This window comes from Streptomyces sp. NPDC007905 (genome assembly GCF_042959345.1).
In the GTDB taxonomy this organism is placed as follows: domain Bacteria; phylum Actinomycetota; class Actinomycetes; order Streptomycetales; family Streptomycetaceae; genus Streptomyces.
Map to the genome: position 1 here is coordinate 1 of NZ_JBIBKS010000021.1, position 114,205 is coordinate 114,205.

A 114,205-nucleotide genomic window follows, 5' to 3' on the forward strand; every position below is an offset into this window, starting at 1 on the left:
ACCGACGACACCGTCCTCCCGACCGAACTCACCGCATAGCCTCAAAACGAGATCACCGAGTGGCCGTCGATACACCACTCCGGCGGACGTGACCGTCTTCGACTGGCTGGACAGCCGTCCGGCGTGAGGTCCGGCGCCCGAAGCGGTCAATCGGGGCGCCCTGGTCACCGAATGGCCGCAGCAAGGTAACGCCTTGATCTGTGCACGCCACTGCGATGGCTTTCGGTCATCCCGACTGATTCGATGGGGTTCACGCACATCACCATCCCTGGGGGGACGAGAAATGCACTGGTACGTGGACGTACTGAAGAAGTACGCGGTCTTCAGCGGGCGCGCGCGCCGACAGGAATACTGGATGTTCTTCCTGTTCAACCTGATCATCAGCATCGTGCTGACGGTCGTCGACCGCGCCATCGGCTCGAACATCCTGAGCCTCATCTACACCCTGGCCATCCTGCTTCCGGGCCTCGGCGTCACGATCCGCCGCCTGCACGACACGGGCCGGTCCGGCTGGTGGATTTTCATCTCGCTCGTCCCGCTCGTCGGCACGATCATCCTGATCGTCTTCCTCGCCAGCGAGGGCAAGGCCGAGCCGAACCAGTACGGCCCCAACCCCAAGTTCGCGCCCGCCGTCTGAGTAGACGTCAGGGACAGCAAGGCCCGCCGGAGTTCTCCGGCGGGCCTTTGCCGTGTCGGGCTTGGCAGGCCAGGACGCAGGACCGCTAAAGTCATTCACCTGGACTTCTCGTAACATCTCGCACACGTCACGATCTCCAGGGAGGACAGGACGGCGGAGAACACTCGCCGACGTCTCGTCAGAATGCTGACGTTCTGGCTGCGTCCTGCCTTCGCGCTCCGGGTCTTCGGCCGCTTCCAGAGAGTCGCGGGTTTCGACCGCTCGATGGCCCTTGCCTCCAGCGCCCTGACCGCACTGGTCCCGGTCACGATCCTCGCCGGCACCCTTCTGACCAGCCTCACGACCTATGACGCCGCCGAGCGGATCATCAGACGGTACGGTCTCAGCGGGGCCGGCGCGGAAGCGGTGAACGCCCTCTTCTCGCCCGCACAGGGCGGCAACACGGGGGTGGGCGTGTTCGGCGTGCTGTTCCTCGCCATCTCGGCACTGAGTTTCACGCGCGCCCTGCAGCGGCTGTTCGAACAGACCTGGGAACTCAAGCCCCTCAGCGTGCGCAATACCCGCAACGGGCTGTGGTGGCTGCTGTCCGCCGGCCTCTACACACTGGTGTCCGGCTGGCTGTACACCCTCCTCGGCGAGAGCCGGAGGGGACTCCTGGCCACGGTCTGCGAGGTACCGGTGAGCGCCGTCTTCCTGATCTGGAGCGGCTATCTGCTGTCCGCCCGAAGGGTCGCCTGGCAGGACCTGATCCCCTTCGGTCTCACGGCGGCCGTGGCGACGGCGGCCTACTCCGTCGGCACCACCCTCTACCTGCCGCGCCTGTTCAACACCTCCGCCGAGCGCTACGGAGTCGTCGGTGCCGTCTTCGCTCTGATCTCGGCGCTCTTCGGAGTGATGCTCGTCATCGTCGGGTCGGCCGTACTGGGGCGGGAGGTGGCGGACGAACTCTCGCGGATCGCCCACGGGCAACGCACTCCCGATGACGAGGTCCGCCGTCAGTGGGACAGCGTGGTCGAGCAGACGCGGTCACGCTGGCGCGCGGTACGCCGCCAGGTGTCGCGCCACCGCCCCGAGGACCCACCCGACGAGTGAAACGCAAGCCGGGCGGCGGCTGCGGCCTCCGGCCCCGGAAGTGGCGCGCTTCCATGCTGGAGCTGCCGTTCATGGGCCGGGGCTACCGCTTATGAGCCGGGCTGCCGTTCAGGGGCCGGGGCTGCCGTTCATGGGCGATGCTCCGAGTCCGGTCGTCGGCCGCGGGATCACCCGCGCGGGGTGAGGTGGACGGTGGTCCGCGGGAAGACGCTGGGGTGGATCACGGGATGCTCGGGAGGCGGGGGCGAGACGGGCCCGGTCACGATCGGCGAGACGAGGCGAGGCACAGGATGACCACCGCACACCGCCCGCACCGGCCGTTCGGGCCTGGGATCCGGCCCCTGCGTGCCCGGGGCACGGCGGAATCCCGCCGGTCCCGGCCGGCCTGGTGAGCCGCGGGCCGATGCGGCCGGCACCGGGCGGAGGCCGTCCGTGGTGGGCACGCCTTGCGTTGCTGGCCCTGCTGGCCAGTGCCGCGGTGCCGCTCCTCGCCGCGGGGTTGCGCAGTCTGCTCTGGCTCCTGCTGGCGGTGGCGGGTCTGGCGCTGACGGCGAGCGGCGTGTGGTGGACGCTGGCCCACGCCGGGCCGCTGCGGATCGTCGGCGCACTGCTGTCCGTGGCCGCTCCGCTCACGATCCTGGGCCTCTACTCCACGTACGGCATGCTGTGGCCGGCCATCGTGACATTCGTGCTGTGGCTGGTGGCCCTCACCGCGGCCCATGCGGCGCTGGCCCCCGCGGACGATCTCGCAGGACAGGGACGTCGCCAACCGGCCGCCGCGCCCCGCCGCCCATGGATCGTGATGAACCGGCTCTCCGGAGGCGGCAAGGTGGACCACTTCCACCTGGTCGACAAGGCACGGGCGGCGGGCGCCGAGGTGGTCGTCCTCGACACCGGGACCCACCAGGACGTCGCCGCCCTGGCCCGGCACGCGGTGGCCGACGGCGCGGACCTCCTGGGCGTCGCCGGGGGCGACGGCACCCAGGCCCTGGTGGCCGAGGTGGCCGCCCGGCACGACCTGCCCTTCCTGGCGATTCCCGCGGGTACCCGCAACCATTTCGCCCTGGACCTCGGCCTCGACCGCCGCGACCCGTCCACCGCGCTGGACGCGCTGTCCGACGGCGTCGAGTTCCGTGTCGACCTCGGGTACGCGGCGAGCCGGGCGTTCGTCAACAATGCCTCGTTCGGCACCTACGCGGCCGTGGTCGCCGAACCCGACTACCGCGGCCACCCGCTGCACACCGCGTTCCGGTCGCTGCCCGGCCTCCTCACGGGCCCGCAGGCGCCGCGTCTGGGGATGCGTGCCGACGGCCGGCACCTGGACGGGCTGCAGGCCCTGCTCGTCAGCAACAACCCCTACCTGCGCGCCGTCGACGCCAGTCGTCCGGGCCGTCGGCAGAGCCTGGCGTCGGGGCTGCTCGGCGTGGTGTGCGTACGGGTGGACGACGCGGCCCAGGCGGCGCGGCTGGTACGCGGTGACCGCTCCTCCGGTCTGACCCGGCTGACCGCGAAGGAGGTCGTCGTGGAGAGCGGCAACGGCACCCTGGCCGCCGGGATCGACGGTGAGTACGTCACGCTCCCCACCCCCGTCGTCTGCCGTATCCGCCCCGGCGCGCTCCGGGTCCGTGTCCCGCGCCGCCGGCCCGGCCGGGACGGAGGCGGCCCACCGGTCGACTGGCCGGCGGTGACCCGGCTCGCACTGGGCCACGAACGGCCGCATCGCAGGACGCCTCAGGGCCGGCGCGGTTCGGCCGAGATCAGGTAATGGCGTTCCGGGTGGCCACGGACGCGCACAGCGGTGTGCGTCCCCGACGACGAGGACGCACACGGACAACGCGCGATGATCGGCCGACACGCGATGATCGGCCCGACCGACGCGCAGCGCCAGGGTCGTGAACACCCACCGTGCAGGTCAGTGGGAGATGAGCTGCTGACCGCCGTCGATGTCGTACGTTCCGCCCGTGAGCGCGTCGTTGCACATGAGGTGGACGGCCAGCGCCGCGACGTCGGCCGGGCCGACGACCCGCCGGATGGGAAGCGTCGCCCGCAGTTCCTCGCGCCTGGCCTCGAGCCGATCGCCGAGGAGCGCGGCCGACAGCGGTGTGTCGACGAAACCGGCGGCGATGAGGTTCACCCGGACCGGTGCCAGCTCGAGTGCCAGATTCGCGACGAGGGCGGGCAGAGCGGCGGTGACGGCGGACACGACGGCCATGCCGACCCCGGGCCGACGGCCTCCGGTACCGCCCATGAACAGCAGCGTGCCTCCGGCGCGGACCTTGCCGCGGCTGTGGAGGGCCACCCCGAGTGTCGTGGCGAGGCGGTCGCCGAACTCACGCCGGGCGTCGGCGAGGTCCATGCTGTCCAGTGGCATGTAGGAGGGGGCACCAGCGGTCACCATCACGTGGTCGACCGGACCCGGCAGATCGTCGAAGAACTGCTTGAGACGCTCGCTGTCGGTGGCGTCGAACGCCGCTGTGCCGACGGGATCGAGCTCGGCAGCGGCCTGCCGCAGCCGCTCGGGGTTGCGGCCGACCATGACCACTCGGGCACCGTCCGCGCGTACCTGGCGGGCGGTTTCGAGTCCGATCCCCGCGCTCGCGCCGATCACCACGACGGTCTGGTCGGCGAGGCGGGGTCGGCCATGGGTGCCGGCGGCGCCGGGCACTGCACTCATCCGTACCTCCGGGTGTCGGCCCCCGATCCCAGTGTCCCTTTGATCCCAGTGTTCCTTTTCGGCCTGCGGACCACCTTCCGGCCGACCCAGCCGTGGCCGACGAGGCCCAGGCAGCGGCAGCCGGTGCTAGTGCCCGTCCGCCGGCGGCATGTCCTGCTCGGTCCAGAGCGTCTTGCCGGTCGGGGTGTAGCGCGTGCCCCACTGGTGGGTCATCTGGGCGATGATGAACAGTCCCCGGCCTCCCTCGTCGTCGCTCGCGGCATGCCGCAGATTGGGCGTGGTGTGGCCGGTGTCGGAGACCTCGCAGATCAGGGAGCGGTCGCGGATCAGGCGTACCTGGATCGGGCCGCCGACGTAGCGGATGGCGTTGGTGACCAGTTCGCTGACGATGAGCTCGGTGGTGAACGCCAGGTCGTCCAGCCCCCACTCGCCCAGCTGCTTGCTGACGGCGGTGCGGATGGTGGCCACCGCCGCCGGGTCCGGGGGCAGCTCCCACTGGGCGAACCGGCTGCGGTCGAGCAGGCGTGTGCGGACCAGGAGCAGCGTCGCGTCCACGTCCACCGGCCCGGGCAGCAGGGTGGTCACCGCCCGGTCGCACAGCTCTTCCAGGGACCCGTGGTCGCCGGCGAGGACCTGTGACAGCTGGGCGAGTCCGCCGTCACCGCCGTCGGTCGCCTGGAGGAGGCCGCCCGTGAACAGGGCGACGACACTGCCCGGCGGAAGCTGGAGTTCCCTGCTCTGGTAGGGCGCGCCACCCACTCCCAGGGGCGGTCCGGGCGGCAGCTCCGGATAGTCGACGACGCCCCTGTGCGGTCCGACGAGCGCCAGCACCGACTTCCCGGCCCGCGCCAGGCTGCACTCCCCCGAGACGGGGTCGTACACCGCGTACAGGCAGGTCACGCCCAGGGCCTCGTCGGCGTGCTGCCTCGGGTGGCCCGAGCCGGGGCCGGCCTCGCGCTCGTTCTCGGTCTGCTCGACCAGGTCGCCCAGGCGGGACAGGAGCTCGTCCGGAGTCAGGTCCAGCCGGGCCAGGACGCGCACACCCGTACGCAGGCGTCCCATGGTGGCCGCGGCGCGCAGGCCGTGACCGACCACGTCCCCGACGACCAGGCCGACCCGGGTGCCCGACAGCGGGATGACGTCGTACCAGTCGCCGCCCACCCCGGACCCGCTGTCGGCGGCCAGGTAGCGGCTCGCCGAGTCGACGGCGGTGTGCGCCGGCAGGTGGCGTGGCAGCAGGCTCCGCTGGAGCTTGAGGGTCACGGCGTGGCCACGGGTGACCACCGGCATCAGCAGGAGACCGAGCAGCAGGGCGCCCAGGCCCACGACGGTGACCCCGCCGGTCGGTCCGATCAGCGGCAGGTCGACGCTGGTCGCGCCGTACCCGGGGGCCGCGTAGACGAAGGCTGCGTAGAAGAACAGGCAGAGCATGATCAGCCCGCCCAGCGCGGGCAGCACGCCCTTGAAGACGAGGTCCTTGGTGCTGCGGGTGAGGATCCTGCGGTAATACCAGAGGCAGGCGAACCCGGTCAGCCCGTACTGGAACGTGATCGCGAGACCGACCGAGTCGATGGAGTCGGCCAGCACGTTGCCGCTGAAGGAGGTCAGCAGGACGAGGAAGGCGATCGAGACCGCTCCCATGCCGACGGTCGACCAGGTCGGGGTGAGGAACCTGCGGTGGACCCGGGCGAACCTGGAGGGGACGGCCTTGTGGACCGCCATGGAGAAGACGGTACGGGCCAGGGGCAGGATGGTGGTCTGGGTGGAGGCCAGCGCCGAGGTCAGCACCATCAGGATCAGCAGTCTCGACAGGACGAGCCCCGCGTCGTGGCTCCCGAAGACGGCCTCGCCCAGTCCGGAGAACACATTGTCGGAGTGGCCGGTGTTGCCCAGCCCGATGCCCGAGGAGCCGTCTCCGGCGAAGGCCTGCGCCGAGGTGGCCACCAGCGCGTACATGATCAGCAGCAGCACGGTGGACAGGACTGCGGCGCGCCCGGGGATACGCGTGCTGTCGACGGTTTCCTCGTTGATGGAGACGGCGGTGTCCCAGCCCCAGTAGATGAAGACCCCCGCCAGCAGGCCCGATGTGAGGCCCTTCATCGACGACACCTCGAAGGGATTGAACCAGGAGGCGGAGACATGGACCGCCGTCGGTGGAGGGTCGGTGTAGACCCTGACCAGCGCGGCGACGGCGAAGAGGACCAGCATCCCCGCTTCCAGGCACAGCAGCCAGCGCTGGACGGCGGCCGAGAACTCGATGCCGACGTAGCAGACCGTCGTCATCACGGCGATCCAGACGACGCCCGCCACGGTGGTCCACAGCCGGTCCTCCGCCAGCCCGTCCAGGCCCACCAACCGAAAGCTGTAGGCGCCGGCGATCTCGGCGAGGCTCGCCATGACGATGACGTTGGCGACGACGATGCCCCAGCCGCCCATCCAGCCGGTGCGTGGTCCGAAGGCGCGGGTCGCCCAGGTGAAGGTGGTTCCGCAGTCGGCGTTGCCCGCGTTGAGCTCACGGAAGGCGTACGCGATCAGCAGCATCGGCACGAACGACAGCATGATGACGATCGGGGCCTGCAGGCCGACCGCAGCCACGATGAGCCCCAGCGTTGCCGCGAGACTGTAGGCGGGGGCGGTGGACGCTATCCCGATGACCACCGAGGAGAACATGCCCAGGGCGTCGTTCTTGAGCCCCTTCCGGCCGGCCCCCGTCCCAGGCGCGGGGCGGCCGGCGGACCCGGCGCCGCCAAAGTGCCTCACACTTGATTCCAACGCCGGGCCACTCCCGTCCGCAACAGCGGAGGGCAGCAGGAGAGCCGCCGGTGACGCGACCCGGCAGCCCGGGCGGCGCCCGAGAGTTCCGCGCGCTCTGCGCCTGGGGGGCGCCGGCGGACTACGTGTTCGGCGGCCCCCGCCCTGCCCGGCCGGTCAGGGGCCACTTCGTGCCACCCGTTCCGGGAGGGGCCGCGGTCGGCCATGGCGGGCGGCATCGGTCGGGGCTGGGGTGTCACCGTTGTCCACCGGGACTGCGGCGTCACTCCCTGCGCCGGGGCGGGACACACGGGAGGTGCCGTTGGCCGCGCAGTGCAGGGTGGAGACCGGCCCGCCCTGAGTGATGATCTTGTAGAACGCGTCACTGCCGTAGGTGTCGACCGAGATGTCGCAGACCGGCGAGTCCGTGGGGAAGCCGGCGATCGTGCTGAGGTCGATCCAGCCGGGAGCGTCGGCCGGGCCGGACACGATGTTCGGGTTGTCCGGGGTGGTGTTGATGTCGGGGCGCCTACCGGCGCACGGCGTCCCGTTGACGAGTGCGGCGAGGAACTGCTCCATGCCGTTCGGTTGCGTCGAATCGACGCCGGTGCCGCACACCGTCGCAGTCACGGTCGAGGTCGAGGTCGAGGTGACGGTCGCGGTCGCCGTCCTGGTCACCGTGACCGTGGGCTTCGGGTGCTTGGTCTCGCAGTCGTCGCCATCGGCGCCCGTACGGTGGTTCGGCTTCTCTGGGTCGCCCTGGCGGGGGTCGGCGGCGTACGGCGCGCTCGACCGAGAGGTCATGCCGGCGGCCACCGCACCGCGGGGGCCGCCACCGCGACCGTCACCGCCGTGGCGATCGCGGCGAGCCTGCGGGCCCTGCCGAACCCGCTGTGAGCCGCTGACCCCGGGTGCGAGGCCGTCCTGTCCTCAGGACTCATGTGGGTGCTCCTTGTGCTCAGAGTGTCGCGTGTTCCTCGAGTCCGAGTGCGAGCTTGACCTGGGCACGCCGGAGCACCGGCGCAATCCTGAGAAAACACGCTTGTAGATCAATACATCGGGCTAGCCGGAGCCTCCTGCACGGGGCCGTCAGGCAGTGGAAGCGGGACCGGGCCCAGGAACCGGAGACCCCGTCGTGCGTCGATCCACCAGAATGCCCGCGGCTCGGCCAGCGCTGAACCAGTTCCACTCTCATGGGCGTGCGCTAGCTTGCCGCCATGACTGGACTCGGCCCCGTCGCCTGGCCACCTGCTCCGACAGGGACCGAACGGCTCGTGCTCCGTGAGTCCGAGGCCCGAGACCGTGCGGCGTTCATCGAGCTGTTCGCATCGCCGGAGGTGGGCACCTACATCGGTGGCCCTCGACCGCGCGATGAGCTCGAACGCGTGGTGCCTGAGGTGCCCGGGCGGCGCCCTGGCCTTTTCGTGATCGATCTCGACGGAGCGATGATCGGCATGGTCACGTTCGATCGGCGCGATGCCGAGCGTCCGGGTCACGTCCGTCCGGATGCCGGGGAGGCCGAGCTCGGTTACATGTTCCTGCCGGAAGCGTGGGGATGCGGGTACGCCGCCGAGGCGTGCGCAGCGGCGCTCGCCTGGTTCGCCGACGTGCTCCCCAGCGAGCCGGTGGTGCTCTGCACCCAGACCGCCAACGACCGCGCGACGCGCCTTGCGGCGAAGCTGGGGTTCACCGAGGTGCAGCGGTTCGAGGAGTTCGGCGCCGAGCAGTGGTTCGGCGTGTGGTCCTCGGTCACGCCCTCCGGTTGAACTGGATGACGTAGAGCAAGTCGTAGCTCAGCCGCGTCGCAGGAGTCCGAAGCGCCAAGCCCACATACTCACGCGCCACCTGGCACCAACGAGCCGCTTCCCAGTCCGGAAAGGGGCTCGCGGAGCCACACCGTCACGCACAAGCCTGGAACGCACCTCAGACCCACTCCTCCACCTCGGAGACGATGTGCGGGGCGCTCCCAGGACCCGGCAGCGGCTTCGCACCACCATCGCGCCCCTGTTCCGAAGCCCGGCCACCGAGTGTTCCGGGGCCCCCTCCGAGCTACTCCACTTCGATGCCGTAGTCCTGGACAAGCTGCTCCAGACCTCCCGTGTACCCCTTCCCACCAAGCACGAAGTCCCAGTCACCGCTGGCCCTGTGCCTGAATGAGCCGAGCACCAACGCCGTCTCGCCGGAGCGGCCGTCGGAGACCTCAAGGCGGCCGAGTTCAGTCATTGACGGGTCCAGTAGTCGAATGCAGGCATCGGTGAATTCGGAGAGATCGGCGTTCGGGTTCGCCTCCGGGTCCACGGCCGCCACCAGGACGAACCGATCAGCGCCTTCCGGCAGCGCGTCGAAGGCGACGCGTATAGCCGCTTTATCCGGTGCCGAAGCGGGTACCGCGCGTACCGAACCATCCGGGGTCTGCGGGTTGTTGAAAAAGACGAAGTGGTCTTCGCCGAGGGCGCGGTCGCCACGGCAGACAAGGGCGCAGACGTCCAACGCCACGTTGCCGGACCACGTCATACCCAGCACGTTGTAATCACCGGACGGAGTCTCGGGACCGGGCGGTGCCGGCTGTGCGGGGGCCCGTCGTCCGCCCTCCCCCAGGCGTCCGCGAAGCGCATGCCGGTGCAGCAGGTCGACGAGTTCGCTGCCCGAGATCAGCTCCAGCGGCTTGCCACGGGCGAAGGTGTGCGAGCCCGGGCCAAAGCCCGACGTCGTCACCAGGACACCCTTGTTGGCTCCGGCGTCCTGGACCGTACCGTACAAGTCGCGCACCGCGGTGGGTGGCACGGTGTTGCGGTAGCGCTTCACCTGGACGACGATTTTGCCGCCCCGGATGGGAGTCGGGTCCAGGGCGTCGACATCAACGCCGCCGTCGTTCGAGCGCTGTGTGGTCACCGCCTGCATCCCCATCGCGCGGAACAGGTCTGCCACGAGGGACTCGAAGGCGATCGGATCCATGTCGTACAGGTCCGGCTCCTCGTTGCCGGCGCCGTGGGTGACAACCTGGTTTCCGACGTCCTCGGGCTGCCGACTCGGCCGTACAGAGGTGAGTTGGTCGGGCCGGGCCGTGACCTGTCCCCGCAGCGCGCCCGTCAGGCAACTGGTCGGGTCCACCTGTTCCAGGTACAGGTCCGTGAAGGCCGCCCGCTGTGCCATGACGGTGGCCAGGAAAATGTGGGCCTGCCTGCCCGTAGCAGGATCGGGTGCGTCCACGAAGCCGTTCAGTGCCACCGAGTCGAGGATGCAGAACTCGTCCGCTGCGAAAAGCTGGTGCAGGACCAACAGCATGCTCTGTGCCAGCACCTCCCGGTACAGTGCACGCCGCTGCGTGACGGGGCGCGCTGTCTCCTTGTCCTGATCCTGGGCCGGTACGTACCTCACTGACTTCGCTTCCGGGACGACGTCGTACCCGGGCAGCTCCCAGTCCAGCACCAACTGCCGTGCCGCCGAGTCGAAGGCCGCCGTCACCTGCCGGGGGAACCCTTCAGGCCATGCAGTCGACGAGTAGAGAGCAGCCGAGAAGTACTCAACCACGGATTCGGGGTCCCCCCGCCGGACACCCGCAATCGCCTCGGTGACGCCGTCGTTGTGCCGTCGCACTTCAGCTCGCTGCGCCTCAGCCCTTTGGTCGTGGTCCCGCTGGGCGGCGGCCAACCGCTGCAGTCGCTGCGTCTCCGCGGCCTGTGCCGCGTGCCAGTCCTGCTCAAAGCGGGATCGCGCCTCCGCCTCCGCTTGCGCACGTCGGTTGGCCGTCCAGCCGCCCTGCGCCCGGTACTGGTTCGGATCGGGCATGCGCACCGGCCAGGCGAGCCGGCCAGGGTCGAACGGCGGAACCTCTGCTACGCGCGTCAACGACGACGCCCTGAATGCCGGCGCCCGGCATCCCGCGGCCAGGAGTCCCTGCAGGGTCGCGACCTGCGCGTCCAGTTCTGCCGTTCGTTGCCTGGCCTCCGCCTGCCGATACTCGCGGTACCCCTGAGCGGCACGTCGTTCGTAGTCCCGCGCTTGGCGCGCTTCCTCCCGACGTCGCCTTTGCTCGGCCTCGATCTGCCGCTGGTACTGGCGCTGCGCTTCAGCCCAAGTGTTGACAAAACCAGCAGAGCGACGACTCATGCGCTCAGGCCCTCCCCAGGACGTCGGCAGCCCGGCCAAACTCTGGTTGCCCCCACAATCAGTTGTGACAAACCGACTTTATCCAGCAACCGCCGTCCTGGACATCAACTTGCCAAGGGCAACTGAAATCGGCGGTCCGTGCAGGTCACCCGTGTGAAAACGGCAAGACGGAGCGCGCACCCGCGCCGCCACCGGATCCACCGCAACCGGCTGCCGACGGCCCGATACCGCGACAGCAGCCGACGTGGCAGCAACCTCGTGCTCGTTCACCCCCGCCAGTGCCTTAACCACCCGATCGAGCGCCTGGCCCACCTCAGTGCGCGTGACCGCTCGACGCCGGCGTCGGACCCGCGTTCTTGACCGTCAGCGGCAACAACTTCTTGCCGATCGGGCCAATTTGGATGGTCGTGTCCATCTGGGGGGCGAACTCCAACAAGCGCACATCCGCACTACCTCGTTCCTCGGCCCGTGTTCATGCGGCGGGCCGACGCCTCTGCGCGATCGACTCGGGCCAGAAGGACGGCTCGACGGCGAGGCCACCACATCAGGTCGGCCAGGAGGAGCACGACCACCAGCCACGAGGCGATCGTCTCGCCGGTCGTGCTCATCACGGTGTCGTACACGGCAAGAACGACCGCGAGCGCGGTGACGAGCAGGACAACCCGGCGGCCCAGTCGGTCCTCCTCGGCGGTCCGGCGCAGGGCGCCGGCGTACTCGACGACCGAGGACGCCAGCCGAGGATCGTCGATGGCCTCGCCTCGCCGGGTGGCGCGTACCACGGCTGCCCGGTCGGCGCGGTTCATGCCTTTGGCCGCAGGCCAGATCCTGGCCATGCGGCGCGCCACTCGGACCCCGTAGAGCAGGCCCAGCACCACAAAAACCACCGCCGCGGCCGCCCATGACATCGCCTCGACGAGAGCGAAAGCCCCGAAGAAGACACCGGCGGCGAGGCCGGCGCCCACACCCCGGCTCACCGACCCCCGCTGCCACATCCAGCCCGGAACAGAGATCACCTGTTCACGGTGGTCCACCTCCCTCAAGGACGCAACCAGCGCACCGGCACGTCGACCCCCGCACACGCATTCGGGACACCACAGCCGACAGCGATGCGGCAGCAACTTCTGGCCGGTCGGGCCGATTTGATCTGCGTGCCCATCTGAGGGCCCACAACCCAGTCCGTGCGAGATCTGGAGCTGTGCCGGCGCCGGTCGTCCACTGCCAGGTGCTAGTGCTGTGACCGGCCCCCGTCCCACCCAGCCCGGAGTACCCTGCCGGGCCTCGCCCGACGGGCGGGGTAGATGCGAGACGGGTCGTCCTGGGCGAGCTTGCGCAGAAGTCGCCCCAAGGCGGCGAACCCCCGCCGCGGGCGCAGCATGCATGTTTCACATGCCGCTCACACCGCCATCGGTGAGACCCGGGGCCAGCGCCGGGACCCAGAACACGGCGACGGCCAGAGCGATCGAGGCGATGCCCACCGCACGGGCCACCAGGCGGCCGGCCGGAGCGAGCTTCTCGGCGGTGATCACGACGGCCAGTACCACCATGGCCCACAGGTTCATCAGACCGAACGCCGCCAACAGCAGCATGAGCGACCAGCAGCAGCCCAGGCAGAAGGCACCGTGGTGGGCTCCGGCACGCAGATCGCGAGAGGGCCGTGGGTACGAGGCGTAGCGAAGCATCAGCCCGATCGGCGAGCGACACCTCGCCAGACAGCGGTCTTTGAGGGGCGTGAGCTGGTAGACGCCACTGACCGCGTACACGGCCGCGGCCACTGCGGTCCCTGCCGCGGCGGGGAGGGTCGCCGCCCGACCCAGGCCCGCGGCCAGCGCGTACGCCGGCAGCCCGGCCGTGGCCCAGACCAGCAGGTAGGCGACAGTGAAAGCGACCATGCGCCTCGACCGGTGCACGGTGATGGTGCGTGCGTACAGCGCAGCGACGGGTGCCGTGGAGGGCAGCATCATCGCGGCCATCATCAGCGTCCACACGACCAGGAAAGCGGGCAGTCCCAGGCCCATGGTGCCGGTCGTCGCCTGCATGCCTCCCCAGCGCGTCACCATCCAGCTCCAGGCGATGGCCGCGGCGACCAGCAGAAGCCCGGCAGGGCGCGCCCAGCGGCGGCCGGTAACCGGCCCATCGGTCATGCGGACCACGTGAAGGGCGCCGAGTGTCCGTTGCCACCCGTGAAGTCCCAGGACCGGCCGTACACGTCGTGGCCCATCGCCCGGGTGGACCGGGCGATCGTCAGTGTGCTGTTCACAGGGTGGAACATGCCGGTCAGGCCCATCACCGGACCGTCCTCGCCGAACTGCGGGGCGACCTGGTCCTCGATCTCGATGTCGATGGCGTCGCCCACCCGCGCGGCGTGGCGGCGGCCGTCGTCGCGGTAATCGATGGGCACGCGCTCCACTCCGAGGACCTCGCCGATGAGCGGAGTGAGCGCCGCCATCGGCCCACCGGCCTGGCCGGAGAAGACCTTGCCCAGTGCGTCCGCCTGACTCTCGTCGGCCGAGACATCTACGTAGAGCGCGACCTGCCAGCCGCCCTCGGCCATCACTTGGGGTGCGTCGATGAAGACGGCGACGCTGCGGCCGGAGACGTCCACGCCGTCCACGGACCCGCTGTCCACGTGGAACGCGAAGGTCACCTGACAGCGCTCGTGGTCGGCCGGCGCGGTGAGACCCGAGGTGGTGCAGGGGCACACCACGTCGCAGTTGCAGCTCTCCAGGTACGTGCCGCTCAGATTCCAGGGCATCCTTCCTCCCTGTTTCGCGCCCCCTCGACGATCTGAATACCTCAGGACGGCCAGCACCACCCCGACGTCCCTTCTTCCAGGCTATTCCCGACAGCCTCCGTCGCGCAGTTCCACTGCCGATGCGACTCACCAGGAGTGCGGGGCGTGGGCACCACCAGCGACCTCCCGATCACTGTGGGCGCGGCACGGGGGCCGCGTGTGCGGAACGCAGCGAGCCCCTCCCATCAGGAGAGGGGCTCGAGGCCATGCAGGCACGCGGAAACTTGGACCCCGCCCTCAGGCCCACTCCACCTCGGAGACGATGCGCCGAGCACTTCCAGGGCCCGGAAGCGGCGACCGAGAGGAAGCCTGCGGCGCCGACGGGCGACGGACCGAAGCGCCGACTGCAGCCAGTGCAGCCGCGACCTCGTCCTCGCTCACCCCCGCCAGCGTCTCAACCACCCGATCGCGTGCCCCGCCCACCTCAGTGCGCGTGACCGCTCGAAGCCGGCGCCGTACCAGCGTGCTTGACCGTCAGCGGCAGCAACTTCTTGCCGGTCGGGCCAATTTGGATCTGCGTGTCCATCTGCGGGCAGATAGCCACCCGCCCGCGCCCGCGCCCGCGGTCGATCCTCGTGTGTGCGCGGCTGACGGGGGGTTATTCGCCACCTGGGAAGCGTTCCGTCCACCAGGTCCGCCAGCGGGATTCGAGGTCGGCCAGGTGGGTGTCGTCGAGGTGATAGGTGCTCAGGATCGCCATGGCCGCGCCGTTCGGCTTGTCGGGTGTCGCGGCCATGCTGGACACGATGAGCAGACCGTTGCCCCAGGTGTCGACGGTGATGCCGAGTTGGTGGTCGGAGCGGTACCACATCTCGCCTTTGACGTCCTCGCCGAGCAGATTCACCTGGAACGGCGTGCCCGCGGCGATGTGTACGAGATCTAGTGCGCTGATGAGGTGCACCGCGTTGTCGTTGCTGCCCACGAAACTGAGTGTGCGGCGGACGGCGCCGGGGCGGCGCTCGACGGCGAACCGCAGCTGGTGCATGAAGGTGATCCAGCCTTCGGTGACGTCCTCGTAGTAGGCGTCCAGGTCCGGGGTGTCACCGCGTAGGACGCGGGTGAGCGTGACCCGGGTGCCCTCGCCGTGCGGTTCGAGACTGATTGCGTCCCCGCCGTGCAGTCTCAACGTGCGTGTGGAGGGATCCTCCACGGTCTCGGTGAAGAAGATCAGGTCGATCTCGCCGTCCAGGCCGTCGTAGTCCCAGCCGAACCAGTGGCGGATCTTGTCCTTGTCCCGCAACGCGTCCCACACCACGTCCACGGGCGCCGCGATCGTGACCTCGATCCGCGGCCGTGTGTCGTCACTCATTCGATTCTCCTTGTGTCACCGCGGGAGCCAGGTGTCCGGGGGCAACCATCCGGTACGGGCGGCCGCCGGCACAGTCGTAGCGCTCGACCACCTGCCGCACTGTGGTCGCCAGCTCTTCGGTGAGCCCCCTTCCTGGCAGGGAAGGGGGCTTAGCCAGCCACAGTCACGTGCGAGCCGGGAGCAGCCCTAGACCCACTCCACCTCGGAGACGACCCCCGAGGCCGCCCTAGGGCTCGGCAGCGGCGTCCGAGAAGACGCCGTCGGCGCCGACGGGCGAGGACGCGAAGCGCCGAGCGCAGACAGCGCAGCGGTCACCTCGTCCTCGCTCGCCCCCGCCAGCGCCTCCATCACCCGATCGAGTGCCTCGCTCACGTCAGTGCTCGTGACCACTCGCAGCGGGCGCCTGACCTGCGTTCTTGACCGTCAAAGGGAGCAACTTCTTGCCGGTCGGACCTACTTGTACCCAAGTATCCATCTGCGGGCAGACACCACAGTCGAAGCACGGGGTCCAGCGGCAGTCCTCGACCTCGGTTTCGTCGAGGGCGTCCTGCCAGTCCTCCCAGAGCCAGTCCTTGTCCAGGCCGGAGTCGAGGTGGTCCCACGGGAGGACCTCCTCGTAGCCGCGCTCGCGGGTGGTGTACCAGTCGACGTCGACACCGAAGGGAGCGAGGGCCTTGTCGGCGCAACTCATCCAGCGGTCGTAGGAGAAGTGCTCGCGCCAGCCGTCGAAGCGGCCGCCGTCGTCGTAGACCGCGCGGATGACCGCGCCGATGCGGCGGTCACCGCGGGAGAGCAGGCCCTCGACGATGCCGGGCTTGCCGTCGTGGTAGCGGAAGCCGATCGAGCGGCCGTACTTCTTGTCACCGCGGATCTTGTCCCGGAGCTTCGCCAGACGGGCGTCCGTCTCCTCGGCGGAGAGCTGGGGCGCCCACTGGAAGGGGGTGTGGGGCTTGGGGACGAAACCGCCGATCGAGACCGTGCAGCGGATGTCGTTGGAACCGGAGACCTCGCGGCCCTTCTGGATGACGTGGGTCGCCATGTCCGCGATCTGGAGGACGTCGTCGTCGGTCTCCGTCGGCAGGCCGCACATGAAGTACAGCTTCACCTGGCGCCAGCCGTTGCCGTAGGCCGTGGCGACCGTACGGATCAGGTCCTCTTCCGAGACCATCTTGTTGATGACCTTGCGCATGCGCTCCGAGCCGCCCTCGGGGGCGAAGGTGAGGCCGGAGCGGCGGCCGTTACGGGTCAGCTCGTTCGCCAGGTCCACGTTGAAGGCGTCCACGCGGGTGGAGGGGAGGGAGAGGCCGATCTTGTCGTCCTCGTAGCGGTCCGCCAGGCCCTTGGCGATGTCGCCGATCTCCGAGTGGTCCGCGGAGGACAGGGAGAGCAGGCCGACCTCCTCGAAGCCCGTCGCCTTCAGGCCCTTGTCGACCATCTCGCCGATGCCGGTGATCGAGCGCTCGCGGACCGGGCGGGTGATCATGCCGGCCTGGCAGAAGCGGCAGCCGCGGGTACAGCCGCGGAAGATCTCGACCGACATGCGCTCGTGGACCGTCTCGGCGAGCGGGACCAGGGGCTGCTTGGGGTACGGCCACTCGTCCAGGTCCATGACCGTGTGCTTGGAGACGCGCCACGGGACGCCGGACTTGTTGGGGACGACGCGGGCGATGCGGCCGTCGGGGAGGTACTCGACGTCGTAGAAGGCAGGGATGTACACCCCGCCCGTCTTCGCCAGGCGGAAGAGGACCTCCTCGCGGCCGCCGGGGCGGCCCTCGGCCTTCCACTCGCCGATGATCCGGGTCATGTCGAGCACGGCCTGCTCGCCGTCACCGATGATCGCCGCGTCGATGAAGTCGGCGATCGGCTCGGGGTTGAAGGCCGCGTGGCCGCCGGCCAGGACGATCGGGTCGTCGATGGTGCGGTCCTTGGACTCCAGGGGGATCCCGGCCAGGTCCAGGGCGGTGAGCATGTTCGTGTAGCCCAGCTCCGTGGAGAAGCTGAGGCCGAACACGTCGAAGGCCTTCACCGGGCGGTGGCTGTCCACCGTGAACTGCGGGACGCCGTGCTCGCGCATCAGCGCCTCGAGGTCCGGCCAGACGCTGTAGGTGCGCTCGGCGAGGACGCCCTCCTGCTCGTTGAGGACCTCGTAGAGGATCATGACGCCCTGGTTGGGCAGGCCGACCTCGTACGCGTCCGGGTACATGAGCGCCCAGCGGACGTCGCAGCTGTCCCACTCCTTGACGGTGGAGTTCAGCTCGCCGCCCACGTACTGGATCGGCTTCTGCACATGCGGGAGCAGAGCTTCGAGCTGTGGGAAGACCGACTCGACAGACATCGCGGGGGTTACCTTCGTGAGCTGACTGGGGGTACCCCCGGCCGGAGGCTGGGGGAGGGTGACCATCAAGCGTAACCCGCCCGGAGGCCTCCCCCATACGCCCGCTCAGACGGAGGTCCCGGAGCGGACCTCCTTCCACCGGCCCGGCAGCTCCGCCTCGACCGCCGCCGCCCGCTGTTCCTCGCGCCCGTACAGGACCCCGTAGGGGAACGCGCTCTCCCCGGCCGCGTGGGCCACCGCGGCGAGTTCGCGCAGGGTGTGGCGGGCCATGACGCTGTCCTGGTGGTCGCCGAGCAGGGTGGTCAGGGACTTCATTGACTTGGTCAGGGAGCGGGCCGGGCCGCCGAGGGCCGGGGTGGCCGCCTCGGCCGCGTACCGGGTGCGCTTGGCCTTCTTTCGGGCCTCGTGCAGGGCGAGGTCGCGGTCGTGGCCGGGGGGCAGGTCCAGCGCATCGGTGATCAGCCGGGAGACCTTTCCGAGGTCCTTGCGTACGGCCTTGGAGAGCACCTTCGTCGGCTTCTTGGCGGCCTTCTTCCGCAGCGGCGGGTCGGCGAGGAGGGCGTCCAGGGTGTCGAGCAGGGCCAGGTAGCGCGCGGAGTCGAGGACTGCCAGCAGGTGGCCGCGGGTGTGGCTGTGCCGTGCGCTCGCCCAGGAGCTGAGCCGGGCGTGGGCGGGGCCGGAGACCACGGTGCTCGGGAGTTCGTCGAGGGCGGTCGTCAGGCGCTCGGCGAGCACCTCCTGGTCGCGGTCGGCGCCCAGCTCGCCGGCGATCCACTTCAGCTCGGTGCCGATCGGGTCGGTGACGCCGCGGTCGAGGACCGAGCGGAAACTGCGGAAGGTGCTGCGCATCCGGCGGGTCGCCACGCGCATCTTGTGGACCGAGTCCGGCACATCCCGGCGGACGGCGGGGTCGTACTCGAGGATCGCGTCCCGCTGGTCCCGCAGGTAGGCGAGGACGTGGTCGCCGGCGGTGACGGGGGCCGCGTGTTTCCCGGTTCGGGTGCGCGGGCCGCCGGTCTGCTCGAGGGCCCGGGCCAGTTTGGACGGTGACTTCGACGGTTGTATGCCCGCCTTGCGCAGCCGTTTCTCGACCTGGTCGAGGAAGGCGGGGTCGCCGCCGTCGGCCAGCTCCACCTCGATCTCGGTCCACTGGGCGGTGCCGCCGGCCCGGTTGAGCCGGTCGGCGGTCACGGAGTCGACGCTCGCCTCGGCCAGCAGCCGGCCGTCGGCGTCGACGAGGTGGCGTACGTCGCGCAGGGATCGGAGCCGGACGACGGGGATGAGCTCGGTGCCCCGGGTCCGGGAGCGGACCAGGGCGGCGATCTCGTCGGGGACGGTGTCGGCGAGTGGGGCCCTGATCTCGTCGCGGATGCCGGGGGTGACCGGGAACTTCAGGTGCCAGCCGGCGTCGGAGCCTCCGGTGCGGCGGCGCAGGGTGAGGGAGGCCGCGGCCAGGCGTTCGTCGGCGGTGTCGTAGTAGGTGGCGTCCAGGTCGACCACGCCTTTGTCGAGGACGTGTGCCACCCCGCCGACACCGGTCAGGTCGGGCAGCCCGCTCTCATCGGATTCGTACTTGCGCTCGATCTCGCGTTTTGCATCCGCCATGAACTGAATCTAGCCGCGATTCGCCTGGTTAGGCCCCTCTGGTCAGGTGCCTTACGCCGACATCGGGCGTTGCACCTTGATCGATTGCAGCAGTCCCACCGCCACCCACACCGCGAACATCGACGAGCCGCCGTATGACACGAACGGCAGGGGCAGGCCGGTGACCGGCATGATGCCGAGGGTCATGCCGATGTTCTCGAAGGACTGGAAGGCGAACCAGGCGACGATGCCGGCCGCGACGACGGTGCCGTACAGGTCGGGCGCGTCTCGGGCGATGCGGCAGGCGCGCCACAGGACGACACCGAGCAGCAGGACGATCAGGCCGGCGCCCAGGAAGCCGAGCTCCTCCCCGGCGACCGTGAAGACGAAGTCCGTCTGCTGCTCGGGCACGAACTGGCCGGTGGTCTGGGAGCCGTGGAAGAGGCCCGCCCCGGTCAGGCCGCCGGAGCCGATGGCGATGCGGGCCTGGTTGGTGTTGTAGCCCACGCCGGCGGGGTCCAGGTCGGGATTGGCGAAGGCCGCGAAGCGGTTGATCTGGTAGGCGTCCAGGATGTGCAGTTGCCAGACGGCGATCGCGCCGATGGCTCCCGCGGCGATCAGGCCGAAGACCCAGCGGTTGGAGGCGCCGGAGGCGAGCAGCACACCCAGGATGATGATCACCATGACCATGACCGACCCGAGGTCGGGCATGAGCAGCACGATCAGGATGGGTACGGCGGCCAGACCCAGGGACTGCAGGACCGTGCGGTGGTCCGGGAACTTCTTGTCGCCGGCGTCGACGCGGGCCGCCAGCAGCATGGCCATGCCCAGGATGATCGTGATCTTCACGAACTCGGACGGCTGCAGTGAGAAGCCGCCGCCGAGCACGATCCAGGAGTGCGCGCCGTTGACGGTGGAGCCGAGCGGGGTGAGCACGGCGAGGATGCCGAAGACCGACAGGCCGTAGAGGATCGGTACGGCGTTGCGCAGGGCGCGGTGGCCGAGCCAGATCGTGCCGATCATGAGGGCGAGCCCTATGCCGGTGTTCATGACGTGCCGGATCAGGAAGTAGTACGGGTCGCCCTGGTTGATCTCGGTGCGGTTGCGGGTGGCCGAGTACACCAGCAGGGAGCCCAGCAGGGACAGGGCGATGGCCGCCAGCAGCATCGGCCAGTCGAGCCTGCGGGCCGGCGAGTCGCGGGCGAAGATCCGGGTCCAGCCGGCCCGCTGGGGGCCGTATCCGGAGACGGAGAAGGTGTTGGCACCGGTCACGTGAGCATCCTCCGGCTTCCCCTCCTGCGAGGCCGCCTGCGGGTGTTGCTGTTGCCCCTGGTGGGCGAGGGTGAGGTGGCGGGCTGCTGGTCGTCCCCATTGGTGGGGTTGTTCTGCTGGTAGGCCTCGGCGTCCTTGCCGGGGTCCCCGGTGATCTTGGGGGCGGCGATCGTGCCGTCCGTGCGGACCTTCGGCAGCCCCTTCTGGGGCTCGGGCAGCAGTGCCTTCTTCTTGTCGACGGAGCCGTCGCCCTGGACGCCGTAGATCGCGCTGTAGATGTTGCGCACCGCCTCACCGGAGGCTCCGGAACCCGTACCGGCCTGGGCGATCGTCATGATCACCGTGTAGTCCTTGGAGTAGGTGGCCAGCCAGGACGTGGTCTGCTTGCCGTAGACCTCGGCGGTACCGGTCTTGGCGTGCAGCGGGATCTTGTCCTGCGGCCAGCCGCCGAACTTCCAGGCGGCGGTACCGCGGGTGATGACCCCCGCGAAGGCGTCGTTCATGCCCTTGAGGGTGGCCTGGCCGACCGGCAGCCGGCCGTTCTTCCTCGGCTTGATCTCCTGCACGGACTTGCCGTCCGCGCTGATGATCGCCTTGCCGATGGTCGGCTGGTACATGGTGCCGCCGTTGGCGACGGCGCCGTAGATCACGGCCTCCTGGATCGGCGTGACGAGGGTGTCGCCCTGGCCGATCGAGTAGTTGATCTCGTCACCCTCGCGCATCTTGTTGCCCTCGAGGCAGTTCTCGTACGCGATCTTCTCGACGTAGGAGCCGTCCTTCTTTCCGGACTTGCACCAGGCGTCCTTGTTGGCCTTCCAGTAGTCCAGCTTCCACTGCCGGTCGGGCACGCGGCCGGTGACCTCGTTGGGCAGGTCGATGCCGGTCTCCTTGCCGAGGCCGAACTGGTGGGCGGTCTTGAAGAAGTAGTCCTTCGGCTGGCCCTTCTTGGGGTTGATGCCGCCGTCCCTCTTCCACTCCTTGTCGGCGAGGCCGTAGAAGACGGTGTCGCAGGAGACCTCCAGGGCGCGGCCGAGGGAGATGGGGCCGAAGTTCTCGCCCTCGAAGTTCTTGAAGACCTGGCTGCCCACCGAGTACGAGCTGGTGCACGGGTAGCCGCCGTCCCACGGGTAGCCGGCCTGGACCGCGGCGGCCGTGGAGACCACCTTGAAGGTCGAGCCGGGCGCGGCCTGACCCTGTATGGCCCGGTTCAGCAGCGGGTAGTCGGAGTTCTTGCCCGTGAGGGCCTTGTAGTCCTTGGCGGAGATGCCGCCGACCCACACGTTCGGGTCGTAGGTCGGTGCGGAGGCCATGGCGACGATCCGGCCGGTCTTGGCCTCCATCACCACGACGGCACCGGAGTCGGCCTTGTAGTTCTCTTCGGTGATCTTGTCGTACTGCTGGCGGGCGGTCTTCATGGCCTTGTCCAGTTCGTACTCGGCGACCCGCTGCACCCGGGAGTCGATGCTGGTGACCAGGTTGGAGCCGGACTCGGCGGCGTCCGCCTTGGCCTTGCCGATGACCCTGCCGAGGTTGTCCACCTCGTAGCGGGTCACGCCGGCCTTGCCGCGCAGCACCCTGTCGTACTCGCGCTCCAGGCCGGAGCGGCCGACCATGTCGGAGCGCAGGTAGGGTGAATCGGTGTCCTTGGCCTTCTGGATCTCCTCGTCGGTGACCGGCGAGAGATAGCCGAGGACCTGGGCGGTGTTGGACTTGCCCGGACCCGCGTAGCGGCGCACGGCCTCCGGCTCCGCGGTGATGCCGGGGAAGTCCTCGGCGCGCTCGCGGATCTGCAGGGCCTGCTTGGGCGTTGCCTCGTCCGTGACGGGGATCGGCTGGTACGGCGAGCCGTTCCAGCAGGGCTGGGGGGTCTTGGCGTCACACAGCCGGACCTTCTGCATGACCTCCTCGGGCTTCATGCCGAGGACGTCGGCCAGCTTGGTGAGGACGGCCTTGCCGTCGTCCTTCTGCTTCAGCAGGTCCGTGCGGGACGCGGAGACCACCAGGCGGGTCTCGTTGTCGGCGAGTGGGACGCCCCGGGCGTCCAGGATGTCACCGCGCACGGCGGGGTCGACGACCTGCTGGACATGGTTGCCGGAGGCCTGCTTCTGGTACTCGGCGCCCTCCCGGATCTGCAGGTACCACAGACGGCCACCGAGGGTGCCGAGGAGGGAGAGGACGAGGATCTGGATCACGACGAGCCGGATCTGGACCCGTGAGGTCCGTCCGGTCTCGGGGATGTTGGTCACTGCGGCTGTCTCCCCCTCTCAGTGCGCGGATGCGTGTGCGCGTACGAATGATGAACGACGGGCCGGTGCGGCCGCGTTCCGCGACGGCCTCCCCTTTCGGGTGAACCTTCCGGTGAACGTTCGCGTGAACTCGCCCGGGCTCACAGCCGCTTGACCCCCTTGATGCGGCCGACCCGGGTGGAGCGGGTGCGGGCCTTGGCCTTCAGGGCGCCCAGGCCGCCGCGCTGGCTGCCGATGTGCAGGCCGGTGCCGGAGGAGAGCCAGCCGGAGGAGATGTCACCGGCCTTGGCCGCGGGACTGGTGTCGGTGAGCGGATCGTTGTCGGAGCGACGGGCCAGCCACATGATCCCGGGAACCACGAACGGCGCGAGCAGCAGGTCGTACAGGGCGGCCGAGAACAGCAGTCCGGGCAGGCCGACATGGCGGGCGGCGGTGTCGCCGACCAGGGCCCCGACGCCCGCGTACAGCAGGGTGGAGCCGACGGCCGCGGCGACCACGACGGCCATCGGGCCGGTCGCCGACTTCAGGCGGCCGTTCTCCGGCCTGATGAGTCCGGCGCAGTAGCCGATGACGCACAGCACGAGGGCGTAGCGGCCGGCCGCGTGGTCGGCGGGCGGGGCGAGGTCGGCGAGCAGTCCGGCGCCGAAGCCGACGAGGGCGCCGCCCACATGGCCGTACACCATGGCGAGGCCGAGCACGGTGAGCAGCAGCAGGTCGGGGACGGCGCCCGGCAGGTGCAGACGGGCGAGGACGCTCACCTGGATCACCAGGGCGACGACGACCAGCGCGCTGGAGAGCAGGATCCGGTTGACACGCATGGGTAAAACTCAGCTCCTACTGCTGCTGGCCGTCTGCGGGTGCGCCCGCCGAGGGAGTGACCGTGACGGTCACCGTCGGCGTCGGGGTCGGCTTGGGCTTGGCCGGCAGGACCTCGTCGCGCGGGTCCCTCTTCGGGGCCTCGACGACCACTCCGACGATGTCGAGCTTGGTGAAGCCGACGTACGGGGTGACGTAGAGCGTGCGGGTGAGGCCGCCGCCGGAGGGGTCGACGCGGGAGACCACGCCGACCGGGACGCCGGGCACGAAGGGCTTGTCGGCCTGGGAGCCGAAGGTGACGAGACGGTCGCCCTTCTTCACCTCCGCCTTGCCGTTGAGGAGTTCCACGCGCAGCGGGCGGTCGCCCTGCCCGGAGGCGAAGCCGAGTTCGTCGCTGTTCTCCATGCGGGTGCCGACGGTGAAGTCGGGGTCGTTGGCGAGCAGCACGGTGGAAGTGTGGGGGCCGACCGTGGTGACCCGGCCGACGAGGCCGTCGCCGTTCAGCACGGTCATGTCCCGCCGGATGCCGTCGTTCGCGCCGACGTCGACGGTGATGGTCCAGGAGAAGCCCTGCGCCGACCCTATGGCGATGACCTGGGCGCCCTTGATGCCGTACTGGCCCTCGCCGGCGACCTTCAGCATCTTGTCGAGCTGTTTGAGGCGGCTGCGGTTGCGGTCGTCGCTGCCGAGCTTCGCCTTGAGGGCCGCGTTCTCCCGCTCCAGCACGGCGAGCCGGTCGTGGCGGCTGCCGGAGTCCCGGACGGCGGAGACCGCGTTGCCGACCGGGTCGACCGCCGAGGACAGCCCGTTCTCGATCGGGCCGAACGCCGCGGCCGCGGCCTGCCGGGCACCGTCGACCGGCGAGTTCCGGCCTCCGCGGATGTCCACCGTGATCAACGCGAACGCGATGGCGATCAGCAGGACCAGGAGAAGCCGGCTCTCTTTCGTGTCCCTCACGTGCGGCGGCCGTGCCCTTCCTCAGTAGGAATTCGGGGACCCCCTGAGGCGCCACTCGAGAAGCGCAAACCGAAGGGGCCCATTTGTGGGAGCTTATGCCTCTATATCAACGAGCCGCCGTACGAGAGGAGATCGTCTCGTACGGCGGAATCAAAGCGTTACGTCATCTGCGCGGCTGGGCGTCCAGAACCTGCTGGAGCGCCTCGAACTCCTCGACGCACTTTCCGGAACCGAGCGCCACGCTGTCCAGCGGGTCCTCGGCGATGTGGATCGGCATTCCGGTCTCCCGCCGCAGCCGCTCGTCCAAACCGCGCAGCAGCGCCCCGCCGCCGGTCAGAACGATTCCCCTGTCCATGATGTCGCCGGACAGCTCCGGCGGGCACTTGTCGAGAGTCGTCTTGACGGCGTCGACGATCGCGTTGACCGGTTCCTCGATCGCCTTGCGGACCTCGGCGGCCGAGATGACGACGGTCTTCGGCAGTCCGGAGACCAGGTCCCGGCCGCGGACTTCGGTGTGCTCGTCGGAGTCGAGTTCGTACGCCGAACCGATCGTGATCTTGATCTGCTCGGCCGTGCGCTCACCCAGCAGAAGGCTGTACTCCTTCTTGATGTACTGGATGATCGCATTGTCCAGTTCGTCGCCGGCGACGCGGATGGACTGGGCGGTGACGATGCCGCCGAGCGAGATGACCGCGACCTCAGTGGTGCCGCCGCCGATGTCCACCACCATGTTGCCGGTGGCCTCGTGGACCGGCAGGCCGGAGCCGATGGCCGCGGCCATCGGCTCCTCGATGATGTGCACCTGACGCGCACCGGCCTGGGAGGACGCCTCGATGACGGCACGGCGCTCGACGCCCGTGATGCCCGAGGGCACACAGACGACGACCCGCGGCCGGGCGAGATACCGCCGCTTATGGATCTTCAGGATGAAGTAGCGGAGCATCCGCTCGGTGATCTCGAAGTCGGCGATCACGCCGTCCTTCAGGGGACGCACGGCGACGATGTTGCCCGGCGTCCGGCCGATCATCTTCTTCGCTTCGGCACCGACCGCGAGGATGCCACCGGTGTTGGTGTTGATCGCGACGACGGAGGGCTCGTTGAGTACGATTCCGCGACCCCTGACGTACACCAGCGTGTTGGCGGTCCCGAGGTCGACAGCCATGTCACGGCCGATGAACGACATTGAGTTCCCCATCCGGATTCATCGGGCCTTCCCGAGCTTTTGAGGGCACATCAGGTCGGCGAGGCGGGTGCTGTGACGTGAAGGCTTCCATCGTAAACGCGCCTGCACGAACACTGCGCGAGGGTCTCCGCCATTGTCAGCAGATGGCGCGCCGCCTCGCTTGTGGAGACGGGCCATCGGGGGCACACGTTCCCCCGATCGGTAACGCATATGCCAAGGGACGGCCGAAATCGTACGGCCGTCCCAGGTCAGGATCCCGAGTGGAACTGACGCCCTCTCAGAAAATTCTCCGAAAATTTCCCTCGGCGTGCCTCAGGCACGGCCCGGGAAGAAGATCTTCACCTCGCGCTCGGCGGACTCCTCGGAGTCGGAGGCGTGGATCAGGTTCTCGCGGACGATCACGCCGTAGTCGCCACGGATGGAGCCGGGCGCGGCGGCGATCGGGTCGGTCGGCCCGGCGAGCGCGCGCAGGCCCTCGATGACCCGCTCGCCCTCGACGATCAGCGCGACGACCGGACCGGACGCCATGAACTCCACCAGCGGCTCGTAGAAGGGCTTGCCCTTGTGCTCGCCGTAGTGCTGCTCCAGCGTGTCCTGGTCCAGGGTGCGCAGCTCCAGCGCGGTGATCCGCCAGCCCGCCTTGCGCTCGATACGGCTGATGATCTCGCCGGTCAGGCCTCGACGGACGGCGTCGGGCTTGAGGAGGACGAGGGTGCGCTGGCTCACGGATGACTCCTTACGACTGACGTGTGCGGTGGGACGAGGTTACAGGGCGTGTTCGTGCCGCTGTTACGCAGCGTCAGGTGTGGTGGGGGAAGACGCAGCGGACTCGGTCTGGGCCGCGAACCTCGCCTTCGCCTCGTCCACCTTCCTCCCGAAGTGCACCGACGCCCACCACAGGGCGGCGAACACCGCGCCCAGGAAGTACATCGTCGGGACGAAGACACCGGAGGCGATCAGGGCGAGCTGCAGGGCCCAGCCGAGGGCGACGCCGCCCGGGCGGGTCACCATGCCGCACAGCAGCACGCACAGGGCCATGGCGACACCGCTGACCAGCCACACGGTCGACGTGGCCAGGTCGGGGTCCTTCATGGCCACGAGCGCCGCGAACCCGATGACGAAGAACTCGCCGATCAGCGTCGATGAACAGAGCGTACGCATGGCGGAACCTCAGCCCTTCCCCAGCAGCAGGCGGGCCTCGCCCACCGTGATGACCGAGCCCGTGACCAGTACCCCGCCGCCCGCGAACTCGCCCTCCTCCTCGGCCAGCGTGATCGCGGCCTCCAGGGCCTCGGGCAGCCGCGGCTCGACCTGGACGCGCTCCTCGCCGAACACCTCGACGGCGATGGCGGCCAGCTCGTCCGCGTCCATGGCGCGGTGCGTGGAGTTCTGTGTGACGACGACCTCGGCGAAGATCGGCTCGAAGGCCTCCAGCAGCCCCCGGACGTTCTTGTCGGCGCTCGCCCCGACCACACCGATCAGCCGGCTGAAGTCGAACGCCTCCCGCACGGCCTCGGCGGTGGCCTCCGCGCCCGCCGGGTTGTGGGCGGCATCGAGGACGACGGTGGGAGAGCGCCGTACGACCTCCAGCCGGCCCGGCGAGGACACGGCAGCGAAGGCCTTGCGCACGGTGTCGATGTCCAGCGACTCCGCGCGCTGCGCGCCGACCCCGAAGAACGCCTCCACGGCGGCGAGCGCCACGGCCGCGTTGTGGGCCTGGTAGGCGCCGTGCAGGGGCAGGTACACCTCGGGGTACTCGCCGCCCAGACCACGCAGGGTGAGCAGCTGCCCGCCGACCGCGACCTGCCGGGCCACCACCCCGTACTCCAGCCCCTCGCGGGCCACGGTGGCGTCCACGTCGACGGCCTTCTTCAGCAGCACCTGCGCCGCGTCCACCGGCTGCTGCGCCAGGATCACGGTCGCGTCCTGCTTGATGATGCCGGCCTTCTCCCCGGCGATCTCGCCCGGCGTCTGACCGAGCCGGTCGGTGTGATCGAGCCCGATGGGGGTGACCACGGCGACGTCACCGTCGATCACGTTGGTGGCGTCCCAGGAGCCGCCCATGCCCACTTCCACGACGGCCACGTCGACCGGTGCGTCCGCGAAGGCGGCGTACGCCATGCCGGTGAGGACTTCGAAGAAGGACAGCCGGTACTCCTGCGAGGAGTCGACCATCTCGATGTACGGCTTGATGTCCTGGTACGTCTCGATGAACCGCTCGGCGGAGATCGGGGCGCCGTCCAGGCTGATCCGCTCGGTGATCGACTGCACGTGCGGGCTGGTGTACCGGCCGGTGCGCAGCTCGAAGGCGCCGAGCAGGGCCTCGATCATGCGGGCCGTGGAGGTCTTGCCGTTCGTCCCGGTGATGTGGATGGAGGGGTACGAGCGCTGCGGCTCGCCCAGCACGTCCATCAGCGCGGCGATCCGGCTGACGGAGGGCTCCAGCTTGGTCTCTCCCCAGCGGGTGGCCAGCTCCGCCTCGACCTCGCGCAGGGCCTTGTCGACCTCGGGGTCCTCCGGCCGCGCGGGTACGTCGGCCTGCGGCGGGCCGCCCTGCGTGCGCAGGGTACGGCTGCCGGCCTCGATCACCGCGAGGTCGGGGTCGCGGTCGGTCTCCTCGGCGACGAGTTCGTCGAAGGCGTCGAGGGGGTCTGGCGTGTCACTGGTGCCGGGGTGGTCGCTCACGGGGTTCAGTCTACGGAGCCCCGGTGACATACGTGGGCGAAGGCCCCCGGAGCCGTGCAGCTCCGGGGGCCTTCGGACGGGTTTCCGCTCGCCGCGCTACGCCGGCGGCAGCTTCTCCAGCTGGGACTGGATGCGGGCGATGTCCTCGTCCGCCTTGGCGAGACGCGTGCGGATCTTGTCGACCACGTTCTCCGGAGCCTTCGCCAGGAAGGCCTCGTTGCCGAGCTTGGCCGTGGCCTGGGCCTTCTCCTTCTCGGCGGCGGCCAGGTCCTTCGCGAGCCGCTTGCGCTCGGCGGCCACGTCGATCGTGCCGGAGAGGTCGAGGGCGACCTCGGCGCCGGCGACCGGGAGGGTGGCCGTGGCCGTGAAGGACTCGGCCTCCGGCTGCAGACGCAGCAGCTGGCGGATGGCGGCCTCGTGCGGGGCCAGCGCCGTACCGTCCAGCGTCAGGCGGGCCGGGACGCGCTGGCCCGGCTGCAGGCCCTGGTCGGCGCGGAAGCGGCGGACCTCGGTGATGACGGACTGGAGCGTCTCGATCTCCCGCTCGGCGCCGGCGTCGCGGAAGCCACTGTCCTTCGGCCACTCGGCGATGACGACCGACTCGCCACCCGTGAGGGTGGTCCAGAGGGTCTCGGTGACGAACGGGACGACCGGGTGCAGCAGCTTGAGGGTGACGTCGAGGACCTCGCCGAGGACCCGCTTGGAGACCTCGGCCGCCTCGCCGCCCGCCTGGAACGTCGTCTTGGACAGCTCGACGTACCAGTCGAAGACCTCGTCCCACGCGAAGTGGAAGAGGGTGTCGGACAGCTTGGCGAACTGGAAGTCGTCGTAGTACGCGTCGACTTCGGCGATGACGGAGTTGAGCCGGGAGAGGATCCAGCGGTCGGTGGCCGACATCGCCGACGCGTCCGGCAGCGGGCCGTCCACCGTCGCGCCGTTCATCAGCGCGAAGCGGGTGGCGTTCCAGATCTTGTTGGCGAAGTTGCGGGAGCCCTGGACCCAGTCCTCGCCGATCGGGACGTCGACGCCCGGGTTGGCGCCACGGGCGAGCGTGAAGCGCAGGGCGTCGCTGCCGTACTTGTCCATCCAGTCCAGCGGGTTGACCGCGTTGCCGAAGGACTTCGACATCTTCTTGCCGAACTGGTCGCGGACCATGCCGTGCAGGGCGATGGTGTGGAACGGCGGCGTGCCGTCCATCGCGTACAGGCCGAACATCATCATCCGGGCGACCCAGAAGAAGAGGATGTCGTAGCCGGTGACGAGGACGGAGTTCGGGTAGAACTTCGCGAGCGACTCGGTCCGCTCGGGCCAGCCGAGGGTCGAGAAGGGCCACAGGCCGGAGGAGAACCAGGTGTCGAGGACGTCGGTGTCCTGCTTCCAGCCCTCCGCCTCGGTCCCGGGCGGCTGCTCGTCGGGTCCGACGCAGACGACCTCGCCGTTCGGGCCGTACCAGACCGGGATCCGGTGACCCCACCACAACTGCCGCGAGATGCACCAGTCGTGGAGGTTGTCGACCCAGTCGAAGTACCGCTTCTCCATCTCCTGCGGATGGATCTTGACCTTGCCCTCGCGGACGGCGTCGCCGGCGGACTTGGCCAGCGGGCCGACCTTGACCCACCACTGCATGGACAGGCGGGGCTCGATGGTGGTCTTGCAGCGCGAGCAGTGCCCGACGCTGTGGACGTACGGCCGCTTCTCGGCGACGATCCGGCCCTCGGCGCGCAGCGCGGCGACGATGGCGGAGCGGGCCTCAAGGCGGTCCAGGCCCTGGAAGGGGCCGTGGGCGGTGATGACGGCGTGCTCATCCATGATCGTGATGGACGGCAGGTCGTGCCGCTGGCCGATCTCGAAGTCGTTCGGGTCGTGGGCCGGGGTGACCTTGACGGCGCCGGTGCCGAACTCGGGGTCGACGTGGGTGTCGGCGACGACCGGGATGGAGCGCTCGGTGAGCGGGAGTGCGATGAGCTTGCCGACGAGGTGTTTGTAGCGCTCGTCGTCGGGGTGAACGGCGACGGCGGTGTCACCGAGCATGGTCTCGGCACGGGTGGTGGCGACGACGATGGTGTCGTCCCCGTCGCCGTACTTCATGGAGACCAGCTCGCCGTCGTCGTCCTGGTACTCGACCTCGATGTCCGAGATGGCGGTGAGGCAGCGCGGACACCAGTTGATGATGCGCTCGGCGCGGTAGATCAGCTCGTCGTCGTAGAGCCGCTTGAAGATGGTCTGGACGGCCTGGGACAGGCCCTCGTCCATCGTGAAGCGCTCACGCGACCAGGCGACACCGTCGCCGAGTCGGCGCATCTGCCCGCTGATCTGGCCACCGGACTCGGCCTTCCACTGCCAGACACGCTCGACGAAGGCCTCGCGGCCGAGGTCGTGCCGGGACTTGCCCTCCTTGCCCAGCTCCCGCTCGACGACGTTCTGCGTGGCGATACCGGCGTGGTCCATGCCGGGCTGCCACAGGGTCTCGAACCCCTGCATGCGCTTGCGGCGGGTCAGGGCGTCGATGAGCGTGTGCTCGAAGGCGTGGCCCAGGTGCAGGCTGCCCGTGACGTTCGGGGGCGGGATGACGATCGTGTACGGCGGCTTGTCGCTCTTCTCGTCCGCCTCGAAGTAACCGCGCTCTACCCAGCGCTCGTACAGCGGCCCCTCTACATCGGCCGGCGCGTACTGGGTCGGCAATTCGGTGTCGGGCGCGGGTGGCTGCTGCTGAGCGTTCTCGGTCACGGGGGTCAGTTTAGAGGTGTCACGGGGTGGTCCCGAAACGCGTTTGTTCTGTAACGGTGAGGCCCCCGGTGCCCTGTGCTTCCGGGCCCTGAGCCAGGATGTCGTGAACACATAAGCATCTGGAGGGGAACCCAGAAATGAGCAACAACCAGCCGGGCCCGTACGGCGGGCCGCCTCAGCAGCCGGGTCCGTACGGCCAGCCGGGGCAGCCTGGTCCTTACGGCCAGCCGGGCCCCTACGGCCAGCAGCCGCAGGCGCCCCAGCCCGGCTACGGCTACCCCCAGCAGGCCCCTCCGGCCCCGCCGCAGCCCGGCTACGGCTACCCGCAGCAGGGCGTGCCCCAGCAGCCGAACCCGTACGGGCAGCAGCCGGGCCCCTACGGCCAGCAGCCCTACGGCGTTCCGCAGCCGCCGGCCCCGGGTGGCGGCAAGAAGAAGACCGGCCTGATCATCGGGGCGGTGGCGGTCGTGGCGGCGATCGCGGTGGGCGCGTACTTCCTGCTCAGCGGCAGCAGCGGCATCGACGTCGCGGACGACGGGCCGCACAAGCTGACGACGCCGGCGACGGTCATCAACGGCACGTACAAGAAGTCGGGGAACACCGGCTCCGACGACACCATGAGCGGCGACGACCTGGCCGACTTCGAGAAGTGGGGCGTGAAGAACGCGAAGCACGCCGGCGCCACGTACCAGAACGGGACCGGCCTGTCGGCGAAGGGCCTTTCCTTCAGCGGTGTCTACGGCACCATCGACGACCCCGAGGCCGTGGTGGACGCCGCGTTCGCCAAGGTCAAGTCGGAGTCGGAGAAGGACCAGAGCGGGGACAAGACCAAGGGCAAGCTGCTGGGCAGCCCGCAGACGGTCCACCCGGCCGGCTTCGACGGTGTCATGAAGTGCCAGGTGGTGCAGATCGACAACAGCGACTCGTCGGCGTCGGCCGCGGGTGCCGCGAAGACCGTCAAACTGCCCTTCTGCATCTGGGGCGACCACAGCACGGTCGCCGACGTCTCGGCGTTCAGCCTCGCCTCGCTGGCCGCGGGTGACGGCGGCTCGATCGACGACACGGCCGCCCTCGCCGCGAAGCTCCGCAACGACGTGCGCGTCAAGATCTGATGGCGTGAGCCACGACGGAAGGGGCCCCGGTCGGCTGACCGGGGCCCCTTCCGTTGCGTCCGTACAGGCGGCTACGCCGTCTTCTGCTCCCCCGGCCCACGGCCGCGCGCGTCCCGCGGGATCAGGGTCGGGTTGACGTTCGAGTGGACCACGTCGGCCGTGATGACGACGCGGGCGACGTCCTTGCGGGACGGCACCTCGTACATCACCGACATGAGGACCTCCTCCATGATGGCGCGCAGACCGCGGGCGCCGGTCTGGCGGAGGATGGCCTGGTCGGCGATGGCCTCCAGGGCCTCGCGCTCGAAGTCCAGTTCCACCCCGTCGAGTTCGAAGAGGCGCTGGTACTGCTTGACGAGCGCGTTGCGGGGTTCCACCAGGATCTGGAGCAGGGCCTCGCGGTCCAGGTTGTGGACGCTGGTGATCACCGGCAGGCGGCCGATGAACTCGGGGATCATGCCGAACTTGACCAGGTCCTCCGGCATGACGTCTTCGAAGATGTCCTTGGACTCCAGCTCGCGCTTGGAGCGGATGGTGGCGCCGAAACCGATCCCCTTCGCGCCGGCCCGGGACTCGATGATCTTCTCCAGACCCGCGAACGCACCGCCCACGATGAACAGGACGTTCGTCGTGTCGATCTGGATGAACTCCTGGTGGGGGTGCTTGCGGCCGCCCTGGGGCGGGACGGAGGCCGTGGTGCCCTCCAGGATCTTGAGCAGGGCCTGCTGGACACCCTCGCCCGAGACGTCGCGGGTGATGGAAGGGTTTTCACTCTTCCTCGCGACCTTGTCGATCTCGTCGATGTAGATGATCCCGGTCTCGGCCTTCTTGACGTCGTAGTCGGCCGCCTGGATCAGTTTCAGCAGGATGTTCTCCACGTCCTCGCCGACGTAGCCCGCCTCGGTCAGTGCCGTGGCATCGGCGATGGCGAACGGGACGTTCAGCATGCGCGCCAGGGTCTGGGCGAGGAGCGTCTTGCCGGAACCCGTGGGGCCGAGCAGAAGGATGTTGGACTTCGCCAGCTCGATGGCGTCGTCACGGCCCTGGGCGCCGCCGTTCTCGCCCGCCTGGACCCGCTTGTAGTGGTTGTACACCGCGACGGAGAGCGCCTTCTTGGCGGCCTCCTGGCCGACCACGTAGCCCTCGAGGAACTCGTAGATCTCGCGGGGCTTGGGCAGCTCCTCCCAGCGCACCTCGCTGGTCTCCGCGAGCTCTTCCTCGATGATCTCGTTGCAGAGATCGATGCACTCGTCGCAGATGTACACACCGGGCCCTGCGATGAGCTTCTTGACCTGCTTCTGGCTCTTGCCGCAGAACGAGCACTTGAGCAGATCGCCGCCGTCACCGATGCGTGCCACGGTGTGCTTCCCCTTCGCCTGGGAGACGCCCGGACGCTTTCGCGTCCAGCGGCTCCTGGTGCTGCCTTATGTCCGACGGTACCTTGCCGGGCCCTGTGTTCGGGTCCCCCTTGGCAGGGTTCACTTTGACGTGGACCTTGCCAAGGGGGCCTGAGCGTGTGCCGCTCCGGGTCAGCGGACCGCGTCGTTGTTCATCTTCCGGGTGGAGATGATCTGGTCGACGATGCCGTACTCCAGCGCCTCCTCGGCCGTGAGGATCTTGTCGCGCTCGATGTCCTCGCGGACCTGCTCGAGCGGCCGGTTGGAGTGCTTGGCCAGCATGTTCTCCAGCTGCTCACGCATCCGGGTGAACTCGTTGGCGATGATCTCCAGGTCGGAGAGCTGACCGCGGCCGGTGGAGCCGGCCGGCTGGTGGATCAGCACCCGGGAGTTCGGCAGCGCCATGCGCTTGCCCGGCGTACCGGCGGCGAGCAGGATGGCCGCGGCGGAGGCCGCCTGGCCCATGCACACCGTCTGGATGTCGGGCTTCACGAACTGCATGGTGTCGTAGATGGCCGTGAGGGCCGTCATGTCGCCACCGGGGCTGTTGATGTAGATCGAGATGTCCCGGTCGGGGTCCATCGACTCCAGGCACAGCAGCTGCGCCATGACGTCGTTGGCCGACGCGTCGTCGATCTGGACGCCCAGGAAGATCACGCGCTCCTCGAAGAGCTTCGCGTACGGGTCGTACTCGCGGATGCCCTGGGAGGTGCGCTCGACGAAGCGCGGGATGACGTAGCGGCTCTCGGGCCGGGGCCCTTCGTACATGCCGCTGGCGGCGCCGGGGAAGTTGCTCATGGGGTGTTCACCGTCCTGGTGGCGTTCTGGGGGCTGGGGTCGTGGCGGTGCGTGGCGTGGCCGGGCCGGTCAGGCACCGGTGCCGCCGCCTCCCGGAACACCCGAGGCGTGCGTGATGATCTCGTCAATGAGACCGTACTCCTTGGCCTCTTCCGGGGTGAACCAGCGGTCGCGGTCGCCGTCGCGGATGATCGTCTCGACGGTCTGGCCGGAGTGGAGCGCGGTCAGCTCGGACATGCGCTTCTTGGTGCGCATCAGGTACTCGGCCTGGATCTTGATGTCCGAGACCGTACCGCCGAGGCCCGCGGAGCCCTGGTGCATCATGATGTCCGCGTGGGGCAGGGCGAAGCGCTTGCCCGCGGAGCCGCCGGTGAGCAGGAACTGGCCCATCGAGGCCGCCATGCCCATGGCGATCGTGACCACGTCGTTCGGGATGTACTGCATGGTGTCGTAGATCGCCATGCCGGCCGTCACCGAGCCGCCGGGACTGTTGATGTAGAGGTAGATGTCCTTCGTCGGGTCGGCGGCGAGGAGCAGCAGCTGTGCGGTGATCTTGTTGGCGATGTCGTCGTCAACCTGCTGGCCGAGGAAGATGATCCGCTCGCCGAGCAGCCGGTTGTAGACCTGGTCGCCGAGGCCACCACCGATGGAAGGCTCGCCGGCGGCGGAGGGCATCAGATTCGTCACGTATCCACCTGCTCGTCTTACGACGGCGCCGGGCCGTCTCACGTCGTCCTGCCGGAGGCTTGGCTGGGGTTTCAGGAGACTCCCCTGCCCCCGTATTCAAGGACCCTAACGCTCAGGTCCCCTCGGGGAATCCCGGAGATGGGAGTGTTCGCCGGGGGCGTAGCGCGCGGGGCTCTGCGGGGGCGCCTGGAGCGGAGTACGGGAACGTAGCGCGCGGGGCTCTGCCGGGGCGCCTGGAGCGGACCGCGAGAGGTACTGCGGAAATCGTCGGACCGCGGGCGTACGGGGGCCGGACGCGGGGTTCCCCGCGCCCCTGACGCTCCCCCGGCGGTACCCCCGTGGTACGACGAACGGGCCCCTGGGAGAGTCCCCAGGGGCCCGTCTACGTCGTCAGAGGCGCCGGCAGGCCGCTCAGCCCTCGGTCGTCTCCTCGGAGGCCTCGGAGGCCGGAGCCTCGGCAGCGGCCTCCGTCTCCTCCTCCTCGTCGTCCAGGTCGATGACCTCGCCGTTGGTGTCCTTCACCGTGGCGGCCTCGACCACGACGGCCAGGGCCTTGCCACGGGCGACCTCGCCGACCAGGAGCGGCACCTGGCCGCCCTCGACGACGGCCTGGGCGAACTGGTCGGGGGACATGCCGGAGGACGCCGCACGCCGCATGAGGTGCTCGGTGAGCTCCTCCTGGTTGACGTTGAGGTTCTCCTTCTTGACCAGCTCGTCGAGGACGAACTGGGTCTTGATGCCCTTGACCGCGGCCTCGCGGGTCTCGGTCTCGAACTCCTCGGCGGTCTTGCCCTGGATCTCCAGGTACTTGTCGAGGGTGAGGCCCATCTGGCCGAGCTGGTGGTGCTCCAGGTTGTGCTTGCGGGTGTTGATCTCGTCCTCGAGCAGCTTCTCGGGGACCGGGACCTCGACCAGCTCGAGGAGCTTCTCCAGGACGCGCTCCTGGGCCTGGGTGGCCTGGTCGTACTGCTTCATGTTGGCCAGGCGCTTGCGGCTGTCGGCCTTCAGCTCGTCCAGGGTGTCGAACTCGGAGGCGAGCTGCGCGAAGTCGTCGTCCAGCTCGGGCAGCTCGCGAGCGGCGACCTGGGTGACCTTGACGGTGACCTCGGCCTCCTTGCCCGCGGCGGAGCCACCCTTGAGCTCGGAGGTGAAGGTGGCCTCGCCACCGGCCTCCAGGCCCTTCACGGCGTCGTCGATGCCGTCCAGCAGCTCACCGGAGCCGATGGTGTAGGAAACGCCGTTGGCGATGCCGTCCTCGAGGACCTCGCCGTCGACCTTGGCCTCCAGGTCGATGGTGACGACGTCGCCGTCCTCGGCGGCCCGCTCGACCGGGGAGGTGGAGGCGAAGCGCTCGCGGAGCTGCTCGACCGACTTCTCGACGTCCTCGTCGGTGACCTCGACGGCGTCGACCTCGACCTCGATGCCGGAGTAGTCCGGGATCTCCAGGGCCGGGCGGACGTCGACCTCGGCGGTGAAGTTCAGCGTCTCGCCGTCCTTCAGCTCCGTGATGTCGACCTCGGGCTGGCCCAGCGGGCTCAGCTCGGCATCGTTGACCGCCTCGGTGTAGAACTTCGGAAGCGCGTCGTTGACGGCCTCCTCCAGCACCGCACCGCGGCCGAACCGCTGGTCGATGACGCGGGCCGGGATCTTGCCCTTGCGGAAGCCCTTCACCGTGACCTGCTGGTTGATCTTCTTGTACGCCGCGTCGAGGCTGTCCTTGAGCTCCTCGAAGGGCACCTCGACAGTGAGCCGAACCCGGGTCGGGTTCAGGGTCTCCACGGCGCTCTTCACGGTTCGGTCTCCTTGTGGCTGACTTCTTGGTTTCTGCCGGAGCCAGACTGGTCCGGCGGATTTCGCCGCCCGGAGGAGTTCGTAGGCCGAGTGGGCCGGGACACACGGGCGCGCAGCTTGCATAGTAACCGCAGCCCGGTCAGCGCCCCAAAAGGCGATCATCACGACGCCGTGAGCCGGTGGTCGGGGTGGCGGGATTTGAACCCACGGCCTTCCGCTCCCAAAGCGGACGCGCTACCAAGCTGCGCCACACCCCGTCTGGTGCGACACGTAGGGTACATGCCCCGGCCGGATCCGTCGGCCGCTTTATCCGCTGCCGCATGCGTGGCATCGCCGCAGTCCAACAGGTTGGCCTCCGCGGCGGGCGACCCGCTACGATGCACTGCAGTGCCGCGGTCACCGACCTGCGGCGCGCGCTTGCGGGCGTAGCTCAATGGTAGAGCCCTAGTCTTCCAAACTAGCTACGCGGGTTCGATTCCCGTCGCCCGCTCTGCAGGCCGAAGGCCCAGGCGAGAGGATGCTTCTCTCTCTGGGCCTTCGGCATGTGCCGGCTCTGGGCCTTCAGCACGTGCCGGGGCCGCGCAGGCCCCCATGCCGGGTGATCAGCGGCGCGCGGAAGAGCGGTCGCCGGAGAACTGATCCACCGGGCGGGCAGCTGCGGCGGCCATGAGGGCCAGCAGCAGGCCGATTACGCCGACAATGATGTTGTTGACTATGGTCCTGGTGGTGCTGACGTCACCTGCCACAACCCACGGCGCGACGATCGTCCACGCGCTCAGCACGCAAGCGCCCCAGGCCATGCTGTGCGAACGCTCGTATGCCCGTCCGAAGCCACCGCTCATGAGGACGGCGTAGGCGATGCCGACGATCAGATTGTTGACCGCCAGGGTGGAGAGGTTGTTGAATCCCGCGATCCACGGTGAGGCCGCGAGGTAGAGCCCCGTGATCAGGGCCATGGCCTCGACGGCCTGCGCCCTCGGGGTGGTCGCGACGCCTTCGGCCATCTCGTGCCGATTGCGCATCGCGATGATGTCGGGATGGCTTTCCATGTCCGGCCGGGAGTGAGTCGTCATTGCATTTCCTCCGAATTGCCCGTTATGTGCCCTACGTGAGGATGAGTACCCCGCAGGGGCGGGACAACCGTCCCGAATTGCTGAGCCCCAGGAACCGCTGGAAGAGGCGGTCGGTCGGGCCGGGCAGCGCCCCATTGCGGTGCGGGCGCTGGTGAAAATCACTCGTCGAGGCCACATGCGGCGACCGGCAGCAGCGGCTGACACCCACTGGCGGGAACAGGGGCGGTCGGCGCCGGCCCGCACAGGCGGCGTACGTCCACGGACTAGACCACTCGGATGCCGTAGGGACACACAGCGCGCCGCCGCGCACGATGGGTGCCGACCCCGCATACACGAAGGCGGGGTCCGTGCGGGTGACGCGGGGGCCGTCCTCGGCGAGCATCACGTTGGCCGGTTTCAGCTCCCGGTGCACCACGTCGGCGCGGTGGATGTCGCGCACGACCTCGGCGAGGCCGGCGGCGAGTTCGCACCGGCGACCGGGGCAGCGGGCCGGGGCGGCGGACGTGGGCGCCGAGGTCCCGCCGGGATGTGGGGCGTGGCCGTCCGGGGGCGCGGCGCATCGGCGTCCGCGTCCATCACGGGTGCCGGGAAGGCGCCGCCGACCTGCCGGGCGGAGGCCACCTCGCGGCGATGGGGGTCCCCCGCTCGAGCGGAGCCGAGAGGGGGGAGGATGCGGAACTCGTCGTCGGCCTACCGGCCGCGGACGACCTTCACGGCCAGTCGGCGGCCGCGGGCCGAGCGGGCCGGGTACACCACGCCCATGCCGCCGCCGGGACGGTGCTCGGTCCGGCAGCCGCCCACTTCCCGCGGATCCGAGTCGCGCAGCGCCATCCCCGGGCGTCCCGTTGGTTCAGTCGTCCAGCGGCGCCGGCCCGCCCCGCCGGAGTCAGAAGCTGATCGAGTTGATGGTCTCGGCTATCGAGTTCAGGAACCGGTTGATGGACGGCGCCATACCGGTCGAGGCGAGGAAGAAGCCGAAGAGGACGGCGACGATGGCTGGGCCCGCCTTGATGTTCCCCCCTCGGATCAGCACTACAAGGATGATCGCCAACAGCAGCACCACGGACAGTGAAATGGCCACAACTGATCACACCCTCGGTCGGTCCGCTCTCCCGGCCCTGGGGTACGGCCCGCACCCCCGCCAGAACCATCGTGCCACCAACCCGGCCCCGGTATGCGGCTCGTGACGCAACGTTGGACGAGGACCCGGCGAGTGCGGCGCCCCGCACGGTAATTCGACAGGGCGCCCGCACCCGACTCCCCGAGAAATTACGCATGTTCGTTTCAGTGTCCACACATCCTGTGCGCAGTAATTCGAATTGCCGACATCGAGGCGACTTATGCCCCAATTAGTCAGGATGAATCGGGACATCAGGGGTGAACGGTGGGCTTCGACGTGCCCACCATCACGTGGACAGGGAAGGTAAGTTATGCGAATCAGGGGGTACCCGAGCGGGATAACCAGGAATGACCGCGGGGGTTTTACGAAATCCCACAGTCGACGCTAGGGTGCCTGAGATGTTTGACGCCGCCTCGTCCCCCGGCCAGAACCGCAGGCCACTCCCCCCGGCACAGTCGTCGGCCGACGGAGTGCCCAGTCCGCGTACCCCGATGAGTGCGCCGACGCGACAGGCGCCAACGGACAGGGCGGACAGACCCGGCAAACAGCGCGACGCGTTCTTCGACAACGCCAAGTTCCTCGCGATCGTGCTCGTCGCGATGGGGCACGCCTGGGAGCCGCTGAAGGGCGACAGCCGGATCCTGGAGGCCCTGTACACGGTGGTGTACACCTTCCACATGCCGGCCTTCATCATCATCTCCGGCTTCTTCTCCCGCGGTTTCGACATGCGCCCGGACCGGCTGAAGCGGCTGATCACCGGTGTCGCCGTGCCGTACATCCTCTTCGAGACGGCCTACCCCCTCTTCAAGCGCGTCGTCGACCACGCCCCCGACCAGGACATCAGCCTCCTCGATCCCTGGTACCTGACCTGGTTCCTGGTGGCCCTGTTCATCTGGCGGCTCACCACACCGATGTGGAAACTGGTGCGCTGGCCACTGCCGCTGGCCATCGGCATCGCCATGCTGGCCAGCGTCACCCCGAGCATTGGCGACGACCTCGACCTGCAGCGCGTCCTGCAGTTCCTGCCGTACTTCGTGCTCGGTCTGTGCATGAAGCCCGAGCACTTCCACCTGGTGCGCCGCCGCTCGGTGCGGATCGCCTCGGTGCCGGTGTTCGCGGCCGCCCTCGCGGTCGGCTGGTGGGCGGTGCCGCGTATGAACACCGCGTGGTTCTACCACCGTGACTCCGCGCAGGAGCTGGGTGCCCCGTGGTGGTGCGGCCCGGTGATGGTGCTCGCCATGCTGGGCTGCTCGCTGCTGCTGACGGCCTGCTTCTTCGCCTGGGTGCCGCGCCGGAACATGTGGTTCACGGCCCTCGGCGCGGGCACCCTGTACGGCTACCTGCTGCACGGCTTCCTGGTGAAGTTCGCCGACTACCGGGGCTGGTTCGACCACGCCTGGCTGCACCGCCCGCTCGGCGAGATCGCGGTGACCGCCGTCGCGGCCGCCGTCGTCACGCTGCTGTGCACCCGGCCGGTGCAGCGGGTGTTCCACTTCGCGATGGAGCCGAAAATGGAGTGGGCGTTCAAGAAGGACGCGGCCGAACTGGCCCGCGAGCGCCGGCCCAAGGAGCTCGAGCGCGAGAAGGTCGGCGCCTAGGTCCTGTCGTCGCACCCCCCTCGCCTCCGGGCCGGCGGCCGGAGTTCGACGACAGGGCCTGCTCACCCTTGCTCGAGACCGAGAAGTGCGCGCATCCGTGCGTATTTCTCGGTCAGTCGTCTCCGGGTCGGCTCGTCCAGGACCGCGAGCCGACCGGGGTCGGCGTTGTGTGCCAGGTCGGCCTCCTTCACCAGCAGCGCGCCCGGGGTGGCGAGGATCCGGCGGGCGTAGGCCTCCGGCCCCTCCCCCGTCCGCTTGGTGACGGCGCGCACGATGGCCTTGGTGCGCGGGGTGAGACCGGCTCCCTCCAGCCATTGCGGCGACAGCGCGTCGTCCTCGACCGCGTCGTGCAGCCAGGCCGCTGCGATCTGGTCGGCGTCTCCGCCGCGGGCTCGTACGCCCTCGGCGACGGCCGCGAGGTGTTCCGCGTACGGCCGTCCCGCCTTGTCGGTCTGCCCTTCGTGGGCGGCGCGTGCGAGGCCCTCGACTTCGGCCAGGCTGAGTTGCGTCTCGGTCACCCCTCCAGTGTCTCCCGGCGCAGCGCCGCCCGGGCCGGGCCGGTGAGCGCGGCGGAGGAAGAACCCACCCCGGCACGCCCCCGCGGATCAAGGCACGCCCCCGCGGATCATGACGCGCCCCATCCGTCGTGCCGCCGCCGGGGCCTCGTCCCCTGACCGCGCCTGTCACGCACCCGGGCGTGGGGCCCGGGTGGCTCAGCGGGCCGCCGCTGAGGTCTGGCGGCAGATCAGGAGGAGGGCGCGGTCGTCGTTGACGTCCTTCGCGACCGCCTCGATGAGGTGCCAGGCGGCGCCGTGGAAGCCGCCGGCGACATAGCGGTCGGCCTCGCCGGTGAGCCGGTCGATGCCCTCCACGATGTCCCGGTCGGAGGTCTCCACCAGACCGTCCGTGAACAGCATCAACACGTCCCCGGGCCGGAGCGAGCCCTTCACGGAGTCGAATTGGGCGCCGTCGTACACACCCAGCAGCGGGCCCTCGGCCGCCTTCTCCTCCCAGCGGCCGCTGCCCGCGCTCAGCTGCAGCCCCGGCGGATGGCCCGCCGAGTACAGCTCGTAGTCGCCGGAGTCCAGGTCGAGGACCAGATGGATGGAGGTGGCGAAGCCCTCCTCCCAGTCCTGGCGGAGGAGATAGCCGTTGGCCGCCGGGAGGAAGGCGTGCGGGGGAAGCGAGCCCAGCAGGCCGCCGAACGCCCCCGAGAGCAGCAGGGCACGCGACCCCGCGTCCATGCCCTTGCCGGACACGTCCGTGAGCACGACCTCCAGGGTGCGGCCGCCGTTCGTACGGGCCGCGACGACGAAGTCGCCGGAGAAGGACTGGCCGCCCGCCGGGCGCAGTGCCATCTCGTGGTGCCAGCCCTGCGGCAGCTTCGGCAGCTTGCTCTGCACCCGGATCCGCTCGCGCAGGTCGAAGAGCATGGTGCCGCCGCGCCGCCAGGGCACGCCGACCCGGCTGCGGAACTGCGCGGTCAGCAGCCCGAAGAAGCCGCATGCGGCGACCACCAGGACCACGCCCGGGGTGACCCGCGACGGCCCCTCGGTGTACGGGCCGAGCCGCACCGACTCCACGATCAGCGCGGTGGCCGCCGCCGCGTACAGGCCCAGCAGGCTCGCCGGGCGCAGCAGCAGGCCGCCCGCGACGATGGGCAGCACCAGGGTGGCCGGGGAGCACCAGACCGAGTTGCCGAGGGTCATGGCCGCGAGGACGGGGATGGTGAGCAGCAGACCGACCAGTGCGATCCAGTCCGAGCCGTCACCGCGGAAGTAGTCCACCGCGCTTCTGCGCAGGCCGACGCGGGCCCGGTGCCACTGCATCTTCCACCGGGCCGTGAACGTCTCGGCCTTCGCGCGCCGCCCTCGTCCTGCTGCCATTAGTTCGGGACCCTATCCATCGGACCAGCCGCTTGGCACGGGAGGTTCCACTTGTCCCCCGTCCGAGGCTCAACTTCGCGGTTCAACCACTCAGTGAACTTCACCGGGCGCCATCTCGCCGCCGACCGGGACAAATTCGCTGGCTCGCCCCGCAATGCCCTGATAGGCATGGTGCATGGCGACTGAGCGTGCGACCGAGTTGAAGGTGCTGCGCCCGGAGGAGTTCGATCCCTGGTGGGACGGGCTGCTCCGCGCCTTCGGCGGCGGTTCGGCCTCACTCGAAGAGCGCGAACTGGACAAATCCCTCACCGAATTCGATCGTTCGCTGGCCGTGTGGGACGGGGAGGCGATAGTCGGGACGGGTGGGGCGTTCAGCTTCCGTATGACCGTGCCCGGCGGCGCCCTGGTGCCGGCCGCGGGGGTCACCATGGTGAGCGTGGCCGCCACGCACCGGCGGCGCGGGGTGCTCACCTCGATGATGCGGCGCCAGCTGGACGATGTGCGCGCCCTGGGTGAGCCGTTGGCGGTGCTGACCGCCTCCGAGCCGGCGATCTACGGCCGCTTCGGTTACGGCGCCGCCACCTTCCAGCTGCACGCCGAGATCGACACGAGCCGGGTGCCACTGGCGTTGCCGGCCGGCACCGAGGACGTACGCCTGAGGTACGCGAAGCCCGCCGACGTCCTCGCCGAGTGCGAGGCGGTGTACGCGGCGCTGGTGCCGCGCCGGCCCGGGATGCTGGCCCGGCAGCCCGGCTGGGAGCGGGCGGGGCTGCTCGACCCGGAGAGTGAGCGAGGGGGCGCGTCGGCGCTGCAGTGCGTGGTGGCCGAGCGGGACGGCGAGGTCACCGGCTACGCCCGCTTCCGCACCAAGCTCGGCTGGGGTCCGAGCGGGCACGACGGCACCGTGACGCTGGAGGACCTGGCCGCTCTGGACCCGGCGACCGACGCGGCGCTGTGGCGCTTCCTGTTCGACATCGACCTGATGACGACGCTGACCGTGCGGGGGCGGCCGCTCGACGACGCCTGGCAGTACTTGGTCTCCGACATCCGGCGCTGCAGGACGAGGCTGCGGGACTCGTGCTACGTCCGTCTCGTCGACGTCGGAACGGCGCTCGCGTCCCGGACGTACCAGGCGCCGGTGGACGTCGTCCTCGACGTCGAGGACGCCTTCTGCCCCTGGAACACGGGGCGTTGGCGGCTGACCGGGGACACGAAGGGCGCGTCCTGCGAGCGGACCTCCGATGCGGCCGATCTCGCCCTGTCCGTAAGGGAGTTGGCGGCGGCCTACCTCGGTGGCGTGACCCTGCTGTCGCTGGCGGGCGCCGGGCGGGTACGGGAGCTGCGGCAGGGGGCGCTGACGGAGGCGTCGGTGGCGTTCGGCTCGCCGGTGGCGCCCTGGCTGCCGCACGGTTTCTAGCGCCCGGTCAGGGTTTCTGGCAGGTCGGGCACCAGAAGAGGTTGCGGGCGGCGAGGCCGGCGGTGCGGATCCCGGTGCCGCAGATGTGGCAGGGCAGGGTGGCCCGGCGGTAGACGTACACCTCGCCGCCGTGGTCGTCCACGCGCGGCGGCCGGCCCATGGCCTCGGGCGTGTGTTCCGGGCGGACGGTGTCGATGCGGTTGTGGCGGACGCCCTCGCGCATCAGCTCCACGAGATCGGCCCAGACGGCGTCCCACTCGGCCGGGGTGATGTCCCTGCCGGCCCGGTACGGGTCGATGCCGTGCCGGAACAGCACCTCGGCGCGGTAGACGTTGCCGACGCCGGCGATGACCTTCTGGTCCATCAGCAGGGCGGCGACCGTCGTACGGCTGCGGGAGATCTTCCGGTACGCCGCGCTCGGGTCGGCGTCCGCACGGAGCGGGTCCGACCCGAGGCGGTCGTGTATGGCCTGCTTCTCGGTGTCCGTGATCAGTGCGCAGGTGGTGGGGCCGCGCAGATCCACGTACGAGGTGTCGTTCGCGAGCCGGAGCCGGACGGTGTCGGTGGCCGGGGGCGCCGGGGCCGGGCCGAAGCCGACCTTGCCGAAGAGGCCGAGGTGGATGTGGACCCAGTCGGTGTCCCGGAACCGGAGGAAGAGGTGCTTGCCGTGGGCCTCGGTACCGGTGAGCTCGGCACCGTCCAGCAGATCCGCGGCGTCGGAGAACTTGCCCTGGGGGCTGGTCACCCGGGGCGCCGTGCCGGAGAAGCGGGCGGCGTAGTCGTGCGCCAGCCGGTGAATCGTGTGCCCCTCTGGCACGGCTCCTGTTCCTTCCAGCCCCCGGGGGAGCCTCAGTCCTGCTGCGGGTGGTGGGCCGGGATCGGCGGGAGGTCTCCCGTCGTCTCGTAGGCCGACAGCATGTCGATGCGGCGGATGTGACGCTCGTCACCGGAGAACGGCGTGTTGAGGAAGATCTCGACGAACTTGGTCGCCTCCTCCGTGCTGTGCATCCGCGCACCCACGGCCACGACGTTGGCGTCGTTGTGCTGCCGCCCCAGCGCGGCCGTCTCCTCGCTCCAGGCGAGAGCCGCGCGCACCCCCTTCACCTTGTTCGCGGCGATCTGCTCCCCGTTGCCGGAGCCGCCGATCACGATGCCGAGAGCGTCCGGGTCGGCGGCCGCCTTCTGCGCGGCACGCAGACAGAAGGGCGGGTAGTCGTCCTGGGCGTCGTAGATGTGGGGCCCGCAGTCGACGGGCTCGTGCCCCGCCTCCTTGAGCCATTCGACGAGGTGGTTCTTGAGTTCGTAGCCCGCATGGTCGGAGCCGAGATACACGCGCATGGGACGAGTGTGACACGGCCGTTTCCGGGCAGCAGCTTCGGGTGTCGGCGCGAACACATGTGAGCCAGGCCATAGAACCTCAAGGGAACCTCAAGTAACAATACGGATTCAAAGGTTCCCCATTTCATTCGCCTCCGATTCACTGGACCGGCTCGTACACCGCTCGTGCGAGCCCCCGTACCCCGCCGCACAACGGCACCCCCGCTCGTACGGGAATCGCTCCACCGGCGCAAAGGAAATCCGTCCCATGACCCCTGGTTCCGGACTTCAAGCAGGCCTCAAGAACCGACACCTCACGATGATTGCCATCGGCGGTGTGATCGGTGCCGGACTCTTCGTCGGCTCCAGCTCCGGCATTGCCACGGCCGGCCCCGGCATCCTGCTGTCCTACGCCCTCGTCGGCACCCTCGTCGTCCTCGTGATGCGGATGCTCGGCGAGATGTCCGCCGCCAACCCGACCTCCGGATCGTTCTCCGCGCACGCCGACCGTGCGCTCGGCCGCTGGGCCGGTTTCTCCATCGGCTGGCTCTACTGGTTCTTCTGGGTCGTCGTGCTGGCCGTGGAGGCCACGGCCGGTGCGAAGATCCTCGAAGGCTGGATGCCGGCCGTGCCGCAGTGGGGCTGGGCGCTCATCGTGATGACCGTCCTGACCGCGACCAACCTGGTCTCGGTCGGCTCCTACGGCGAGTTCGAGTTCTGGTTCGCCGGCATCAAGGTCGTGGCGATCGGCGCGTTCATCGTCGTCGGCGCGCTGGCCATCTTCGGCGTGCTGCCGGGCGTGCACAGCGACAAGGCCGGCTTCTCCAACCTCACCTCGCACGGCGGCTTCCTGCCGCACGGCCCCGGCGCCATCCTCACCGGTGTGCTGCTGGTCGTCTTCTCCTTCATGGGCAGCGAGATCGCCACGCTGGCGGCCGGCGAGTCGGAGGACCCGCAGCGCGCGGTCACCAAGTCGACCAACAGCATCATCTGGCGTATCGGCGTCTTCTACCTGGGCTCGATCCTGATCGTCGTCTCGCTGCTGCCGTGGAACGACGCCTCGATCGCCAAGGACGGCTCGTACGTCGCCGCCCTGAACTCCCTGGGCATCGCGCACGCCGGTCAGATCATGAACGTCATCGTGCTGACCTCGGTGCTGTCCTGCCTCAACTCCGGCCTGTACACGGCGTCCCGGATGGCGTTCTCGCTCGGTGAGCGCGGTGACGCGCCGAAGGTGTTCGCCCGTACGACGTCCCGGGGCGTGCCGATGGCGGCGATCATCGCCTCCGTCCTCTTCGGCTTCGTCGCGGTCTTCTTCAACTACAAGTTCCCGGACACGATCTTCCTCTTCCTGGTCAACTCCTCCGGCGCGGTCGCGCTGTTCGTGTGGCTGGTGATCTGCTTCTCGCAGCTGCGGATGCGGAAGATCATCCAGCGTGAGGCGCCGGAGAAGCTCGTCGTGAAGATGTGGCTGTACCCGTACCTGACCTGGGCGACGGCCGGCCTGATCGTGGGCGTGCTCGTCTACATGCTCTTCGACACGAAGCACGACGGGCAGGAGACGGTGCTGCTGTCGCTGCTGGTCGCGGCGCTCGTGCTGGCGGTCGCCTTCGTGAAGGAGAAGGTGACGGCGGGCCGCAGGACCGAGGTGCCCGCGGCCGAGGCGACCGAGAAGGTCACCACGGGCTGACGTACGGCTGCTTCCGGCTCACAGCACGGTGAAGGTCTCCTTCACCGTGCTGTACGTCTTCACGGCCTGCGTTTCGATCCCCGGCTGGTACCAGGTGTTGATCTGGTACGACTTCCCGTCCTCGTCGAAGCCGAGCAGGCGGGCGTGCCAGGGGGTGCCCTTCAGGGTGAAGGTGTACTCCCAGACGACCGCCGGGCGCCCCTGGAAGCTGGTCTCCGCCAGCCGGATCTTGACGTAGTCCCGCCCCTGCCGGGCGTCCTTCTCCGACCGTCGCCAGGTGTCGAGGAGGTCGCCACGGGCCAGCGACGACTTGGCGACGAGTTCCTGTCGCCCGTCGGGCGAGGTGTAGTGCACCTCGGCGCCCGTCTGCACGTCCCTCCGCCACCCTCGCGGCGGTACCCACGCGAATCCGCCCGCCTCCGTGCGTGCGCCGGGGGGCGGGCCGGGAGGTCTTGAGGTGCCCTCGACGGTCGGGGAGGCGGCCGTCGGCGAGGAGGCGGTGGACGAGGAGGCGGTGGCGGTTCCGCCGTGCGCACCCTCCCGTCGGCCGCCTCCGCCGGAGGTGGCGAGCAGCACGGCGACCACGATGCCGGCGGCCACGACCCCGAGCGCGGCGAGCAGCGCGGTACGGCGGGGCCGGGGGCCGGCAGGTACCTCCGGCGGCTCGAACGGCATGCCCACGCGGCGCTCGGTCTCCGCCCGGGCGCGGCCCACCGAGCCACCGGACGGCTCCGTGGGAACGCCCCCGAAACCCACACCGACACGCCTCGCCCCGCTTCCCCCGGGCAGCCCGACCAGACCACCACCGACGGGGCCCGAGCCCCCTCCGGCGGGGGCGGATCCACTGCCGACCTGACCAGGAGCCGTCCACCCGTCCCGAGCCCCCTCGGCCGTTCCAGGCCCCACTCCCACCGCCCCGCTGCCCGCCGACCCAAGTGCCCCGGAACATGGGCTCTCCTTCGCGGGCCCCGGCGGACCAGGAGCCGTCCACCCGTCCCGAGCCCCCTCGGCCGTTCCAGGCCCCACTCCCACTTCCTCGGCACCCTCCGCCCCGCTGCCCGCGCCCTCACCTCCCGCTGTCCCAGGACCCGCCGCCTCGGCCCCAGGCGGCCCAAGATCCACCACCTGGGCCCCAGCCGACTCCGGCCCCACCGCCCCGGCGCCCACCGCCCCGCGGTCCGCCCCTTCGACCCCCGTCGGCCCGAGATCCACCGCTTCACCGGCAGCCGACCCCGGCCGCACCGCCTCGTGGTCCGTCGGCCCGGGTGCGCCGGGATCTGGGCGCTGCGGCGCCGGTTCCGTCGGGCCCGGGGCCGGCGGGTCAGGAGCCGTTCGCTCGGGCGCGGCACGCTCGGCTGTTCCGGGACCGGCTTCCACCGAGCCGGGCCGGCTCGGCGGTCCCGGCACGCCCGGAAGGGTCGGGGACGGGGGAGGGTATGCCGTCAGTCGCAGGGCCGTCTCCACCTCCGTGAGGGCGGGGCGGGTCGCCGGGTCCTTCCTCAGCAGGGCGGCGAGGAGGTTTCCCAAGGAGCCTGCGGAGGGCGGGAGTTCGGGCTCCTCGTAAAGGACTGCGTGCAGTGTCGCCAAGGTCGTGTCGCGGGAGAACGGGGAGTGGCCCGCCAGGGCGGCGCAGAGGGTCGCCCCGAGGGACCACAGGTCGGACGGCGGCCCCTGTCGGCGGCCGGAGACACGTTCGGGTGCCATGTAGTCGGGGGAGCCGACGAGCATGCCGACCATGGTGAGAGCCTTGGCGTCCTGGATCGCGGCGATGCCGAAGTCCGTGAGGACCACTCGGCCCGACCCGGTACTCCCGTCCTCGACCAGGACGTTCCCCGGTTTGATGTCCCGGTGCAGCACACCCCCCGCGTGCACCTGCCGAAGCGCCGCCGCCAGCCCCAGCCCGATGCGCGCGGTCGCGCGCGGGCTCAGCGGGCCCTCCTCCGTCATGATCCGCTCCAGTGAGCGGCCGGGGACCAACTCCATGACGATCCAGAGGCGTTCGCCTTCGTCCACCACGTCGTACACGCGTACCACGTTGGGGTGGTCGATCCGCGCCGTCGCCCTGCCCTCGCGCAGGGTGCGTTCCCGGCGGGTGCGGATGTCCTCCGCGTCCTGTCCGTCGATGCGTATTTCCTTCACCGCGACCAGCCGGTCGAGTATTTCGTCGACGGCCCGCCACACCCGCCCCATTCCCCCCTGCCCGATGCTTTCGACCAGCCGATAGCGCGCGTTCACCAGCAGTCCCGGAATCCCGCCCGCCCCCGCCCCTCCCGCTTTCCCCATAATTCCCGGCAATGCGCCGCACCCCCCTCAACGACCGCCTCTGCTGAAACACAACGGTCACACTTCGCGCCGTACCAGCATAGTGCGGGGAAATCTTGTGGTACCTCTTCAAGTACTGCGATTCAGGCGCAGTCCAGGGGGTCGCAAGGGGGGCGAACATGAGTTCTCGTCGCTGGGCGGGCATCACGGGATCGCTGGTCACGGCATCTTTCTCGGCCGTGATGATGCTTTCGTGGACGGCCGCCGCCGATGACCAGGGACCGGGGAGCGAGAAGGGGGGAAAGGTGGTCGACGAGGCACCGGCGGGGGTGCGGCTGCGCACCCTGCTGCCGGAGAGGATCTCGGTCGACAACAGTTCGAAAAAGACGGCGATTACCGCCACGGTGAAGAACGAGGGAACCAAGGACAGCGACGGCATCCGGCTTTTGGTGGTCGGCTTCGGCGGACTGAAGATCACCGACGTCCGGGGCTGCTCGGCGATCGCGGAAAAAGACCTGCCGGAAGGCTCGAACAGCGGTTTCAGTTGCCCGGTCGGTCCGCTCGCGGCCGGGAAGTCCACCTCGTACGCGGTGCGCGCCACGTACGACCTGAGCAAGGCCGGGAAGATCTGTCTGCCCGTGCAGAGCACGGACGGGAAGAAGACCTTCTGGCAGCAGGGCCCGGTGCCCTTCGGCACGACCAACCCGTCGCCGAACGCCCCGGCCACCCCCCTGCTCCTCGGAACCGACAACAAACCGGCCGCACCGGGCGGCGACGAGCTGCCGAAGACCGGTGTGGGGCGTGACGTACTGCCCCTGGGTGCCGCGGGCGCCGCACTGATCGCAGTCGGCGCGGCTGGAGTGTGGTGGTCGCGGCGTGGGCGGCAGGAGACCTGACCCGCAGCAGGAGCGGCCGCATAACCTGACGGGATCTGTCAGGTTATGCGGCCACTCTGTGCGTCATGACCTTCGTGGACATCGGCAACAGCGCGGATCTTCTTCTGCTCCGCCCGGGCGACCCGGGCTACGAGGACGAACTCGCCGGATTCCAGCTCGGTTTCACCCAGCGGCCCGCGGTGATCGTGGCCGCCCGCTCGGCCGCGGACGTGGTGGCGGCCGTGCGGTACGCGGCCGCGCAGAACCTGCCCGTCGGCGCCCAGGCGACCGGGCACGGACTGCCCGGCTCCTTCGAGGGCGGGGTGCTGGTCACGACCCGGCGGCTGGACGGCATCACCGTCGACCCCGGGGCCCGTACCGTCCGGGTGCAGGCCGGGGTGCGCTGGGGGCAGGTGGTCGCGGCGGCCGAACCGTACGGCCTGGCGCCGCTGAACGGCTCGGCGCCGGGCGTGGGCGCCGTGTCGTACACCCTGGGTGGCGGACTCAGCATCCTGGCCCGGCAGTTCGGGTACGCGGCGGACCACGTGCGGTGGCTGGACGTCGTCACCGCCGACGGCGAAGCGCGGCACGTCACCCGGGAGTCCGACCCCGACCTGTACTGGGCGCTGCTCGGCGCCGGGCAGAACCTCGGCATCGTCACGGAGCTGGAGATCGGGCTCGTACCGGTGCGGACGCTGTACGGCGGCTCGGTCTCCTTCGACGGGCGTGTGGTGGACCCGGCCACGGTGCTGCGGGCGTACGAGGCGTGGACGCGCACCGTGCCGGACGGGCTGACCTCGTCCTTCGCCGCGGTGCCGTACCCGGACCTGCCCGGGCTGCCGCCGCACCTGCGCGGACGGTACGTCATCTCCCTCAGGGTCGCTCACACCGGCGCCGGCGGCGAGGAACTCGTCGCGCCGCTGCGGCAGATCGGGCCGGTGCTCGCGGACTCGCTGCGCACCATGGCGTACGCCGAGAGCCACACCATCCACAGCGACCCGGACTTTCCGCACGCCTACTACGGGGACAGCGCGGTGCTGCGGGAGCTGGACGTGGAGCGGGCGGGGGAGCTGCTGAGGCTGACCGGGCCTCAGGCGGCCGCGATGTGTGTCGTCCAGGTCAACCATCTGGGCGGGGCGCTCGGCCGGCCCGCGCCGAACGCGGTGCCGTACCGCGAAGGGCGGTTTTTGGTACGGCTGCTGACCGTGGGCGAGCGGGAGCAGGCGCGGACCGTGCTCGACCCGGCGTTCGCGCTGCTGGCGCGGGAGACGCTCGGCCGGTCGCTGAACTTCGTCTTCGGGGCAGGGGACCGGGGCGCGGGGCTGTACGACCCGGAGACGCGCAAGAGGCTCGCCGGGCTCAAGGAGCGGTACGACCCGGCCGGCCTCTTCCGCAGGGGGTACGGCGTCAGCGCTTGCTGACGAACTTCCAGGCGGTGGGCAGCGCGCCCATCGCCAGGGCCGCCTTCAGGGCGTCGCCGATCAGGAACGGGGTGAGGCCGTTCGCGATGGCCTGGGACGCGGACATGTCGGCGGCCAAAGCCAGGTAGGGGACGCCGACGGCGTAGATGACGGCCTCGCCGAGGATCATCGTGCCCGCCATGCGCAGCGGGGAGCGGTCGGCACCGCGGCGGGCCAGGGCGCCGACGGCGGCGGAGGCGAGCAGCATGCCGAGGATGTAGCCGAACGAGACGGCGCCCGAACCGGAGGTGCCGCCCGCGAACCACGGCACACCGACGACGCCGGCGACGGCGTACAGCGCGAGGGAGAGGAAGCCGCGGCGGGTGCCGAGTGCGGTGCCGACGAGCAGCGCGGCGAAGGTCTGGCCGGTCACCGGCACCGGGGAGCCGGGTACCGGGACCGACAGCTGGGCCGCGAGACCGGTGAGGACGGCGCCGCCGAGCACGAGGGCGGCGTCGCGCACGCGGGCGGGGGCACCGCCCTGCTCGAGCGAAGCCGAGAGCTTGGGGGAGGGAAGGAGGTCGGCGAGGACTGCGCCGATAGGGGTCCCCCCTGACCGAGCGGAGTCGAGGTCTTGGGGAAGGCCGGCGGCGGCGGTGCTCATGGGGACTCCGCGGATGGTGTGGGCACAGGGAACACCGTGACGCTATACCGGCGTCCGGGCGCCGATCACCGTCAGTGCTCGACAAAGGCGGTAACGGACCCTTGGTGGGCTCCATACAAAGGATGTGGGTTACACCCGGTACGGCGTGATGCCGGTCACTGAGGTGGAGTGGCCCATGGTACGAAGCGGTGTGACGGCCCGTCTGTCGGGTTCCGCCAAAGGCGCGGTGGCCGTCTCGCCCGTCGGTCGCCGTCTGGGCAGCGCGGGGGCGTTTTGCTAGCTTCGAGCGCATGGTTGCCCAGGCCCGGTACTTCACGTCGCGTCGCTATGTCGACCTGCGGCGCCAGGGCACGGCCACCTGTCGCCGCCCCGGGTAGAGGCGGGCCCCGGCACGCCTCTCCTTCCGAGACGTGTCGGCTCCGTTCCCGAGGACGGCTTCTCCATGCCCCGAACCGCGGCATCCACTCTTGTCTCCCCCGTGCCCCGTGCCGCCGACAGCGATCGGCGGCGTACGAGTGCCAGCGTCGTGCTGCGGTCCGTGCTGGAGCACGGGCCGGTGGCGCGCAGCACCATCGCGCGGCTGACCGGCCTGTCGCCCGCGTCGGTGACCGAGCACTGTGCCCGGCTGGCCGGGCTCGGGCTGATCCGCGAGGAGGCGGCACCCCGCCGTTCCAACGGGGTCGGCCGGCCGCATGTGCCCGTGGACGTCGACAGCGAGCGGTTCGTGGTCGGCGGGGTGCACGTGGCCGTGCCGTACACCACGGTCGCGCTGCTGGACCTGCGCGGCCGGGTGCTGGCCGAGCGGCGGCTGAAGCACGAGCGGACCGACCCGGGCCGGGTGCTCGCCCGGGCCGCCGAGGGCCTCGACGCACTGCTCGCCCAGGCGCCGGGGCGCCGGCCGCTGGGGGTCGGGGTCGCGGTCGGCGGCTGGGTGGACCGGGAGGCGGGCACCGTGGTCGAGCACGAACTGCTGGGCTGGCGCGAGGTGCCGGTGCGGGAGCTGCTGGGCGCCCGCACGGGGCTGCCGGTCCATGTGGACGGCCACGCACGGGCGTTGGTCAACGGTGAGCGACTGTTCGGGCGGGCCCGGGGCAGCCGCAGCGTGCTGCATCTGTTCGTCGGCAATGTGGTCGACGCGGCCTTCGCCACCCATGACGAGGTGCACTACGGGCCCCGTTCGCAGGCCGGTGCGATCGCCCACCTCCCGGTGCCGGGCGGCACCGAGCCGTGCGCGTGCGGCCGTACGGGCTGCCTGCAGGTCGAGCTGAGCGAGCGGACGCTGTGCCGGCGGGCCCGGGCGGCCGGGGTGATCGACGGGGTGAACCCGATGCACGTGGTGGCCGCGGCCGCGGCCGGTGACGCGGCGGCCCTGCGGCTGCTGGTGGAGCGGGCCCGGACGACCGGACGGGCGGCCGGGCTGCTGCTGGACGTGCTCAACCCGGAGATCGTGGTGGTGACCGAGGTGGGTGTCATGCACTTCGAGGACTGCCTGACCGCGCTGCGGGAAGCGGCCGGAATACGTCGTGCGGCGGCCGTGCTGCCGACCAGTTTTCCGGAGTCGGTGCTGGCGGTGGCGGGCGGCTCAGTGGTCCTTGACGTGCTGTATCGGGATCCGCTGGGTGCCTCACCAGAGGCTATTTAATTCAGAAGCTCGGAATGTTGACAGAGGTCGCCCATGGCCGGGAACATCCTGCTCATGAACCCGCTCACGAGCTGTCGCACCCTCTGTTGCTGACACATTGCCGCGCATGAAGCGCGTGTTTCCGTCTGCGTGAGTTCACTTATTCCGGCACCCTCCCCGTCCGGGATTCACCCCTTTCCGGTATTCGGCCCGCCTGGAATTCCTTCTGCCTTTCCGCCCCGTGCATCCAGGGAGTTCTCCCATGTCTGCTCCATCCGTCTCCGGCCTCGACCGCCGTCTGTTCCTCTCCTCCCTGCTCGGTGCGTCCGCCGCCGTCGCCGGTCTCAGCGGCTGCGCCAAGGGCGACGCGTCCGCCGAGACCAAGGGGGCCGCCACCAAGCCGCTCGCCGACAAGGTCCCGGCCGGCACCAGTCTGAAGATCGCCTCCTACCAGAACACGCAGCAGTTGCAGTTCAAGCTGGCGAAGCTGCCCAAGCTGCCGTTCACGGTGGCCGGCTGGGTGAACATCGGGGCCGGCCCGGACGTCATCAACGCCTTCCGCGCCAAGTCCCTGGACCTCGCCAACAACGCGGGCATCCCGCCGATCCAGGCGCACTACCAGGGCTTCGACGCGAAGATCGTGGCGATCAACATCACCCGCAAGCCCAACTACCTCTTCGCCACCAAGCCCGGCAGCGACATCCGCACGGTCGCGGACTTCAAGGGCAAAAAGCTCGCGTTCTCGCAGGGCCAGGCCCAGGGCGTCGTACTGCTGCGGGCGCTGAAGAAGGCGGGCCTGAAGTACGACGAGGTGAAGCTGGTCCCGCTGACCAGCAACCAGTTCCTGACCGCCCTGCAGTCCGGCCAGGTGGACGTGGCCCCGCTCGGCAACACCCAGGCGCCCGCCTATCTCAGCCAGTACGGGTCCAAGGGCGCCCACACCATCACCACCGACGTGGTCGACCTGCTCAACCTGCTGTGGGCGCCGCAGTCCGTGCTCGCCGACCCGGCGAAGGCCGCCGCGGTCGCCGCCTACATCCCCGAGTGGGCCAAGGGCCAGGTGTGGACGTACGAGCACCCGGACGTGTGGAACGAGGAGTTCTACGTCAAGACGCAGAACCTGACCCTGAAGCAGGCGCAGGGCATCTCCGAGCTCGCCAACAAGCCGCTGTTCCCGCCCAGCTGGGACGAAGCGATCCGGTGGGAGCAAGAGACGGCCGACCTGCTCGCCGCGGGCGGCTTCGTGAAGAAGTTCGACGTCTCCTCACTCTTCGACCACCGCTTCGAGGCCATCGCCGCCAGGGCCGTACCGGCGGAGTACCGGAGGTGAGCGCCGTGACCACGACCACGACCGCCGTGGCGGTGACGGCCGCCGAGGAACTGCCGCAGGTCCGCCGGCGCCGCCGGCTCTCCCCCGGCCGCCAACTGCCCGCCGCCCGGCTCGTCGGCCCGCTGGTGGTGCTCGCCCTGTGGGCCGCCGCCTCGGCCGCCGGAGCGCTCGACACGGGTGCCATCCCGGCGCCTTGGACGGTGCTCAGGACGGGCATCCACCTGTGGACCGACGGCACCCTGCCGACCGACGTGCTGACCTCGCTGAAGCGGGCCGCGTACGGCTTCGCGATCGGCCTGACCGCCGGGGTCGCCCTCGCGCTCGCCTCCGGGCTCAGCCGCACCGGTGAGGCGCTGATCGACGGGACCGTGCAGCTCAACCGGGCGATCCCGACCCTCGGTCTGATCCCGCTGTTCATCCTCTGGCTGGGCATCGGCGAGACCTTCAAGATCGCCATCATCGCGATCGTCGTCTACATCCCCATCTACCTGAACGCGCACTCCGCGCTGTCCGGCATCGACAGCCGGTTCGTCGAACTCGCCGAGGTGCAGGGCCTGTCGAGGCTCGCCTTCATCCGGCAGGTCGTGATCCCCGGCGCGCTGCCCGGATTCTTCGTGGGACTCCGGCTCGGCGTCACCGGCTCCTGGCTGGGCCTGGTCGTCCTGGAGCAGATCAACGCCACCAGCGGCCTCGGCTACATGATGTTCCAGGCGCAAAACTACGGCCAGACCGACGTCATCCTGGTCGGCCTGCTGATCTACGGCGTCTTCGGCCTGGTCTCCGACAGCGTGGTCCGTCTCATCGAACGGAGGGTGCTGTCGTGGCGACGCACACTGAGCAGCTGACCCGGCCCGCCGTCCAACTGCGCGGTCTGACCCGGTCGTTCGAGGAGCGTACGGTCCTCGACGGCATCGACCTCGATCTGCCCGCCGGGCAGTTCACCGCCCTGCTCGGGCACAGCGGTTCGGGCAAGTCCACCCTGCTGCGGGCCGTCGCCGGACTCGACCACGGGGTGGCCGGCAGCGGCCGGCTCACCGCGCCCGAGCGGGTGTCGGTCGTCTTCCAGGACTCCCGGCTGCTGCCCTGGCGGCGGGTGCTGGACAACGTCCTGCTGGGCCTGGACGGCAAGGACGCCGAGGAGCGCGGCCGGGCCGCGCTGGAGGAGGTGGGCCTCAAGGGGCGCGAGCGGGCCTGGCCGGGCGAGCTGTCCGGCGGCGAGGCGCAGCGCGCCGCGCTCGCCCGCTCGCTGGTCCGTGAGCCGGAACTCCTGCTGGCCGACGAGCCGTTCGGGGCGCTGGACGCACTCACCCGGATCAGGATGCACAACCTGCTGCGCGAGCTGTGGAAGCGCCACCGGCCCTCCGTGCTGCTCGTCACCCACGACGTGGACGAGGCGATCGTGCTCGCCGACCGGGTCCTCGTCCTGGACCAGGGCCGTATCGGCCTCGACCTGACCATCGACCGACCCCACCCGCGCTCCTACCGCGAGCCGGTGCTGGGCGAATACCGCGAGCGGCTGCTGGCCGCCCTCGGCGTCACGGAGGACCACGCATGACCCGACGGCTCCACCTGAACGCGTTCTTGATGAACACCGGCCACCACGAGGCCTCGTGGCGGCTGCCGGAGACCGACCCGTACGCGCACGTCGACCTCGCCCACTACGTCGGCCTGGCCAGGATCGCCGAACGCGGCACCTTCGACTCCCTCTTCCTCGCCGACGGCCCCCAACTGTGGGGCAACCTGGCCCAGCGCCCGGCCGGCGCCCTGGAACCGCTCACCCTGCTGACCGCGCTGGCGACCGCCACCGAGCACATCGGCCTGATCGCCACCGCCTCCACCTCCTACAACTCCCCCTACAACCTGGCCCGCAAGTTCGCCTCGCTGGACATCATCAGCGGCGGCCGGGCGGGCTGGAACATCGTCACCACCGCAGGCGTCGAAGCCGCCCGCAACTTCGGCCTGGACGCCGAACCCGCGCACGCCGAGCGGTACGCCCGCGCCGCCGAGTTCCTCGACGTGGCCCTCAAGCTGTGGGACAGCTGGGAGGACGACGCGATCGTCGGCGACAAGGCGGCCGGGGTCTGGGGCGACGACGCCAAGATCCATCCGCCCCGGCACCAGGGGACGTACTTCAGTGTCGAGGGCGCCCTCAACGTGCCGCGCTCCCCACAGGGTTATCCGCTGCTGGTGCAGGCGGGCTCCTCGGAGGACGGCAAGGCCTTCGCCGCCCGGTGCGCGGAGGCGGTGTTCACCGCCCAGCAGACCCTCGCCGACGCCCAGGCCTTCTACGCCGACCTCAAGTCCCGTACGGCGGCGGCCGGCCGGGATCCCGAGCACATCAAGGTGCTGCCCGGCATCGTCCCGGTGCTCGGGTCGACGCAGGCGGAGGCGCGGGCCAACGAGCAGATCCTCGAGGACCACATCGTGTACGCGCACGGCGTGGGCCGCCTGGAGAACCTGCTGCGGCTGGAGCCCGGCACGCTGGAGCTGGACGCCCCGCTGCCGGACGACCTGCCGCCCGAGTCCGCCATCGAGGGCGCCAAGAGCCGCTACACGCTCGTCGTGGAGCTGGCCCGGCGCGAGCGGCTGACCGTACGGCAGCTGATCGGGCGGCTCGGCGGGGGACGCGGGCACCTCACCTTCGCCGGGACGCCCGAGCAGGTCGCCGACCAGCTCGAGACCTGGTTCACCCAGGGCGCCGCCGACGGTTTCAACATCATGCCGGCTGTGCTGCCCTCCGGTCTGGAGGCGTTCGTCGAGCACGTCGTACCGCTCCTGCGCACCCGCGGGCTGCTCCGCACCGCCTACGGGCCCCGCCAGACCCTGCGGGAGCGCTACGGCCTTCCCCGTCCCGCCAACCAGTACCTCACGCCCGCCCTCGTGTGAAAGGACTCCCGAACATGTCCCTCGAGATCTCCAAGCTCACCGCGCGCATCGGCGCCCGGGTCTCCGGCGTCGACATCTCCCGGCCGCTCGCCCCGGAGCAGGTCGCCGCGATCCGGGAGGCCCTGAACCTCCACAAGGCGCTGGTCTTCGACGACGTGAACCTGGACGACGCGGGTCAGCAGGCCTTCGTCCGCCACCTCGGCGACCTCACCACCGCCCACCCGACGGTCGGCGCCGTCGACGGCGCCCCGAACGTGCTGCCCGTGGACAGCGAGCGCGGCCGCGCCAACCACTGGCACACCGACGTCACCTTCGTCCTCAACCCGCCTCAGGCCAGCACCCTGCGCTCGGTCACCGTCCCGCCGTACGGCGGCGAGACCCTGATCGCCAACGCCGCGGCCGCCTACCGCGACCTGCCCGAGCCGCTGCGCCGCCTGGCCGACACCCTGTGGGCGGAGCACACCAACGACTACGACTACGCGGTGCCGGACGAGGAGGTCGACGAGGAGAAGGCCGCCCAGCGCGCCCAGTTCACGTCGATCACGTACCGCACGGCCCACCCGGTGGTCCGCGTCCACCCGCTGACCGGCGAGCGCGGGCTGTTCATCGGCGGGTTCGCGCAGCGGATCGTCGGCCTGTCGGTGGGCGAGTCCCGCAAGGTCCTCGACCTGCTCCAGTCGTACGTCACCCGCCCGGAGAACATCCTGCGCCACCGCTGGTCGGAGAACCAGCTGGTCCTCTTCGACAACCGGATCACCCAGCACTACGCCATCGACAACTACGACGGACAGCCGCGCCGACTGCACCGGGTGACCGTCGCCGGTGACGTGCCGGTGGGCATCGAGGGCAAGGAGAGCTACTCGATCGAGGGCGACGCGTCGCACTACACGCCGGTCGCCGCGTAACCGGAGTCTCACCTTCCGTACAGTGTGCGTCCGGATAGTGGGCGGCCCCTCCGCGTGAGCGGACGGGCCGCCCAGACTGTGGGGCGATTTTGCCCATCCAACGCACGGGACGAGCCGCGCCATGCCCAACAGCACCACCACGCAGACGCCCCCGCAGCAGCGGGCGGGCGCCTCCCTCTCCCACGGTCTCAAGCAGCGCCACCTGTCGATGATCGCCCTCGGCGGTGTGATCGGCGCGGGCCTGTTCGTCGGCTCCGGCGCGGGTATCGCCGCCGCCGGTCCGTCCATCGTCATCGCGTACGCCGTCTCCGGTCTCCTGGTCATGCTGGTGATGCGGATGCTGGGCGAGATGTCGGCGGCGTACCCGTCCTCGGGTTCGTTCTCCGCGCACGCCGAGCGGGCCATCGGCCCGTGGGCCGGCTTCGCCGCGGGCTGGTCCTTCTGGGTGCTGCTGTGCACGGCGGTCGGCCTGGAGGGCATCGGCGCGGCGCACATCGTCCAGGGCTGGCTGCCGGGCACCCCGCAGTGGGCCTGGGTCGCGCTGTTCATGGTGATCTTCTGCGGCGCGAACCTGGCCGCGGTGAAGAACTTCGGCGAGTTCGAGTTCTGGTTCGCGGCACTGAAGGTGGGCGCGATCAGCCTGTTCCTGGTCCTCGGCGTGCTGGCGATCGCCGGCGTGCTGCCCGGCACCCGCTCCCCCGGCGCCTCGAACCTGACCGACTTCCTGCCCCACGGCAGCGAGGGCCTGGTCATCGGCCTGCTGGCCTCGGTCTTCGCCTACGGCGGTCTGGAGACGGTCACGATCGCGGCGGCCGAGTCCCCTGACCCGGTCAAGGGAGTGGCGAGCGCCGTGCGCACCGCGATGTGGCGGATCGCCCTGTTCTACATCGGCTCGATGGCCGTCATCGTGACCCTGGTGCCGTGGGACGCGAAGGCGGTCGTGACGGACGGCCCCTACGTCGCCGCCCTGCAGCGGATCGGCATCCCCGGCGCCGATCAGCTGATGAACGTGGTGATCCTGGTCGCCCTGCTCTCCGCGATGAACGCCAACATCTACGGCTCCTCGCGCATCGCCTACTCGCTGGTGGAGCGGGGGCAGGGCCCGAAGGTCCTGGCGAAGGTCTCCGGCGGGGTGCCGCGTGCTGCGGTCCTCACCTCCTCGGTCTTCGGGTTCGTCTGCGTCCTGCTCAGCTACTGGCGGCCGAACGACGTCTTCCCCTGGCTGCTGAACATGATCGGCGCGGTGATCCTGGTCGTCTGGATCTTCATCGCGGTCTCCCAGCTGCTGCTGCGCCGCCGGGTGGAACGGGAGGCGCCGCAGAAGCTGGTGGTCCGGATGTGGGCGTTCCCGTTCCTCACCTGGGTCGCCCTGGCCGGCATGGCGGCGATCTTCGCACTCATGGCCCGGGAGCCGGGCACCCGCGTCCAGCTCTACTCGACCGGCGGGATGACGCTGTTCCTGGCGGCGGTCGGGTACGCGTGGCAGCGGGCGCGCGCCAGGCGCTGACCCCGGCACTCCGGGTTCCAGGCCCCCACGTACGACACGTGGGGGCCTTCGCGTTGCTCCCGGTAATTATTGCTTCTGGGACGTGCCGGCGTACGAGCCGCTCAGCGGCCGCCCCTACTCGCACGGCACGTTGAGCGAGAGCAGTGCCGTGTCGTCCCCGTTGATGCGGATCTCGCTCACCGCCGCGTTGCGCAGCTTGGGCAGGACACGGCGGTATTGCCCGGCCGGGATGTGCAGCAGGGAGCACAGCACCAGCCGGAGCAGGGTGTTGTGGGCCACGACCAGGACCCGCTCACCGGGGTGGGCGGCGGCGATCCGGCGCAGGGCGGCGGTCCCGCGCTCGAGGGCCGCGCGAGGGTCCTCGGCACCGGGGAAGGGGTGGGCGACCGGGTCGTCCCGGAAGGCCTGCGCCGCCCGCGGGTGCTCCGCCTCGAACTCGGCGAGCGTACGCCCCTCCACCACTCCGAAGTCGCACTCGCGCAGGTCGCCTTCGCGGTGCGGGGTGAGGCCGAGCGCACGGCAGGCGGGCTCGGCGGTGACCACCGCCCTGGACAGGGGCGAGGTCCAGATCGCGTCCACGGGGTGGGCGGCGGCCCAGCGGCCCAGCGCCTCGGCCTGGGCGCGCCCGGTGTCGGTGAGACCGACGTCGCTCACCCCCGCGTACCGGTTCTCGGCGTGCCAGAGGGTCTGGCCGTGACGGGCGAGGAGGAGGGACGTACTCATGCGCCCGAAGTATCCCGGTCGATACGCGCCCGCGCATGTGCCGCCACCGCTCCCGGCAGCCAGCCCCTGGACTCCAGCTCGCCCACCAGGCGGGCGTACCCCTCCATGAAGCGGGCGGTGCGGTCCGGGCGTGGGTCGACCGTGGTACCGAGGCGGACCATGCGCTCGGCGGCCGCCGCGAGCGTGGGGTCCGTCCCCGTGCCGTACGCGGCCAGCGCCGCCATGCCCAGGGCGGGTTGCGTCTGCTCCGGCACTCGGGCCCGGCGGCCGAGGATGTCCGCGCGGAGCTGCGTCCAGTAGGTGCTGCGGGCCGCCCCGCCGGTGAAGGCGAGGGGGCCGTCCAGGCGGGCGCCCAGGTGGTGCAGGTAGTCCAGGCAGAGGCGTTCGGTGAAGGCCACGCCCTGCAGGAGGGCCGCCCACAGGTCGGCGTCCGACTCCGGGGCACCGAGGAGGAGGGCGGTGGCGCGGGGGGCGTGGAAGGGGAAGCGTTCACCCGGGGAGACGAGGGGGTAGGCGACCGCGTTCGAGGGCTCGAACGCGGCGGCGCGGGCGTCCAGCGTGGCCGGGTCCGCGCCCGGGAAGCGGGCGTTGAGGACCCCGGCGCCGACGCTGGAGGCCCCGCCGGGCAGCCAGGTGCCGTCCGGCGCCCGGTGGTTGTAGAGCACGCCGGTGGGGTCGCGGACCGGCTCGGCGGCGGCTCCTTTCAGCACGAGGGTGGTCCCGAGCACCGCGTTCCAGGCGCCCTTGCGCAGCGCCCCCGAGGCGATCTGGGCCGCGCAGCCGTCCGTCATGCCCGCGATGACCGGGGTGCCGGCCGGGATGCCGGTGGCCTCCGCGGCCGCCGCACAGACCTCGCCGAGCCGGGTGCCGGGCCGTACGACGTCCGGGAGGACGCCCTCGGGGAGCCCGGTGATGTCCGGCCAGCGCTCGCGCTCCACGTCGTACGCCGTCTTCAGGGCGTGGCTGGAATCAGCGGGTACCGTCCGGCCGACGAGCCGGGCGTTGACCAGGTCGGGCTGGTGCGCCACCCGGCCCGAGCCGTACCGGTCGACGAGCCACCTCACCTTCGGCAGCGCCCACGTGTCCTGCACGGCCAGCCCCGCCGACCGCAGCCGTCCCGCCTCGGCCGCCGCCCGCCGGTCGTCGTACATCAGCGCGGGGCTCATCGGGCGGCCGGTGTCATCCGTGAGCAGCACGGTCCCGGAGGTCCCGCACACCGCGAGCCCGCCCACCCCCATGCGTACCCCGTCGCGCGCACGTCGGCAGGCCGCGCACACCGCCTCCCACCACTCCCCCGGGTCCTGCACGTGCCGCACCCCCTCGCGCCGCCCGCGCCCGAGGGGTGCCGCACCGCTGCCCAGGACGCTGCCGTCGGCCGTCACGAACAGGGCGCGCACTCCTTGGGTACCGAGGTCGATTCCGAGCCACCCCAACGCCATCCCGCCTCCCGCACTTCGCGATCGACCCTGTGAAGTTCCCACGTGCTTCTGAGATTTCCCCCTGATTTCCGCGTGCACAAGGGATTGACGAGCATCCGTCGCCGTTACACCCTCTGTTGTCGAGTCGACTCACCGTGTTAACCCGCCCGACCCCACCGCCCCACCGACGGAGGTCACGGATGGACAGGCACGTGCACGACCGCCGACGCTTCCTCGCCCTCACGGGAGCCCTCACCGCCGCCACCGCCGCGGCCCCGCTGCTCTCCGCCTGCGGAACCGGCTTCGGCGGCAACGACGACGGCAAGGGCGGTGGTTCGGCCGCGGACGACGTCACCGGCGCCTTCGACTGGAAGCGGGAGAAGGGCACCACGGTCAAGGCGCTGCTCAACAAGCACCCGTACACGGACGCCCTGATCGCCGACCTGAAGTCCTTCACCGAGAAGACCGGCATCAAGGTGCAGTACGACGTCTTCCCCGAGGACAACTACTTCGACAAGCTCACCGTCGACCTGTCCAGCGGGCACGCCTCCTACGACGTCTTCATGCTCGGCGCCTACATGGTCTGGCAGTACGGGCCCCCGGGCTGGCTGGAGGACCTCGGCCCCTGGATGCGCAACTCCTCGGCCACCGGGGACGAATGGGACCAGGCCGACTTCTTCCCGAACCTCCTCCAGGCCGACCAGTGGTCGCTGAAGGCCGGCGCACCACTGGGCCGGGGCGGGCAGTACGCGTTGCCCTGGGGCTGGGAGACCAACGTGCTCGCCTACAACACGGAGGTGTTCGGCAGGCTGGGGCTGAAGCCCGCGGAGACCTTCGACGAGCTGCGCGAGCTGGCGGGCGTGATCAAGAGGAAGGCTCCCGGGGCCGGGTTCGACGGGATGTACGGGATCGCCGTACGGGGATCGAGGAGCTGGGCCACCATCCACCCCGGGTTCATGACCACGTACGCCCGCAACGGGCTGCACGACTTCACCGTCGAGAACGGCACGCTCACGCCGGCCATGAACAGCCCGAAGGCGGTCGCCTTCACCGAGGACTGGGCCCGCATGGTCAAGCGGGGCGGGCCGCCGTCCTGGACGTCGTACACCTGGTACCAGTGCTCCAGCGACCTCGGCGCCAAGAAGGCCGGGATGCTGTTCGACGCGGACACGGCCGCCTACTTCCAGGCGGTGCGGGGGGCCAGTCCGGCCTCCGGGAGGATCGCCTTCCATCCCGGGCCCAAGGGGCCGGGCGGCTCGCTCGCCACCAACATGTGGATCTGGTCGCTCGGCATGAACGCCAGGAGCAAGCGAAAGAGCGCCGCTTGGCTGTTCCTGCAGTGGGCCACCGGTAAGGAGCACCTGCGCAAGGGGGCCGTCACCTACCACCATATCGATCCGGTGCGGAAGTCGGTCAGCCAGGACGCCGCCTACAAGGACAGGATGAGGCATCTGCCGGGATTTCTGGAGACCTTCGAGACGGTCGTGGACCAGACGAAGATCCAGTTCACCCCGCAGGCCCAGTTCTTCGACGCCACCACCAGCTGGGCCGCGGCCCTCCAGGAGATCTACGGCGGCAAGGACGCGCGGTCCGTGCTGAACGGGCTGGCGAGCGATCTCAAGTCCAAGGTGGACTGAGGGACATGGGCCGGCGACTCGCTCTTCGCCCGTACCTCCTCATCGTTCCGGCGCTGCTGCTGACCTGTGGGATCCTCTACCCCTTCGCACTCGGCCTGTACTACACCCTCTTCGACTTCTCGGCGAGCAAGCCGCAGCCGGACATGGTCCGCCTGCACAACTACGAGACGGTCTTCACGCAGGACGCCTTCTGGAACTCGGCCTGGGTGACCGTGCTGTACGCGGTCGGCGCGGCCTCCGTGGAGACCGTGCTCGGCGTCGCGGTCGCCCTGCTGCTGCACCGGTCGTCCCTGGTCGGCCGGATCCTGGAGAAGATCCTGATCCTGCCCCTGATGATCGCCCCGGTGATCGCGGCGATCATGTGGAAGCTGATGCTCCAGCCGTCGGTGGGGGTGGTCGACCACCTGCTGAAGCCCGTCGGGCTCGGCGGGGTGCAGTGGACGGACACGCCGACGGGCGCCCTGCTGTCGTCGATCGCCGTGGACGTCTGGGTCTACACCCCGTTCGTGGCGATTCTGGCGCTGGCCGGACTGCGGTCGCTGCCCACCTCCCCCTTCGAGGCGGCGGCCGTGGACGGGGCCGGCCGGTGGTACACCTTCCGGCGGCTGACCCTGCCGATGCTGTGGCCGTACGTCCTGGTCGCGGTGATCTTCCGGTTCATGGACTCGCTGAAGGTCTTCGACATCATCTACGCCCTGACCGAGGGCGGACCGGGCGACTCCACGGTGGTCCTACAGATCCGGGCCTATCTGGAGGCGATCCGCTTCCAGCGGTACTCCTTCGGGATCAGCTACACGATCGTGCTGTGGGCCGTGGTGTACCTGGCCGCGATGGTGCTCGTCCGGCATCTGGGGCGGATCCAGCGGAAGGCGGCCGAGGTCACGTGACACACCGAAAGCGTCTGTCGGGGTGGCTCGCCGATGCCGCCCTCGTCCTCTACTTCGTGTTCGCGCTCTTCCCGATCGCCTGGATGGTGATCCTGTCCCTCAAGCCCGCCGACCAGCTCTTCAGCACGTACTTCTCCTTCACCCCGGCCCTGGGCTCCTACCGGACCGTGCTGGGCGACAGCGAGGGCATCCCCTTCGTGCGGTTCTTCGTCAACAGCCTGGTGGTGTCGGTGGGTGCCGTGGCGCTCTCGCTGGTGGTCGGTCTGCCGGCCGCGTACGCCTCGGCGCGCTGGCGGTTCCGGGGCGCGGAGAACCTGATGTTCATGCTGCTGTCGTTCCGGTTCGCGCCCGAACTCACCGTGATCATCCCGCTGTTCGTGCTCTACCAGAAGCTGGGACTGTTCGACACCTACGTCGGCATGGTGTGGGTGCTGCAGCTGGTCACCCTGCCGCTGGTGGTGTGGATCATGCGCTCGTACTTCGCCGATCTGACACCGGAGCTGGAGCAGGCGGCCCTCCTGGACGGCTACTCCCGCAAGCAGGCGTTCTTCAAGGTGGCCCTGCCGCTGGTGAAGCCGGGCATCGCGGCCGTGTCCCTGCTGGCGTTCATCTTCGCCTGGAACAACTTCGTGTTCCCGCTCATCCTCACCTCCAGCTCGGCGCAGACGGTGACCGTGGGCGCGCTGTCCTTCCTCGGCGGCGACCGGCCCAGGTACAACCTCACGGCGGCGGCCGCGCTGGTCTCGGTCGTACCGCCGCTGCTGCTGGCGCTGACCATCCAGCGGTACCTGGTGCGCGGCCTGTCGTTCGGGGCGGTGAAGTCGTGAGCATCGCGCTGCGGGACGTCCGCAAGGCGTACGGGAGGACGACGGCCCTCGACGGTGTCGAACTGGAGGTCGACGAGGGGGAGTTCTTCTGTCTGCTCGGGCCCTCCGGCGCGGGCAAGACCACGACGCTGAAGACCGTCGCCGGTCTGGAGCGGCCCGACTCCGGGACCGTCGAGATCGACGGCCGGGACGTGCGGGACGTGGAGCCGTACGACCGGGGCGTGGCCATGTGCTTCGAGAGCTACGCCCTCTACCCGCACCGGTCCGTGTACGACAACCTCGTCTCGCCCCTGCGCTCTCCCAGACACCGGCTGCCGTCCGCCGAGGCCCGCGACCGGGTCCGCGCCGTCGCCGAACTGCTCGGCGTCCACGCTCTGCTGGAACGGTCGGTGGGGCAGTTGTCCAACGGGCAGCGGCAGCGGGTCGCCCTCGGCCGGGTGCTGGTCCGCCCGGCCCGTGCCTTCCTGCTCGACGAGCCCCTCTCCCACCTGGACGCCAAGCTGCGCCAGCAGATGCGGGCCGAACTGAAGGCGATCGGTGCCGTCCGGCGGACCACCACCCTGTACGTCACCCACGACTCCGTCGAGGCGCTGGCGCTCGGGGACCGGATCGGGGTCATCCGGGACGGGCGGATCGTGCAGACCGGCACCCGGGAGGACATCTGGTACCGGCCCTGCGACACCGAGGTCGCGCGGGCCTTCGGACGGCCCCGCGTCAACCTGCTGCCGGGGACGGTCACCGAGAGCGGGACCTTCCGTTCGGTGGACGGCGTGGTCGAACTGCCGCTGCCGGTGCGGGTCAGCGCCGGCAGTGAGGTTCTGGTCGGCCTGCGTCCCCGGGACGTCTCCCTGACCGGGGACGGCCACCGGCTCACCGGAACCGTCTACGTCACCGAGGTGCTCGGGCGGTCGGTCGAGGTCACGGTGCGGGTCGGCGCGCAGCACCTGGCGCTCGTCGTGCCCCGGAGCGAGGCGGCCGGGCTGCGTCCCGACGAACCGGTCCGCCCGGCCGTCCGCCCTGAGAGCCTGCTGGTGTTCGAGGCCGACCGGCCTGAGCGCCCAGGACGACGGATCGGGAAGAGCACGTGATGAGCAGTGGTGCACAGCAGGGACCCGCGGCCCGGCAGGCCGCCATGGCCGAACTCGTCCTGGCCGAGGGTTCGGCCACGGCGGCCGAGCTGGCCGAGCGGTTCGGGGTGAGCCTGATGACCATCCACCGGGACCTGGACGAACTCGAACGGCAGGGTGTCGTACGCAAGTTCCGGGGTGGGGTGACCGCGCAGCCGTCCGGGGTGTTCGAGTCGAACGTGCAGTACCGGCTGAAGACCATGCGCCCGCAGAAGGCCGCGCTCGCCGAGCACGCGCTGCACCACATAGAGCCCGGTATGGCGATCCTCCTCGACGACTCCACCTCCACCCTGGAGATAGCGCGCCGGCTCCGCCTCGGCGAGATCACCCCGCTCACGGTCGTCACCAACTTCCTCGAGGCGGTCAACCTCCTCGCCGACCAGCGGGGCATCCATCTGATGGCCCTCGGCGGCGACTACGACCGGCTGCACTCCTCCTTCCTCGGGGTGTCCTGCGTGGAGGCGGTCGAACAGCTGCGGGTGGACGTGTGCTTCGCCTCGACCTCGGGCGTGCACGGCGGCTACGCCTACCACCAGGAGCAGCACATCGTCTCCGTGAAACGGGCGATGCTCGACGCGGCCGCCCGCAACGTGCTGCTGGTCGACCACACCAAGCTGGGCCGGGTCGCCCTGCACCGGGTCGCCCCGCTCTCCCGCTTCGACCTGCTGCTGGTGGACGACGGGGCGTCCCCGGAGGCGCTGCGCGACCTGGACGAGCACAAGGTGCGCTACGAGGTGTGCGCCACCGATCCGAGGGAGGGCGATGACCGCGCTGGAGCTGCGTGAGCTGCGCAAGACCTACCGGTCGCGGGGCCGCCCGGCGGTGGAGGCGGTCCGGGGTCTCGATCTGAGCCTGAGGTCCGGCGAGCTGCTGGGGCTGCTGGGCCCGTCGGGCTGCGGCAAGTCCACCACGCTGCGGATGATCGCGGGCCTGGAGGCGGTGACCGGCGGGGACATCCTGGTCGGGGGCGCCTCGGTGGTCGGCCGTCCGGCCCGGCAACGCAACATCGGGGTCGCCTTCGAGAACTACGCGCTGTATCCGCCGCTGACGGTCGCGGAGAACCTGGCGTTCGGGCTGAGGGGCCGCCGCAGGGGCCTGCGGGGAGACGTCTGCCGCAAGGTCGCCGAGATCGCCGAGCGGGTCGGCCTCACCGACGTCCTCGACGCCCGCCCGGCGGGGCTGTCCAGTGGGCACAAGCAGCGCGTGTCCCTGGCCCGGGCACTGATCCGGGAGCCGGACGTCCTCCTCCTGGACGAGCCGCTGTCCCATCTGGACGCGGCCCAGCGCGACACCACCCGCCGTGAACTCAAGCGGATTCAGCGGGACTTGGGGCACACCACGATTCTGGTCACGCACGACCAGGAGGAGGCCCTGTCCCTGGCCGACCGGATCGCCGTGATGAAGGACGGGGTGATCCGGCAGCTCGGCACCCCCTACGAGATCTACGACAGGCCCGCCACCGCCTTCGTCGCCGACTTCGTCGGGGAGCCCGCGATCAACCTGCTGCCCGGCGTCGCGACCGCCGACGGCCACGCCCGGCTGTCCGCGGGGGTGCGGATCGCGCTGCCGGTGCCGGTGGCTCAGGACCGGCCCGTGGTGGTCGGCATCCGCCCCGAGGACCTGACCCTCACGGGCGCCGACGGCATCCCCGCCCGGGTGGTGGCGCACGAGCCCCTGCTGGAGTCGGGCATCGCCACCCTCGCCCTCGACGGGGTGGAACGGCACCTGGTGGTGCTCACCGGGCCCGAGGTGCGCCTCGCGCACGACGAGCAGGTCCGGGTGGCGGCCGGACCCACCCATGTCTTCGACGCCGAGACGGGAGACTCCCTGCGATGACCTCCAGCGTGCGTGTGGTGGCCGCCGGCGACCACTTCGTCCTGCCGTCGCTGATCGCGGAAGCGGTCGGCCGGGAAGTGGAAGGAGCCTGCGAGGTGGGTGAACTGACCCTCGGCTGGCCGCTCGAACCCTTCGGGCCGGTCGCCGAGGTGAGCGAGGCCAGCGACGCCGAGGACGACCTCATCGAGGCGCTCGCGGAAGCGCAGGTCCTGGTCACGCAGATGGGCCCGGTCACCGAACGCGTCCTCGGCGCCTGCCCGCGGCTGCGGCTGGTCGTGGTCTGCCGGGGCGGACCGGTCAACGTCAACCTGGACGCGGCCCGGCGGCACGACGTCCGGGTGTGCTTCGCACCCGGACGCAACGCCGCCGCCACCGCCGAGTTCACCGTCGGCCTGCTCCTCGCGGCCCTGCGCCGCATCCCCCAGGCCCACGACCTCCTCGCCCGGCAGGGGAGTTGGGCCGGGTCGGCGTACTACACCTACGCACACAGCGGCCTGGAGCTGGAGGACCTGCCGGTCGGCCTCGTCGGCTACGGCGCGGTCGGCAGCCGGGTGGCGCGGGTGCTGTGCGCCTTCGGGGCGCGGGTGATGGTGTACGACCCCTACGTGCGCGGGGAGGTGCACGGGCTGCGCGTGACCGCGCTCGACGACCTTCTGCGCCGCTCGAACGTGATCACCCTGCACGCCCGGCTCACGGCCGAGACCCGCGGGCTGATCGGCGCCCGCGAGCTGGCCCTGCTGCCGGCCGGCGCGGTGGTGGTGAACGCGGCACGGGGTCCGCTGCTGGACGAGGAGGCGCTGTGCGAGGCGCTGGAGAACGGACGGCTCGCGGCAGCGGCCCTGGACACCTACGCCCGCGAACCGCTCCCGGCGGAGTCCCGGCTGCCCGCACTGGCCGACCGGGTGGTGTTGACCCCGCACCTGGGCGGGGCCAGCCGGGCGGTGGCGGAGAAGGCCGCGCGGATCGCCGCCGCCGAGGTGGGGCGCTGGGTGCGCGGGGAGCCGCTCGCGCACTGTCTGACCTGACGGTGACGGCCGTCCGGGGGTGCGTGTGCCGACACGTCGGCCGTGAGAGAGCCGAAGGGGGCGAACGAACCGAACATGGGGAGCGTGATGTACGTCGGGATCGATGTGGGCACGTCCATGGTGAAGGCCGCCGCCTTCGACCGTGCCGGTCGCGAACTGGGCGTCGAGGCGCGGCCGGTGGGTCTCGACCTGCGCGGCGGGGCCGTGGAGCAGGACATGGACGAGGTGTACGGGGCCGTCGTCGCCGTACTCCGGGCACTGACCGCGCGGCTGCCCGGGCCGGTGGAGCTGGCCGGGCTGACCGGGCAGGGCGACGGGGTGTGGCTGGTGGACGCGGCGGGCCGTCCGGTGCGGCCGGCGGCCTCCTGGATGGACGGCCGGGCCCATGAACTGGTGGACCAGTGGCTGGCGGACGGCACCTTCGAAACCGTCTTCCGGCGCACCGGCAGCGCGATGTTCCCGGGCTGTCCGGGCCCGCTGCTGGCCTGGCTGGACCGGCACGAGCCGAAGTCGCTGGACGCGGCCGCGGCGGCCGTCTCCTGCAAGGACATGGTCTTCCAGCGGCTGACCGGCGCCGCGCGGGCGGTGACCGACGTGTCGGACGCGTCGATGCCGTTCCTGGACCCGCGCACCCGGTCCTACGACGACCGGGTCGTGGAACTGCTCGGTCTGACCCACCGCCGGGGCCTGCTCGCCGACGTGAGCGACCCGGTGGCGACGGGCGAGACGCACGAGGGGCTGCCGCCCGGCACCCGGCTGGCGAACGGCCCGTACGACCTGCCCGCCTGTGCGCTCGGCGCGGGGGTCACCGCGCCCGGCGACGGTCTGCTGATCGTGGGCACGTGCCTGGCGAGCCTGGTCGCCACCACCGAGCCGGCCCTCGACGGTGAACCGGCCGGTCTGTACATCTCCACCGACCGGCCCGGCCACTGGCTGCGTGCGATGCCCGCGATGGTCGGTACGGCGGCCCTGGACTGGGTGCTGACGACGACGGGCGTCCGGCACCCGGAGGTCGACGCCCTGCTGGCCGCCACCCCGCCCGGTGCGCACGGCGTGCGTGTGCTGCCGTACTTCGCGCCCTCCGGCGAGCGCGCCCCCTTCGTGGAGCCCCGGCTGCGGGCCGAACTCAGCGGTGTCTCGCTGGAGTCGACACCCGCCGACCTGATCCGCGCCACCTGCGAGGGCATCGGCTACGCGGCCCGGCACTGCCTGGCGGCGGCGGGCCTGACCGGCACGCTCGCGGTGTGCGGCGGCGGTACCCGCAGCCCCGTCTGGATGCGGCTGCTGGCCGACGTCCTGGGCCGCCCGCTGCGGGTGGTCGGGGGCGAGGTGGGCGCGCGGGGCGCGGTCCTGGCGGCGGCCGAGCGGTACGGGGTCACACTGGACGCGGACCGCTGGACCCGGCCGACGCTCGTGGTGGAGCCGGACGCCGACCGGGCGGCGTACTACACGAAGGGCTACGAGGAGCACCTGGAGCGACTCGCAGCGGCCAGGGACCGGGCGCGGCGGTGACCGCGGTCCGGCCCACCGTTACGGAAGGTGGTACATGGAGTTCAAGCGATGCCCGAGCTGCGGCGGCCCGCTGCAGGCGTTCCGCCCGCTCACCGACGAGGAGAAGGAGCACGTCCGCAAGGAGAAGGCGACGTACGCGCCCGGGGCCTACGTCCGCTGCACCCGGGAGGGGTGCCGCCGCTACCAGCGGAGCTGGAACTGGACCGACGGCGGCTGGTTCCCCCCTCCCGAGGACACGTGACGGTCAGAGGTTGCTGAAGTCGGGCCCCTTGGTGCGGGTCCGCTTGATCTCGTAGAAGCCCGGGACGGAGGCGACCGCCAGGGCGCCGTCCCACAGGCGGGCCGCCTCCTCGCCCTTGGGGGCGGGGGTGACCACGGGACCGAAGAAGGCGATCTGCTCGCCGTCGGGGCCCGGGACCGCGATGACCGGGGTGCCGACGTCCTGGCCGACCTTCTCGATGCCCTCCTTGTGGGAGGCACGGAGCTCGGAGTCGAACTCGAAGTCCTTCTGCTCGGCGTACTCGATCAGCTCGGCGGGCAGGCCGACGTCCGCGAGCGCGCCGGCGAGGGCCTCCAGGGTCGGTCCCTCGCCGTTGTTGTGGATCCGGGTGCCGAGCGCGGTGTAGAGGGGGCCGAGGATGTCGGCACCGTGCTTCTGCCAGGCCGCGGTGACCACGCGCACCGGCTGCCAGGCCTTGGTGGCGAGCATCTCCCGGTACTCCTCGGGCAGCTCGTCCAGCCTGTTCTCGTTGAGGACGGCGAGGCTCATGACGTGCCAGCGGACCTCGATGTCGCGGACCTTCTCCACCTCCAGCACCCAGCGGGAGGTCATCCAGGCCCAGGGGCACAGCGGGTCGAACCAGAAGTCCACGGGCGTCTTGCCGGACGTGGTCGCGGTCTCGGACATGCTTCTCCTCAACAATGGGGCTTTTGAAGGAGCAACATTGCCGCCGGCACCCCCATTCCCTGGTGCCCCCTGTCAGGGGCGCGTGGCAGGATCGGTCCTGTTCCACCCCACCCAAGCGATCACGAGGGAGTGCCGCCCGTGCCCGGTGAGAATCTGACCCGCGACGAGGCCCGGGAGCGGGCCGCCCTGCTGTCCGTCGACGGGTACGACGTGGCGCTGGACCTGCGCTCCGCCGTCGGCGACGGGGACGGCGAGCCGCGCGCCTTCCGGTCGGTGACCACGATCAGGTTCCGCTGCAGCGAGCCGGGCGCGTCGAGCTTCGCGGATCTGGTCGCGCCGAGCGTGACGTCGGTCACGCTCAACGGGAGGGATCTGGACCCCGGCGAGGTCTTCGACGGCTACCGGATCGCCCTGGAGGACCTGGCCGCCGAGAACGAGCTGACGGTCGACGCCCAGTGCGCCTACTCCCGCACCGGGGAGGGCCTGCACCGCTTCGTGGACCCCGAGGACGGCGAGGTCTACCTCTACACCCAGTACGAGCCGGCCGACGCCCGCCGTGTCTTCGCGAACTTCGAGCAGCCGGACCTGAAGGCGCCCTACCGCTTCGAGGTGCAGGCGCCCGAGGGCTGGACGGTGTGGGGCAACGGCGCGGGCGAACTCGTGGACGGGGTGTGGCGGTTCGCGGAGACCGAGCCGATCTCCACGTACATCACCTGCGTCGTCGCGGGTCCGTACCACTACGTGACCGACACCTACTCCCGCACCTTCCAGGACGGGACGAAGCTGGAGATCCCGCTCGGCGCCCTATGCCGCAAGGGACTCGCGCCCTACTTCGACGCCGACGACGTCTTCCTGGTCACCAAGCAGGGCCTGGACTTCTTCCACGACCACTTCGACTACCCGTACCCGTTCGGGAAGTACGACCAGGCGTTCGTGCCCGAGTACAACCTGGGCGCGATGGAGAACCCGGGTCTGGTGACCTTCCGCGAGGAGTACATCTTCCGCGGGAAGGTGACGCAGGCGTCGTACGAGGCCCGGGCCAACGTCATCCTGCACGAGATGGCGCACATGTGGTTCGGCGACCTGGTCACCATGGTGTGGTGGGACGACCTGTGGCTCAAGGAGTCCTTCGCGGACTTCATGGGCACGTTCGCGAACGTCGGCGCGACCCGCTTCACCGATGCCTGGATCACCTTCGCCAACCGCCGCAAGGCCTGGGCCTACCGCGCGGACCAGCTGCCCTCCACGCACCCGATCACCGCGGACATCCGCGACCTGCAGGACGCCAAGCTCAACTTCGACGGCATCACGTACGCCAAGGGCGCCTCCGTGCTGAAGCAGCTGGTGGCGTACGTCGGCCAGGACGCCTTCCTCGAGGGCGCCCGCCGCTACTTCAAGCGGAACGCGTACGGCAACACGCGCCTGGGCGACCTGCTGTCGGTGCTGGCGGAGACCAGCGGCCGGGACATGACCACCTGGGCCCGCTCCTGGCTGCAGACGGCCGGGGTGAACTCGCTGACCCCGCAGGTGCTGCTGGACACCGAGGGCGGCCGGATCGCCGAGCTGGCCGTCGTCCAGGACGCCCCGGAGTCGCACCCGGAGCTGCGCCCGCACCGGGTCGCGGTGGGCCTGTACCGCCGCATGCCCGAGGGGGCACTGGAGCGGTACGCGCGCGTGGAGACGGACGTGGAGGGTGCGCGTACGGTCGTGGCGGAGCTGGCCGGTGCCGAGGCGCCGGAGCTGGTGCTGGTCAACGACGACGACCTGACCTACTGCAAGATCCGCTTCGACGAGACCTCGCTGGCGACCCTGCGCGAGCACCTGGGTGCGCTGACCGATCCGCTGGCCCGCGCCCTGTGCTGGTCGGCGCTGTGGAACCTCACCCGGGACGCCCTGCTGCCGGCGCGGGACTTCGTGGACCTGGTGCTGCGGTTCGCGGGCCGGGAGTCCGACATCGGGGTGCTGCAGATGCTGCACGCCTGGGCGAACTCGGCGCTGGCGCACTACGCGTCGCCGGCCTGGCGGGCGACGGGCGAACAGCTGCTCGCCGAGGGCGCGCTGCGGGAGCTGCGGGCGGCCGAGCCCGGCAGTGAGCACCAGCTGGCCTGGGCGCGCTTCTTCGCGACGGCCGCCTCCGCCGAGGCGGAGCTCGCGCTGCTGAAGGGCCTGCTGGACGGCACCGAGACGGTCGAGGGTCTGGAGGTCGACCAGGAGCTGCGCTGGGCGTTCCTGGAGCCGCTGGCGGCCCACGGGGTGGCCGACGAGTCTATCCTCGCCGCCGAACTGGCCCGGGACGACACGGCGTCCGGCAAGCGTCACCAGGTCCGCTGCCTCGCCGCGCGCCCGTCGGCGGCGGTCAAGGCACAGGCCTGGGCGCAGGTCGTGGAGTCCGACGCCCTGTCCAACGCCCTGGTGGAGGCGACGATCGCGGGCTTCGACCAGCCCTCGCAGCGGGAGCTGACGGCGCCGTACGCCCAGTTGTACTTCGCGGCGATCGAGCGGGTGTGGCGGGAGCGGTCGATCCAGATCGGGATGGACGTCGTACGGGGTCTGTTCCCCTCCTTCCAGGACCGTCCGGAGACGCTGGAGGCGGCGGACGCGTGGCTGGAGTCCCACGCGGACGCGGCGCCCGCTCTGCGCCGGCTCGTGCTGGAGGCGCGGGACGACCTGGCACGGTCGCTGCGCGCACAGGCGTGCGACACGGCGGCGGCCGGAGCATGATCCTTGGCCTGAGCTTGCCTGGTCGGTGACCGTTACGGAATTCAGGCAATAGCAACCGTAACCCCTGGTCCGCACCCGATCGGACCAGGGGTTTTCAGTACCTACTCGGCATCCGAACATCCGTCCTTTAGTACCGCCTTGTCCGCATTCCTCGACGAGCGTGTAACAGCGGTTACGGAAGGGACGGGACGCGGGAATCTCGACGCCATGTCGCACAACACCCCGGTCTCCCCCCGCCCCCTCCGGCACCTCTCCGAGGTGCACCGCCGCGTCCTGACGGCGGCCCAGCTCCGCTCCCACGGCGTCTCGACGGCCGAGCTGAACGAACAGTGCCGCCCCGGCGGTCCCTGGCAACTGCTGCTGCCCAACGTGGTGCTGCTCCGCCCCGGCCCGCCGACGAGCGAGGAGCGGCTGCACGGAGCCCTGCTGTACGCGGCACGGGAGTCGGTCCCGGGTGTCCCGGCCCAGCCCACCGCCGACGACCCCCATCGCCCGGTGTACGCGGAAGCCGTGATCACGGGTCTCGCGGCCCTGACCCTGCACGGCTTCTCCTCCACCCCGCCGCTGCTCTCCCTGGACCGCGTCGACGTGCTGGTCCCCCGCCTGCGCCGGCTGCGCTCCAGCGGCTACGTCCGTGTCCTGCGCACCCCCAGCCTTCCCGCCCCGCGCGCGGTGACGGGCCTGCCGGTGGCGCCGGTGCCGCGCGCACTGGCCGACACGGTGGCGGAGTTGACGGACGCGAACGTGGTACGCCGGCTGCTGACCGAGGCGGTGCGCGGCGGCCACTGTGAACCGGCGTCCGTGGTGAGCGAATTGACCCAGGCGAAGCTGCTGACCCGCCCCCACGTGGTGGACGCCGTGGACGCGCTGCTCGCCGAGGGCCGGGCCATCGCCGAGAACCGCCTCTACCGGATGGTCGCCGAGTACGGCCTGCCCGACCCGGTCTGGAACGTGGATCTGCGCCTGCCGGGCGGCCCCCACCTCGGCGGTCTGGACGCGTACTGGCCCGAGCAGGCGGTGGCGGTGGAACTGGACACCCGGGCCCCCCGTCAGGACGAGGACGCCCTGTGGTCGGAATACGCGCGCAAGCGGGAGCACTTGGAACGGCTGGGGATCACGGTCGTCTACATCACCCCCAGGAAGCTCAGGGAGTCCCTGGCGCAGCAGGCGACGGTGGTCCGTACGGCGCTGATGGCGTCCGGCGACCGCGACCCGGCCGCGTACGTCGTGGTGCTGCCCAGGTAGTGACGGACCGGGAGCGCATCAGGAGGGGAGAGGAGGGGCCACCGGTCGACACCGGTGGCCCCTCCTCATGACCGGGTCACCGATGGGTGTGACCGGCATGAGCGGCCTACGGCGTGCCGTGGTCTTCCGGGGCGGGCAGTGGTGTCAGGGCGTCGCCCACCGCGTGCTGCACGACGATCCGCTGCCCGCGCACGTGGGACGCGTACACCTCGTCGAGCAGCGCGGCGTACGCCGCGATCATCCGGGTACGGCTGAACCGCTCCCGGCTGCGCTCCAGCGCCGCGGTCAGCTGCGCGCGGCCGGCGATCGCGCTCGACCAGGCCAGGGCGATCGCGCCCGGGTCCGGCGGGGTGACGAAGCCGTGGCCCGCCGCGATCGACGCGCTGTCGCCGACGTCCGTCGTCACCGGGACGGTTCCGCACATCATGCCCTCGATCAGGCACAGCGGTGCCGCCTCCCCAGAGACGGAGGTCAGGGCGACGACGTCGGCGCCGGCGTAGACGGCCTCCATGTCGTGCCGCACCCCGAGCAGGTGCACCCGGTCGGTGAGGTCCCGCTCCCCGGCGAAGGCGATCTCCCTGTCCGCCCACAGGGCGGGGTTGGCGTCCGTCATCCCGGCCCCGCACATCACCACGTGCCCGCCGCCCTCGCGCGCCAGCCAGGTCCGCGCGGCCTGGAGGAAGAGGGGAACGTTCTTCATCTGTGCGTACCGGGCCGCGAGGACGACGACCGGGGCCGTCGCCGGAATGCCCAGTGAGGCGCGGAACGCGAGCCGGGCCGCCGCGTCCGGACGGAACCGGAGCAGGTCGACCCCGTTGGGGATGACGTGCAGCAGCTCGGCCGGGATGCCCGCGTCCTCGTAGGCCGCCCGCGTCGACTCCGCGCAGCACACGCACGCCACCACCGTGCCGTCCGCGATGGCGGCCTTCAGCTCGTCCAGGGCCGCCCCCTGGTTCTCCGGGTCGGAGCGGTGCAGGCAGACCACGACCGGCCGGCGGGGCAGGCCCGCCTGGTTCAGCAGGGCGAGCGGCTGCTCCTTGAGCGAGAGGATCACATCCGCGGCGGCCATGGACCGAGCGGTTTCGGCCAGCTCCGGCCCGCTGAAATCCGACGCGGCCATTGAGCCGTCCACCAGGCCCGCGGTGCGGCCCAGCGAGGCGACCCCGACCTCGCCGGCCGTCAGCGCCCGGTAGCAGTGGTCGTCCTCCATCCGCTGCCGGGTGGCCTCGCGATGGACCTCTCCATGGATGCTGAGCACCCGGTGGGACTGGCCACCCTCGGCCAGCCCCAGCACCACGTCGCTGTGCACGATCCTGGCCCCTCCGGAGAAGAAGCCCTCGTAGACCGAGAGCACACGCAGTCCGCGCCTGGTGCGCACACGACCACCCGCCTTGCACGTAAATCGAGCCATCCCCGTTCACAGCGGGTTAGCCGATATGAGGCGGTACGGACATTGCGTCCTGGTTAACGCGCAATGGCGGGAATGAAACGTTGGCTAACAGAATTCCCCTTCGATCACCGCGCTGTGGTCCCCGGCCCAGTCCCCGTTGAAGTTGAAGGCCAGGGAGTGGCGGCCGTCGGCCGTGGTCACCGCCGAGGACGTGGAGCCGTGGATGCCGCCGTCGTGGCCCCAGACGTGGACGCCGCAGGTCAGCCGGGTGTCCATGAGACCGAGGCCGTAGCCGGTGTTCGGGGCGCCGTCGATCTTCACGGTGGTCTTCATTTCCTTCAGCTGCTCGGGCGGGAGCAGCCTTCCGCGCAGCAGAGCGCCGTAGAAGCGGTCCAGGTCCGCGGAGTCCGAGATCATTTCGCCGGCCGACGAGGCGAGGGAGGGGTTGAGGGTCGTGACGTCGTACGTCGGGCCCGTCGCCGCCTCGGCCAGTTTCGAGTAGGCACGGCTGCTGGGACGGGGGACGGTGACCCGGGTGCCGGGGAGGGAGGTGGCGGTGAGGTGCAGGGGGTCGATGATGCGTTGGGTGATCTCCGTGGCGTAGGAGTGGCCGGTCACCTCCTCGATCACCATGCCGGCCAGGACGTAGTTGGTGTTGGAGTAGTTCCAGGACGTGCCCGGCGCGAAGTCCGGCTCGTGCTTCATCGCGACGGCCACCAGGTCACGCGGGCTGAGCGTGTCGTAGCGGTGCCGGAAGAAACCGTCCTTGAGGAAGTAGGCGCGGCCGAAGTCGTCGTCGGCCGTGTAGTTGTAGATGCCGCTGGTGTGGTTGAGGAGCTGGCGGACGGTGATGCGGCTCCCGTCGTGGCCGTGGCCGTGGACGACTCCGGGCAGCCACTTCTCCACCCTGTCGTCCAGGGAGAGCCGGCCCTCCGCCTCCAGCTGGAGCAGGACGGTGGAGACGAACGTCTTGGTGATGCTGCCGACGCGGTAGCGGTCGGCCGTCGAGCGCGGCCTGCCCGTACGGGTGTCGCCCACGCCCGCGGTCGTGGACCAGGTGCCGTGGGAGTCCTTCGCGGTGGCGGTCACGCCGGGCACCCCCGTCCGGACGGCCGCCTCCAGCGCCCGGCGGGTGCCGGAGTGGCCGCCCGAGGCGGGGCCGGCGGCCGCGACGGCCGGGCCCGCAAGGGCCGCCGCGAGGAGCAGGGCGGTGGCGCCCACCAGCGTCGTGCGTACGCGCATGTCTTCCCCCAACTGTGCCGTTCGGTTCGGTCGGGGGAAGGGACCCTGGGGTGTTGCGCGAAGGTTGCTTCGGTGTGGGCCAGTTGAGTGAGTATCAGCCCTTCTTCAGCACCAGCTCGGTGTTCCGGTCGGCCGCGCTGCCCGCGAGGGTCTTTTTGGCGCCGGGGGCGTTGTAGGCCAGCTCCCGGTAGAGGGCGGCGAGGCCGGTCTGGGAGAGGTCGGCGTAGTCGGTGCGGTGCGGGGCGGCGGACTCGATCAGGGTGGTGAAGAGCGAGAGCGTGCCGTCCTTGTTGTCCACCAGCTCGACGACCCGGGCGAGTTGGGGGTGGTCGACGTGCGAGGCGGTGGAGATCTCCCAGAAGGAGCGGCCGCCGGAGGCCTGGTGCGGGGTGATGACGTTCTTGTGGATGTGGCCGTTCACCCAGGCGAGGACGTTGGTGTGGGCGGTGAGCACGGAGACCACCTCGGCGCCGTTGTGGCGCCGCTCCCCGGGGTGGGCCGGGTCCGGGCGGGTGTTGGTCATCGTCTTGCTGGTGTGGTGGCTGAAGACGACCGCGTAGGAGTCCTTGTTGTCCTTCAGCGTCCTGTCGAGCCACTTCAGCTGGGCGGTGCCGATGGAGCCCTCGTAGTGGCCGCCGGCGTCGGTGGTGTCGAGGCTGATGCCGATGACGTCGTCGGAGATGCGGAAGGCGTAGTACTGGGTGCCCGCGTCGAGGTTCGCCGAGGAGTAGCCGTGGCCGGCCGGCCCGTGGCCCTGGTGGGCGGGGTCCAGGTGGGCCTTGAGGAAGTCGGCGGAGGTGTAGGGGGCCCGCTTCTGGTCCGCCGTGACCGAGCGCGTCGAGCCGGCGTGGGCCTTGAGGAAGTCGCGGTAGCCGACGCCCTTGGGGTCCTTGGCGTTCTTGATGGCGTCCTGGAGCTTCTTGGCGTCGGCGGCGGACACGCTCATCAGCTTCTTGCCGCCGATGGCCGCCTCGGCGAGGTAGGGGTCGCCGTGGGAGCCGTAGCAGCCGAGCGGGAGGGCGTCGTGGTTGCCGACGGTGGAGTACCAGGGCAGGTCGAGGCCGGGGCTGCGCACCTCGCGGATCGCGGCGGCCAGGAAGCCCTTCAGGTGGGGGAAGCCGAGCGCCTTGTCGCCGTCGCGGGCGGTGGAGTCGGGCTGCCAGTACAGCTTCAGGCCGCTGTTCTGCACCCCCTCGTAGTGCCGGGGGTCCCCGGAGTTGGGGGTGATGCGGCCGCCGCTCATCACCTTCATGAACCACTCCAGTTCGGAGTGGGCGTTGTTGTCGGTGTTGTCGCCGGTGGTCATCACGAAGTGGAGCGGGGCGCCGGTGACGGGGGCGCCCCGCAGCGCGTTGACCCGCTCGACGAGCGAGATGGCGCCGGGCACGGTCAGCGCCTCGTGCGGGCGCCAGGCGTGCGGGTCGGTGGAGCGCAGGAACTCCAGGCGCAGCGGGTGCTGGACGTCCATCAGGTGCAGATCGGTGAACTGCACGAACGCCGCGAGGGTCGTACGGCGGCCCGCGCGGCCGGACTTGGGGGCGGCCAGCTCGCCGCGCACGACCCGCTGCCAGCCGGGGCCGTCGCCCAGGCGCCGGTAACCGGAGCTGTTCCGCGGTGCGGCGACGGAGGCGAGGGTGGTGCCCTTGGTGTAGGGCGCGAGGGGGGTCGCCGCGGAGGCCCGCCGGGAGTGGGCGACGGGCGCCTCCGTCTCCGACGAGGTGGTGGCGGCCTGGCTGTCGGTGGGACGCAGGGCGTAGCCGAGGCCCGCGGAGAGCGAGACCGCTCCGGCGGCGGCGAGGACGGTACGGCGGTGGACCCCCAGTGCGGAGGTGGCGACAGAGCGTATGCGCGACATGGCGCGATCTCCCCGGGTGCGAACGCATCGGCAGTGGTCGCGGGCCGTCACAGGCACGAACGCCCCGCTCGCTCTGGATGGTTGGCACTGGGGATGACCTGCGCGTGAACGCGGCGGCAACGCGCAACGCCGATCACCGTACGTGGATCACGGGGTGGACGGTGCGGTCATGGAGCGGATGGCGGGTGGCCGGGGAGCGGTTGCTCCTCGTTCATCTCCTGGGGTAGGGGAGAGGCTCCGGGGCCCGCGTGACCGGCCGCCGGCCGGTCACGCCACAGGCGCAGCGCCACGTCGACCAGGTGCACCCGGTTCAGCCCGGACACGGCGTCCAGGTCCTGCCAGGCGGCGAGGTCGGTGGAGCCGCCGACCTCATTGCGGAGCTCACCGCCCACGATCTCGCCCTCGTAGACGATCCGCACTCCGTGGTGGTCGGTGCGGCGGCGCAGGCCGCCGCCGTGGAAAACGCGGCGGGAGGAGTCCACGCCGAGGAGGCCGGTCACCCCGATGCGGTAGCCGGTCTCCTCGGTCACCTCGCGGCGGACGGTGTCGTACGGGTCCTCGCCGTGCTCCATGCCGCCGCCCGGCAGCACCCACTCGGGGGTGCCGTCGGGTCCCGGCGAGCGGGCGAGCAGGATCTGTCCGTCGCGGACGCACACGGCGTAGGCCGCCACCCTCAGCTTCCGTCGCATGGACGGAAGTTAGCGCGTCGGGGCCGGATTGGCGGGCGAATATTCCGGCGCGGACCAGCGCAGCGGCAGGGCCGCCGGTGTCTCCACGGCCCGCGTGAGAACGAAGCGGACGGTCCGTTCGCCGCCGGCGGTGAACTCGGTGTGTGCCTCGCCGGTGAGCTGGAGGGTGGTGCCGGTCGTCCAGTCCAGCAGGAGCAGTCCGGCGCGCGGGTCGGCGCGCAGGTTGCCGAGGGTGCGGAACATGGCGTTTCCGGAGTAGTCCGGCCAGCTCAGTTCCTGCGGTGAGACCACCCGGACGAAGCCCGGGTTGCCGCCCCGGTGGCTGACGTCGGCGCCGTCGGCGTGCACGGTGGCCAGGAAGAAGGTGTCGGCCGCGGCGATGAACCGGACGTGGCTGCCGTCCAGTTCGGCGACCGAGCGCGGTGGGCCCGGCACGCGGTCCGGCACCCTCTCGTACGACTCCCGGCGCTGGATGTACCTCGGGCAGTTGGCGAAGACCTGGTCGGCCGCGACCGCGAAGCCCCGGGCCGTTGGCCGGAGGCGGCCGTTGAGGCGCATCCGGCGGCGGGTGCGCGGGTCGAGGGCGATGGTGGCGACGGGGGCGCCCGGTGCGGTCAGGGCCGTCGCGAGCGGGTCGGCCGGGGGTGGCCCTCCCGCGACGGACATCTGCCGTGGCCCGGTGGCCCGGACGAAGCCCGGGGCGCCCGTGATCGGCGAGGCCCACACCCGGCCCGTACCGGGGTCCGCGGCTCCCACCACCAGCAGGGGCTGGATCTCCAGGAAGGCCGCCGCGACCGGTTTGATGCCCTGGCCGAGCAAGCGGCCGACGTGGTCGGCGCGGTCACGGACGCCGAGCAGGTCCTGCACGGCGCGGGAACCCGCGTGATACACGCCCATGGCTAGAAGAAGCCGCAGGTCGGAGCGGAGGCGTGCGGGGCGGGGGCGTCCTCGGCGCCGTGCGGGACGGAGATCTCCAGCCGGGTGCCGTCCGGGTCGTGGAAGAAGATCCCGCCCGAGGCCGAGCCCTCCCGGTGGGCCACCAGGCCCTCGTGCGCGAACTCCACCCCGGCGGCCCGAAGCGCCGTCCCGTACTCCCGGACCCGGTCCACCGAGTCCGCCGTGAAGGCCAGGTGGTGCAGTCCGGCCAGGTCCCCGTCGTACGACCCGCGCGCCTGCTGCCAGAGGGTGAGAACGGGCCCCTCGCCCTCGCCCCCGTCCCCGTCCCCGTCCCCGTCCCCGAGGAACGCGTACCTGCGGTCGTCCTCCGTGCCCTCGGCCAGCAGGGTGAAGCCCAGTACGTCGCGGTAGAAGGCCAGCGAGCGATCGAGGTCGGTGACGTTCAGGCCGGTGTGGCCGGTGCGCAAGGTCATGACTCTCCCTTTCGAATTGTCTAACCGTCGTATGGGACATTAGGCGGTTAGACTCGGGGACGTCAACCGGTGACATACTCTTGACCGGTTAGCCAAGAAGGAGGGCCCGATGTCCACCGCCCGCGATCCCCGCCCGCTCACCGGTGAGCCCCTCGCGCTCGACCTGCTCAACACCCGCTGGAACAAGGAGGGCGTCGCCCAGGACCTGCTCGCCGACCCCGAGGGGCTCGCGGTGTGGCTGGCGAGCAACGGGCTCGACGACGCCCACACGGCCGACGCGGACGTACTGCGCCATCTGCGGCAGGCGCGGGAGGCGCTGAAGGCCACGGTGGACGGGTCACTGGCGCAAGGGGCGCCGCTCGTCGACGCCGTGCTCGGGCACGGGCGCATCCGGGCCCGGCTGACCGAGGAGGGTGCGGCCGAGGAGCCCGAGTTCGCCGACCCGTCCTGGGGGCCGGCCTGGCTGGCCGCGCGCAACTACCTGGACCTGCTCGCGCAGGCGCCGGACCGGATCCGCAGCTGCGCCCACGAGACGTGCGTCCTGCACTTCTTCGACACGTCGCGGAACGGCACCCGCCGCTGGTGCTCGATGGCCGCGTGCGGCAACCGCGCGAAGGCGTCCCGCCATTACGCCCGCTCGAAGGAAAACTGAGCAAATCCCGGACTATAGGGGTCCTATCCGCTCAAATCCCATCGCGGGTTTTCCCCATACATCCATTTCGATTCGGTCAACGGTCCCCAAAGTCCCATCCCTTGGGTAAAGCTGTGCGCTCGTCCGGCACTGGATTCTTTACCTACAAGGGATGCCGATGACCCACACCCCCGAGCGCGATCCCATACCCGGTCACAGACGCCTGGCCCGCATAGCCGTCGCCGTGGGCGTGGTGGCCGCTCTCTCGGCGACCGGGCCGATACCCCTGGCCCTCGCCACGGACGCGCCGCCCGCCACGGCCGCCGACCCCGGCGTCAAGTCCGCCCACGACAAGCTCGGTTCGGACGACTCCGATCTGCTCGCCGAGGCCAAGGCGGACGGCGACAAGAACGTCACGATGATGATCGCGACCACGCCCGGGAAGACGGAGCAGGTCGCCGCGGAACTGGACGCGGTCAAGGGCGGCTCCGTGGGCCGCACCTACGACAAGCTCGGCTACGTCCGGGCCACCGTGCCGACCGCAAAGGCGGACTCGGCCATCGCCGCCGCCGCGAAGCTGTCCTCGGTGCAGGCGATCGACCTCAGGCAGGAGATCGCGCTCGACGACCCGACGCCGGCCGCGGACACCGCGCAGGGCGCCAAGAGCGGGGGCTCGGCGGCCCCTTACTCCGGTTACTCCGGCCCCGGCAGGAACACCCCGGCGGAGAACCCGTACAACCCGTCCTTCGAGACCGGTGCCGTCGACTTCGTGCGGGAGCACCCGAAGGCGGACGGCCGGGGCGTCACCATCGGCATCCTCGACTCCGGCGTCGACCTCGGTCACCCGGCACTGCAGAGGACCACCACCGGCGAGCGCAAGATCGTCGACTGGGTCACGTCGACCGACCCGATCGTGGACAGCGACGCCACCTGGCGCCCGATGGTCACCGCCGTCTCCGGCCCCTCGTTCTCCTACGCCGGGCAGAGCTGGACGGCGCCGGCGGGCGCGTACGGGATCAGCACCTTCAAGGAGTCCGCCACCAACGGCGGCGACGAGGCGGGCGACCTCAACCGGGACGGCGACACCACCGACAGCTGGGGTGTCCTGTACGACCCGGCGGCCGGCACGGTCACGCTGGACCTGAACAACAACCACGACTTCACCGACGACACGCCGATGAAGCCGTACAAGGACGGCTACCAGGTCGGCTACTTCGGCACCGACGACCCGAAGACGGACGTCGTGGAGCGGGTGCCGTTCGTCGTGCAGATCCGCAAGGACGTGCCGATGGACCCGTACGGCGGGTCCTGGGTCGGAAAGAAGGCCGACTTCGTCAACATCGGCGTCATCGAGTCCGAGCACGGTACCCACGTGGCCGGCATCACCGCCGCCAACGGCCTGTTCGGCGGGAAGATGAACGGCGCGGCCCCGGGCGCGAAGATCGTCTCGTCCCGCGCCTGCACGTGGACCGGCGGCTGCACCAACGTCGCCCTCACCGAGGGCATGATCGACCTGGTCGTCAACCGGGGCGTCGACATCGTCAACATGTCGATCGGCGGCCTGCCGGCGCTGAACGACGGCAACAACGCGCGCGCCGAGCTGTACACGCGGCTCATCGACACCTACGGCGTCCAGCTCGTCATCTCCGCGGGCAACTCCGGTCCCGGCGCCAACACCATCGGCGACCCGGGCCTCGCGGACAAGGTCATCTCGGTCGGCGCGGCCATCTCCAAGGAGACCTGGGCCGCCAACTACGGCTCGGTCGTGGAGAAGAAGTACCAGCTGATGCCCTTCTCCTCGCGCGGCCCGCGTGAGGACGGCGGCTTCACCCCGACCCTGGTCGCGCCCGGCGCCGCGATCAACAGCACCCAGACCTGGCTGCCGGGCTCCCCGGTCGCCGAGGCGGGCTACTCGCTGCCGGCCGGCTACTCGATGCTCCAGGGCACCTCGATGGCCTCCCCGCAGGCCACCGGCGCCTCGGCGCTGCTGCTGAGCGCCGCCGAGCGGAAGGGCATCGACCTGACACCCGCCATGCTGCGCACGGCGCTGACCTCGACGGCCGACCACATCAAGGGTGCGCAGGCGTACGAGGAGGGTGCGGGTCTGATCAACATCGTGGACGCGTGGGACTCCATCAAGGACGACGCCATGGCCCACGACTACACCGTCAAGGCCCCGGTCGACACCGCGATCGACTACGCCCTGAAGACCCCGGGCTTCGGCACCGGCCTGTACGACCGCGAGGGCGGCCTGAAGACCGGCCAGAAGAAGACGTACGACGTCACCATCACCCGTACGTCCGGCCCGGACAAGGCGGTGTGGCACGAGCTGCACTTCGCGAACAACGCCGAGCGCACCTTCCGGATCCTCGGCGACGACGTCGTGAAGCTGCCCCTGAACCAGCCGGTGACGGTCAAGGTCCAGGCGGCCCCGCGGTCGGCGGGTCTCAAGAGCGCGATCCTGGAGGTCGACGACCCGAGGACGGAGGGGGTCGACAAGCAGATCCTCACCACCGTCGTGGTCTCCACCCCGGTGTCCTTCACCTACTCCCCGTCGGGTTCGGTGCAGCGCAACAGCACGCGGTCGTACTTCGTGACCGTGCCCGAGGGCGCCAAGTCGCTCGAGGTCGCGATCGGCGGGCTGAAGGACAAGAGCCAGACCCGGTTCATCGCGATCCACCCCTACGGCACTCCGGTCGACAACACCGGCACCCCGTACTGCTACCCGAACTACCTCGACGGCAACGGCTGCAAGCCCGACGTGCGTTCGTACGCGGACCCGCAGGCCGGCGTCTGGGAGATCGAGGTCGAGTCGCGCCGCACCTCGCCGCTGCTCGACAACCCGTACAAGCTGGACGTCTCCGTCCTCGGCGCGGCCTTCGACCCGGAGACCGTGACCGTGCCCGAGGCCAAGGCAGGCGCCCCGGCCACCGCCTCCTGGAAGGTCACCAACGCGTACGCGGCCCTCGACGGCAAGCTGGTCGGCGGTCCGCTCGGCTCCTCCAAGACGGCCCGCCCGTCCATCAAGCAGGGCGAGACGCAGACCACCACGGTGGACGTCCCGGCCGGCGCGAAGTCCCTCGACGTGGCGATCGGCAGCGTCTCCGACGCGGCCGCCGACCTCGACCTGACCGTGTACGACGCGAGCGGCAAGCAGGTCGCGCAGTCCGCCGACGGCGACTCGGAGGAGGCGGTCTCCATCCCGTCGCCGGCCGCCGGAACGTACACGATCCAGGTCGTGGGCTACTCGGTTCCCGCCGGTTCGACCGACTACGACTACCGGGACGTGTTCTTCTCGTCCTCGCTCGGCACCGTCACGGTCGACTCCTCGACCCCGGTCAAGCTCGGCACCGGTGACTCGGCCACGGTGACCGGCCAGGTCACGGCCGCCGCCGAGGCCCCCGCCGGCCGCGAGTTCTTCGGCCGGGTCCAGTTGGTGAACGCCCGAGGCACGGTCGCGGGCACCGGCAGCGTGAAGATCGAGAAGGTCACGCCGTAACGGAGTGGTCCCAGCTGAGGGGCGGGTGTCCGGAGGGACACCCGCCCCTCACGGTTCGCCGGTCGGCTCTGCGGAGGGGCAGGCGGTGTGGCGGGACGTGGGCAGTGCCTCGGTGATCCAGGCGCGGTTGGCGGCCACCCGGGCATCGCCGACGGCCCACAGGCCGGCGTTGTCCTGGCCCCGGTCGACCCCGATGAGCACATGCTGCCCCTTGCGCGGGCCGGGCTCGGCGCCGTTGTCGAGCAGGAAGGTGACCTCGGCCGGGCCGTGGGCGGGCTTGTAGGAGCGGGTCACGGTCAGCGCGATCCGGGTCCAGGGGGTCTGCTCCTGTGGCGCCACCTCGGACACGATGCCCTCCGCGACCAGTTTGTAGCAGGCGAGGGCCGACGCCGGGTCGGAGGGCCGCCCGTCGTCCCCGGAGTACTGGGCCGGCGCGGTGTCCGCGCTCTTCGCGTCGGCGGCGCTCCCGCTCATCGAGTCGTCCGCTCCGGAGTGCGTCGCGAGCCAGCCGAGCCCGACGACCAGGCTGAACGCCGCCACGCCGGCGAGCGAGCCGAGGGCGATGCGCAGGGCCCGCCGCGGGCCGGACGGCCGGCCCGGGAGTGGGGGGCGGGCCGGGCGTTCGGGACCCACGGGACGGGTGGCGCTCCTCGTGCGTTGTCCGGGCTGAGCGGACCGCGCGGGCCCTGTGGACCCCGCGCCTGCCGAGGACTCCGCAGAACCCGCGGACTCCGTGGACCCGGCGGCTCCCCTGGACTCCGTGGGTTCGGGCTCCTGCGCTGCCGACGCCTCGGCGTCCCCTGCCGCCGGCTCCCCCGCCGGCCTCTCCCCGGTCAGCGCCTCCGCGAGCCAGGCCAGCTGTTCCTTCAGCACTGCCACGTCGGCCTCGGCCGAGCGGTGTTCGGCCAGGAAGGCGGCGTCCCGGCGGGCCTCGTCCGGCAGGGCTTCGCCCGTGATCGCGGCCATGAGCGCGTCCATGCCGGCGTACTCCCCCGCGCCTTCCGCGCCCCCGTGTTCGGCGGTCACGTCACACCACCTCGTCCTCGTGCAGCCTCTCGCGCAGGGCGCGGACCGCCGTGTGCAGCCTGCTCTTGACCGTGCCCTCGGGAATGCCCAGCTCCTCGGCGATCCCGCGCACCGGCAGGTCGGCGAAGAAACGCAGGATGAGGACCTGACGCTGGGCGTCCGGCAGGTCGTCCAGGCCCCGGGCGACGACGAGGGAGAGCAGGCTGGTCTCCTCGCCGGAGGGATGCGCGGGCTCGCGCAGCGCGGCCAGCCGCTCCCCGAGCCGCTCCTGGCGCCGCTTGGCCCGGTGCCAGTCCATGGCCAGGTTGGAGGCGACCACCGCCGCCCACGCCGACACGTCCCGCGGCGCCTCGCGCCCGCTCGCGGCCCGTTCCAGCAGCCGCAGGCGGACCTGCTGCACCCCGTCCAGCAGGTCCGCCTGCGGCACTCCACCGAGCGCGAGCACCGCCCGCACCCGGCGTTCCTGGGCCGCGTCCAGTGGATCGTCGTCGATACGGCCGGTATGGTCCGCACCGGCGTACGCCCCCTGGTCGCGGCGCGCCCCTCCGCGCAGCACAAGCCACCCCCTCACGCGTTTGCCCCTACGACGCCCCAGCGGTCGGAAACGTTCGGCCGGGTGTCCGGGACATGCAGAGGCGTACGTCACACCGCCGTGTGGCCGGGGTCCGGACGGGCAGGGGCCGCACAGCACAGCTTTCGGCGCGGAGCCGCCGCCGAGGGAACATCTGCAGCTCAGCGGGGTGTACCACGGAGGTCCGGAACCGTCGGCCGGGTGATCGTGTCCCACTCCTCGGGCACGCGTCGCAAAGAATTGGACAGGTGGACCGGGGTCGGCCGCATGATGGAAAAGCCCCGGTCACGCAAGAAACACGCAGCAAGAACGCAGAGGGAGTCGCCGTGAGGGTCGGAATCGTCGGAGCCACCGGTCAGGTCGGCACGGTCATGCGCAGGATTCTCGTGGAGCGGAACTTCCCGGTCACGCAGCTGCGCCTGTTCGCCTCGGCCCGCTCGGCCGGGACCGTGCTGGACGGCGTGACGGTGGAGGACGCGGCGACCGCCGACTACACCGGCCTCGACATCGTGCTCTTCTCCGCGGGCGGCGCGACCTCCAAGGCGCTGGCCGAGAAGGTCGCCTCCCAGGGCGCCGTGGTGATCGACAACTCCTCGGCCTGGCGGAAGGACCCCGAGGTCCCGCTGGTGGTCTCCGAGGTGAACCCGCACGCGATCGCCGACCGTCCCAAGGGCATCATCGCCAACCCGAACTGCACGACGATGGCCGCGATGCCGGTCCTGAAGCCGCTGCACGAGGAGGCCGGGCTCGAGGCGCTGGTCGTCGCGACCTACCAGGCGGTGTCCGGCTCCGGTCTCGCGGGCGTGGCCGAGCTGCACGGGCAGGTGCAGAAGGTCGCCGCCGACGCGGACAGGCTGACCCACGACGGCGAGGCGGTCGACTTCCCCGAGCCGCAGGTCTACCAGCGCACCATCGCCTTCAACGTGCTCCCGCTGGCCGGCTCGATCGTGGACGACGGTCTGAACGAGACCGACGAGGAGCAGAAGCTGCGCAACGAGTCCCGCAAGATCCTGGAGATCCCCGAGCTGAAGGTCTCCGGCACCTGCGTGCGCGTCCCGGTGTTCTCCGGTCACTCCCTGCAGGTCAACGCCCGTTTCGCCCGCCCCCTCGCGCCGGAGCGCGCGACCGAGCTGCTCGGGGGCGCCCCGGGCGTCGCCCTCTCCGACATCCCGACCCCGCTGCAGGCGGCCGGCAAGGACCCGTCGTATGTCGGCCGCATCCGCCGCGACGAGACGGTGGACAACGGCCTGGCCCTGTTCATCTCCAACGACAACCTCCGCAAGGGCGCCGCGCTGAACGCGGTCCAGATCGCGGAGCTGGTGGCGGCGGAGCTGTCCGCCAGGTAGGGGACCGGGTGCGAAGGGGCGGTCACGTCGGCGTGACCGCCCCTTCGCATGCCCCGGGCTCATCGCCTTCCGTGTGGATCCCATGGAAGGATGGCGCAACCCACACATAACGAGGAGATGACCGCGTGCCTGGCACAAACCTGACTCGCGAAGAGGCGCAGCAGCGGGCGAAGCTGCTCACCGTTGACTCGTACGAGATCGATCTCGACCTCTCCGGCGCGCAGGAGGGCGGTACCTACCGGTCCGTGACCACGGTGCGCTTCGACGTCGCCGAAGGCGGCGCCGATTCCTTCATCGACCTGGTCGCCCCCGCCGTGCACGAGGTGACGCTCAACGGGGACGCGCTCGACCCCGCCGAGGTCTTCGAGGACTCGCGGATCGCGCTGCCCGGCCTGCTGGCGGGGCGCAACGTCCTGCGGGTCGTCGCCGACTGCGCCTACACCAACACCGGCGAGGGCCTGCACCGCTTCGTGGATCCGGTCGACGAGCAGGCCTACCTGTACACCCAGTTCGAGGTCCCGGACGCCCGCCGGGTCTTCGCCTCGTTCGAGCAGCCGGATCTGAAGGCGACCTTCCAGTTCACCGTGAAGGCCCCCGAGGGCTGGACGGTCGTCTCCAACTCGCCGACGCCCGAGCCCACGGACAACGTCTGGTCCTTCGAGCCGACGCCGCGTATCTCGTCGTACATCACCGCGCTGATCGTCGGGCCGTACCACTGCGTGCACAGCGTGTACGAGAAGGACGGGCAGAGCGTGCCGCTCGGCATCTACTGCCGTCCCTCGCTCGCCGAGTTCCTGGACTCGGACGCCATCTTCGAGGTGACCCGGCAGGGCTTCGACTGGTTCCAGGAGAAGTTCGACTACCGGTACCCGTTCGAGAAGTACGACCAGCTGTTCGTGCCCGAGTTCAACGCGGGCGCGATGGAGAACGCGGGTGCGGTGACCATCCGTGACCAGTACGTCTTCCGGTCCAAGGTGACCGACGCGGCGTACGAGGTGCGCGCGGAGACGATCCTGCACGAGCTGGCCCACATGTGGTTCGGCGACCTGGTCACCATGGAGTGGTGGAACGACCTGTGGCTGAACGAGTCGTTCGCCACCTACACCTCCATCGCCTGCCAGGCCTCCGCGCCCGGCTCGAAGTGGCCGCACTCGTGGACCACGTTCGCCAACTCGATGAAGACCTGGGCCTACCGGCAGGACCAGCTGCCGTCCACCCACCCGATCATGGCGGACATCCGCGACCTGGACGACGTGCTGGTCAACTTCGACGGCATCACGTACGCCAAGGGCGCGAGCGTGCTCAAGCAGCTCGTCGCGTACGTCGGCGAGGACGAGTTCTTCAAGGGTGTGCAGGCCTACTTCAAGCGCCACGCGTTCGGCAACACCCGTCTGTCGGACCTGCTGGGCGCCCTGGAGGAGACCTCCGGCCGCGACCTGAAGACCTGGTCGAAGAAGTGGCTGGAGACGGCCGGCATCAACGTCCTGCGCCCGGAGGTCGCCACCGACGCCGAGGGTGTCATCACCTCCTTCGCCGTCCGCCAGGAGGCCCCGGCCCTGCCCGCCGGCGCCAAGGGTGAGCCCACCCTGCGCCCGCACCGGATCGCGGTCGGCCTGTACGACCTCGACGCCGCGAGCGGCAAGCTGGTGCGCACCGAGCGCCTCGAGCTGGACGTCGACGGTGAGCTCACCGCCGTACCCGAGCTGTCCGGCAAGCGCCGCCCGGCGGTCATCCTGCTCAACGACGACGACCTCTCCTACGCCAAGGTCCGGCTGGACGAGGAGTCGCTGCGGGTGGTCACCGAGCACCTCGGCGACTTCGAGGCCTCGCTGCCGCGCGCCCTGTGCTGGGCGTCGGCCTGGGACATGACGCGGGATGCGCAGCTGGCCGCCCGCGACTACCTGTCGCTGGTGCTCTCCGGCATCGGCAAGGAGTCCGACATCGGCGTGGTGCAGTCGCTGCACCGTCAGGTGAAGCTGGCGATCGACCTGTACGCCGACCCGGCCACCCGCGAGGCGCTGCTCACCCGCTGGACCGACGCCACGCTGGCCCACCTGCGCTCGGCCGAGCCGGGCAGCGACCACCAGCTGGCCTGGGCGCGGGCCTTCGCGGCGACGGCCCGGACGCCGGAGCAGCTCGATCTGCTGGACGGGCTGCTGGAGGGCTCGCAGACGATCGAGGGCCTGGTCGTCGACACGGAGCTGCGCTGGGCGTTCGTGCAGCGGCTCGCGGCGGTCGGCCGCTTCGACGAGGCGGAGATCGCGGCCGAGTACGAGCGGGACAAGACCGCGGCCGGTGAGCGGCACGCGGCGACCGCCCGTGCCGCCCGACCGACCGCAGAGGCCAAGGCGGAGGCGTGGGCGTCGGTCATCGAGTCCGACAAGCTGCCGAACGCCGTGCAGGAGGCCGTGATCGGCGGCTTCGTGCAGACCGACCAGCGGGAGCTGCTCGCGCCGTACGCGGACCGGTACTTCGAGGTCCTCAAGGACGTCTGGGACTCCCGTTCGCACGAGATCGCCCAGCAGATCGCGATCGGCCTGTACCCGTCGGTCCAGGTCTCCGAGGAGACCCTCGCCAGGACGGACAGCTGGCTGGCCGCGGCCGAGCCCAACGCGGCCCTGCGCCGGCTGGTCTCGGAGTCCCGCTCGGGCGTCGAGCGGGCACTGAAGGCCCAGGCGGCGGACGCGGCGGCCGCCGAGTAGTCCCTCGTACGCCGAGGAAGGGCGCCCGGCACCGAGCCGGGCGCCCTTTCCGCGTTCAGCCGCAGACCCTGCGGGCGACGTCCAGCATGGTCCGCACGTGCAGTCCGGTCTGTGCGGCCACCGGTGTCCAGCGCAGCTCGTACGCCTTGTCGAGTTCCCGGCACCACTCGCGCACCAGGTCCGCGAGCACGCAGGCGGTGCCTGGGGCGGTGCGGGCGAGGGCCCGGCGCATCATGGCCGCCGCGCGCAGCGGGATGCGCCGGCCGGCGACACCGAGGGTCGCCAAGTGCCCCCGGGAGCCGCCGCGCTCCTCGGCGGCCCAGGTGGCGGCGAGCGACGGCGCCACGTCGAGCAGCTCCCGGGCCGCGGCGCACAGCGGCAGCAGTTCCTCGGACACACTCTGCGCCGGCTGCTCGCCCAGCAGCTCGGTGATCTCCCGGGTACGGCCCAGCAGCAGCTCGCCCACCTGGGCGACCTCCCGCTCGGGGTCGGGTGCGGGCCGGGGATCGCTCACCGCCGGGACGGACCAGGCGGGCGCCTCGACCAGGACGGTCAGGGTGCCGTACCGCCGCGGGTACAACCAGGTGCTCCCGGCGACGAAGCCGCTCGGGTCGCGTTCGCTTCCGCTGCTCCCGTCCGGGAGCCACAGCACCCCGGGCGGGTCCGGGCGCCAGTCGGGGCCGTCGCACGGGTGGTCGTCGAGCGGGATGCGCAGGAGTGCGGCCGTCTCCCGGAAGGCGCGCCCGGCACCGGTCACCCGCCTGGTCAGCATCGTGAAGGCGCCGCCGAACTCGATGCCGTGCAGCGTGAACTGGGCCACCGGCCGCAGTGTGTCCAGCAGCCGGACGAGCGCCGCCGACTCGGGCAGCGGCCGCCGTCCGGTGCCGGGGGCGGGCAGCGACTCGGGCTGGCAGGCGAACGCGGGCCGGTAGAAGTGCCAGTGGCACTCCTCCAGCGAGGGGGCGGGCTCCTCCGGTTGCCAGCCGTGCGCGAGCCGCGCCCCGTCCGGGTCGAGACACAGCAGGAAGTGCCAGGTGCAGCCGAGCGAGGCGAGGTGCTCCGGCCGCCGGGCGAGGAGCCTGGCGAGCCGGAGCGCGGAGGCCCCGCCCACCTGCTCGTTGGCGTGCGCACCGGCGACGGTGAGGAGCTGCCGCTCCCCGTGCCCGGCGGACAGCAGCCACAGCGGACGACCGCCCCGGCTCTCTCCGACGGCACGCAGCCGCAGCACCCCGGGCGCCGCGGCGACCAGCGCACGGGCACGGCGCTCCAGTTCGTCGGCGCCCGGATAGCCCATGTCGACTCCACTTCCGCTGCTGGCGGTTGAGCGCTTCCATGGGAGCGTCGGCGGTGGGTACCGTCAAGAGCGCCCTGCGAGGTCAGGTCACCCCGGCAACATCCCGCCGGTGACGTCGGCGCAGGGCGGCGAGCCCCGCGCACGCTCCCCGCGCGTGCCAGTGCCATGTCCGGATCCCGCCGGTCCTGGGCCCGGCCGCGCGCCACGCTGGCTCCATGACCACCTACCTGGCACGACCGCTGACGCCTCCCGTCCTCAAGGAGCTGCGCACCCGCGACGACGCGGGCCGGCCCCTGCTCCCCTTCACCGACGACGAGGGCGGCGCACCGCTGCGCTGCTGCCTGCGCCGCAGCGCGCCCGGCGAGCGGATCGCCCTGGTCTCGTACGCGCCCCTGCGCCGCTGGGCGGCCGAGACGGGCGTCGATCCGGGTGCCTACGACGAGCAGGGCCCCGTGTTCATCCACGCCGACGAGTGCGCCGGACCGGACGGTGACGCCCTCCCCTTCACCCACAGCCACCGCACGGTCCGCCGCTACTCCGCCGACGGCCGCATCCTCGGCGGCCACCTGGTGGCGGACCCGCAAGCCTTCGTGCCGGCGTTCGCGGAGGCCTTCGCCGATCCCGAGGTGGCTCTGGTGCACGTACGGGCGGTGGAGTACGGGTGCTTCCTGTACGAGGTGCGGCGCCCTTAGGCCTTTCGCGAAAGTCCCGCCTGCCCCGCAGCGCCCGGCACACCCTGTCGTCGAACCGGGCCGCGGGCTCAGCCCGCCGCATGCGCCGCCGCGCGCAGCGCCCGGAGCACCTTGTCCACGGCCGCTCCCGCCGTACCGGCGAGCGGGAGCACGCCGAGCCCCGCGAGACCGGTGGCCGTGAGCACGGCGCCGACGACCGCGAAGGACAGCCCGGTGACGCTGTGGAAGAACACCGGCGTGAACGGGATGTACATGCCGGTGCCGACGCCGTTGACCGCGGCGGCGACGGGCAGGGCCCACTCCCCGGGATGCGCTCGTTCCTGGCCCGCTTCCTCTTCATCGTGCCGACACTCACCTCAAGTAGGTTGACAGAAAGTAACTTATCTATGAGCAACTTTCCATCAAGCCACTTTCTTGCGGCCGACCCTTCGGGAAGCGATACTTCGGTACATGAGTGCAGGCCGGCAGCAGGGCAAGGACCCTGTCGACGCGATCATCGAACAGTGGGCGGCCGTCCGGCCCGACCTCGACACGAAGGCGATGGAGGTCTTCGGCCGGATCTGCCGCCTCGCCCGCACCATGGGCGACCGCATGGAGAAGGCCTACGCCCCCTACGGCATCTCGCGCGGCGAGTTCGACGTACTGGCGAACCTGCGCCGTGCCGGCGAGCCGTACACCCTCTCCCCGCGCCGGCTCGCGGAGACGCTGATGCTCACCACGGGCGGCATGACCGGCCGCCTCGACAAGCTGGAACGGGCCGGCCTGCTGCGCCGGTCCCCGGACCCGCACGACCGCCGCGGCCTCCGAGTGACGCTGACCGAGAAGGGGCTGGACGTCGTCGACCAGGCGGTCGGCGCGGGCCTCGCCGTCCAGACGGCGGCCCTGTCGTCCCTCGGCGACGAACAGGCCGACCAACTGGCCGGCCTGCTGCGGGAGTTGCTGGCAGGGACGCGGGCGGAGGGCAACTAGGGCCTGGAGGCTGCTGGATGCTCGGGCTCGCGCTCACCCGCTATGTGCTGCGGCTGCCGGCCGCCGTGGCGCTCACCCGCGAGGAGCTGGTGGCGTGGCTGGGGCCGACCGTGCAGCGGTATCCGACCGCGCCGAGCCCCTGAGCCCCGCCCGGGAAAACGCCGAGGGCGCCGTCCTCGTCCGTATCCGGACGGGAGGACGGCGCCCTCGGCAGGAGATCAGGGGGCTGCTCAGGCCTTGGCCTTCGCCTCGCCCTTGACGTTGATGTTGGACGAGGTGACGTCCTTCTTCTTGTGGGACTTGTCCAGCACCATGACCAGGCCGGCGATGACCGCGAACAGAACCAGCGGGAGCAGGACGTAGAGGCCCAGCGTCTGCGCGACGCTCAGGCCCTTGCCGGGGTCGTCGCCGTCGTCGCGCGCCAGCGCGAGCGCGGGGGACGACATGAGCAGCATCATCAGCGTCGTACCGGCGGCCAGGGCGCCGGCGCGCAGGGCGTTCTTCTTGTCCACGCTCTCAAGTTAGCGAACGGCAGGAAAGGCCGCGCGCCCGGGGTGCCCTACAAGGGCTCACCCCCCTCTCCCTCGCGGAGGACCTGCAGCAGCGCCCGCAGCCGCGGCGAGGCCGTCAGCTCCTCCAGACAGGCCGGCCGGCCGGCCGCGTCGGCGACGGGCAGCCGCCAGTTGGGGTACTGGTCCCAGGTGCCGGGGAGGTTCTGCGGACGGCGGTCGCCGACGCCGTCCGGGAGCCAGACGCCGATCAGGCGGGCCGGGGTGCGCAGCAGGAAGCGGTGGACGCCCTGGATCTCCGCCTCCTCGTCGGAACCCGGGGGGCCGGCCGCCGGGCTGTCGAGCAGGCCGAGGCTGCCCAGCAGGGCCAGCCACTCCGCCGTGTCCGCGGTCGCCTCCGCGCGTTCGTCGGCGGCTGGGCGCGTCAGCAGGCCGAGACGGTCGCGCAGGTCGACGTGGTCGCCGGTGAGCCGGGCGGCGGTGGGCGGCAGATCGTGGGTGGTGGCGGTGGCCAGGCAGTCGGCGCGCCAGCGCTCGGGCGGCAGCGGGCGGCCGTCTCCCTCCCAGTCGCGCTCGAACCACAGCACGGAGGTGCCGAGCACCCCGCGCCGCTGCAGCGTCTCGCGCACACCCGGCTCCACGGTGCCCAGGTCCTCGCCGATCACCACCGCCCCGGCCCGGGAGGCCTCCAGGGCGAGCAGGGCGAGCATGGCCTCGGCGTCGTAGCGGACGTACGTGCCCTCGGTGGGCGGGCTGCCCTGCGGCACCCACCACAGCCGGAACAGGCCCATCACATGGTCGATGCGCAGGGCTCCCGCGGAGCGGAACAGGGCGCGCAGGAGGTGGCGGTAGGGCGCGTGGCCGGAGGCGGCGAGGCGGTCGGGGCGCCAGGGCGGCAGACCCCAGTCCTGGCCGCGGCCGTTGAAGGCGTCGGGCGGCGCGCCGACGGACATGCCCGCGGCGAAGTGGTCCTGCTGCGCCCAGGCGTCCGCACCCGCGGGGTGCACGCCGACGGCGAGGTCGTGCACGATCCCGACGGGCATGCCGGCCTCCCGGGCGGCGCGCTGGGCGGCGCGGAGCTGGCCGTCGGTGAGCCAGGCGAGGCGGGAGTGGAAGGCGACGCGGTCGGCCAGCTCGGTGCGGGCGCGGGCGGTCTCGGCGGAGCGGGGGTCGCGCAGCCCTTCGGGCCACCGGTGCCAGTCCGAGCCGTGTGTCTCGGCGAGGGCGCACCAGGTGGCGTGGTCCTCGAGCGCCTGCCCCTCCTCGGCGCGGAAGGCGTCGTACGCGGCCTGCCGTCCCGGCCCGAGCGGGACCTCGAGGACCAGCTCCAGGGCCTCCCGCTTCAGCTCCCACACCGCGTCCCGGTCGATGAGGGCGCCCTTGTCGAGGACGTCGGCGCGCAGCCGCTCGGCACGCTCCAGCAGCGCGCGGACCTGGCCGCGGTCCTCGGGATCCGCGATGTACGCGAACTCGGGGACGTCCTCGATCCGCAGGTGCACGGGGTCGGGGAAGCGGCGCGAGGAGGGCCGGTACGGGGACGGGTCGGTCGGGGCTCCGGGTACGGCCGCGTGCAGCGGGTTGACCTGCACGAACCCGGCACCGGCGGTACGTCCGGCCCAGCCGGCCAGCTCGGCGAGGTCACCGAGGTCGCCCATGCCCCAGGAGCGCCGGGAGAGCAGCGAGTACAGCTGGACGAGGAGGCCGTAGGAGCGGGTGGCGGGGGCGGGCAGCCGGTCCGGCGCGACGATGAGATGAGCGTGTCCGGTACGACCGTCCGGGGCGGTGGCGCTCACCCGGTGGACGCCGAGCGGCAGGCCCTCGGCGCTGTCCCGCGCCTCGCCCTGCTCGGTCTCGATGCTCAGGCGCGTACCGGGAGGCAGCGCGGCGAGGGCGGCGGGGCCCTGTGCGTCGCCGGCCCAGTGCACGACCGTCGGCGGCAGCAGCCGTTCGCGCAGCTCGTGCTCCCGCTCGGCGAGCGCGGCGCGGACGGCGTCCGGGGTGCCCGCGTCGACGCCGAGGGCGGCCAGGGCGGCGACCACGGCGGAGGCGGGGACCGCGACCGTGCGGTCCGGGGCGGGGCGGTAGGAGGTGGCGACCCCGTGCAGCCCGGCGAGTCGGGCCAGCTCCTCGTCCTCGTGCGCCACGGCCATCTACAGCCCCGCGCCGAAGAAGTCCGGAACCGGGTCGGACTCGCTGGTCAGCGGGGCGGCGTCGGCGAGCGGCGGCTCGCTGGTCAGGGGCTCGGCGTCGGGCAGCGGCGGCTCACTGGTCAGCGGCGCCTCCGCACACGCGCCCTCCGCGCTGAAGACGCACAGCCGCGCCTCGTGGGTCTCGGCGGACGACTCCGCCACGGGTTTCCACTGGGCCGGGATCGAAAGACGAGCCGGTACGGCCACGGGGGCCTCCTTGTCACTGGGTCTGTCGCTGGGTCGGTCGCTGGGTCTGTCGCTGGGCGAATGCTGCGGCCTGCGGTGGCTACGGCAGGCCTACCCAGTGACGGCGACGGCACTCTCCACACCGGTGGGGCACAGGTGCGCGCTCGCCGTGATCCGGTGCCTCGCCGTGATCCGTTCCCGGCCGGACGGTCGATAGAGGGGGTGTGAGACTGTTCCGCCCCATGGGGGGCCAGCGGGAGAAGGACGGCGCGGGTGGGGACGCGGCACTGCTGCGGGCCGTCGCGGCGGGGGATGCGGCGGCGATGGCCGAGCTGTACGACCGGCACGCGGGGTGGCTGCACGCGCGGCTGACACGGCGCTGCGCCGATCCGGAGGTCGTACGGGAGGTGCTGCAGGACACCTTCGTCACGGTGTGGCGGTCGGCGGCCGGGCACCGCGGGCAGGAGGCCGGCGGCTGGCTGTGGACCATTGCGGCGCGCCGGCTGGTCGACGCCCGGCGGGCGCAGGAGCGGGTCGCGCGCGTGGCGGGAGCGCCGCTGGAGTGGGCGGACGGCTCGTACGAGCCCGCCGCCGCCCCCTCCGCGGAGGACCGCGTGCTGGCCGGGCTGGAGTACGGCGACGTCGGCACCGCCCTGGACCGGATCTCCCCCGAGCTGCGCGAGGTGCTGCGCGCGACCGTCGTCGACGGGCTGAGCACCCGTGAGGCGGCCCGGCTGCTCGGCATACCCGAGGGCACGGTCAAGTCCCGCGCCCGGCGTGCCCGCGCCGAACTGCGGGCGGCCCTCGACCGGTTGAACCCGTCCCCGCTGGGAGGCACGGCATGACCCACGGCAACGCGCGCATCTGGCACGCCTCCGACGACCTCGTCGCCCGTTACGCCGAAGGCTCCCTGCCGGAGCCGGACGCGTGGTCCCTGGAGAAGCACCTGGAGGGCTGCGCGGGGTGTGCCGCCCAGGTGTCGCAGGCGGTGCGGAGTACGACGGCGGGTGCGGTGCTGGCGCAGGTGCGGGGCGCGGTGCTGGAGGCCGCGCCGACCGTGCGGCAGCCGCTCGCGCGGACACCTCCGGCCACCCCGGCACTCCCCCGTCTCGCCCGTCTCCTGTGGGCCGCCGGGCCCGCGGTGCGCGGGGCGTGGCTGCCCGCCGTGCTGCTCGTGGCCGTGGGGGCGACGGCCCTCGGGTACGGCGGCGGGTTCCCCGGTGCGCGGGCGCTGCTGCTGGCGATCGCTCCCGTCGTGCCCGTCGCCGGGGTCGCCCTGTCCTACGGGCCGCACGCCGACCCGCTGCACGAGGTCGTCGCGGCCACCCCGGCAGGCGGGCTGCGCCTCGCGCTGACCCGTACGGCGGCCGTGCTCGCGGTGAGCCTGCCGCTGCTGACCCTCACCGGTCTGCTGCTGCCCGCCTCGGGCGCCCCGACCGCCGCGGCCTGGCTGCTGCCGGGTCTGGCGCTGACCCTGGCCACGCTGGTCCTGGCCTCCTTCGCCGGCTGCCGGACGGCGGCCGGGGTCACGGCGGGGGGCTGGCTGTGCGCCGTACTCGCGCCGGTACCGGCCGCGCCGGGCGGCGAGGCCACCGCGCGGCTGGCCGAGCAGCTCTCCCGCTGTCTCGACGGTGCCGGGGCGCAGGGCGCGTGGGCGGCGGCGGCCGCCCTGAGCGCCGTCCTGCTGGCGGCTCGCCGCCCGGCGTACGACCGTCCGATCCGCCGCTGAGGGCGACGGCCGCGGTGCGGCACGGCCCGGGACCGCTGCGCGCGAGAGCGCGTACTCGAGCGCCGGCCGGCCTCCCCAGGGCCGTCCGGACACCGGGGCGGCGGCCGCCCCCCTTCCGACCACCTGATCCACCGGTGGCGCCGGGACGCCCCGGCACCCCGGCGCACGACCATGCGAACCACCCGAGACCGCGAACCGACCGGCCGACCGCGCCGCTCGCGTTCCCGGCAACCGTCTGTGGAGACACCTTGACTTCGATACGCGTGTCCGGCCTGCAGGTCCGGCACCGCAGAACCCTCGCGCTCGACTCGGTCGACCTCGACCTCGGCACCGGTGTGCACGGCCTGCTCGGGCCCAACGGGGCCGGGAAGACCTCCCTGATCCGGGTGCTGGCCACGGTGGCCCAGCCGTCCGGCGGAAGGGTGGAGATCCTCGGCGAGGACAGCGCCGACCACCGCGGGCGGGCCGGGATCCGGCGCCGGCTCGGCTATCTGCCGCAGGAATTCGGCTACTACCCGGGCTTCACGGTGCGGGAGTTCGTGGCCTACGTGGCCTGGCTGAAGGAGATGCCCGCCGACCGTGTCCCGGCCGCCGTGCAGCGGGCCGTGGCCCGGGTGGGGCTCGCGGACCGCATCGACGCGAAGATCAGGACCCTGTCCGGCGGCATGGTCCGCCGCGTCGGCATCGCCCAGGCCGTCGTCAACGACCCGAGCGTGCTGCTGCTGGACGAGCCGACCGCCGGTCTCGACCCGGAGCAGCGGGTGGAGTTCCGGGAGCTGCTGCGCGAGCTGGGCGCCTCGGCCACGGTGGTGGTCTCCACCCACCTGGTGGAGGACGTGGCCGCCGCCTGCACGGAGGTCACCCTGCTGGAGGGGGGCCGGGTCGCCTACCGGGGCACTCCCGAGTCGCTCGCCGCTCTCGGCGCGGCCTCCGGCGGCCCGGGCGACCATCCGATCGAGCGCGGCTACACGGCCGCGCTGCGGGCCCACCGCACGCCGGGCGCGCGGGAGGCGGTCCGATGACCCCGGCCGCCGAACGGAAGGCACCCGTGCGCCCGCCGCATCCTCTGCGCGCCGAGCACCTGCGCGGCTTCGCCCCCTTCGCAGGAGTCGCCGTCCTGCTGACGCTCGGCGTCATGCTGGCCGGCTCCTCGTCCCGCTGGCAGGGGGGCTGGGCGGAGACCGCCACCGAGGTGCACACCGTCCTGCTGATCACCGTTCCCCTCGCCGCGGCCGCGGGCTGCTGGCAGGGCGGCCGGGAGCGGCGGCGCGGCACCGAGGAGCTGTGGGGGACGGCCGTCCGCCCGCCCCTCGCCCGGTTCCTGGCGTCGGCCGTGCCCGTCGCGCTCTGGGTGACCGCCGGCTATCTGGTCGGCGTGGCTCTTGCCATGCTCGCCACCTGGCCCTACTCCCAGGGCGACCGGCCGCACCTCGCTCTGCTGCCGGAGGACACGGTGTCCCTGGCGGCGGCCGTGCTGGCCGGGCACGTGGTGGGCCGCGTCGTGCCCACACGGCCGGCGGCTCCCCTGCTGGCGATGGCCGGGTACGTGGGTCTCGGGGTCGCGATGGCCGGCTACTCGGGCCCGGGTCTGCACCTCAACCCGGCCTTCCGCGTGCTGGACGACCGGCAGCCGGTGTGGTGGCAGCCGCTCGCGATGGCGGTGTGGACCGGCGGCCTGGCTCTCGCCGCCGTGCTGGCGTACGCCGCCCGGCGCCGTGTCGCGGCCCTGCTGCCGCTGGCCGCCGCCGTGGCCGCGGGCACGCTGCTCGTGCAGACCGGGGACGGCCTGTGGCACCCCGACCCGCTGGCTCGACGCCAGGTCTGCGATACCTCCCCCACCCCGGCGATCTGCGTCGACGCCCGGTACGCGGGCCTGCTTCCGCACCTCGAGGACACCTTGTCGGGCATCACGGGCAAGCTGAAGGGGGTACGGAACCTGCCGGTGCGCTGGGAGGACCGAACCCATGAGTCGCACGATGCCGAGGCCCAGCTGCCCACGCTGAGGCCGTTCGGCTGGTCGGTCGTGCGGGGGCGGCTGACCGATCCGGAGCAGTACGCGTGGGAGGCCGCTGTGGCGCTGGAACGGCGCCCGGAATGCCTGCATCCGACGCAGCGGATGATCAGGGCCGACGACGCCGTGGAGAACTACCTGGCGCCCAGCCCCGTCACGGACGCTGCCGACAGGTCGGACGCGCGGGGCACCGCGAAACAGCGCGCCGAGCTGAGGGCCCGCCGCGCGGCCCGGGCCCGGCTGCGCGCCATGGGCGACGAGGAGCGCCGGGAGTGGCTGTCGGCGTACTTCGCGACGGCGGGCACCTGCGACGTCGAGGGGGTGCCGGCCCTGTGACCGGAGTCCTCCTCTACGCCCGCTCACGGGCGCTTCCGCTCGCTCTCGCCGGCCTCGCCGGCACCGCCGCCTTCGCGATGTGGGCGGCCGACCGTCTGAACACCTACGTCGACCCCTACCACCGGGTGCCGATCATCGCCCTGGCCCCGCTGCTGGCCTCCGCCGTGATCGGAGTGAGCCTGTACTCGGCGATGGACGAGCTGGAGCGGACCGCCGTACGCCCCTGGTGGCCGCGTCGGCTGGTCCAGCTGGGGGCGCTGACCGGGCTCACCGCGGCGCTGCTGTCGCTGACGGTGCTCGGGCATCCGGAGGTCTTCGGCCCCCCGGCGGCGATCCGCAACACGCTCGGTTGCGCGGGCATGACGGCGGCGGCAGCGGCCCTGCTCGGCGCCCGGCTGAGCTGGCTGCCCGCCTTCGGGTACGTCACCGCCGTGTACCTCGCCTCCTCGGGGGCGCGTGGGCGCGCGGCCACGGTGTGGGCGTGGCCGATGCAGCCGGGCGCGCAACCGGGCGCCTGGGCGGCGGCACTGGCCGCGTTCGCGGTGGGCACGGCCCTGTACGCCGTGCGCGGGGCGCGCCCCGAAGGGCCCCGTGGCTGAACGGTGCCGTTCGGCCACGGGGTGTGCTGAAAGCCCGGCTCGTCAGGCCGAGATGCCGTCGATCCGGGCCATGGCGTCGTCCGCGCCGTACGGCTGCAAGTACGGCAGCCAGCGCGGGTCCCTGTGCCCCGTACCGATGATGCGCCAGGCCAGACCGGTGGGCGGGGCGGGTTTGTGACGCAGCCGCCAGCCGATCTCGACGAGGTGACGGTCGGCCTTCACGTGGTTGCAGCGGCGGCAGGACGCCACCACGTTGTCCCAGACGTGCTTGCCCCCGCGGCTGCGCGGGATGACGTGGTCGACGCTGGTTGCGACGCCACCGCAGTACATGCACCGGCCCCCGTCGCGGGCGAAGAGCGCCCTGCGGGTAAGAGGAACGGGCCCCCGGTAGGGAACCCGCACGAATCGCTTGAGCCGGACCACGCTGGGTGCGGGGACTGTGACGGTTGCGCTGTGCATATAGGCGCCGGATTCCTCGAGGGAGACCGCCTTGTTCTCCAGGACGAGGACGAGCGCGCGGCGGAGCGGTACGACGCCGAGCGGCTCGTACGACGCGTTGAGGACCAGGACGTGCGGCACGGGTGCCTCCTTGGGCGTCGGCGGCGCGTGGCTCGCGCCGGGACGATCTGCAGTCAGTCTCCCCTCATGCCTGGTGGAAGCGCCACCATGTCCCGGTAACGGGCTGGGAGTGTTTTCGACCACACCTGGTGCATCCCCCGGATCATGGCCTGTTCAAGCCCAGGTGAGACCGGTCTCCCTTGGGCGGATCGGCGCGGCGCACACACAATGCCCCGTTAGTGTGTTGGGTCTGTCCGTCCGGTGACCTTTTCGTGACCTTGAAGACCTTGACCGCCCCGCCGGAACGGACTGCGCAGCACCATGGAGGTACCTGCCGTGTCCTTGCCCGTCGTCCAGCTGGCCGCCGGTGCGTCGCCGTCTCCGTCCCCCTCGGGGTCGACGGCACCGGCCGTTCCCTCGATCCAAGACGCTCAGGAGAGCGCGACGAACGCGGCGAGCTGGGTGGAGCAGAACTGGTCGACCTGGCTCGCGATGGGCCTGCAGGTCCTGCTCGTCCTGGTGGTGGCCATCACGCTCAGAGCGGTGGTGCGGCGGGCGATCACCAAGCTGATCGACCGGATGACCCGGACGGCCCAGGCGGCGGACGGCAGCGCGCTGAGCGGGCTGCTGGTCAACGTCGAGCGCCGTCGGCAGCGGGCGGCGGCGATCGGCTCGGTGCTGCGCTCGGTGGCCAGCTTCCTGATCCTCGGCACGGCCGCGCTGATGGTGCTGTCCACCTTCAGGATCAACCTGGCCCCCCTGCTGGCCTCGGCCGGTGTGGCCGGTGTGGCGATCGGTTTCGGCGCCCGGAACCTGGTGACGGACTTCCTCTCCGGCGTGTTCATGATCCTGGAGGACCAGTACGGCGTCGGCGACACGATCGACGCCGGCGTGGCCTCCGGTGAGGTGATCGAGGTCGGGCTGCGTGTGACCAAGCTGCGCGGTGACAGCGGGGAGATCTGGTACGTCCGCAACGGTGAGGTCAAGCGGATCGGCAACCTCTCCCAGGGCTGGGCGACCGCCGGGGTGGACGTGACCGTGAAGGCGAGCGAGGACCTGGACAAGGTCAAGGCCACGCTGGACGAGGTCGCCGAGAAGATGAGCAAGGAAGAGCCCTGGAACGAGCTGCTGTGGAGCCCGGTCGAGGTGCTCGGTCTGGACAGCGTGCTGATCGACTCCATGGTGGTCCGGCTCTCGGCCAGGACCATGCCCGGCAAGTCGGTGACCGTGGAGCGCGAGCTGCGCTGGCGGGTCAAGCGGGCGTTCGACGCGGCGAGCATCCGCATCGTGGGCGGGGCCACGGCCGTGGAGGACCAGGAGAGCCCGGACCCGTCGGCGGCGGTGGCGGCCCCCTCGGTGTACTCCAACGCCGCCTCACCGCAGGCGGAGGCGGCGGCGCCGATCACTTCGCAGCGGTCGGTCCCGAAGTAGTCCCGCCCGCCGGGCGGTAGGCCTCGCGCACCCGGGGCTCCCTGCCGGGTAGCTCTCGGCCGCCCCCGCACGTCTCCGGCGCCCCCGAGGTAACGACTCTGTTGCCTCGGGGGCGTTGTCTATTGACGCCCTCTTCGTCCTGGGCTTACCTTCCTCCCACCCCAATAGGAAAGTTTCCTAACAGTGATCTTCCGTGCGGCCGGTGATCAAGGCTGGACGCCGCCGCCGGGTCACTGAAAAGCTGGGCAGTTGGAAAGGCAGGTGTCGAGACGCATGGCAGGAACCGCCGGTACGCCGGGCACCCCGCGCGTCCTGCGCGCCATGAACGACCGCGCCGCCCTGGACCTCCTGCTGGAGCACGGGCCACTGTCCCGCACCCGGATCGGCAAGCTCACCGGCCTGTCCAAGCCGACCGCCTCCCAACTGCTGGCCCGCCTGGAGGCGGCGGGGCTGGTCCGGGCCACCGGCACCAGCGAGGGCCGGCCGGGCCCCAACGCCCAGCTGTACGCGGTCAACCCCGGTGCCGCGTACGCCGCCGGGCTGGACGTCACCCCGCACCGGATCCGCGCCGCCGTCGCCGACATCACCGGCCGCACGGTCGGCGAGTTCGAACTGCCCACACCCGGCCGCCGCCCGGCCCGCCCGGTCGTCCGGCAGGTCACCGACGCCCTCGACGGTGCCGTGAAGGCCGCCGGGCTGACCCGGGACGACGTCCACCGGATGGTCATCGGCACCCCCGGCGCCTTCGACCCGGGCACCGGAAGGCTGCGCTACGCCTCCCACCTGCCCGGCTGGCACTCCCCCGCACTGCTCGACGAACTCGCCGCCGCGCTGCCGATGCCGGTCGAGTACGAGAACGACGTCAACCTCGTCGCCATCGCCGAACAGCGGCTCGGCGCGGCCCGCGGCCACGCGGACTTCGTGCTGCTGTGGAACCAGGAGGGCATGGGCGCCGCCCTGGTCCTCGGCGGCCGGCTGCACCGCGGCTGGACCGGCGGCGCCGGCGAGGTCGGCTTCCTTCCGGTGCCGGGCACCCCCCTGGTACGCCAGGTGACCAAGGCCAACAGCGGTGGCTACCAGGAGCTGGCCGGCTCCCAGGCCGTACCGAAGCTGGCCCGCGAACTCGGCATCGACAACGTGCCGCCGGGGCCCTACACCGAGGCCGCCGCGCAGCTCCTGGCCCGCGCCGCCGATCACGCCACCGGCCCCCACCGGGAGCTGCTGGGCACCTACGCGACCCGGCTGGCCACCGGCCTCGCCTCGCTCGTCTCCGTCCTCGACCCCGAACTCGTCGTCCTCAGCGGCTCCGCCCTGACGGCCGGCGGCGAGGTGCTGCGCGCCCTCGTCCAGGCCGAACTGGAGGAGCTGGCCGCGGCCCGCCCCCGCCTGGTCGTCGGCGACGTCCGTGAACACCCCGTCCTGCGCGGCGCGTTGGAGTCCGCGCTCGTCACCACCCGCGACGAGGTCTTCGACACCTCGCGCTGAGCCCCCGCAGTCCCCCTGCACGCCCACCCCGTCCCCGGGAGACCTCGCCATGCCCGAAGTCATACCCTCAGTCGTCCGAAAGACGGCTTTTGCCCTGACCGCGTCGCTGGCCCTGTTCACCACCGCCTGTACCGGCCAGTCCAACGCCGGCGCCACCGACGACGCCTCCAAGGACACGACGATCAACTTCTGGCACGCCTGGAGCGCGCCGAACGAGGTGAAGGGGGTCAAGTCGCTGGTCGCCGGCTTCGAGAAGGCGCACCCCAACATCCACGTGAACATCGTCGGCAACATGACCGACGACAAGATCAACCAGGCGCTGCGCTCCGGCGGCGACAAGGCCCCTGACGTGATCTCCTCCTTCACCACCAACAACGTGGGCAAGTTCTGCTCGTCGGGCGCGCTGGTGGACCTGAACCCCTTCTTCAAGAAGGCGGGCATCGACCCGGAGACGACCTTCCCGAAGCCGATGAACGAGTACACCCAGTTCGACGGCAACCGCTGCACGGTGCCGCTGCTGGGCGACGCGTACGGCCTCTACTACAACAAGACGGCGTTCAGGAAGGCGGGCATCACCGCCCCGCCGAAGACCTGGTCCGCATTCGCCTCCGACGCCAAGAAACTGACGATCCCGCGGGGCGACGGCTACCAACAGCTGGGCTTCATGCCGGACTACCACGGCTGGGAGTCGACCACCGAGCACTACTTCGCGCAGTTCTCGCCGACCTACTTCGACAGGAACGGCAAGTCCGACCTGGCCAGGGACCCGGCCTTCGCCAAGGGCTTCACGCTCCAGAAGAAGCTCGTGGACGAGCTCGGCGGATTCCGGAAGCTGGAGAAGTTCCGGGCCACGCTCGGCGACGAGTGGGGTCCCAAGCACCCCTTCCACACCGGTCAGGTGGCCATGCAGCTCGACGGCGAGTGGCGGCTCGGGATGGCCGAGGAGGCCAAGCCGAAGTTCGAGATCGGTGTCGCCCCGCTGCCCGTGCCCGACGACCAGGCGGCCCAGTACGGCAAGGGCTACATCACCGGCACCATCGCGGGCATCGCCGCCACCAGCCACAAGCAGAACGCGGCCTGGGAGCTGGTGAAGTACATGACCACGAACACGGACGCGGTGGTCGGCTTCGCCAACGACATCCACAACGTGCCCTCCACGCTGGAGGCGCTGAAGTCTCCGAAGCTGAAGTACGACCCGCGGTTCAAGACCTTCCTGGACATCGCGGCGAACCCGAACTCCACCACGAGTCCCGCCTCCATCAACGGCGGTGTGTACCTGGTGACGATCCAGCAGTTCGGCTACGACTACGAGAGCGGCAAGGTCACCGATCTGAAGGCCGGCCTGAAGAAGACGGCCGCGCAGATCGACACGGACATCGCGCAGGCGAAGTAGCGATGAGCCCCATCACGCCGGCGTCGAAGCGCCGCCGGGCGGCACTGCGCACGGCCGCCTTCATGTCGCCCTGGCTGATCGGCTTCGCGGTCTTCTTCGCGTACCCGCTGATCTCGACCGTCTACTTCTCGTTCATGCACTACGACGGCTTCCGGCCGCCGACGTGGAGCGGCGCGAAGAACTGGACGTACGTCTTCGAGCACTACCCGCTGTTCTGGCCCGCCCTGCGCAACACGCTGTGGCTGGTGCTCGTCATGGTGACCCTCCGGGTCCTCTTCGGACTCGGGGTGGGACTGCTCATCACGAAGATCAAGACCGGTGCCGGTGTCTTCCGCACCCTCTTCTACCTGCCGTACCTCGCTCCGCCGGTGGCGGCCACCATGGCCTTCGCCTTCCTGCTCAACCCCGGTACCGGCCCGGTCAACTCGATCCTGGAGAAGGTGGGCGTCCCGGCGCCGGGCTGGTTCAACGACCCCACCTGGTCCAAGCCCGCCCTCACCCTGCTCGCGCTGTGGGGCGTCGGCGACCTGATGGTCATCTTCATGGCCGCGCTGCTCGACGTACCGATGGAGCAGTACGAGGCGGCCGAGCTGGACGGGGCGTCGGCCTGGCAGCGCTTCCGCTACGTCACCCTGCCGAACATCTCCCCGATCGTGATGTTCGCCGTCGTCACCGGCGTGATCCAGACGATGCAGTACTACACGCAGCCGCTGATCGCGGGGAAAGTCGCCTCGGGCGTGATCCAGGGCGCGGGCACCCAGTTCGAGCCGGGCTACCCGGACAAGTCCACGCTCACCCTCCCGCAGCTCGTCTACAACCTCGGCTTCCAGCGCTTCGACTACGGCTCGGCCTGTGTGGTGGCTCTGGTGCTGTTCGCCCTGTCCATGGTGTTCACCGCGCTGTTGATGCGGCGCCGGGGCGGCCTCATCCAGGCAGGTGACTGATCATGACCCAAATACTGGACAAACCGGTGGGGCTCGCCCCGCAGATGTCGGGGGCCGAGCGGACCGCCCGTCGCAGGGCGCTCCTGGAGTGGATTGCGGTCCACTCGCTCGGCGTCGCGGCCGCGCTGTTCTTCACCCTCCCCTTCGTGTTCGTGTTCCTGACGTCGCTCATGAGCGACTCGCAGGCACTCAGCCGGGACCTGATCCCGCACAGCTGGGAGTGGGGCAACTACCGGAAGGTCTTCGACACGCCCGGCTTCCTGACCTGGTGGAAGAACACGCTGATCTACGCCGGCCTGGGCACCGTACTGACCGTGGTGTCGTCGATCCCGGTGGCGTACGCGCTCGCCAAGTTCCGTTTCCGGGGCCGCAATCTGTCACTCATGCTGGTGATCTCGATGATGATGCTGCCGCCGCAGGTGGTCATCATCCCGATGTACCTGTTCTGGGCGAAGCAGCTGGACCTGTCGGGCACGCTGTGGCCGCTGATCATCCCGATGGCGTTCGGGGACGCGTTCTCCATCTTCCTGCTGCGCCAGTTCCTGATGACGATCCCGAACGAGTACGTCGACGCCGCGAAGGTGGACGGCTGCGGTGACCTGCGCACGCTGCTGCGGGTGGTCCTGCCGATGGCGAAGCCGGGCATCGCCGCCGTGGCCCTGTTCCAGTTCTTCTACGCCTGGAACGACTACTTCGGCCCCCAGATCTACGCCTCGGAGAACCCCGGCGCCTGGACCCTCTCCTACGGCCTGGAGTCCTTCAAGGGCGCGCACCACACCGACTGGAACCTGACCATGGCCGCGACCGTGCTGGTCATGGCCCCCGTGATCCTCGTGTTCTTCTTTGCCCAGAAGGCGTTCGTGGAAGGCGTCACTCTCACCGGAGTGAAGGGTTGAACCATTCATGAAACTCACCGTGGTCGGCGGAGGCTCGACCTACACCCCCGAACTCATCGACGGCTTCGCGCGCCTCAGGGACACCCTGCCCGTCGAAGAACTGGTCCTCGTGGACCCGGCCGCCGAGCGGCTGGAACTCGTGGGCGGTCTGGCCCGCCGCATCTTCGCCAGGCAGGCGCACCCCGGCCGGATCGTCACCACCTCCGATCTGGACGCGGGGGTCGACGGCGCCGACGCCGTGCTGCTCCAGCTCCGCGTCGGCGGCCAGGCGGCCCGCGAGCAGGACGAGACCTGGCCGCTGGAGTGCGGCTGCATCGGCCAGGAGACGACCGGCGCGGGCGGCCTCGCCAAGGCACTGCGCACGGTCCCCGTCGTCCTCGACATCGCCGAACGGGTCCGCCGTACCAACCCGCGCGCGTGGATCATCGACTTCACCAACCCGGTCGGCATCGTCACCCGCGCCCTCCTCCAGGCGGGCCACCGGGCGGTCGGCCTGTGCAACGTGGCGATCGGCTTCCAGCGCAAGTTCGCGGCGATGCTGGGCACCGACCCTCAGGACGTCCATCTGGACCACGTGGGCCTGAACCACCTCACCTGGGAGACCGGTGTGCGGCTCGGCGGCCCCGAGGGCGCGAACGTGCTGCCGAAACTGCTGGCCGAACAGGGCGACACCATCGCCGACGACCTGCACCTGCCCCGTCCCCTGCTGGACCGTCTGGGCGTGGTCCCCTCCTACTACCTGCGCTACTACTACGCGCACGACGAGGTGGTACGAGAGCTGCGCACGAAGCCCTCCCGCGCGGTCGAAGTCGCCGCCATGGAACGCGAGTTGCTGACGATGTACGGCGACCCGTCCCTGGACGGGAAGCCGGCGCTGCTCGCCAAGCGCGGCGGAGCCTACTACTCGGAGGCGGCGGTGGACCTGGCGGCGGCCCTGCTGGGCGGCGCCGGAAGCCCGTACCAGGTGGTGAACACGCTCAACAAGGGCACGCTGCCCTTCCTGCCGCACGACGCCGTGATCGAGGTCCAGGCGGCGGTGGGCCCGACGGGCCCCGTGCCGCTGCCGGTCCCGGACCTGGACCCGCTGTACGCGGGCCTGGTGGCGAATGTGACGGCGTACGAGGAGCTGGCCCTGGAGGCGGCCCTGCGGGGCGGCCGGGACCGGGTCTTCCGCGCCCTCCTCTCCCATCCCCTCATCGGCCAGTACGAGTACGCCGACGCCCTCACCGACCGACTGATCGCGCACAACCGGGAGCACCTCGCGTGGGCCTGACCGCACCTGACACCGCGAGCGTCCTCGCCATCGACGCGGGCAACAGCAAGACCGACGTGGCCGTGGTCACCGCCGCCGGGGAGGTGCTGGCCACGGCCCGCGGCGGCGGCTTCCGCCCGCCGGCGGTGGGCGTGGGTCCGGCGATGGACGCCTTGGCCGACCCGGTCACGCGGGCGCTCGCGGACGCGGGCCTGCCCGCCGCCTCGCACGTCTCCGCCTGCCTCGCCAACGCCGATCTGCCGGTGGAGGAGGAGCGGTTGGCGACCGCGTTGCACGCGCGCGCGTGGGGCACCTCGGTGGAGGTCCGCAACGACACCTTCGCGATCCTGCGGGCGGGTGTGGCCGAACCCCGGGGCGTGGCCGTGGTGTGCGGCGCCGGCATCAACTGCGTCGGCATGCGGCCCGACGGCCGCACCGCCCGCTTCCCGGCCATCGGCCGCATCTCCGGCGACTGGGGCGGCGGCTGGGGCCTGGCCGAGGAGGCCCTGTGGTACGCCGCCCGCGCGGAGGACGGCCGGGGCGAGCCGACGGCACTGGCCCACACCCTGCCCGCGCACTTCGGGCTGCCGTCCATGTACGCGCTGATCGAGGCCCTTCACCTGGAACACGTCGAACACGGCCGCCGGCACGAGTTGACGCCCGTGCTCTTCGAGACGGCGGCCGAAGGGGACGCGGTCGCCCGCTGCGTCGTGGACCGCCTCGCCGAGGAGGTGACGACGATGGCCACGGTGGCCCTGACCCGCCTGGACCTCCTCGACGAGGAGACCCCGGTCCTCCTGGGCGGCAGCGTCCTGACCGCGGGCCACGCCCAACTGGACGACGGCATCCGCGACCTGCTGGCCTCCCGCGCCCCCAAGGCCGACGTCCGCGTGGTGACGGCCGGCCCGGTCCTCGGGGCGGCACTGCTGGGCCTGGACCGGCTCGGGGCGGGGGTGAGCGCGCAGGACCGGGCACGGGCCCACTGGGAGTCCGGGCAGGCCCGAGACCATGAACGGTGAACGGTGAACGGTGAACGGTGAACGGCGATGGCCCACGCCTAGTCGCCGTTGCCGTTGCCGTCCACGTAGAGACGGAAGGGGTGGCCGGCCGGGTCGAGCAGCACCCTGACGTGGTCCTGCGGCTGTTGGCCGGCCTCCCGGGCGCCGAGTTCCCGCGCGTGCGCCACCGCGGCCGGCAGGTCCTCCACCTCGAAGTCGAGGTGCATGGTGATCCGCTGAGCACCTTCCTCGGCGGGCCAGACCGGAGGGACGTATCCGTCCGAGAGCTGGAAGGCGAGGTGGGCCACGCCTTCCGGTGGCGCGACGGCCGCCCCGTCGGCCTCCTCCTTGACGATCTCCCACCCCAGGAGCCGTGAGTGGAAGCGTGCGAGAGCCCCCGGATCGGGCGCCTCCAGCACCACGCCCCACCAGCCGTGCCGCGCCGTGCGGGGTGTGCCGGGCTCGTGACCCGGTCGTCCGTGCATGTCGGCGAAGGCTACAAGGGAACCACTCGGATGCACCCGGCGTATTCATGGACGGGGGGTGGCGCGGCGCGCACCCCGCGCCGTCAGGCCGTAAGTTGCGCTGCGATCCGATCAAGATCGAGTGAAGGCTGGTGCGGATGCCGGCCCGGGCGGTGATACTTGGCGGCGAACGGATGACCATGGGGGAGGTCAAGTGACACACCCGCCGAAGAGCAGCGCGGCGCCACCACAGGCGGCCCCCGCCCTGCCCGTCATTCCCCCTCAGCCCGGCCCGGCCGCGCGCGTGGGTCCGCCCCCGGCGCCCCGTCGTACCGCCTTCGCCGAGGGTGTCGAGCTGGTGCGGGCCGCCGCGACCACCGAGCCGGGCCGGTTGCGGATCATCGGAGCCGTCCTCGCGCTGCTCGTCGTCGCGTTCGGGGCGGTGACCGCCTGGCAGACCTCCGAGCGGGCGGCCGCCGCCGACGACGTGCTCCATCGCAGCCAGCCACTCAGTTCCGGCGCGGCCGGCATCTACCGTTCGCTGGCCGACGCCAACACGGCCGCCTCCAGCGGGTTCCTGGCCGGCGGACAGGAGAGCGCGGATACGCGCGACCGGTACGAGAAGGACATCCGCACGGCGGCCGCGGGCCTCGTCACGGCCGCCGCCAACGCGGAGCCGGGCTCGGCCTCCGAGGCGACCATCACCAGGCTGAACCGGCTGCTGCCCGAGTACAAGGGGCTCATCGAGCGCGCCCGGACCTACAACCGGCAGGGGTATCCGGTCGGTGGCGCGTATCTGCGGTACGCCAACGAGAAGATGCAGAAGGAGATGCTCCCGGCGGCGGAGGATCTCTACACCAAGGAGAACCAGCGGCTCGACGCCGACTACGGGGACGCCACGCCGTACCCGTGGGCGGCGATCGTGCTCGGCGTGCTCGCCCTGGCCGCGCTCGGCTGGGCCCAGCACCGTACGTACCGGCGCACCAACCGCGTCCTCAACCACGGTCTCGTCGCCGGCACCGCCGCGACCACGGTGGTGCTGCTGTGGCTGGTCGTCGGGCACATCGTCGCGCGGTCGGAGCTGAACGGCTCCTACGACCACGGCATCCGCTCGCTGAAGGTGCTGCACGACGCGCGGATCGCCTCGCTGAAGGCGCGCGGCAACGAGAACCTCAGCCTGGTGGCGCGCGGCGCCGAGACCATCACGGTCGGCGAGCAGACGTACGACGCCTACTACTACGACTTCGACAAGGACATGGGCGTGCTCGGCCGGGGCCTCACCGAGGCGGCCGGGCTCGCCGACGACCAGGCGGGCGGCAAGCCGGTCGAGGCGGCCGAGAGCAACATGGCGGTGTGGAAGCAGCGTCACGCCTCGGCCCGCACCGAGGACGAGAACGGCAACTACCAGCAGGCGCTGGACATGGTGATCGGTGGCAAGGGCGCGACCGGTGAGTGCTTCGACAGCGTCGACAGCCATCTCGCCCGGGCCATCGACCACGAGCAGACCGAGTTCCAGCGGACCGCCGGAAACGGGCTGGACGCCATGACCGGACTGCCCGTCGGAGCCGCGGTTCTCACC

The 114,205-nt window shown here is 71.0% G+C and carries 97 protein-coding genes, 2 tRNA genes and 2 pseudogenes (1 of these 101 cut by a window edge); 49 read left to right on the forward strand and 52 right to left on the reverse strand.

Annotation, left to right across the window (positions count from 1 at the left end):
* Positions 1–283 precede the first annotated feature (283 nt).
* The 3 genes from ACFZDC_RS31190 to ACFZDC_RS31200 all read left to right on the forward strand — a co-directional run bounded on the left by ACFZDC_RS31190 (position 284) and on the right by ACFZDC_RS31200 (position 3,494).
* Positions 284–637 carry a DUF805 domain-containing protein gene (locus ACFZDC_RS31190; RefSeq protein ID WP_391329136.1) on the forward strand — a complete coding sequence of 118 codons (354 nt, stop codon included), beginning with the start codon at positions 284–286 and terminating at the stop codon, positions 635–637.
* Between the two features lie 183 nt (positions 638–820).
* Positions 821–1,729, forward strand: coding sequence for a YhjD/YihY/BrkB family envelope integrity protein (locus ACFZDC_RS31195; protein WP_391329137.1), 909 nt, complete (start codon positions 821–823; stop codon positions 1,727–1,729).
* 403 nt (positions 1,730–2,132) lie between these two features.
* Complete coding sequence (locus ACFZDC_RS31200) at positions 2,133–3,494, forward strand: diacylglycerol kinase family protein (RefSeq protein ID WP_391329138.1); 1,362 nt, start codon at positions 2,133–2,135, stop codon at positions 3,492–3,494.
* A 147-nt stretch (positions 3,495–3,641) separates the two neighbouring features.
* Here the strand turns inward: ACFZDC_RS31200 and ACFZDC_RS31205 are convergent, their stop codons facing one another.
* The 4 genes from ACFZDC_RS31205 to ACFZDC_RS31220 form a co-directional block, all read right to left on the reverse strand.
* Positions 3,642–4,403, reverse strand: a complete 762-nt coding sequence (locus ACFZDC_RS31205) for an SDR family oxidoreductase (RefSeq protein ID WP_391329139.1) — start codon at positions 4,401–4,403, stop codon at positions 3,642–3,644.
* Positions 4,404–4,529: 126 nt separating this feature from the next.
* On the reverse strand, positions 4,530–7,163 hold the full coding sequence (locus ACFZDC_RS31210) for an amino acid permease (RefSeq protein WP_391329140.1): 2,634 nt from the start codon (positions 7,161–7,163) through the stop codon (positions 4,530–4,532).
* A 168-nt stretch (positions 7,164–7,331) separates the two neighbouring features.
* Complete coding sequence (locus ACFZDC_RS31215) at positions 7,332–7,958, reverse strand: hypothetical protein (RefSeq protein ID WP_391329141.1); 627 nt, start codon at positions 7,956–7,958, stop codon at positions 7,332–7,334.
* Positions 7,955–8,095, reverse strand: a complete 141-nt coding sequence (locus tag ACFZDC_RS31220) for a hypothetical protein (RefSeq protein WP_391329142.1) — start codon at positions 8,093–8,095, stop codon at positions 7,955–7,957. Before ACFZDC_RS31220 ends, ACFZDC_RS31215 begins: the two co-directional genes overlap by 4 nt.
* A gap of 276 nt (positions 8,096–8,371) precedes the next feature.
* Here ACFZDC_RS31220 and ACFZDC_RS31225 point away from each other — a divergent pair, with 276 nt between their 5' ends.
* Positions 8,372–8,920, forward strand: coding sequence for a GNAT family N-acetyltransferase (locus ACFZDC_RS31225; RefSeq protein WP_391329143.1), 549 nt, complete (start codon positions 8,372–8,374; stop codon positions 8,918–8,920).
* 283 nt (positions 8,921–9,203) lie between these two features.
* Here the strand turns inward: ACFZDC_RS31225 and ACFZDC_RS31230 are convergent, their stop codons facing one another.
* From ACFZDC_RS31230 to ACFZDC_RS31305, 16 genes are all read right to left on the reverse strand, one after another.
* Positions 9,204–11,264, reverse strand: coding sequence for a restriction endonuclease (locus tag ACFZDC_RS31230; RefSeq protein WP_391329144.1), 2,061 nt, complete (start codon positions 11,262–11,264; stop codon positions 9,204–9,206).
* Positions 11,265–11,713: 449 nt separating this feature from the next.
* Positions 11,714–12,277: a hypothetical protein gene (locus ACFZDC_RS31235; RefSeq protein WP_391329145.1), complete on the reverse strand. Its 564-nt coding sequence runs from the start codon at positions 12,275–12,277 to the stop codon at positions 11,714–11,716.
* A gap of 369 nt (positions 12,278–12,646) precedes the next feature.
* Positions 12,647–13,405: a DUF2182 domain-containing protein gene (locus ACFZDC_RS31240; RefSeq protein ID WP_391329146.1), complete on the reverse strand. Its 759-nt coding sequence runs from the start codon at positions 13,403–13,405 to the stop codon at positions 12,647–12,649.
* Positions 13,402–14,016, reverse strand: coding sequence for a DUF1326 domain-containing protein (locus tag ACFZDC_RS31245; RefSeq protein WP_391329147.1), 615 nt, complete (start codon positions 14,014–14,016; stop codon positions 13,402–13,404). The genes ACFZDC_RS31240 and ACFZDC_RS31245 overlap by 4 nt, the downstream gene beginning before the upstream one ends.
* Before the next feature lie 637 nt (positions 14,017–14,653).
* Positions 14,654–15,364 carry an SRPBCC domain-containing protein gene (locus ACFZDC_RS31250; RefSeq protein WP_391329148.1) on the reverse strand — a complete coding sequence of 237 codons (711 nt, stop codon included), beginning with the start codon at positions 15,362–15,364 and terminating at the stop codon, positions 14,654–14,656.
* Positions 15,365–15,737: 373 nt separating this feature from the next.
* Positions 15,738–17,699 (reverse strand): TIGR03960 family B12-binding radical SAM protein, encoded by a 1,962-nt coding sequence (locus tag ACFZDC_RS31255; RefSeq protein ID WP_391329149.1) that lies wholly within the window; start codon positions 17,697–17,699, stop codon positions 15,738–15,740.
* A 105-nt stretch (positions 17,700–17,804) separates the two neighbouring features.
* Complete coding sequence (locus tag ACFZDC_RS31260; RefSeq protein ID WP_391329150.1) at positions 17,805–19,304, reverse strand: CHAD domain-containing protein; 1,500 nt, start codon at positions 19,302–19,304, stop codon at positions 17,805–17,807.
* A gap of 51 nt (positions 19,305–19,355) precedes the next feature.
* On the reverse strand, positions 19,356–20,555 hold the full coding sequence (rodA, locus tag ACFZDC_RS31265; RefSeq protein ID WP_391329151.1) for a rod shape-determining protein RodA: 1,200 nt from the start codon (positions 20,553–20,555) through the stop codon (positions 19,356–19,358).
* Positions 20,552–22,801, reverse strand: coding sequence for a penicillin-binding protein 2 (gene mrdA, locus ACFZDC_RS31270; RefSeq protein ID WP_391329152.1), 2,250 nt, complete (start codon positions 22,799–22,801; stop codon positions 20,552–20,554). The genes rodA and mrdA overlap by 4 nt, the downstream gene beginning before the upstream one ends.
* 140 nt (positions 22,802–22,941) lie before the next feature.
* A complete protein-coding gene (gene mreD, locus ACFZDC_RS31275) occupies positions 22,942–23,619 on the reverse strand; it encodes a rod shape-determining protein MreD (RefSeq protein ID WP_391329153.1) in 678 nt (225 codons plus the stop codon).
* Between the two features lie 16 nt (positions 23,620–23,635).
* Positions 23,636–24,574, reverse strand: coding sequence for a rod shape-determining protein MreC (gene mreC / locus ACFZDC_RS31280; RefSeq protein ID WP_391329154.1), 939 nt, complete (start codon positions 24,572–24,574; stop codon positions 23,636–23,638).
* A gap of 163 nt (positions 24,575–24,737) precedes the next feature.
* Entirely contained in the window at positions 24,738–25,757 is a 1,020-nt protein-coding gene (locus ACFZDC_RS31285; RefSeq protein WP_086693298.1) for a rod shape-determining protein, read from the reverse strand.
* 312 nt (positions 25,758–26,069) lie between these two features.
* Positions 26,070–26,483: a nucleoside-diphosphate kinase gene (gene ndk / locus ACFZDC_RS31290; RefSeq protein ID WP_020940057.1), complete on the reverse strand. Its 414-nt coding sequence runs from the start codon at positions 26,481–26,483 to the stop codon at positions 26,070–26,072.
* Between the two features lie 63 nt (positions 26,484–26,546).
* Positions 26,547–26,918, reverse strand: coding sequence for a DUF4233 domain-containing protein (locus tag ACFZDC_RS31295; RefSeq protein ID WP_391329155.1), 372 nt, complete (start codon positions 26,916–26,918; stop codon positions 26,547–26,549).
* Positions 26,919–26,927: 9 nt separating this feature from the next.
* Positions 26,928–28,472: a glutamate ligase domain-containing protein gene (locus ACFZDC_RS31300; protein WP_391329156.1), complete on the reverse strand. Its 1,545-nt coding sequence runs from the start codon at positions 28,470–28,472 to the stop codon at positions 26,928–26,930.
* 66 nt (positions 28,473–28,538) lie between these two features.
* Positions 28,539–31,169: a valine--tRNA ligase gene (locus ACFZDC_RS31305; RefSeq protein WP_391329157.1), complete on the reverse strand. Its 2,631-nt coding sequence runs from the start codon at positions 31,167–31,169 to the stop codon at positions 28,539–28,541.
* A gap of 137 nt (positions 31,170–31,306) precedes the next feature.
* Between ACFZDC_RS31305 and ACFZDC_RS31310 the strand changes: the two genes are divergently transcribed.
* Positions 31,307–32,281 (forward strand): hypothetical protein, encoded by a 975-nt coding sequence (locus tag ACFZDC_RS31310; RefSeq protein WP_391329158.1) that lies wholly within the window; start codon positions 31,307–31,309, stop codon positions 32,279–32,281.
* A 71-nt stretch (positions 32,282–32,352) separates the two neighbouring features.
* Here the strand turns inward: ACFZDC_RS31310 and clpX are convergent, their stop codons facing one another.
* The 5 genes from clpX to ACFZDC_RS31335 all read right to left on the reverse strand — a co-directional run bounded on the left by clpX (position 32,353) and on the right by ACFZDC_RS31335 (position 37,211).
* A complete protein-coding gene (clpX, locus tag ACFZDC_RS31315) occupies positions 32,353–33,639 on the reverse strand; it encodes an ATP-dependent Clp protease ATP-binding subunit ClpX (protein ID WP_391329159.1) in 1,287 nt (428 codons plus the stop codon).
* Positions 33,640–33,810: 171 nt separating this feature from the next.
* Positions 33,811–34,476 (reverse strand): ATP-dependent Clp protease proteolytic subunit, encoded by a 666-nt coding sequence (locus ACFZDC_RS31320; RefSeq protein ID WP_391329160.1) that lies wholly within the window; start codon positions 34,474–34,476, stop codon positions 33,811–33,813.
* A 69-nt stretch (positions 34,477–34,545) separates the two neighbouring features.
* Positions 34,546–35,151, reverse strand: a complete 606-nt coding sequence (locus tag ACFZDC_RS31325) for an ATP-dependent Clp protease proteolytic subunit (RefSeq protein ID WP_391329257.1) — start codon at positions 35,149–35,151, stop codon at positions 34,546–34,548.
* Positions 35,152–35,574: 423 nt separating this feature from the next.
* On the reverse strand, positions 35,575–36,954 hold the full coding sequence (tig, locus tag ACFZDC_RS31330) for a trigger factor (RefSeq protein ID WP_391329161.1): 1,380 nt from the start codon (positions 36,952–36,954) through the stop codon (positions 35,575–35,577).
* 180 nt (positions 36,955–37,134) lie between these two features.
* A tRNA-Pro gene (locus tag ACFZDC_RS31335) sits at positions 37,135–37,211 on the reverse strand.
* A gap of 162 nt (positions 37,212–37,373) precedes the next feature.
* Here ACFZDC_RS31335 and ACFZDC_RS31340 point away from each other — a divergent pair.
* Positions 37,374–37,444: transfer RNA gene (locus ACFZDC_RS31340), tRNA-Gly, on the forward strand.
* Between the two features lie 112 nt (positions 37,445–37,556).
* Here ACFZDC_RS31340 and ACFZDC_RS31345 read toward each other — a convergent pair.
* The 3 genes and pseudogenes from ACFZDC_RS31345 to ACFZDC_RS31355 form a co-directional block, all read right to left on the reverse strand.
* Positions 37,557–38,027 carry an SPW repeat protein gene (locus tag ACFZDC_RS31345; RefSeq protein WP_391329162.1) on the reverse strand — a complete coding sequence of 157 codons (471 nt, stop codon included), beginning with the start codon at positions 38,025–38,027 and terminating at the stop codon, positions 37,557–37,559.
* 355 nt (positions 38,028–38,382) lie between these two features.
* Positions 38,383–38,858, reverse strand: a pseudogene (locus tag ACFZDC_RS31350) (serine/threonine protein kinase); the annotation flags it as partial.
* Between the two features lie 55 nt (positions 38,859–38,913).
* The gene (locus ACFZDC_RS31355; RefSeq protein ID WP_133921152.1) at positions 38,914–39,108 is read right to left on the reverse strand and encodes a hypothetical protein; all 195 of its coding nucleotides are present in this window, start codon (positions 39,106–39,108) and stop codon (positions 38,914–38,916) included.
* Positions 39,109–39,638: 530 nt separating this feature from the next.
* On the opposite strand from ACFZDC_RS31355, the gene ACFZDC_RS31360 reads away from it, so the two are divergent.
* Positions 39,639–40,745, forward strand: coding sequence for an acyltransferase family protein (locus ACFZDC_RS31360; protein WP_391329163.1), 1,107 nt, complete (start codon positions 39,639–39,641; stop codon positions 40,743–40,745).
* Positions 40,746–40,807: 62 nt separating this feature from the next.
* Here ACFZDC_RS31360 and ACFZDC_RS31365 read toward each other — a convergent pair whose 3' ends face one another.
* Both ACFZDC_RS31365 and ACFZDC_RS31370 read right to left on the reverse strand, forming a co-directional pair.
* A complete protein-coding gene (locus ACFZDC_RS31365; protein ID WP_391329164.1) occupies positions 40,808–41,263 on the reverse strand; it encodes an HD domain-containing protein in 456 nt (151 codons plus the stop codon).
* Between the two features lie 195 nt (positions 41,264–41,458).
* On the reverse strand, positions 41,459–42,631 hold the full coding sequence (locus tag ACFZDC_RS31370) for a SpoIIE family protein phosphatase (protein WP_391329165.1): 1,173 nt from the start codon (positions 42,629–42,631) through the stop codon (positions 41,459–41,461).
* Between the two features lie 175 nt (positions 42,632–42,806).
* Here ACFZDC_RS31370 and ACFZDC_RS31375 point away from each other — a divergent pair, with 175 nt between their 5' ends.
* Positions 42,807–44,048 (forward strand): GNAT family N-acetyltransferase, encoded by a 1,242-nt coding sequence (locus tag ACFZDC_RS31375; RefSeq protein WP_391329166.1) that lies wholly within the window; start codon positions 42,807–42,809, stop codon positions 44,046–44,048.
* 7 nt (positions 44,049–44,055) lie between these two features.
* Here ACFZDC_RS31375 and ACFZDC_RS31380 read toward each other — a convergent pair whose 3' ends face one another.
* Complete coding sequence (locus tag ACFZDC_RS31380; RefSeq protein WP_391329167.1) at positions 44,056–44,865, reverse strand: DNA-formamidopyrimidine glycosylase family protein; 810 nt, start codon at positions 44,863–44,865, stop codon at positions 44,056–44,058.
* Positions 44,866–44,897: 32 nt separating this feature from the next.
* Positions 44,898–45,386 carry a ribose-5-phosphate isomerase gene (locus ACFZDC_RS31385; RefSeq protein ID WP_391329168.1) on the reverse strand — a complete coding sequence of 163 codons (489 nt, stop codon included), beginning with the start codon at positions 45,384–45,386 and terminating at the stop codon, positions 44,898–44,900.
* Between the two features lie 247 nt (positions 45,387–45,633).
* Here ACFZDC_RS31385 and ACFZDC_RS31390 point away from each other — a divergent pair, with 247 nt between their 5' ends.
* Positions 45,634–47,055 (forward strand): amino acid permease, encoded by a 1,422-nt coding sequence (locus ACFZDC_RS31390; protein WP_391329169.1) that lies wholly within the window; start codon positions 45,634–45,636, stop codon positions 47,053–47,055.
* An 18-nt stretch (positions 47,056–47,073) separates the two neighbouring features.
* Here ACFZDC_RS31390 and ACFZDC_RS31395 read toward each other — a convergent pair whose 3' ends face one another.
* Positions 47,074–49,290: a protein kinase gene (locus ACFZDC_RS31395; RefSeq protein ID WP_391329170.1), complete on the reverse strand. Its 2,217-nt coding sequence runs from the start codon at positions 49,288–49,290 to the stop codon at positions 47,074–47,076.
* Positions 49,291–49,496: 206 nt separating this feature from the next.
* On the opposite strand from ACFZDC_RS31395, the gene ACFZDC_RS31400 reads away from it, so the two are divergent.
* Positions 49,497–50,213 (forward strand): LPXTG cell wall anchor domain-containing protein, encoded by a 717-nt coding sequence (locus ACFZDC_RS31400; protein ID WP_391329171.1) that lies wholly within the window; start codon positions 49,497–49,499, stop codon positions 50,211–50,213.
* A 65-nt stretch (positions 50,214–50,278) separates the two neighbouring features.
* On the forward strand, positions 50,279–51,613 hold the full coding sequence (locus tag ACFZDC_RS31405; protein WP_391329172.1) for an FAD-binding protein: 1,335 nt from the start codon (positions 50,279–50,281) through the stop codon (positions 51,611–51,613).
* Here the strand turns inward: ACFZDC_RS31405 and ACFZDC_RS31410 are convergent.
* Positions 51,600–52,256: a biotin transporter BioY gene (locus ACFZDC_RS31410; RefSeq protein ID WP_391329173.1), complete on the reverse strand. Its 657-nt coding sequence runs from the start codon at positions 52,254–52,256 to the stop codon at positions 51,600–51,602. The two genes, ACFZDC_RS31405 and ACFZDC_RS31410, sit on opposite strands and share 14 nt — an antisense overlap.
* 442 nt (positions 52,257–52,698) lie before the next feature.
* Between ACFZDC_RS31410 and ACFZDC_RS31415 the strand changes: the two genes are divergently transcribed.
* From ACFZDC_RS31415 to ACFZDC_RS31445, 7 genes are all read left to right on the forward strand, one after another.
* Complete coding sequence (locus tag ACFZDC_RS31415) at positions 52,699–53,898, forward strand: ROK family protein (protein ID WP_391329174.1); 1,200 nt, start codon at positions 52,699–52,701, stop codon at positions 53,896–53,898.
* Between the two features lie 241 nt (positions 53,899–54,139).
* Positions 54,140–55,207: an ABC transporter substrate-binding protein gene (locus tag ACFZDC_RS31420; RefSeq protein ID WP_391329175.1), complete on the forward strand. Its 1,068-nt coding sequence runs from the start codon at positions 54,140–54,142 to the stop codon at positions 55,205–55,207.
* Positions 55,204–56,052: an ABC transporter permease subunit gene (locus ACFZDC_RS31425; protein ID WP_391329176.1), complete on the forward strand. Its 849-nt coding sequence runs from the start codon at positions 55,204–55,206 to the stop codon at positions 56,050–56,052. Before ACFZDC_RS31420 ends, ACFZDC_RS31425 begins: the two co-directional genes overlap by 4 nt.
* Positions 56,028–56,762 carry an ATP-binding cassette domain-containing protein gene (locus tag ACFZDC_RS31430; RefSeq protein ID WP_391329177.1) on the forward strand — a complete coding sequence of 245 codons (735 nt, stop codon included), beginning with the start codon at positions 56,028–56,030 and terminating at the stop codon, positions 56,760–56,762. Before ACFZDC_RS31425 ends, ACFZDC_RS31430 begins: the two co-directional genes overlap by 25 nt.
* Positions 56,759–58,093 (forward strand): NtaA/DmoA family FMN-dependent monooxygenase, encoded by a 1,335-nt coding sequence (locus tag ACFZDC_RS31435; RefSeq protein ID WP_391329178.1) that lies wholly within the window; start codon positions 56,759–56,761, stop codon positions 58,091–58,093. The genes ACFZDC_RS31430 and ACFZDC_RS31435 overlap by 4 nt, the downstream gene beginning before the upstream one ends.
* Before the next feature lie 14 nt (positions 58,094–58,107).
* Positions 58,108–58,998: a TauD/TfdA family dioxygenase gene (locus ACFZDC_RS31440; protein ID WP_391329179.1), complete on the forward strand. Its 891-nt coding sequence runs from the start codon at positions 58,108–58,110 to the stop codon at positions 58,996–58,998.
* A gap of 121 nt (positions 58,999–59,119) precedes the next feature.
* A complete protein-coding gene (locus ACFZDC_RS31445; RefSeq protein WP_391329180.1) occupies positions 59,120–60,505 on the forward strand; it encodes an amino acid permease in 1,386 nt (461 codons plus the stop codon).
* Positions 60,506–60,619: 114 nt separating this feature from the next.
* Here ACFZDC_RS31445 and ACFZDC_RS31450 read toward each other — a convergent pair whose 3' ends face one another.
* Both ACFZDC_RS31450 and ACFZDC_RS31455 read right to left on the reverse strand, forming a co-directional pair.
* On the reverse strand, positions 60,620–61,228 hold the full coding sequence (locus ACFZDC_RS31450) for a histidine phosphatase family protein (protein ID WP_391329181.1): 609 nt from the start codon (positions 61,226–61,228) through the stop codon (positions 60,620–60,622).
* Positions 61,225–62,667: an FGGY-family carbohydrate kinase gene (locus tag ACFZDC_RS31455; RefSeq protein ID WP_391329182.1), complete on the reverse strand. Its 1,443-nt coding sequence runs from the start codon at positions 62,665–62,667 to the stop codon at positions 61,225–61,227. The genes ACFZDC_RS31450 and ACFZDC_RS31455 overlap by 4 nt, the downstream gene beginning before the upstream one ends.
* A gap of 179 nt (positions 62,668–62,846) precedes the next feature.
* Here ACFZDC_RS31455 and ACFZDC_RS31460 point away from each other — a divergent pair, with 179 nt between their 5' ends.
* The 9 genes from ACFZDC_RS31460 (at position 62,847) to ACFZDC_RS31500 (ending at position 71,738) form a co-directional block, all read left to right on the forward strand.
* Positions 62,847–64,283 (forward strand): extracellular solute-binding protein, encoded by a 1,437-nt coding sequence (locus ACFZDC_RS31460; RefSeq protein WP_391329183.1) that lies wholly within the window; start codon positions 62,847–62,849, stop codon positions 64,281–64,283.
* Positions 64,284–64,288: 5 nt separating this feature from the next.
* A complete protein-coding gene (locus ACFZDC_RS31465) occupies positions 64,289–65,170 on the forward strand; it encodes an ABC transporter permease subunit (RefSeq protein WP_391329184.1) in 882 nt (293 codons plus the stop codon).
* The gene (locus ACFZDC_RS31470; RefSeq protein ID WP_391329185.1) at positions 65,167–65,997 is read left to right on the forward strand and encodes an ABC transporter permease subunit; all 831 of its coding nucleotides are present in this window, start codon (positions 65,167–65,169) and stop codon (positions 65,995–65,997) included. The genes ACFZDC_RS31465 and ACFZDC_RS31470 overlap by 4 nt, the downstream gene beginning before the upstream one ends.
* Positions 65,994–67,085 (forward strand): ATP-binding cassette domain-containing protein, encoded by a 1,092-nt coding sequence (locus tag ACFZDC_RS31475; RefSeq protein WP_391329186.1) that lies wholly within the window; start codon positions 65,994–65,996, stop codon positions 67,083–67,085. Before ACFZDC_RS31470 ends, ACFZDC_RS31475 begins: the two co-directional genes overlap by 4 nt.
* Positions 67,085–67,909, forward strand: coding sequence for a DeoR family transcriptional regulator (locus tag ACFZDC_RS31480; RefSeq protein ID WP_391329187.1), 825 nt, complete (start codon positions 67,085–67,087; stop codon positions 67,907–67,909). The genes ACFZDC_RS31475 and ACFZDC_RS31480 overlap by 1 nt, the downstream gene beginning before the upstream one ends.
* Positions 67,887–68,960, forward strand: a complete 1,074-nt coding sequence (locus ACFZDC_RS31485; protein WP_391329188.1) for an ATP-binding cassette domain-containing protein — start codon at positions 67,887–67,889, stop codon at positions 68,958–68,960. The genes ACFZDC_RS31480 and ACFZDC_RS31485 overlap by 23 nt, the downstream gene beginning before the upstream one ends.
* Positions 68,957–69,985 (forward strand): NAD(P)-dependent oxidoreductase, encoded by a 1,029-nt coding sequence (locus ACFZDC_RS31490; protein WP_391329189.1) that lies wholly within the window; start codon positions 68,957–68,959, stop codon positions 69,983–69,985. Before ACFZDC_RS31485 ends, ACFZDC_RS31490 begins: the two co-directional genes overlap by 4 nt.
* Positions 69,986–70,072: 87 nt before the next feature.
* Positions 70,073–71,497, forward strand: a complete 1,425-nt coding sequence (locus ACFZDC_RS31495) for an FGGY family carbohydrate kinase (RefSeq protein WP_391329258.1) — start codon at positions 70,073–70,075, stop codon at positions 71,495–71,497.
* Between the two features lie 34 nt (positions 71,498–71,531).
* Complete coding sequence (locus tag ACFZDC_RS31500; protein ID WP_391329190.1) at positions 71,532–71,738, forward strand: hypothetical protein; 207 nt, start codon at positions 71,532–71,534, stop codon at positions 71,736–71,738.
* A 3-nt stretch (positions 71,739–71,741) separates the two neighbouring features.
* On the opposite strand, the gene ACFZDC_RS31505 is transcribed toward ACFZDC_RS31500, so the two are convergent.
* The gene (locus tag ACFZDC_RS31505) at positions 71,742–72,404 is read right to left on the reverse strand and encodes a DsbA family protein (protein WP_391329191.1); all 663 of its coding nucleotides are present in this window, start codon (positions 72,402–72,404) and stop codon (positions 71,742–71,744) included.
* Positions 72,405–72,542: 138 nt separating this feature from the next.
* On the opposite strand from ACFZDC_RS31505, the gene pepN (ACFZDC_RS31510) reads away from it, so the two are divergent.
* Positions 72,543–75,125, forward strand: a complete 2,583-nt coding sequence (gene pepN / locus ACFZDC_RS31510) for an aminopeptidase N (protein WP_391329192.1) — start codon at positions 72,543–72,545, stop codon at positions 75,123–75,125.
* A 207-nt stretch (positions 75,126–75,332) separates the two neighbouring features.
* Positions 75,333–76,370, forward strand: coding sequence for a hypothetical protein (locus tag ACFZDC_RS31515; RefSeq protein WP_391329193.1), 1,038 nt, complete (start codon positions 75,333–75,335; stop codon positions 76,368–76,370).
* A gap of 106 nt (positions 76,371–76,476) precedes the next feature.
* Here ACFZDC_RS31515 and ACFZDC_RS31520 read toward each other — a convergent pair whose 3' ends face one another.
* From ACFZDC_RS31520 to ACFZDC_RS31545, 6 genes are all read right to left on the reverse strand, one after another.
* Positions 76,477–77,724: a glycosyltransferase gene (locus ACFZDC_RS31520; RefSeq protein WP_391329259.1), complete on the reverse strand. Its 1,248-nt coding sequence runs from the start codon at positions 77,722–77,724 to the stop codon at positions 76,477–76,479.
* 141 nt (positions 77,725–77,865) lie between these two features.
* Positions 77,866–79,002 (reverse strand): serine hydrolase, encoded by a 1,137-nt coding sequence (locus tag ACFZDC_RS31525; protein WP_391329194.1) that lies wholly within the window; start codon positions 79,000–79,002, stop codon positions 77,866–77,868.
* Between the two features lie 94 nt (positions 79,003–79,096).
* The gene (locus tag ACFZDC_RS31530; RefSeq protein WP_391329195.1) at positions 79,097–80,857 is read right to left on the reverse strand and encodes a TIGR03767 family metallophosphoesterase; all 1,761 of its coding nucleotides are present in this window, start codon (positions 80,855–80,857) and stop codon (positions 79,097–79,099) included.
* Positions 80,858–81,024: 167 nt separating this feature from the next.
* Positions 81,025–81,546, reverse strand: coding sequence for an NUDIX domain-containing protein (locus ACFZDC_RS31535; protein WP_391329196.1), 522 nt, complete (start codon positions 81,544–81,546; stop codon positions 81,025–81,027).
* A 9-nt stretch (positions 81,547–81,555) separates the two neighbouring features.
* Positions 81,556–82,443, reverse strand: a complete 888-nt coding sequence (locus tag ACFZDC_RS31540) for a pyridoxamine 5'-phosphate oxidase family protein (protein WP_391329197.1) — start codon at positions 82,441–82,443, stop codon at positions 81,556–81,558.
* Between the two features lie 2 nt (positions 82,444–82,445).
* Positions 82,446–82,916: a VOC family protein gene (locus ACFZDC_RS31545; protein WP_391329198.1), complete on the reverse strand. Its 471-nt coding sequence runs from the start codon at positions 82,914–82,916 to the stop codon at positions 82,446–82,448.
* Positions 82,917–83,025: 109 nt separating this feature from the next.
* Between ACFZDC_RS31545 and ACFZDC_RS31550 the strand changes: the two genes are divergently transcribed.
* Both ACFZDC_RS31550 and ACFZDC_RS31555 read left to right on the forward strand, forming a co-directional pair.
* Complete coding sequence (locus tag ACFZDC_RS31550; protein ID WP_391329199.1) at positions 83,026–83,568, forward strand: CGNR zinc finger domain-containing protein; 543 nt, start codon at positions 83,026–83,028, stop codon at positions 83,566–83,568.
* A gap of 157 nt (positions 83,569–83,725) precedes the next feature.
* A complete protein-coding gene (locus ACFZDC_RS31555) occupies positions 83,726–87,046 on the forward strand; it encodes a S8 family serine peptidase (protein ID WP_391329200.1) in 3,321 nt (1,106 codons plus the stop codon).
* A 48-nt stretch (positions 87,047–87,094) separates the two neighbouring features.
* Here the strand turns inward: ACFZDC_RS31555 and ACFZDC_RS31560 are convergent, their stop codons facing one another.
* Positions 87,095–88,072 carry a hypothetical protein gene (locus ACFZDC_RS31560; protein WP_391329201.1) on the reverse strand — a complete coding sequence of 326 codons (978 nt, stop codon included), beginning with the start codon at positions 88,070–88,072 and terminating at the stop codon, positions 87,095–87,097.
* 1 nt (position 88,073) lies between these two features.
* Complete coding sequence (locus ACFZDC_RS31565; RefSeq protein WP_391329260.1) at positions 88,074–88,628, reverse strand: sigma-70 family RNA polymerase sigma factor; 555 nt, start codon at positions 88,626–88,628, stop codon at positions 88,074–88,076.
* Between the two features lie 341 nt (positions 88,629–88,969).
* Between ACFZDC_RS31565 and ACFZDC_RS31570 the strand changes: the two genes are divergently transcribed.
* Together ACFZDC_RS31570 and pepN (ACFZDC_RS31575) are read left to right on the forward strand one after the other, a co-directional pair.
* Positions 88,970–89,989, forward strand: a complete 1,020-nt coding sequence (locus tag ACFZDC_RS31570; protein WP_391329202.1) for an aspartate-semialdehyde dehydrogenase — start codon at positions 88,970–88,972, stop codon at positions 89,987–89,989.
* A gap of 125 nt (positions 89,990–90,114) precedes the next feature.
* Positions 90,115–92,691, forward strand: a complete 2,577-nt coding sequence (gene pepN / locus ACFZDC_RS31575) for an aminopeptidase N (RefSeq protein ID WP_391329203.1) — start codon at positions 90,115–90,117, stop codon at positions 92,689–92,691.
* Between the two features lie 55 nt (positions 92,692–92,746).
* Here pepN (ACFZDC_RS31575) and ACFZDC_RS31580 read toward each other — a convergent pair whose 3' ends face one another.
* Complete coding sequence (locus ACFZDC_RS31580; protein WP_391329204.1) at positions 92,747–93,985, reverse strand: M14 family zinc carboxypeptidase; 1,239 nt, start codon at positions 93,983–93,985, stop codon at positions 92,747–92,749.
* Positions 93,986–94,200: 215 nt separating this feature from the next.
* On the opposite strand from ACFZDC_RS31580, the gene ACFZDC_RS31585 reads away from it, so the two are divergent.
* Positions 94,201–94,677, forward strand: a complete 477-nt coding sequence (locus ACFZDC_RS31585; RefSeq protein WP_391329205.1) for a DUF1203 domain-containing protein — start codon at positions 94,201–94,203, stop codon at positions 94,675–94,677.
* 68 nt (positions 94,678–94,745) lie between these two features.
* Here ACFZDC_RS31585 and ACFZDC_RS31590 read toward each other — a convergent pair whose 3' ends face one another.
* The gene (locus tag ACFZDC_RS31590; RefSeq protein WP_391329206.1) at positions 94,746–94,931 is read right to left on the reverse strand and encodes a hypothetical protein; all 186 of its coding nucleotides are present in this window, start codon (positions 94,929–94,931) and stop codon (positions 94,746–94,748) included.
* A gap of 196 nt (positions 94,932–95,127) precedes the next feature.
* Between ACFZDC_RS31590 and ACFZDC_RS31595 the strand changes: the two genes are divergently transcribed.
* Positions 95,128–95,646 carry a MarR family transcriptional regulator gene (locus tag ACFZDC_RS31595; RefSeq protein ID WP_391329207.1) on the forward strand — a complete coding sequence of 173 codons (519 nt, stop codon included), beginning with the start codon at positions 95,128–95,130 and terminating at the stop codon, positions 95,644–95,646.
* Between the two features lie 17 nt (positions 95,647–95,663).
* A pseudogene (locus ACFZDC_RS31600) lies at positions 95,664–95,789 on the forward strand (TetR/AcrR family transcriptional regulator); the annotation flags it as partial.
* Between the two features lie 87 nt (positions 95,790–95,876).
* Here the strand turns inward: ACFZDC_RS31600 and ACFZDC_RS31605 are convergent.
* From ACFZDC_RS31605 to ACFZDC_RS31615, 3 genes are read right to left on the reverse strand one after another with little or no spacing between them, the layout of a single operon-like run.
* Complete coding sequence (locus ACFZDC_RS31605) at positions 95,877–96,158, reverse strand: hypothetical protein (protein WP_391329208.1); 282 nt, start codon at positions 96,156–96,158, stop codon at positions 95,877–95,879.
* Positions 96,159–96,205: 47 nt separating this feature from the next.
* Positions 96,206–98,305 (reverse strand): 4-alpha-glucanotransferase, encoded by a 2,100-nt coding sequence (gene malQ, locus ACFZDC_RS31610; RefSeq protein ID WP_391329209.1) that lies wholly within the window; start codon positions 98,303–98,305, stop codon positions 96,206–96,208.
* Positions 98,306–98,551 (reverse strand): hypothetical protein, encoded by a 246-nt coding sequence (locus ACFZDC_RS31615; protein WP_391329210.1) that lies wholly within the window; start codon positions 98,549–98,551, stop codon positions 98,306–98,308.
* Positions 98,552–98,772: 221 nt separating this feature from the next.
* Here ACFZDC_RS31615 and ACFZDC_RS31620 point away from each other — a divergent pair, with 221 nt between their 5' ends.
* The 5 genes from ACFZDC_RS31620 to ACFZDC_RS31640 all read left to right on the forward strand — a co-directional run bounded on the left by ACFZDC_RS31620 (position 98,773) and on the right by ACFZDC_RS31640 (position 103,205).
* Positions 98,773–99,375: a sigma-70 family RNA polymerase sigma factor gene (locus ACFZDC_RS31620; protein ID WP_391329211.1), complete on the forward strand. Its 603-nt coding sequence runs from the start codon at positions 98,773–98,775 to the stop codon at positions 99,373–99,375.
* Positions 99,372–100,259, forward strand: coding sequence for a zf-HC2 domain-containing protein (locus ACFZDC_RS31625; protein ID WP_391329212.1), 888 nt, complete (start codon positions 99,372–99,374; stop codon positions 100,257–100,259). Before ACFZDC_RS31620 ends, ACFZDC_RS31625 begins: the two co-directional genes overlap by 4 nt.
* Before the next feature lie 248 nt (positions 100,260–100,507).
* Positions 100,508–101,281, forward strand: coding sequence for an ATP-binding cassette domain-containing protein (locus ACFZDC_RS31630; protein ID WP_391329213.1), 774 nt, complete (start codon positions 100,508–100,510; stop codon positions 101,279–101,281).
* On the forward strand, positions 101,278–102,606 hold the full coding sequence (locus ACFZDC_RS31635) for a hypothetical protein (RefSeq protein ID WP_391329214.1): 1,329 nt from the start codon (positions 101,278–101,280) through the stop codon (positions 102,604–102,606). The genes ACFZDC_RS31630 and ACFZDC_RS31635 overlap by 4 nt, the downstream gene beginning before the upstream one ends.
* Positions 102,603–103,205: a hypothetical protein gene (locus ACFZDC_RS31640; RefSeq protein ID WP_391329215.1), complete on the forward strand. Its 603-nt coding sequence runs from the start codon at positions 102,603–102,605 to the stop codon at positions 103,203–103,205. Before ACFZDC_RS31635 ends, ACFZDC_RS31640 begins: the two co-directional genes overlap by 4 nt.
* Before the next feature lie 42 nt (positions 103,206–103,247).
* On the opposite strand, the gene ACFZDC_RS31645 is transcribed toward ACFZDC_RS31640, so the two are convergent.
* Positions 103,248–103,784, reverse strand: a complete 537-nt coding sequence (locus tag ACFZDC_RS31645; RefSeq protein WP_391329216.1) for an HNH endonuclease — start codon at positions 103,782–103,784, stop codon at positions 103,248–103,250.
* A 300-nt stretch (positions 103,785–104,084) separates the two neighbouring features.
* Here ACFZDC_RS31645 and ACFZDC_RS31650 point away from each other — a divergent pair, with 300 nt between their 5' ends.
* From ACFZDC_RS31650 to ACFZDC_RS31680, 7 genes are all read left to right on the forward strand, one after another.
* Complete coding sequence (locus ACFZDC_RS31650) at positions 104,085–105,194, forward strand: mechanosensitive ion channel domain-containing protein (RefSeq protein ID WP_391329217.1); 1,110 nt, start codon at positions 104,085–104,087, stop codon at positions 105,192–105,194.
* 273 nt (positions 105,195–105,467) lie between these two features.
* Positions 105,468–106,679: an ROK family protein gene (locus ACFZDC_RS31655; protein ID WP_391329218.1), complete on the forward strand. Its 1,212-nt coding sequence runs from the start codon at positions 105,468–105,470 to the stop codon at positions 106,677–106,679.
* 49 nt (positions 106,680–106,728) lie between these two features.
* Positions 106,729–108,072, forward strand: a complete 1,344-nt coding sequence (locus tag ACFZDC_RS31660) for an extracellular solute-binding protein (RefSeq protein ID WP_391329219.1) — start codon at positions 106,729–106,731, stop codon at positions 108,070–108,072.
* Positions 108,073–108,074: 2 nt separating this feature from the next.
* Positions 108,075–109,016 (forward strand): ABC transporter permease subunit, encoded by a 942-nt coding sequence (locus ACFZDC_RS31665; protein ID WP_391329220.1) that lies wholly within the window; start codon positions 108,075–108,077, stop codon positions 109,014–109,016.
* 2 nt (positions 109,017–109,018) lie between these two features.
* Positions 109,019–109,912, forward strand: a complete 894-nt coding sequence (locus ACFZDC_RS31670; protein ID WP_391329221.1) for an ABC transporter permease subunit — start codon at positions 109,019–109,021, stop codon at positions 109,910–109,912.
* Positions 109,913–109,919: 7 nt separating this feature from the next.
* Complete coding sequence (locus ACFZDC_RS31675; RefSeq protein ID WP_391329222.1) at positions 109,920–111,185, forward strand: 6-phospho-beta-glucosidase; 1,266 nt, start codon at positions 109,920–109,922, stop codon at positions 111,183–111,185.
* On the forward strand, positions 111,176–112,183 hold the full coding sequence (locus ACFZDC_RS31680; RefSeq protein ID WP_391329223.1) for a BadF/BadG/BcrA/BcrD ATPase family protein: 1,008 nt from the start codon (positions 111,176–111,178) through the stop codon (positions 112,181–112,183). Before ACFZDC_RS31675 ends, ACFZDC_RS31680 begins: the two co-directional genes overlap by 10 nt.
* 38 nt (positions 112,184–112,221) lie before the next feature.
* Here ACFZDC_RS31680 and ACFZDC_RS31685 read toward each other — a convergent pair whose 3' ends face one another.
* Positions 112,222–112,647, reverse strand: coding sequence for a VOC family protein (locus ACFZDC_RS31685; protein ID WP_391329224.1), 426 nt, complete (start codon positions 112,645–112,647; stop codon positions 112,222–112,224).
* Between the two features lie 193 nt (positions 112,648–112,840).
* On the opposite strand from ACFZDC_RS31685, the gene ACFZDC_RS31690 reads away from it, so the two are divergent.
* A protein-coding gene (locus ACFZDC_RS31690) for a hypothetical protein (protein WP_391329225.1) crosses the window boundary here: on the forward strand, positions 112,841–114,205 show its 5' portion. The gene runs 60 nt beyond the window's last position; 1,365 of the gene's 1,425 nt are visible here — the first part of the coding sequence; the start codon lies at positions 112,841–112,843; the stop codon falls past the right edge of the window.

Coding starts and splice junctions, on each gene's coding strand:
- ACFZDC_RS31240 (WP_391329146.1), bottom strand. CDS start 13,405: ATGACCGATGGGCCGGTTACCGGCCGCCGCTGGGCGCGCCCTGCCGGG.
- ACFZDC_RS31310 (WP_391329158.1), top strand. CDS start 31,307: ATGAGCAACAACCAGCCGGGCCCGTACGGCGGGCCGCCTCAGCAGCCG.
- ACFZDC_RS31385 (WP_391329168.1), bottom strand. CDS start 45,386: ATGCGCGTGTATCTCGGCTCCGACCATGCGGGCTACGAACTCAAGAAC.
- ACFZDC_RS31660 (WP_391329219.1), top strand. CDS start 106,729: ATGCCCGAAGTCATACCCTCAGTCGTCCGAAAGACGGCTTTTGCCCTG.
- ACFZDC_RS31490 (WP_391329189.1), top strand. CDS start 68,957: ATGACCTCCAGCGTGCGTGTGGTGGCCGCCGGCGACCACTTCGTCCTG.
- ACFZDC_RS31440 (WP_391329179.1), top strand. CDS start 58,108: ATGTCCCTCGAGATCTCCAAGCTCACCGCGCGCATCGGCGCCCGGGTC.
- ACFZDC_RS31595 (WP_391329207.1), top strand. CDS start 95,128: ATGAGTGCAGGCCGGCAGCAGGGCAAGGACCCTGTCGACGCGATCATC.
- ACFZDC_RS31260 (WP_391329150.1), bottom strand. CDS start 19,304: ATGGCGGATGCAAAACGCGAGATCGAGCGCAAGTACGAATCCGATGAG.
- ACFZDC_RS31400 (WP_391329171.1), top strand. CDS start 49,497: ATGAGTTCTCGTCGCTGGGCGGGCATCACGGGATCGCTGGTCACGGCA.
- ACFZDC_RS31655 (WP_391329218.1), top strand. CDS start 105,468: ATGGCAGGAACCGCCGGTACGCCGGGCACCCCGCGCGTCCTGCGCGCC.
- ACFZDC_RS31460 (WP_391329183.1), top strand. CDS start 62,847: ATGGACAGGCACGTGCACGACCGCCGACGCTTCCTCGCCCTCACGGGA.
- ACFZDC_RS31445 (WP_391329180.1), top strand. CDS start 59,120: ATGCCCAACAGCACCACCACGCAGACGCCCCCGCAGCAGCGGGCGGGC.
- ACFZDC_RS31480 (WP_391329187.1), top strand. CDS start 67,085: ATGAGCAGTGGTGCACAGCAGGGACCCGCGGCCCGGCAGGCCGCCATG.
- ACFZDC_RS31415 (WP_391329174.1), top strand. CDS start 52,699: ATGCCCCGAACCGCGGCATCCACTCTTGTCTCCCCCGTGCCCCGTGCC.
- ACFZDC_RS31535 (WP_391329196.1), bottom strand. CDS start 81,546: ATGCGACGGAAGCTGAGGGTGGCGGCCTACGCCGTGTGCGTCCGCGAC.
- ACFZDC_RS31190 (WP_391329136.1), top strand. CDS start 284: ATGCACTGGTACGTGGACGTACTGAAGAAGTACGCGGTCTTCAGCGGG.
- ACFZDC_RS31585 (WP_391329205.1), top strand. CDS start 94,201: ATGACCACCTACCTGGCACGACCGCTGACGCCTCCCGTCCTCAAGGAG.
- ACFZDC_RS31285 (WP_086693298.1), bottom strand. CDS start 25,757: ATGTCGTTCATCGGCCGTGACATGGCTGTCGACCTCGGGACCGCCAAC.
- ACFZDC_RS31320 (WP_391329160.1), bottom strand. CDS start 34,476: ATGAGCAACTTCCCCGGCGCCGCCAGCGGCATGTACGAAGGGCCCCGG.
- ACFZDC_RS31225 (WP_391329143.1), top strand. CDS start 8,372: ATGACTGGACTCGGCCCCGTCGCCTGGCCACCTGCTCCGACAGGGACC.
- ACFZDC_RS31580 (WP_391329204.1), bottom strand. CDS start 93,985: ATGGGCTATCCGGGCGCCGACGAACTGGAGCGCCGTGCCCGTGCGCTG.
- ACFZDC_RS31685 (WP_391329224.1), bottom strand. CDS start 112,647: ATGCACGGACGACCGGGTCACGAGCCCGGCACACCCCGCACGGCGCGG.
- ACFZDC_RS31230 (WP_391329144.1), bottom strand. CDS start 11,264: ATGAGTCGTCGCTCTGCTGGTTTTGTCAACACTTGGGCTGAAGCGCAG.
- ACFZDC_RS31220 (WP_391329142.1), bottom strand. CDS start 8,095: ATGAGTCCTGAGGACAGGACGGCCTCGCACCCGGGGTCAGCGGCTCAC.
- ACFZDC_RS31675 (WP_391329222.1), top strand. CDS start 109,920: ATGAAACTCACCGTGGTCGGCGGAGGCTCGACCTACACCCCCGAACTC.
- ACFZDC_RS31295 (WP_391329155.1), bottom strand. CDS start 26,918: ATGCGTACGCTCTGTTCATCGACGCTGATCGGCGAGTTCTTCGTCATC.
- ACFZDC_RS31635 (WP_391329214.1), top strand. CDS start 101,278: ATGACCCCGGCCGCCGAACGGAAGGCACCCGTGCGCCCGCCGCATCCT.
- ACFZDC_RS31545 (WP_391329198.1), bottom strand. CDS start 82,916: ATGACCTTGCGCACCGGCCACACCGGCCTGAACGTCACCGACCTCGAT.
- ACFZDC_RS31625 (WP_391329212.1), top strand. CDS start 99,372: ATGACCCACGGCAACGCGCGCATCTGGCACGCCTCCGACGACCTCGTC.
- ACFZDC_RS31195 (WP_391329137.1), top strand. CDS start 821: ATGCTGACGTTCTGGCTGCGTCCTGCCTTCGCGCTCCGGGTCTTCGGC.
- ACFZDC_RS31360 (WP_391329163.1), top strand. CDS start 39,639: ATGAGTGCGCCGACGCGACAGGCGCCAACGGACAGGGCGGACAGACCC.
- ACFZDC_RS31555 (WP_391329200.1), top strand. CDS start 83,726: ATGACCCACACCCCCGAGCGCGATCCCATACCCGGTCACAGACGCCTG.
- ACFZDC_RS31390 (WP_391329169.1), top strand. CDS start 45,634: ATGACCCCTGGTTCCGGACTTCAAGCAGGCCTCAAGAACCGACACCTC.
- malQ (WP_391329209.1), bottom strand. CDS start 98,305: ATGGCCGTGGCGCACGAGGACGAGGAGCTGGCCCGACTCGCCGGGCTG.
- ACFZDC_RS31495 (WP_391329258.1), top strand. CDS start 70,073: ATGTACGTCGGGATCGATGTGGGCACGTCCATGGTGAAGGCCGCCGCC.
- ACFZDC_RS31455 (WP_391329182.1), bottom strand. CDS start 62,667: ATGGCGTTGGGGTGGCTCGGAATCGACCTCGGTACCCAAGGAGTGCGC.
- mreD (WP_391329153.1), bottom strand. CDS start 23,619: ATGCGTGTCAACCGGATCCTGCTCTCCAGCGCGCTGGTCGTCGTCGCC.
- ACFZDC_RS31485 (WP_391329188.1), top strand. CDS start 67,887: ATGACCGCGCTGGAGCTGCGTGAGCTGCGCAAGACCTACCGGTCGCGG.
- ACFZDC_RS31450 (WP_391329181.1), bottom strand. CDS start 61,228: ATGAGTACGTCCCTCCTCCTCGCCCGTCACGGCCAGACCCTCTGGCAC.
- ACFZDC_RS31255 (WP_391329149.1), bottom strand. CDS start 17,699: ATGTCTGTCGAGTCGGTCTTCCCACAGCTCGAAGCTCTGCTCCCGCAT.
- ACFZDC_RS31410 (WP_391329173.1), bottom strand. CDS start 52,256: ATGAGCACCGCCGCCGCCGGCCTTCCCCAAGACCTCGACTCCGCTCGG.
- ACFZDC_RS31245 (WP_391329147.1), bottom strand. CDS start 14,016: ATGCCCTGGAATCTGAGCGGCACGTACCTGGAGAGCTGCAACTGCGAC.
- ACFZDC_RS31205 (WP_391329139.1), bottom strand. CDS start 4,403: ATGAGTGCAGTGCCCGGCGCCGCCGGCACCCATGGCCGACCCCGCCTC.
- ACFZDC_RS31435 (WP_391329178.1), top strand. CDS start 56,759: ATGACCCGACGGCTCCACCTGAACGCGTTCTTGATGAACACCGGCCAC.
- ACFZDC_RS31420 (WP_391329175.1), top strand. CDS start 54,140: ATGTCTGCTCCATCCGTCTCCGGCCTCGACCGCCGTCTGTTCCTCTCC.
- ACFZDC_RS31500 (WP_391329190.1), top strand. CDS start 71,532: ATGGAGTTCAAGCGATGCCCGAGCTGCGGCGGCCCGCTGCAGGCGTTC.
- ACFZDC_RS31530 (WP_391329195.1), bottom strand. CDS start 80,857: ATGTCGCGCATACGCTCTGTCGCCACCTCCGCACTGGGGGTCCACCGC.
- ACFZDC_RS31405 (WP_391329172.1), top strand. CDS start 50,279: ATGACCTTCGTGGACATCGGCAACAGCGCGGATCTTCTTCTGCTCCGC.
- ACFZDC_RS31620 (WP_391329211.1), top strand. CDS start 98,773: ATGGGGGGCCAGCGGGAGAAGGACGGCGCGGGTGGGGACGCGGCACTG.
- ACFZDC_RS31650 (WP_391329217.1), top strand. CDS start 104,085: ATGGAGGTACCTGCCGTGTCCTTGCCCGTCGTCCAGCTGGCCGCCGGT.
- ACFZDC_RS31505 (WP_391329191.1), bottom strand. CDS start 72,404: ATGTCCGAGACCGCGACCACGTCCGGCAAGACGCCCGTGGACTTCTGG.
- ACFZDC_RS31525 (WP_391329194.1), bottom strand. CDS start 79,002: ATGCGCGTACGCACGACGCTGGTGGGCGCCACCGCCCTGCTCCTCGCG.
- ACFZDC_RS31670 (WP_391329221.1), top strand. CDS start 109,019: ATGACCCAAATACTGGACAAACCGGTGGGGCTCGCCCCGCAGATGTCG.
- ACFZDC_RS31250 (WP_391329148.1), bottom strand. CDS start 15,364: ATGAGTGACGACACACGGCCGCGGATCGAGGTCACGATCGCGGCGCCC.
- ACFZDC_RS31370 (WP_391329165.1), bottom strand. CDS start 42,631: ATGGCAGCAGGACGAGGGCGGCGCGCGAAGGCCGAGACGTTCACGGCC.
- ACFZDC_RS31200 (WP_391329138.1), top strand. CDS start 2,133: ATGCGGCCGGCACCGGGCGGAGGCCGTCCGTGGTGGGCACGCCTTGCG.
- ACFZDC_RS31540 (WP_391329197.1), bottom strand. CDS start 82,443: ATGGGCGTGTATCACGCGGGTTCCCGCGCCGTGCAGGACCTGCTCGGC.
- ACFZDC_RS31550 (WP_391329199.1), top strand. CDS start 83,026: ATGTCCACCGCCCGCGATCCCCGCCCGCTCACCGGTGAGCCCCTCGCG.
- ACFZDC_RS31300 (WP_391329156.1), bottom strand. CDS start 28,472: ATGTCACCGGGGCTCCGTAGACTGAACCCCGTGAGCGACCACCCCGGC.
- ACFZDC_RS31665 (WP_391329220.1), top strand. CDS start 108,075: ATGAGCCCCATCACGCCGGCGTCGAAGCGCCGCCGGGCGGCACTGCGC.
- ACFZDC_RS31345 (WP_391329162.1), bottom strand. CDS start 38,027: ATGACGACTCACTCCCGGCCGGACATGGAAAGCCATCCCGACATCATC.
- ACFZDC_RS31515 (WP_391329193.1), top strand. CDS start 75,333: ATGTCGCACAACACCCCGGTCTCCCCCCGCCCCCTCCGGCACCTCTCC.
- ACFZDC_RS31215 (WP_391329141.1), bottom strand. CDS start 7,958: ATGACCTCTCGGTCGAGCGCGCCGTACGCCGCCGACCCCCGCCAGGGC.
- ACFZDC_RS31590 (WP_391329206.1), bottom strand. CDS start 94,931: ATGTACATCCCGTTCACGCCGGTGTTCTTCCACAGCGTCACCGGGCTG.
- ACFZDC_RS31325 (WP_391329257.1), bottom strand. CDS start 35,151: ATGCCCTCCGCCGCCGGCGAGCCTTCCATCGGTGGTGGCCTCGGCGAC.
- ACFZDC_RS31375 (WP_391329166.1), top strand. CDS start 42,807: ATGGCGACTGAGCGTGCGACCGAGTTGAAGGTGCTGCGCCCGGAGGAG.
- ACFZDC_RS31465 (WP_391329184.1), top strand. CDS start 64,289: ATGGGCCGGCGACTCGCTCTTCGCCCGTACCTCCTCATCGTTCCGGCG.